Genomic DNA, 115,079 nt, shown 5'->3' with positions numbered 1-115,079 from the left:
GCTTGAACAGGACGAGGTGGCGGATCATGTGCGCTCCTAGCTGCGGCCTAGTGGGCGCCGTTGGCGAGCCAGGTGAAGAAGTCGCCTATGGCCTTGGCGGCGTCCGATATGCCCTCGAACCCTATCTGGACGTAGCTGGCCGCCTTGGCCGGGTCCGTGATGATGACGTACAGCGCGAAGACCACGAGCACATAGACGGCGATCTTCTTGGCATTCACCGCCATTGCGGCCTCCCCTGTCACTGTTGCCCCACGACCGCACATGATCGCACGAAGGGCCCCGTCTCTCGACGGGGCCCTTCCAAAGCGGTAGCGGAGGGATTTGAACCCTCGGTGACTTGCGCCACACTCGCTTTCGAGGCGAGCTCCTTCGGCCGCTCGGACACGCTACCGAGGGAGACCTTACAGCACGCCGGGCAGTGCTCTGAAATCGGTATTCGGGGGTCGGTGCGCAGGGGCCGCTCTTCAGCGGGAGCGGAAGAATTCGGTGAGGATCCGGGCGCAGTCCTCGGCGAGTACGCCCTCGATCACCTCGGGGCGGTGGTTGAGCCTGCGGTCGCGTACGACGTCCCAGAGGGAGCCGGCCGCGCCGCCCTTCTCGTCGCGGGCGCCGTAGACGACCCGGTCCACCCGGGACTGCACGAGCGCGCCCGCGCACATCGTGCAGGGCTCCAGCGTGACGACGAGGGTGCAGCCGGACAGCCGCCACTCCCCGAGGTCGGCCGCGGCCCTGCGGATCGCGAGGATCTCGGCGTGCGCCGTCGGATCACCGGTCGCCTCGCGTTCGTTGTGTCCGGCGCCGAGCACGGTCGTACCGTCCGAGGCCAGTACGACGGCACCCACGGGCACGTCGGCGCCGGCCCGTCGGGCCTCGTCCAGGGCGAGCCGCATCGCGGCCCGCCAGCGGTCGCGTACCGGGTCGGGGGTGCCTCCTCGGGTCGCTGCAGCGGTCAGCGGACGGTCTCCAGGACCTCCGAGGCGCCGAGGGCCTCGGCGATCGTGTTCAGGGCGTCCTCGTCGAGGGAGCGCAGCTCCTTGGCGCTGACACCGAGGTCGTCGAGGATCTCGGCGTCGCCGACGGGGCTGTGCGGCACGGACTCGGCGGACGGCGTGTCCTCGTCGCCGTCCTCCTCGTCCTCACCGTCCTCGGTGCCGTCGAGGTCGAGGGAGTCCAGGTCGGGGTCGTCCTCGCCGGGCTCCCTTCCGAGCAGTTCGTCGGTGAGCAGGATCTCGCCGTAGCTGCTGCGGGCAGCGGCGGCGGCGTCCGAGACGTAGATCCGAGGGTCGTCCTCGCCGTCGACGCGGACGACACCGAACCAGGTTTCTTCCTGCTCGATCAGGATGAGCACCGTGTCGTCCTCGGTCGAGGCTTCCCGGGCGAGATCGGCCAGATCCGACAGGGTTTCCACATCGTCGAGCTCTGTGTCGCTCGCTTCCCACCCGTCTTCGGTGCGCGCGAGCAGTGCGGCGAAGTACACCGTGACTCTCCCACTGGTCTTAGGCGTGCCGGTTGGAGGTCCCCCCGGCGGGGCTCAGGGCGGGGAGAGCTGTGCTCCGAGCCCCACCCACTCGGAATCGTGGCAGAAACAAGGCGTTCAGGGGACGTCTTCGGCACCCTGTGTCCGCCGTCTTTGATCGGCCACGAGCGGGATCGTACGCGGCGATCGGCGTGTGTACGCAACGGGTTGCCCTCAGGCGCGTCCCGAGTCGGACCCCGAACTACCAGCGGAAGGTGCGCATGCGCATGGCGTGGCGCAGCCGTGCGGTCTTCGCACGCCTGGGCTGCACACGGTCCCGCAGCTCACGGGCTTCGGCGAGGTCACGCAGGAACTGGGCCCTGCGGCGCCGGCGCTCGGCGTCGGTCTCGGCCGACGGCGAGTCCTCTCGGGTTTTACGCTCAGGCAGGTCAGGCACAGTCACACCACCCCCTGGTACGTCCTCCCACTTTCCCCCTGATGGGCGGTTTGATGCCAGCGCAGGCCGCACGGGGGCGCGGTTACTGTTAGGGCATGCGTCTCCACGTCGTCGACCACCCCCTGGTCGCCCACAAGCTCACCACGCTGCGCGACCAGCGCACCGACTCCGCGACCTTCCGCCGTCTCGCCGACGAGCTGGTCACCCTGCTCGCCTACGAGGCCACGCGCGACGTGCGCACCGAACAGGTCGACATCACGACGCCGGTCTCCCCGACCACCGGCGTCAAGCTCGCCCGCCCGCGCCCCCTGGTGGTGCCGATCCTGCGGGCCGGGCTCGGCATGCTCGACGGCATGGTCCGGCTGCTGCCGACGGCCGAGGTGGGCTTCCTCGGCATGATCCGCAACGAGGAGACGCTGCAGGCGTCGACCTACGCCTCGCGCATGCCCGAGGACCTCTCAGGGCGTCAGGTGTACGTCCTGGACCCGATGCTGGCCACCGGCGGCACGCTGGTCGCGGCGATCCAGGAGCTGATCAAGCGCGGGGCGGACGATGTGACCGCGGTGGTGCTTCTTGCGGCCCCCGAGGGGGTCGAGCTCATGGAACGTGAGTTGGCGGGGACGCCGGTGACCGTGGTGACGGCGGCCGTCGACGAGCGGCTCAATGAGCACGGGTACATCGTGCCGGGGCTGGGGGACGCGGGGGATCGCCTTTACGGCGCTGCCGAGTAGGGCTTCGCCTCTTTGCCGTAGGGGTGCGGGTGTTTGGCGGCTGCGGGTTGTCTGTGGCTTGTCGCGCCCACGCGGCGGAGCCGCGAATCGACACAGCCCCGCGCCCCTAATGGGCGCGTCTCAGCAGCGCTTCGTTGAAGAAGTCGGCGCCGGGCTGGGGTTGGCCAGTGCCGCCAGGGCCTGGTCCGCGGCTGCCTTCGGGGTGAGGTCCTTGAAGGCCGTGCCGAGGATCAGGTCGACGGCGGTGCCCTTGCGGGTGTCGGCCCGCTTCTCGGCGCCGGCGAGCTGTGTGGCGAGCACGGGCAGCGAGCTGTTCAGGGCGGACGGGGCGCCGAGCAGTATGCCGGTGCCCTTGACCTTCTTGTCGAACTCCTTGGACGCGTTGCCCACGTCGCCGATCTTGAAGCCGCGTTTCTTCAGCTCGTCCGCCGTGTTCTTGGCCAGGCCGCTGCGGTCCGTAGCGTTGTAGACGTTGACGGTGATCGTGCCGGGCTTGGGCAGGGCGGCCTTCCTGGTGTCGGCCGACGGGCTCGCCTTGGCCCTGCAGTCCGCCTTGGGTCCGGCCGCCGAGGCCTTCTCGCCGCCGCCGGTGAAGAGGTCGATGAGCTGCAGCGTGCCCCAGCCGACCAGGCCGATCGCGGCGACGGAGGCCACCAGGGCGACTCCGAGCCTGCCGCGCCTGCGCCTGCGCATTCGTGGGTATTTGTCCCCCGTGATCCGGTACTTACCACCCATGCCCGGGGGAGTCAGCATGCTCATGAGCGCAGCGTAGTGCGCCCGGGCGGCGATGCCTACTAGATGATCATTCGAGGCCGCACAGGTGAACCCGAAAGGGCCAAGCCGTCACCGGCAGGCCTTCGGGCCGTGCGTCAGTCGAGTTCGAGAACGCGCGCGTGCAGCACCTGGCGCTGCTGCAGCGCGGCCCGCACCGCGCGGTGGAGGCCGTCCTCGAGATACAGGTCGCCCTGCCACTTGACGACATGTGCGAACAGGTCGCCGTAGAAGGTCGAGTCCTCGGCCAGGAGGGTCTCCAGGTCGAGCTGTCCCTTGGTGGTGACGAGCTGATCGAGGCGGACCGGGCGCGGCGCGACGTCCGCCCACTGCCGGGTGCTTTCCCGGCCGTGGTCGGGGTACGGCCGGCCGTTTCCGATGCGCTTGAAGATCACACGGAAAGCCTACCGGTCAAGACCTTCCGGGCGCAGCCATGGCGACGCAGTGCGGGGACCGAAAAGAAGTTGCAAATCGGGACAAAGCATCCGTACGGGTGTGTCGCACAGGCTGTGGACGGCGGGCGTCGGCCCGGCGGAGGCGGTGGTTCACGGGGAACATCCGCCTCCGCCGGCACAGTCAGCGATCCCGCTCCTTCGGGGGCTGCTTCGGCTCCGGCTGCTTCAGATTCTGTTTCGGCGCGTTGCGTGCGGCTTCGGCGCGCAGCAGGGCGCGCAGGACCGCGTACGGGTCGGTGGGCATGGCTGTGTTCCCTGGTTCCTTGCGTGGTGACTGACTTTTCCGGGGGCCGGGGTCTGTCAGCAGCGCAGGACCACGGAGCGCAGGGCGTGCAGGGCGTGCGGCAGCCGGGGCGGGGCGGGGAGGGCGCGGTCCGCCGGGGTGTCGCGGGGCGGGGGCTGGAGCGGGGCGGGGCGCAGGGCCACGACGGTGCGGTGCAGGGCGTCGGCCGCCGGCCGCACGGCCGCGTCCAGGGCGTCGTACTCGACGATCTCCGTGGCGGAGGGCGGTGCCGTATGCGCCTCCACGTGGGCGCCCGGGACCAGCAGGGCGAGCAGCAGGACGAGCGTCCGCAGCCAGGCGCGGCCGCGGGGGAGGCTTCGTACGGTGCTCACGAGAGGTCATTTGCCCATGGTTTGTCCCGCCTTCAGCATGTCGGGGCCGAGAACCGCCCGTTCGGGGGACGCGGTACGGCTCAAAGGGTGCGTGGCAGTTGCCGGGCCCGGCCCCGGATACGGAGCGCGGTGACGATCTCGACCACGCCGACCGCGACCAGCCAGATGCCGCCGAGCAGGGTGAGCACGGCGACCGAGTGCAAGGGCGAGTCGATCAGCACGACCCCGCCGAGGAAGGTGACGATCCCCAGGAAGATCTGCCAGCCGCGGGCCGGCATGGCGCTGTCGGAGGCGGCGGCGAGGGTCTGGGTGATTCCGCGGACGAGCCAGCCGATGCCGATCCACAGGGCCAGCAGCAGGATCGACCGCATCGGGCCGCGCAGACAGAACAGGCCCAGCAGGATCGACAGGGAACCGCTGATGAAGGCCAGGACGCGCAGGGCCGTGGTCCGGTGGGTGCCGAACGCGGCGACCAGCTGGAAGATGCCGCTGATCAGGAGGTGGACGCCGAAGAGGACACCGGCCGCGAGCAGGGAGGCGCCCGGCCGGACCAGCACCAGCAGGCCGAGGATCAGGGAGGCGGCGCCGGTCAGCAGGACGACCTGCCAGGCGGCGCGGGACAGGGCGTGCAGGGGGCCTTCGAAGGGGGGCTCCGGCTCGTGCGGGCCCGTCGCGCGTCCGGTGGCGTGGACCTTGCGGTCGTCGTACTGCGGGCCCGCGGAGGAGGCGCTCGATGGCTCGGTCATGTTCCGTGCTCGGACCGGCCGCGGGCGGCGCGCCACCTCTGGGAGCCGGTCGGCTGACGGCCGTCTCCTGGCGGGCCTCGGCTACTTCCCGGCGGCCTTCGCCGCCTTCGCGGCCGCCTTCATCTCCTGTTTGTGCGCCCGGACCTTGGCCAGCGACTCGGGTCCCTCGATGTCCGCGACGGAACGGTGGCAGTTCGCCTCGCCGTAGCCGCCCGCCGCCTCCCGCCAGCCCTTGGGCCGTACGCCGAGCTGTTTGCCCAGGAGGGCCAGGAAGATCTGCGCCTTCTGCTTGCCGAAGCCGGGCAGCTCCTGGAGGCGCTTCAGCAGCTCACGCCCGTCGGGCACGCCCTTCCAGACGAGCTCGGCGTCGCCGTCGTAGTGCTCGACCAGGTACTGGCACAGCTGCTGGACGCGCTTGGCCATGGAGCCCGGGTAGCGGTGCACGGCCGGCTTCTCGGACAGCAGCGCGGCGAAGGCGTCCGGGTCCATGACGGCGATCTCGTGCGCGTCCAGGTCGTCGGCGCCGAGCCGGTCCGCGATCGTGCGGGGCCCCTTGAACGCCCACTCCATCGGGACCTGCTGGTCCAGCAGCATCCCGACGAGCGCGGCGAGCGGGGAACGTCCGAGGAGCTCGTCGGCCTTGGGGTCCTGGGCGAGGTGCAGGGTGACGTCCATGCCTCCGATCATGCCGCTTTCACGTCTTGCGGACGATTCCAGCGCCGGGAGGTGCGGGTGCGGCGGGCGGTAGCCTCCCCGAATGACTCCTGAGGACCTGGTGGCGCACTACGGTCTTGAACCGATCCCGCGCGAGGGCGGCCTGTTCCGCCGGACCTGGGCGGGCCCCGAGCGTGCCGACGGACGGCCGGAGGGGACCGCGATCGTCGCCCTGCTGACGGCTGACGACCACTCGGCCGTGCACCGCCTGCCCACCGACGAGATCTGGCACTTCTACCTGGGTGATCCGCTGGAGCTGCTGCTCCTCGCCCCGGACGGGACGTCCAGGACGGTGGTGCTCGGACCGGACGTACTGGGCGGCCAGCAGCCCCAGACGACCGTGCCGGCCGGCACCTGGATGGGCGGACGGGTCGTCGCGGGCGGGGCGTGGACGTTCTTCGGGTGCACGATGGCGCCCGGGTTCACCTACGAGGGCTACGAGCACGGGGAGGCGGCCGAGCTCACGGCGCGGTATCCGGCCGAGGCCGACCGGATTGCGCAACTGTGCCGTCCATGAAGCTGCTGGAGGGACAGGTCGCCCTGGTCACGGGCGCGAGCGGCGGTATCGGCCGGGGCATCGCGCTGCGCTTCGCCGAGGAGGGCGCGGCGGTCGCCGTGCACTGCCGTACGGCCGTGGAGGCGGCGCGGGCGGTGGCCGCACGGATCGAGGAGCTCGGCCGGCGGGCCGTCGTACTGCAGGGCGACCTCACCGACGAGGACGCGTGCCGGCGGGTGGTCGGCGAGGCGGCCGAGTGGGGCGGCGGGCTGACCGCGCTGGTCAACAACGCGGGCGTGCAGCCGGTCAGGGAGCTGCCCGGGATGACGGCGGCCGAGTGGCGGGCCGTGGTGGACGTCAACGTGTCCAGCGTCTTCGCGTGCACCCAGGCCGCCGCGCAGGCCATGCGGGAGCGCGGCGCGGGAGGTTCCGTGACCCACATCGCCTCGATCGAGGCCCGCCAGCCGGCGCCGCTGCACGCCCACTACGGCGCCGCCAAGGCCGCCGTCGTGATGCACGCGCGCTCGGCGGCCCTGGAGTACGGCGCGTACGGCATCCGAGTCAACAGCGTCTCCCCCGGCCTCATCGACCGCGAGGGCCTGGCGGACGCCTGGCCGGAGGGCGTCCGGCGCTGGCGCGCAGCGGCCCCGCTCGGCCGCCTCGGCCAGCCGGAGGACGTGGGCGACGCCTGCGTGTTCCTGGCCTCCCGACTGGCCTCTTGGGTGTCGGGACACGACCTGGTGGTCGACGGAGGGGTGTCGGCCCGGCCGACTTGGTGAATGCTCGGCGGTTCGTGTCCGTACCTATGCGGGAGGCGGTCCGGGCCGGGACGGAGGGTGGCGTGGGGTGTGACGGTGAGCGCAGGGGGCGGCAGCGGCGTCCGGGGGTGCGAGGGCTGGTGCTGCTCGGTGCCGTGCTGGTCCTGCTCGTCCTCGGGGGTGCGGGGCCCGCGTCGGCGCACGCGGCCCTGAAGTCCACCGACCCCGAGGACGGAACCGTCCTCAGGTCGGCCCCCCGCTCCATCACCCTGACGTTCACCGAGTCCGTCGGTCTGCTGGACGACTCCTTCCGCGTCCTGGACCCCGACAACCAGCGTGTGGCCATCGGTGAGGCGCAGCACGCGAGGGGCCGCTCCGACACGGCGAGCGTGACCCTGCCGAAGAAGCTCGCCGAAGGCACCTATGTCGTGGCCTGGCGGGTCGTCTCGGCGGACAGCCACCCGGTGGGCGGCGCGTTCACCTTCTCCGTCGGCAAAGCCTCCGCCACGGTCGCCACGGTGAACACCGGGCCGGTCGAGAACCCGGCGACCGCCAGTCTCTACAACATCGCCCGCTATCTGGCGTACCTGTCGGCGGCGCTGCTGATCGGCACGGCCGCCTTCGTCGCCCTGTGCCGCCCGACGGACCGCGGCCCGCTGCGCAAACCCCTGGTCGTGGGGTGGTGGACGTTGCTGGGGAGCACCCTGGCGCTGCTGGCGCTGCGCGCCCCGTACGAGACCGGCTCGGGCCCCGCGACCGCCCTGGACGCCACCGCCTTCACGCGTACCCTCACGGGCCGCCCGGGGCTCGCCCTGCTGGCCCGGCTCGCCCTGCTGCTGGTCGCTGCCTTGCTCGCCGTACGACTCCGCAAACGCGACGCACGGCCGCGGCCGCTGCTCGCCGCCGGTGGTGCCCTCTCCGTGGCCCTCGCGCTCACCTGGGCCGCCTCAGAGCACGCCTCGGCGGGCCTCCAGGTGCCGCTCGCGATGGCCTCCGCGGTGCTGCACCTGCTGGCGATGGCGGTCTGGCTGGGCGGCCTCACGGCGCTGCTGATCCTGCTCCACCGCACCGAACTCGCCCCGGCCGTCGTGGCCCGCTTCTCCCGGATCGCCTTCGCCTCCGTGGCCGTCCTGGTCGTCACCGGCGTCTACCAGTCCTGGCGGGGCCTCGGCTCCTGGAGCGCGCTCACCGGGACGACGTACGGGCGCCTGCTGGTGGCCAAACTGGCCGCTGTGGTGCTCCTCCTGGCGGCCGCGGGGCTCTCGCGGCGCTGGACCGCGCGGCTGGTGACGGCGGACGCCGAGACGGCCGTACGGGAGCGGGTCCCGGAGCCCGTGGGCGGGCCTCCCGCGGCCGCCGGGGAGGAACCGGCCGCCCCGGCCGCCGAAGGCGCGAGCCGCCGCAATCTGCGCCGCAGCGTGCTCGCCGAGGTCGCCGTCGGGGTGGTGGTGCTGGTGCTCACGACCGTGCTCAGCAGCACGCTGCCGGGCCGCGCGGCCGCGGAGGCGGCGCAGGCACCCGCGACGGCCGGCGGGCTGCCCGCCGCGTCGGTGACGACGATCCCGTTCGAGGTCGGTCGCGCGCGCGGCAAGGTGCAGATCACGCTCGACCCGGGCCGCGTCGGCGACAACACCGTGCAGGCGGTCGTCTTCGGCCCCGACGGCGGCATCGTCACCGTCCCCGAGCTGCGGCTCTCCCTCAGCCTGCCCGCGCAGAAGATCGGCCCGCTGGACGCCCGGCTGACCGATCTGGGCGGCTACTGGGGGACCAGCTCGCTCACCGTGCCCCTCGCCGGGACCTGGACCATGAAGGCCACCGTCCGCACGTCCGAGATCGACCAGGTCAGTGTGACGAAGTCGGTCCGGATCGTCGCATAGCAGGCCCTGGCCGCGACGCGAATCCGGCATTTACTCTCATCTCCGGGCGGGATCGTTCGATCACTCGGACCGAAACGATCACGAACATGTCGGTCACATTTCCACAAAGGTCCCCGGCGGCTCTTGACGCATGACCGGACATAGGGCTGATATAAGCGCCACGATGTTCGGTCGAGTTGATTTCTGGTCGGTTTCGACTTTTTTCGACAATGGCGTTGTGACCGAACCCCTGCCTTCAGGAGCCGTACATGGACCTCTCCACCTCGGGCCTCTCAGTGCCCGCCCCCAGCCGTCGCGGTCTGCTGCGTGGTGTGGGGGGTGCCGCCCTGCTCGCGGGTGCGGGCATACCCCTGCTGTCCGCTTGTGGCGGCAGTGGGTCCTCGTCGGACCCGAAGACCGTCAGTCTCGGCTCCAACTCCTCCGACGCGGTGCCCAAGAAGGCCTTCGCGGAGATCTACGCCGCCTTCACCAAGAAGTCCGGCATCAAGGTCGACGTGAACACCAAGGACCACAACACCTTCCAGGAGCAGATCAACTCCTACCTCCAGGCGACGCCGGACGACGTGTTCACCTGGTTCGCGGGCTACCGCATGCAGTTCTTCGCGGCGAAGAAGCTCGCCACCCCGATCGACGACGTGTGGCAGAAGATCGGCGGCAACTTCCCCGACGCCATGAAGCAGCTGTCCAAGGGCGAGGACGGCAAGTACTACTTCGTGCCGCTGTACACGTACCCGTGGGCGCTCTTCTACCGCAAGAGCGTCTTCAAGCAGCACGGCTACCAGGTGCCCACCACCTGGGACCAGCTGGTGGCCCTGTGCAAGCAGATGAAGAAGGACGGCCTGGTCCCGATCGCGTTCGGTGACAAGGACGCCTGGCCGGCGATGGGCACCTTCGACCAGATCAACTTCCGCCTCAACGGCTACGACTTCCACAAGTCCCTGATGGCCGGCAAGGAGGCGTGGACGGACCCGAAGGTCAAGGCGGTCTTCGACCACTGGTCCGAGCTGCTGCCCTACCACCAGGACGGCTTCATGGGCCGCACCTGGCAGGACGCCGCCCAGACCCTGGTGTCGAAGAAGGCGGGCATGTACGTCCTCGGTTCCTTCGTGGCCCAGCAGTTCACCAACAAGGCCGACCTCGACGACCTCGACTTCTTCGCCTTCCCCGAGATCAACCCGCAGTTCGGGCAGGACACCGTCGAGGCACCCACCGACGGCTTCATGGTCTCCAAGGCGCCCAAGAACCACGCCGGTGTCACCAAGCTGATGGAGTTCCTGGGCACGCCGGAGGCCGAGCAGATCTACCTCAAGGCCGACTCCAGCGTGGTGGCCGCCTCCAGCAAGGCCGACACCTCGTCGTACACGCCGCTGCAGAAGAAGGCGTACGACATGATCAGCAACGCCAAGAGCCTCACCCAGTTCATGGACCGCGACTCGCGTCCGGACTTCACCTCGACGGTGATGCAGCCGGGTCTGCAGAAGTTCCTCCAGAACCCCAAGGGCGTCGACAGCCTGCTGTCCTCGATCGAGCGCCAGAAGAAGACGATCTTCGCGTCCTGATGAGCTCCGAGACGACCACGAAGAGCCCGGAGGCGGCCGCCGTGCCGGCTCCGGGCCATGCGCCTGCAACCAAGCGGGTCCCGCAGGGCCACAAGCGCCTGCTGACCCGCCGTGACCGCATCACGCTCGCCTTCATGGCCGGCGTGCCCACCGCCCTGCACGTGGCCCTGGTGTGGGTCACCGCGATCTCCTCGATCTTCCTGGCCTTCACCAGCTGGGACGGGATCGGCTTCGACTCGATCAAGTGGGTGGGGCTGGACAACTTCAAGCAGTTGTTCACCGACAACCCGCAGTTCTGGCCGGCCGTCGAGCACAACATCATCTGGTTCGTGGTGCTCATCCTGATCCCGACGCCGATGGGCCTGTTCCTGGCCGTCCAGCTGGACAAGAAGATCCGCTTCAGCCGGGTGTACCAGACCGCGTTCTTCCTGCCGGTCGTGGTCTCGCTCGCGGTGACCGGCTTTGTGTGGCAGTTGGTCTACAACCCGGACACCGGGCTGATCAACAGCCTGATCGGGGCGAACAAGCCGGGCCACTACATCGACTGGATCGGCAACCCGCACCTGAACCTGTGGGCGGTGCTGATCGCCGCCTCCTGGCGGCACACCGGCTACATGATGATCCTCTACCTGGCCGGCCTGAAGGGCGTGGACCCGTCGCTGCGGGAGGCGTCCTCGCTGGACGGGGCGAACGAGTGGCAGACGTTCAAGAACGTCATCTTCCCCACCCTGCGCCCCACCAACACGGTCGTCCTGGTCGTCACGATCATCGAGGCGCTGCGCGCCTTCGACCTGGTGTTCGTGTTCAACAAGGGCGCCCAGGGCACCGAGCTGCTGTCGATTCTGATCACCAACAACATCATCGGTGAGTCCAGCCGGATCGGTTACGGCTCCGCGATCGCGGTGGTGCTGCTGGTGATCTCCCTCGCGGTCATCATCCCGTACCTGATCGCGACGTTCAGGAAGGAGCGGCGCGCATGAGCACGGCTGTCGTCGCAACCAAGCGCACCCCGGTCCGCCCGGCCCGGATCCTGCTGCACACGTTCCTGGTGGTCACCGCGCTGGCCTGGCTGGCACCGCTGCTGTGGGCGGTCTTCGCGGCCCTGCGGCCGTACTCGGAGACCAGCAACCGCGGCTACGTGTCCTGGCCGCACAAGCTGAGCTTCGAGAACTTCACCAACGCCTTCCAGCAGTCGGACATGCTGCACTACTTCGGCAACACGCTGATCATCGCGGTCCCGGCCGTGCTGATCACGCTGCTGCTGTCGTCGATGGTGGCGTTCTACGTCTCCCGCTTCGACTTCCGGCTGAACATCTTCCTGCTGCTGGTGTTCACGGCGGGCAACCTGCTGCCGCAGCAGGTCATCATCACCCCGCTGTACCGGATGTACCTGCTGATCGACCTGCCCGGCATCACCGTCAGCGGCAAGCTGTACGACTCCGCCCTCGGCCTGGTGCTGATCCACGTGGCGTTCCAGTCCGGGTTCTGCGCCTTCGTGCTCAGCAACTACATGCGGATGCTGCCGCACGAGCTGACCGAGGCGGCCCTGGTGGACGGGGCGTCGGTGTGGCGGATGTACTGGCAGATCGTGCTGCCGCTGTGCAAGCCCGCCATGGCGGCCCTCGCGACCCTGCTCTCGATCTGGATCTACAACGATTTCTTCTGGGCGATCGTGCTGATCTCCACCGGCGAGAACATGCCGATCACCTCGGCGCTGAACAACCTCTCCGGGCAGTACTTCACCGACCCCAACCTGGTCGCCGCGGGCGCCCTGCTCACCGCGATCCCCACCCTGATCGTGTACTTCGTGCTGCAGCGCCAGTTCGTCAGCGGACTGACCCTGGGCGCCAACAAGGGCTGACGCCCTCCCTCTTGAAAGAGACCTCCGTGCACCACCCCTTCACCGCCGTCGCCTCCGTCCCCGTGGACCCGGTCAACGCCCGGGTCCACGAGGAGGGCTGGCAGTCCTGGAGCCCCAGCGGCGCCTACGCCCTCGGCGACAAGCCGTACCGTCCGACCAACGACAACTGGGCGACGGTCTGCTACCGCCCCGGCGTGACCGTCCCGGAGGGCACCTTCCAGGGCGAGGGCCTGCTGGCGCTCGACCCCGGCGACGGCTCCCCGGTCCGGCTGTGGGCGGCCGTGGACCCCACCGGCGAGGTGCCGTCCATCCGCCTGACGGTGACGGACGGCATCGCGGAGGTCACCGCCGACGGCGCGGTGAAGGAGTGGACGGGCACGGACGTCCAGACGGCACTGGGCAGTTGGGCCGACAGCCTCGGCGTCGAAGCCCCGCGCCCGGCGCCGACCGTCTGGTGCTCCTGGTACGAGTACTTCACGAACGTCACCGAGGACGACATCCACGAGAACCTCCGTGCGATGGACACCCTCGACCTGCCGATCGACGTGGTCCAGATCGACGACGGCTACCAGAAGGCCCTCGGCGACTGGCTCACGCTCTCGGGCCGCTTCCGCTCCCGCGAGGGCATCGCCGACGCCATCCGGGCCCGCGGCCGCCGGGCCGGCATCTGGACGGCCCCCTTCCTGGTCGACCCGGCGAGCGACCTGGCCACCGAGCACCCCGACTGGCTGGTCCGCGACACCACCGGCGGCTTCACCCACGCCGGCCGCAACTGGGGCCACGACCTGCGTGTCCTGGACACCACCCACCCCGAGGCCGCCGCGTATCTGACCGAGGTGTTCCGCACCCTCCGCACCGAGGGCTACGACTACTTCAAGGTCGACTTCCTGTACGCGGGCGCCCTGGACGGCGTACGGCACCAGGACGTCGACGCCCTCACCGCGTACCGCGAGGGCATCGAGCTGATTCGCGGGGCGATCGGCCCGGACGCGTACCTGCTGGGCTGCGGCGCCCCGGTCCTGCCCTCGATCGGCCTGTTCGACGCGATGCGGGTGAGCCCCGACACGGCCCCGCACCGCCGCCCCGAGGCCGACGACTTCAGCCAACCGGGCCAGGACCCGGCCGAGTTCACCGGCGCCGGACGCCAGTGGCAGCACGGCCGCCTCTGGGTCAACGACCCCGACTGCCTGATGGCCCGCCCGGCCGTGGAGACACGGGAGCGCTGGGCGGCGCATGTGGAGGCGACCGGCGGCCTGATGGCCTCCAGCGACCGTCTGCTGTCCCTGGACGAGTGGGGCGTGGCCACCACCCGCCGGCTGCTCTCGGGGGCCCGGCGATGACCCGCGCCCTGAACGTGCCGGGCATCGCGTACGGCGGCGACTACAACCCCGAGCAGTGGCCCGAGGAGGTCTGGGCCGAGGACATGCGGCTGATGGCCGAGGCCGGGGTCACCATGGTCAGCGTCAACATCTTCTCCTGGGCGCTGCTGGAACCCTCCGAGGGCACCTACGACTTCTCGCGCCTCGACCGCATCCTCGACCTGCTGCACGCCCACGGGATCGCCGCCGACCTGGCGACCCCGACGGCGGCCCCGCCGGCCTGGTTCTTCGTCAAGCACCCCGAAGCGCTGCCGGTGGACAAGGACGGCCGCAGGCTGTCCTACGGCAGCCGTCAGACGTTCTGCCCGTCGAGCCCCGCCTACCGCGAGGCGGCCCTGCGGATCGTCGGCGAACTGGCCCGGCGGTACGCGGACCACCCGGCGGTCGTGATGTGGCACGTCCACAACGAGTACGGCTGCCACAACGCGGAGTGCTACTGCGACACCAGCGCGGAGGCCTTCCGCGCCTGGCTGCAGGACCGCTACGCGAGCCTGGACGCCCTCAACCACGCCTGGGGCACCACCTTCTGGAGCCAGTGGTACTACGACTGGGACCAGATCCTGCCGCCGCGCGCCACCGGCGCGGTCCCCAACCCCACCCACCAGCTGGACTGGCGCCGCTTCTGCAGCGACGCCCTGCTCTCGCTGTACGAGGCCGAGCGGGACGTCCTGCGGGAGGCCGCGCCGCAGACCCCCGCCACCACCAACTTCATGGTGATGTTCAACTTCGACGCCCTGGACTACTGGCGCTGGGCGCCCGAGCTGGACATCGTCTCCAACGACCACTACCTCCAGTCCGCCGACCCGGAGTCGCAGATCGACATCGCCCTCAGCGGCGATCTGGTCCGCTCGCTCGCGGGCGGCCCGTGGCTGCTCATGGAGCACTCCACGGGCGCGGTGAACTGGCAGCCGGTCAACCGGGCCAAGACGGCAGGGGAGTTGCGCCGCAACGCGCTCGCCCATGTGGCGCGCGGCGCCGACGGCATCGCCTACTTCCAGTGGCGGGCGGCGAAGGCGGGCGCCGAGCAGTGGCACTCGGCGATGCTGCCGCACGCCGGCACCGACAGCCAGATCTGGCGGGACGTGGTGCAACTGGGCGCGGACCTGCGGGCGTTGGCGGAGGTGCGGGGCGCCACCGGCACCGCCGAGGTCGCCGTCGTCTGGGACTGGAACGCCCGTTGGGCCATGGAACTGCCCTCGCAGCCCAGCGGCGAGCTGCGCTTCCAGGACCTGGTCCGGGCCTGGTACGAGCCCCTGTGGCGGTCCGGCGTCGGGGTGGACTTCGTCCGCCCGGACGCGGATCTGTCGGCGTACCGCCTGGTCCTGGCTCCTTCGCTGTACCTGATCGACGACACGGGCGCGGCCAACCTCACCGGCTTCGCGGAGCGCGGCGGCACTCTGGTGGTCGGCTTCCACAGCGGAATGGTCGACGCCAACTGCCATGTGCGCCTCGGCGGTTACCCGGGCGCGTTCCGGGAGACCCTCGGCATCCGCACGGACGAGCTGTTCCCGCTGCTGCCCGGGCAGACGGTGGCCCTGAGCGACGGCACGACGGGCACGCTCTGGTCGGAGCGGGTACGGCTGGAGGGCGCCGAGGCGGTGACGTCGTACGCGGACGGACCGCTCGCCGGGGTTCCGGCGGTGACCCGCAACGCGTACGGCACGGGCACGGCCTGGTACGTGGCCACCCACCCGGACCCGGAGGCCCTGGCCGGCCTCCTGGAGCGCATCCGCGTGGAGGCCGGGGTCGAGCCGGTGCGCTCCGCGCCGGAGGGCGTGGAGGCGGCCTTGCGGCGCGGCACCGAGGCCGACTACCTCTTCCTGATCAACCACACGGACCAGGACGCGGAGGTCGCCGTCTCCGCCGGGGCGACCGAGCTGCTGTCCGGGAAGCCGGTGGCCGGCGGGAGGGTGTCGGTGGCGGCCGGGGAGGCCGTGGTGGTGCGGGAGCCACGGGTGGGTACCCGGTAGCGAAGTCGCCGGAGCCTCCCGAGGCGAGGTGAGCGGTCATGCCCGAACTGCCGGACGTCGAGGGATTCCGGGAGGTCTTCCTGTCCTGCGCGAAGGGGAGGGTGATCCGGCACGTCGAGGTCCGTGACGCGGGCGTGCTGCACGGGGTGAGCGCGCGGCGGCTGCGGGAGGCGCTGGAGGGCCGGCGCTTCACCGGTGCGCAGCGCCACGGGAAGTGGCTGCTCGCCCGCACCGGCGGCCCCACCGTCGGGCTCCACTTCGGCATGACGGGCCTGCTGGTCTGCGCCCGCCCCGACGAGGAGGCCGCGCCCCACGACCGCGTCCTGTTCACGATGGGCGCCGACCGCCAGCTCCGCTACCGCGACCAGCGCAAGCTCCAGGGGCTGTGGCTGGCCGAGGACGAATCCGCCGTCGAGCGGCTGCTGGCCCGCCAGGGCCCGGACGCGCTGGCCGTGGACCGCGAGCGGTTCGAGGCCGCGCTCAGCACCCGCCGCGGCACGGTCAAGACCGTCCTCACCGACCAGTCCGTCGTCGCCGGCCTGGGCAACCTGCTGGCCGACGAGATCCTCTGGCGGGCGAGAGTGCGTCCCGGCGCCCACGCCAACGACCTCACCGAGGAGGACCGCCACCGCCTCTACACCCAGATGCGCCGCACCCTGCGCTCAGCGGTCCCGACGGGCCGCGTCCCACCCCGCGACTCCTGGCTCACCGGCCACCGCGACACCCCGTCCCCACACTGCCCCCGCTGCGGCGAACCGCTGCGCCGCTCCCGTCTGGGGGGCCGTACGACGGTGTGGTGCGCGAAGTGTCAGTAACTCATGCAGAGGCCGTCGTTCGGGCAGAAGATGACGTAGACCGGGTTGTAGCCGGAGGCCACCTTCAGGCGGGCCGGGTCGGGGCCGATGTTGAGGTAGGAGTCCGGATCGGGCGTGGCGGTGAAGGTGACCGTCGTGCCGACCGGGAAGACCGCGTCGCACGGGCCGGTCTCGGTCGGTCCCTGCGGATTGTCGGCGTAGGGGTCCCACGACGTGATGTGGCAGTTGATCCCGGCCGGACTGCTGGTGAGGCGTCCGCCGCCCCATCCGTCGCCTATCCACGCGTAGACATGACCCGTCTGGGTCTGGGCGGGCGCTGCGTGAACCGGGGCGGCCGTGGCGAGGGCGGCCGCGGAGGCCAGCGCGGAGGCGACCATGAGCGCACGCCAGGAGGATCTGGCTCTGTGCCGGCGCCGGGAGGTCGCGACGGGGTCGGCCGTCGCACGGGGGTCTGGGTTGCTGGTCATCGAGGGCTCCTGTTCCGATCCCTCCATCGTGGACGGCGTCCGGGCGCCCAGCCCATCCCAGAAATGTGGGGAATTGCGTCGTACGCTCGAAACATGGCGGTTCCTGTCGCCTACGCGCGGTCGCACGAGCGTGTCGTCCGCCTCTGCGAGGCCGGTGGCGACTCCCGGGAGCTGCGTGTGCGGCTCCTGGACGAACTGCGTACCGCCACCGGCTTCGACGCATACGCCTTCCTGCTCACCGACCCCGAGACCGCCGTGGGCAGCTCACCGGTGGCCGACGTGCCGTGTCTGCCGGAACTGCCGAGGATGACCCGCCTCAAGTACCTGAGCGCGATCGGCCGCTGGACGGCACTCGACGGCATCGCCCTGCTCAGCGAGCTCCCCGACCGCTCCGGCAGCCTGCTGTGGCGGGAGCTGCTGCACGGCTACGGCGTGCGGGACATCGCCTCGATGGTGTTCCGGGACCGCTTCGGCTGCTGGGGCTTCCTCGACCTGTACCGCTACGACGGCGGTTTCAGCGCCGCGGAGGCCGAGTACCTGGCCCGCCTCACCGCCCCCGTGACCGCGGCCCTGCGCCGCAGCCAGGCGGAGACCTTCGTGGTGAGACCGTCCGGGGCGCCGCGCCCGGGCCCGCTGGTGCTGCTGCTCTCCCCCGACCTGCGGGTGCTCGCCCGGACCCCGGAGACGTACGCCTATCTGAGCCTGCTGGTGCCGCCCGAGCACGCTCGCCCGGAGGTGCCCGCGAGCGCCTACGACGTCGCCGCCCAGCTGCTGGCCGTGGAGGCCGGGGTCGACGCGCACCCGCCGCGCTCACGGGTCCACCTGGCGGACGGCCTGTGGCTGACCCTGAGCGCCGCCCGGATCGGCGACGCGGCACCACCCGCCCGGCGGCGGGCCATCGCCGTCACCATCGAGGAGACCTCACCGGCCGAGCGGCTCACCGTGTTCGCCAGGGCCCACGCGCTGAGCCCCAGGGAGAGCGTCCTGCTCGGCCACCTGGCGAAGGGCGGCGACAGCCACGAGCTGGCCGACCGGATGTCCCTCTCGGAGCACACCGTCCAGGACCACCTCAAGTCGATCTTCGCCAAGACGTCCACCAACAACCGCGGCATGCTGCTCGCCCGCGCTCTGGGGGCCTGAGCGTCAGCCGATCGGGTGTGGCACCTCCGGCGCACGAGTGTTTCGTGGCCGAGGGGTACTCGCCGCTTGCGCTCCGGGCAACAGATGCCGGGAGCAGGCGGCGTCGAAGGGAGAGCGGCCGTGAGGTGGGTGCCGTACGAGGAAGCCGTCGGCCGCGCCGTGGGCCCGTCGTGACGGCGTCCGGGCCGGCTCGCCCGTCCCACCCCGGGGAGCGGCTGGCGGACGCGGTGGACGCCCGGCTGCCCGTGTACGACGGGGGCGGCAAGCTGTTGCGCAAGGCGTTCCCGGACCACTGGTCGTTCCTGCTGGGCGAGCTGGCGCTCTACAGCCTCCTCGTCCTGGTGCTGAGCGGGGTGTGGCTGACCCTGTTCTTCAAGCCGGAGATGCGGGAGGTCGTCTACGACGGGTCGTACACCCCGCTGCGGGGCGTGCGCATGTCGCAGGCCTTCGACTCCACCCTGCACATCAGTTTCGACGTGCGGGGCGGCCTGCTGATCCGTCAGCTGCACCACTGGGCCGCCCTGGTGTTCGTCTCCGCGATCGGTCTCCATCTGCTGCGGATCTTCTTCACCGGGGCCTTCCGCAGGCCGCGGGAGCTGAACTGGGTCATCGGCGTCACCCTGTTCATGCTCGCCCTGGCGGAGGGCTTCGCCGGCTACTCGCTGCCGGACGACCTGCTCTCGGGCACCGGACTGCGCATCGCCCAGGGGATCATGATGTCGATCCCCGTGGTGGGGACGTACATCGCCTTCTTCGTCTTCGGAGCCCAGTACCCGGGCCACGACGTCATCCCGCGGTTGTACGGCCTGCATGTGCTGTTGCTGCCGGGAGCGCTGATCGCCCTGGTCACCCTGCATCTGATCCTCGTCTTCCACCTCAAGCACACCCAGTGGCGCGGCCCGGGCCGCACCAACGCGAACGCCGTCGGAAAGCCCCTCTACCCGCAGTTCACGGCCTCGTCCGCCGGGCTGTCCCTGACCGTGTTCGGGGTGCTGGCCGTCCTCTCCGGCGTCGCGCAGATCAACCCCGTCTGGGTGTACGGCCCCTACCGGCCGGACCAGGTGTCGACCGGGTCCCAGCCCGACTCGTACGTCGGCTTCCTGGAGGGCTCGCTACGGCTCGTACCGCCGTGGGAGACGACCGTCGCCGGCCACACGCTGATGTGGAACGTCCTGCTGCCCGCGGTCGTCCTGCCCGCACTGCTCTTCGCCGTCCTGTACGCCTACCCCTTCGTGGAGCAGCGGCTGACCGGCGAGTGGCTCACCGAACAGCACCTGTGCGACCGGCCCCGCGAACGGCCCGTCCGCACCGGCCTCGGCGTCGCGGGCATCACCTTCTACGGCGTCCTGCTGCTGGCCGGCGGCAACGACGTGCTGGCGGCGACCTTCCGCATCTCCGTCAACGCCCTCACCTGGACCCTGCGCATCGCCCTGATCGTGGGCCCGGTGCTCGCCTTCGTGGTCACCCGCGCGCTGTGCCACGCCCTCCTGGAGACGGAACGCGGACGTCTCGCCGAGGGCGAGGAGACCGGCGAGGTGCGGCAGAGCGTGGCCGGGGGCTACGAGAGCGGCCACCGCCCCGTCACCGACTTCCGGCCGGGTGCCCCGCGCGTCCCGCTCAGTCCTGTGGACCGGCACCCCGGTCCACGTACTGGAACACGAGACCGAGAACACCCCGGCTCAGCACGCCGAAGCCGATGAGGAACAGCCACAGGCCGTAGACCACGCCGGTCGCCGTGACCGCGAAACCGAGCGCGGTGACGATCGGCCAGGGGCTGTGCGGCGGGAAGAACTCCAGCGGCCCGGCGGCGTCGGCGACCTCGGCGTCCCCGCGGTCCTGGGGGCGGCGGCCGTGCCGGGCGTACTGCACGGCGCAGAAGAACGACACCAGAGCGGCCATCGCGAACGCCACGACGAGCGCCGCGGTGCCGGCCGGGTCCCCGTGGGACCACACGCCGTAGAGCGCCGCGGAGCCGCCGAAGAAGGCGGCCACGCCACCGAAGAGCACGGCCTCCACCTTCACCGCGGTCCCTCCTGCCTCGTCTGCTGGACGACATCGGGGTGGTGCAGGTCGAAGGCGGGGGACTCCGAGCGCACCCGGGGCAGCGCCGTGAAGTTGTGCCGGGGCGGCGGACAGGAGGTGGCCCATTCCAGGCCCCGCCCGTAGCCCCAGGGGTCGTCCTCCTCGACGGTCCGCCCGTGCCGGGAGGTGTGCCACACGTTGTAGAGGAACGGCAGCGTGGACACGCCGAGCAGGAACGCGCCCGCCGACGACAGGGTGTTGAGCAGGGTGAACCCGTCCGAGGGCAGATAGTCGGCGTACCGGCGCGGCATGCCCGACTCGCCCAGCCAGTGCTGCACCAGGAACGTCAGCTGGAACGCCGGGAACAGCAGCCAGAAGTGCAGCTTGCCCAGGCGTTCGTCGAGCATCTTCCCGGTGATCTTCGGCCACCAGAAGTAGAAGCCCGCGAACATCGCGAAGACCACGGTGCCGAAGAGCACATAGTGCAGATGGGCCACCACGAAGTACGAGTCGGTGACGTGGAAGTCGAGCGGCGGCGAGGCCAGCAGCACCCCGCTGAGCCCGCCCAGCAGGAACGACACCAGGAATCCGAGCGACCACAGCATCGGCGTCTCGAAGGACACCGAGCCGTGCACCATCGTCCCGATCCATGCGAAGAACTTGATGCCCGTGGGCACCGCGATCAGGAACGACATCACGGAGAAGAACGGCAGCAGCACGGCGCCGGTGGCGAACATGTGGTGCGCCCACACCACCGCCGACAGCATGGTGATGGTGGTCGTCGCCCCGATCATCGGCAGATAGCCGAAGAGCGGCTTGCGCGAGAACACCGGGATGATCTCCGAGATGATCCCGAAGAACGGCAGCGCGACGATGTAGACCTCGGGATGCCCGAAGAACCAGAACAGGTGCTGCCACAGCAGGGCGCCGCCGTTGGTGGCGTCGAAGACGTGCGAGCCGAACTTCCGGTCGCACTCCAGGGCCAGCAGCGCGGCCGTGAGCACCGGGAACGCGGGCAGCACCAGGATCGACGTGAACAGCACGTTCCAGGTGAACATCGGCATCCGGAACATCGTCATGCCGGGGGCGCGCAGACACAGGATCGTGGTGATGAAGTTGACCGCGCCCAGCGTGGTCGACACCCCGGTGACCACCAGCCCCATCACCCACAGGTCACCGCCCGCGCCGGGCGAGAAGTACGAGCTGTTCAGCGGCGCGTAGGCGAACCAGCCGAAGGCCGCCGCGCCGCCCGGCACCACGAACCCCGCCACCACCATCAGACCGCCGAACAGATACATCCAGTACGACAGCGCGTTGAGCCGGGGGAACGCCACGTCGGGGGCGCCGATCTGCAAGGGCATCACGGCGTTCGCGAACCCGGCGAACATCGGGGTGGCGAACAGCAGCATCATGATCGTGCCGTGGATGGTGAACAGCTGGTTGTACGTGTGCTCGTTCATGAACTGCAGCCCCGGACGGGCCAGTTCGGCCCGCATGCCGAGAGCGAGCAGGCCGGCCAGGAGGAAGAAGCAGAACGAGGTCACCATGTAGAGGCGACCGATCACCTTGTGATCGGTCGTCGAGGCCCAGGCGAGCAGCGTGCGCCCCAGCGGGACGGCGGCGCCGCGAGACGCTCGCCCCGCGCCTTCCTCGAGGCGTTGCGACGCTTCGGTCATGGTTCTCCTCAGCCGTGCCGAGAGCGAGAAGCGCCTCGCGAGTGCCCGCCCCGACCGGCGGGAAACCAGCGACTCCTCTGCGTGACGACGCTACCCACGCCTCGGGCGGCTCGGGGGCTGCCACGCCCGCCGTGCTTCGCACGGGCCTCACGACGGCGGTCTGCGGATGCTCCCAGCGGGTGCGGGCGGAGGCGTCGCGCAGCTGATGGCGCGCCCGGCGGCGCAGGGCGGCCGTCCCGGACGTCCTCGGGGGAGCCGCCGCCGATGTCGAAGAGGGCCAGCGGGCCCGAGCGCCAGCCCATCCAGCGCCGGGCACCCAGGAACGTCAGCCGGGCCTCCACCGCACCCGGCAGCACCCACAGGCCCAGCCCGGTGCGCTCGTGCACCGCCCGCAGCACGTCCGCCCGGTCGGGCGCGTCCCGCACCACGGAGGTGGCGCACACCAGGGGCTCCTGCGCTTCCCACCGCGGCGGCCATCTCCGCCGCCGCGGTCAGGGCCGTGAGCAGCCGCTCGGTGCCCCCCGCTCCGAGGCGTCCGTCATCCCCCACCTGCTCGGACAGGCGCAGCTTCCACTTCGCGGTGTGCACCGGGAGCGGGACTCCCGCCTCCGCGTCGCTGACCTCAAGCCGGACCGTGTTCGAACCGACGTCCAGCACGCTCGGTCTCATGGACCCGGGGTACCCCGCCCCGCCGACGCCAGTCCGCCAGGAGCCTGGCCGCCAGGGCGTCCTCCAGGAAACCGGTCGTACGGATCCCGAAGACCACATCGCCCTCCAGGCCCGGATCGCTCTCCAGCAGCCCGCCGACGACGTCCTGCCGTACGACCTGTTCGTGCACGGCGTCCGCTTCGACGTGCTCGGTGTAGAACCGCACGGCCGCCGGTCCTGCCCCGGCCCGGCGCATCGCCTCGGCGAGGCGGCGCGAGGCCGGGGAGGAGGTCACCTCGACGGCGGCGAAGTGCCCGACGAGAGCGCCGCGCAGCGCCCGGTGCAGACCGAACAGCGACATCAGATTGACGGTGGCGAGCGCCTCGGCGGGGGCGGCGTCGACATAGTGCCCGTACGCCGTCTCCAGCCCGAGGTCCGCCATCAGGTCGGCGTACAGCTGCGCATGGATCTCGTCCGCGCGGCCCGCACCGAACTCGTCGAACTCGACCGCGACCATCGCCGCCTTGGCCCGGCCGTGCAGCCGGGGGATGACCCAGGCGTGCGGATCCGCCTCCTTGAGGTGGTAGAGCGAGCGCAGGGCCGCATAGTCCCGCAGATGGCCGAGATCGCCTTCGTCGCGCAGGAAGTGCGAGACGCTGCCCGTGGAGTCCACCGGCTCGACCTGCAGTTCGTCCAGCGCCTGCCGGGCCGTGTCGGTGCCGTCCACCGGAACGTCCGCGCGCAGTGCGCCGAGGAAGCGGTCCTCGATCGCGGCCCGGCAGGCCAGCATCCCGCTGTCCCACTCGAGCCCGTCGGGCACGCCCTGGAAGCCCTCGTAGTGCAGCTCGTAGAGGACGTACAGGGCGAGCTGCAGGTCCTCGCCGTACGGCGCACAGTCCGCCGGAGCGGGAATGCTCTCGGGGGCCGAGCCCCGCAGCAGTGCCAGCACGGCGGCGGAGAGCGGACCACGGGGTTCGGGCAGGGGCGGTGGCCGGTGCCGCGACTGCTCCCGGGGGCGGGCCGCGCTCATTCGGGACCGCCTTCGCAGGGGCGCCCGCCGCGGCGGCGGTGGCTGGTGTCGCACCAGGGGAAGGTACGGCTGCGGCGGCAGGTGCAGACGGCCACGGTGAAGCGCCGGGAGACCGTCACCTCGCCGTTCTCGTCCACCACTTCGACCGGTCCCTCGATGAGCAGGGGCCCGTCGCGCTGCACGCGAATCCGGCGGGGCCGGTCAGCTGTGTTCGGCACGGATCACCACCAGCTCCTCCGTCGTACCGTCGTCCGTCAGCCCCCGCTCGCGCAGCCAGCCGAGCCGTGAACGCAGCACGCGGCCGAACGGCAGCAGGGTCCGGTCGACGACCTCGGCCCGCAGACCGGCGCCCTCGAGGCGGGCCAGCGTGGCGTCGATGCCGCACAGATGCGAGTGCACGAGCAGCAGCGCGCCCGTCGGCCGCAGGAAGGTCGTCGCGCTGTCACAGATGCGGTCGATCAGCAGCCGGCCGTCCGGACCGGCGTCCCAGGACCGGGCGGCACCCACGGGTGGCGTCTCGTCCTGGGCGGGCACATACGGCGGGTTGGCGACCACGAGGTCGAAGCGGCGGCCCGGCACGGCCGAGGCGAGGTCGCCGTGGCGCACCCGCAGGTTCTGGCCGTTCAGCAGGGCGTTGAACCAGGTGGTCGCGACCGCCCGCCAGGAGATGTCGACCGCGGTGACCCGGCCGCCGAGCCGCGCCGCCTCCACCGCGAGCACTCCGGTTCCCGTGCCCAGGTCCAGCACGTCCGTACGTTCCGTGATCGCCTCGCGGTACAACGCCCGCCGCAGCAGCCGGGTGTCGGTCTGCGGGGCGTAGACACCCCGCGGGACCCAGCAGCGGATCGGGGCGGTGACGATCGAACGGCTTGTGGTCAAAGATGTCTCCACGGGCCGGTGCCTTCCGCCTAGAGCGAGCGCCACCGAGGGGAACCGGCAGCGTCCCACGGGTACCCCCTGGCGACAGACGTAACGACCTGCCGAGGGGCCTCCGTGCGCTGGACGGATTGATCACCCGCCGGATCGGACTCCCTGATCAACCGCCCGCCCCCGAGATTCGGTTGTGCCTGGGCCCCACCGGACAGAAAGGGCTCGTGCGCGAGCCGCTGGACGGGTCCCGCCGCCGGGTCCACCGGTCTCTCGGGCCGCCCCATGAGGCGTACCTCCGTAGGTGCGGTACAGGACATCCTGACATTGGAATGACGACCCTACGGATAGCCGGATGACATCCAGGTCGCCCCCGAGAGGCGAGCAGGTGACCGCGGCCGGACGGCCGGGGCCTGGAGGCCCGGGCCGACTCAGCCGAGGACGAGTAAGAGACAGGGATTCACCTGGCGTGCGAACCCCTGCCGCGGCGCATGCGAAGTACCAGCACCGAACCGGCGGCGAGGGCCAGCAGGCCGCCGAGGGCGCTGTACGTGACGGCGTTGCCCATGCCGGTGGAAGCCAGGTCACCGGCCGTGTCGCTCCGGTCCGGCCGGCTGAAGGCTACGCCCGCTGCCGAGGCCTGGGCCCGGGTGCCGATCGTGCCCGAGGCGGGGGTGACCTTCGCAGCGGCGGCCGGCGTGGGTGCGGGAGACGGGGCCTGGGCGCGGGAGGCCGCCGACGCGGGCCTCAGCTGGAGAGTCGTGATCGAGTACGGGGGCAGCGTCTGTGCGGCCGCCGTTCCCCGCCTCGCCGTGACGAGGCCGGTGCCGCCCTTGGTGTACGAAACGGTCCTGACCGTGCCCCGGGCGGGGGTGTATCCGGTGTACGAGAGCGACACCTGTGCCGCGTTCTGCTGGTTCTTGTTGATCAGCATGACGTTCAGGCCGCCGTTGCCGGTGCGTACCGCGTGCACGGCGACCGACGGGCCCGCCGAGGACGCCTTGACCATGGTGTCGCCGGGCCGCGCGAGTGTGGTCAGCGAGCGAATGCCCCAGTAGGTGGAGAAGGGCGTCTCGCGGGCCGGTTCGCAGGTCCCGCCGGAGCAGGATCCGACGGAGAGCACACCGCCGTCCTGGTAGTCGGTCTCGCCGTGGACGGTGGTGGGCTTGCCCGGCCCGTTGTGCAGGTCCCACCAGTCGACGCTGACGGCCCCCTGCTCGAGCCAGTTCATGTACGTGTCCGGCGCGAACAGCGCCGCGGCCTGGCTGGTCTGGGACGGCGACTGGGCGCTGGAGGTCTCAGTGACCGCGATCTTCACCGACGCGGCATGCGAGCCTGCGTATTTGTTGATCAGCGAGCGCGCCGCGGAGGTGATTCCGGCGATCTTCGCGGGGGAGTTCAGCAGGTCCGCCGTGCTGGAACCGCCCGGGTACCAGTGGATGATCACGAAGTCGACCGACTTGCCGGCGATGGAGAGCACCGTGTTGTTCCAGTCGGTGGCGTCGCCGGAAGCCTTCACCCCGTCGGGCCAGGAGCCCGGCGTGTTGAGCACCGCCCCGATCCTCACCTTCGGGTCCACGGCCTTCATCGCCTTCGCGTAGGCGAGGAGGTTGTTCGCGTACTCCCTCGGGCTTTTGTCGGCGTGGTTGTCGACCTCCCATTTGCTGCCGTAGTACCCGTTGCCGGAGACCTCGTTGCCGATCTCCCAGTACTTGATGCCGTAGCCCTTGTCGACGTTGGCGTACTTGACCCAGTCCGCGGCCTCCTGAGGGCTGCCGGAACCGTAGTTGGCGGTGATGATCGGCTGGGCGCCGACCTTCTTCGCGGTGGCCATGAAGTGGTCGAAGTCGGTGCCCGGCGCGGCCCAGCTGCCGCCGGTCACGGTGTGGGTCTTCCAGTGGTAGGCGTCCGCGACCGAGCCGCCGGGGAAGCGCAGCTGCCGGATCCCGGCCGCCTTCATCAGCGACGCCGCCTTGGCGTCGTTCATGTAGGTGTCGTAGACCGCCGTGTTGAGGCCGACTCCGGTGCTGGGCACCGTGCCCAGCGAGGTGCCGGCGTCGACGGTGACGGCGACGGTCGGCGCCGCGTTCGCGCTGAGCGCCAGGACTCCCGCCCCGCCCCCGGCCAGCAGGGCCGCCACCGTCCCCGCCATGATGCGGCGGCGCGTTCGGCTACGGCGGTGCGTGCGGCCCCGGGGCATCGGCTGCTCGGTGGTCGTCGGGTCGTCAGGTGACACGTTGGGGCTCCCGATCGGAGTGTATGGACACCGGCGGCGTAGCGCCGGTCTGCGCTCGCCGTGGTGGGTGCACCCCTAGGTGGCCGCTCGGGAAGGAAAGGTTGCCGCCGGGTCGGGTGTTCTTCAGGCGCCTTTCGTGCGGTGCACCGGTCGCCGGGAAATGACGTCGGGGCGGCAACCTTCTCGTCTCCTGCGGCAACTGGGAGTCGGAAGGCCGAGCCGAACTACCGAATGGACGGGCATGAGGGCAAAGAAGCACGCCGCGCCGCAACCGTGGCGCAGGCGCCGACTGGGCACGGGTGTTCCCTCGGGGCTGCCGGTCGTCGGTGTGCCGTGCCTGGCCCCGACCGTCCTCACCGGGACGGTGCAGCCGACCGGCCTCCAGGTCGCCGGACATTGACCAGCTCGCCGGTCGGCCTTCACCGGCCCGCAGCCGAGCACGACCGCCGTTCGAATCCCGGGCCGGGCACTGTTAGGCTGCGCCCCCCGTTGTTGTTAAACGCGCAACTAACGCGCACATCATTGCCAGGAGAGGGCGACCGGGGGATGGTCCTCGATGACGCGTCCGCGGAGTTCCACGAATTCTTCGAACGTCACTATGCCGAACTCGCCCGTCTGGCCCACCTCCTGACCGGTGAGGCCGACGCGGCGGACGATCTGGCGGCGGATGCACTGGTCGCCCTGTGGCAGCGCTGGGATCGGCTGCGACAGGCCGACCACCCGCTCGCCTACGCCCGCGGTGTGGTGGCCAACCTGGCGCGGGGACGCATCCGCAGCGCGATGCGCGAACGACTGAGGATCACGCTGTTCTGGTCCCGCAGCCCCGAGAAGGTGGAGGGGCCGGACACGGCGGCCGTACTGGACGTCCGCGCGGCGCTCGCCCGGCTGCCGTTCCGCAAGCGGGCCTGTGTGGTGCTGCGGCACGCCTTCGACCTGTCGGAGAAGGACACCGCGGAGGCGCTGGGCATCTCGGTCGGAACGGTGAAGAGCCAGACCTCGAAGGGCATGGCCGAGCTGGAAAGGATACTGGGCGCGCGAGCGGCCGGGGACCTGGTGGCAGGGAGGAGGAAGCGGTGAACGAGGAGATCGCCCGTCGGCTGCGCGAGGCCGCCGAGGCCCACCGGCCCGACCGCGCGAGGATGCTGGCCCGGGTGGAGCGCGGCATGGCCGGCCCCGCCGTCCGTCACCGCGCGCGGCCGTTCGCGAGGTCCGGGACCAGGGTCGCGCTCGCCGGGCTCGCCGCCGCCGGCATCCTCGCGACCGGCGGCCTCGCGGTCGCCGCCATCGTCACGCACTCGTCGCCGTCGGCCACCGTGACCACACCGGCCACCCCGTCCCCGGACGCCACCTCCCGGCCACCGGCGTCGACCCGCCCCACCCCTGTCGCGCCGGCCCCGGTCACCAGCCCGGGCAGCTCGCGCCCGACTCCGTCGGCCGCCGGTCCGTCACCGTCCGCCGGTGAGAGCCAGAACGGTCCGCTGTGGTCGGCCGGCTCGGTGGACCCGAAAAGCACCGTCTACTGGACGCAGAGCAACCTCGTCCTCAAGACGACCCGGCCGCTCACCGCGCTCACGATCGAGATGCGGATCGTGCAGACCGGCGGGGTGAAGAAGACCGGTACCTGGCAGACCCTGCCGAGCGATGACTTCACCATCACCACCCGGGAGGCCGACGGCATGCTGGTCTACCGCTGGGTCCTGAAACCGGGCCTGACCGTGCCGGCCGGGAGCTATGAGGTGGCCGCCCAGTTCAACAACGGCGGCGCGCGAACTGCCGCGGGCGACGCCTACCGCGTCGACGCGCAGGGTCCGGGCGGCTTCGCGTCGGTCCGCGGAGGGTTCCTGCCCACCCGGTGAACGCCGCTGTGCGGCAAGCGGGCGACGCCTCTTGCCGCACCGCTCGACGGTCCAGCAGAGCCCGCTGAGGCGCGCGCACCCACGCGGACCGGGACGGGCCCGTTGTCCACCTGGAAGCCGATCACGGCCGGGTGGGTCGCGTGACGGGCGGAGAGGGCTTCGGTCGGTGATCTGAAAAATCTGCCCTCGATCGCGGCAACCTTTACGTGCGTGGCGGCAACTGCCCGGTAACCGAGGCCGGATCAAGGCCCGTCGTGCCAGAAGGACATGCCGTTGTCAGATCAGAACCGCTCTCATCGCCGCAGACCGGCCACCCGCCGTGTGCTCGCCGCCGCCGTGGTCCTCGCCGCCGCGGGTGCCGCTGTACCGCTGGTCGCTCTGGCCGCACACACGCCGAATGACCGCACGCTGGCCGCGGCGGCCGGCAGCGGCCGCTACTTCGGTACGGCAGTGTCCTCGGGCAGGCTCGGCGACTCGACGTACTCCACGCTTCTCGACCGGGAATTCAACATGATCACCCCGGAGAACGAGATGAAGTGGGACACCATCGAACCGTCCCGCGGCAACTTCAACTTCCGGCCGGCCGACTCGATCGTCGCCCACGCCTCCGCGCACGGGCAGCGGATGCGCGGCCACACCCTGGTGTGGCACTCACAGCTGCCCGCCTGGGTGAAGTCCATCACCGACGCCAACACCCTGCGCAGTGTGATGGACCACCACATCACCACCGAGATGAGCCACTACAAGGGCAAGATCTACGCCTGGGACGTGGTCAACGAGGCCTTCGCCGACGGCGGCAGCGGCCGGCACCGCAGCTCGGTCTTCCAGGACGTGCTCGGCGACGGCTTCATCGAGCAGGCCTTCCGTACCGCCCGCAACGCCGACCCGGCCGCCAAGCTCTGCTACAACGACTACAACATCGAGAACTGGACCGACGCCAAGACACAGGGCGTCTACGCGATGGTCAAGGACTTCAAGTCCCGCGGTGTGCCCATCGACTGCGTCGGCTTCCAGAGCCACTTCGGCGCAGGCGGCCCACCGGCGAGCTTCCAGACCACCCTGTCCAAGTTCGCCGCGCTCGGCGTGGACGTCCAGATCACCGAACTCGACATCGCCCAGGCGTCCGCCACCGCGTACACCGACGCCGTCCAGGCGTGCATGAACGTCGCCCGCTGCACGGGCATCACCGTCTGGGGCATCCGCGACAGCGACTCCTGGCGCACCGGTGAGAACCCGCTGCTGTTCGACGCGGGCGGCAACAAGAAGCCCGCCTACGACGCGGTGCTCACCGCCCTGGGCAGCGGCGGCGGCAGCGGCGGTGGGGGCACGGCGGACGGCGGCCTCACCTCCGGCACCGTCTACACGCTCTCCAACGCGGCCGCCGGACGCGTTCTCGACGAGCCCGCGGGATACAACGGCAACGGCACCCCGCTCCAGGTGTGGGACGCCAGTGGCGCCTCCAACCAGCAGTGGCGGGCCGGCCGCAACAGCGACGGCTCCTACACGCTGACCAATGTCGCCAGCGGCCGGGTGCTGGACGAGCCGGGCAACCGGACGGCCAACGGGACGAGGTTGACGGTCTGGGACGCCAACGGTGGCGCCAACCAGCACTGGCGGGCCCGCCACAACAGCGACGGCTCGTACACCCTGACCAACGTCGCCAGCGGCCGGGCCCTGGAGATACCCGGCGGCCGGACCGCCAACGGCACTCCCGTCCAGATCTGGGACTCGGGCGGCGGCGCCAACCAGCACTGGAACCTCAGGACTTCGACCCTGACAACGCCCGCGCCGACGGGCACCACGTGTGCTCTGCCGTCGACCTACCGGTGGACGTCGACGGATCCGCTGGCGCAGCCGGCGAACGGGTGGGACGCGGTGAAGGACTTCACCACCGTGACGTACAACGGCAAGCACCTGGTCTACGCGTCGAGCGTGTCGGGATCGGGGTACGGCTCGATGATGTTCAAGCCCTTCACGAACTGGTCGGACATGGCGTCGGCCGCCCAGACAGGGATGAGCCAGAAAGCGGTGGCGCCCACGCTGTTCTACTTCGCGCCCAAGAACATCTGGGTGCTGGCCTCCCAGTGGGGCGCGTCGCCCTTCGTCTACCGAACTTCCAGCGACCCCACCGACCCGGGCAGTTGGTCCGCGCCGAAGCCGCTGTTCACCGGCAGCATCCCCGGCTCCAGCACGGGCCCGATCGACCAGACCCTGATCGCCGACGGCCAGAACATGTACCTGTTCTTCGCCGGTGACAACGGCAAGATCTACCGGGCGAGCATGCCGATCGGGAACTTCCCGGGCAGCTTCGGCTCGTCGTACACGACGGTCATGAGCGACTCGGTGAAGAACCTCTTCGAGGCGCCGCAGGTCTACAAGGTGCAGGGCCAGAACCAGTACCTGATGATCGTCGAGGCGCGGGGCGCGAACGAGCAGCGTTTCTTCCGCTCGTTCACGGCCTCCAGCCTGAACGGTTCGTGGACTCCGCAGGCCGCCACCGAGTCCAACCCCTTCGCGGGCAAGGCCAACAGCGGTGCCACCTGGACCGACGACATCAGCCACGGCGACCTGGTCCGCAACAACCCCGACCAGACCATGACCATCGACCCCTGCCACCTCCAGCTCCTCTACCAGGGCAAGTCCCCCACCGCGACCGGCCCCTACGACCGGCTGCCGTGGCGGCCGGGTGTCCTCACCCTGCAGCGCTGACCTGCCCGATCGTGGGCACCTAGGCGGAGGCCCGGCGGGGTTTGTCCGGCAGCCCGGCGAAGATGACGAAGCGCCCCCATCGGGAGGATGGGGGCGCATTTCGTGCCTTCGCCTACTTGAGCGCTGTGCCACCTGAGTTGTGGTAGACGATGGTCTTGTTGATCAGGTTTCCGCCGTCGGACTCGACCGTGGTCTGTTCCTGCTGCCCGGGACCGAAGAACAGCCCCGCGACATGGGCGTTCGCGACCTGGTCCATGTGCGCGAAGAACCAGTCGACCTTGTCGTCCTTGTAATGGTTGAGGGTGTTGTTCTGCGCCATGTTGCCCACGGGGATCTGCCACAGGACCACCGGCTTGCCCACGGACTCGGCCATCGTCTTGTAGAACTGCAGCGCGGCGGCGGCCTTCTGGTCGTTCCAGAAGTGGTCACTCCCGCCGTGGGCCGGCTGTGCGTACCAGCCCGCATCACGGTCCGACACGTCGGTGACCAGGAAGTCGGCGTTCTTCGCCCCGAGGTTCGTGTAGTCCTTGACGCATGCCGGTGTGTTGGTCTGCCAGTCGAAGCAGGAAAGGTGCAGCCCCACGGCGGCGTTCGGCGCGTACTTGTGCCCCATCGAGATCATGCACTGGGCCAGACCGGTGGCGCTGTTCTCCTGCGATCCGCAGTCCGTCGGATTCGAGGCCTTGACCTGGGCGGCAACACGGTGCGGATCGCCGAGCGACCGGACGTAGCCCCAGAAGTCGGGTTCGAGGTCGATCGCGTCGTGCGAGGTGCCGATCTTCTGGAGGAAGAAGCGGTAGTCGTTCAGGTACCGGGTGAGCAGGTCGGTCCGGTTGATGGCCTTGACCTCGCCCGGACCGTCACCCTCGCCTGCCGCGTCCCCGAGGTCGCGCAACGAGTACCAGGTCCAGAGCATCTTCTGCGGACGCGCGCTGCCCTTGTACGTCGCCTGGGCCGCCACGCTGTCCCGCCAGGTCACGTAAGTGCCCGGCGCCGTGGTGCTGCCGTTCCAGCAGCCCCACCAGCCCGACCAGTCGTCGTGGCAGCGCGCCGCCGTGTAGTAGTCCGACGAGGGCGCGGGCTGGCTGTGCACATAGGCGTACCGCGCGTCGAACGGCGCGGCGGCCGCCGAGGCGTCGGACATCGAGCCGCCGATGAGCACTGTGCTGCTGCCCATGAAACGCTTCGTCGAGCTGCCGCCACCGGCCACGGGAGACGGCGTGGACGACGGGTGCGAACTGCTCGGAGCCTGGCTGCTGGGAGCGCTGCTGCTCGGCGCGGTGGGCGTACCGGTGCTGCCGACGCTTCCGGCCGGGACGAGTTTCCACTGCTGATCGGCGCCGCCCCGGTCTCGGTTCTGGACGACACCGCTCCCGTTGGCCTTGGCGGCGTTGCGGACATCGACAGCCATGCCGCTGAAGCGATTGACCAAACGCACGTAGCCGTCCGGCGATCCGGCCAGTTCGAACTGCTGGTTGGTGCCGTTCAGGTCTTTCCACTGCACGAGGGCGGAGCCGGCGGTCTTCGACCAGCCGAGGTCGTCCAGCACCTTGCCGGAGTTCCGGTTCTGCAGCCGGTAGTACCCGTCACCCGCGTCGATGAACCGCCACTGCTGGTTGGGGCCGCCATGACGGCTCCACTGCACCACCGCCGCGCCGTCGTTCTTGGCGGAGCCGCGGTCGTCCAGCACCTTGCCGCTGTTGCGGTTGACCAGCACGTACCACTTCTTCAGATCCAGGGTCTTCTGCTGCGCCGAAGCCTGGCTGACCACGACAGCCGAGCCGGCCACGACCACCGTGGCGAGACCCGCCCACAGACCCCGACGCGCGAGCAACCGACGGCCACGATGCTTCGGGCGACCACCGCGGGCGCCGCCGTCGGTACCGGACGCGACCGATGACGAGGGTGGACTGGGGACATGTCTGCGCTGTCTTTCAAGGGACACGCCTGTGCTCTCTTTCAACCGTGGCATCTGACCGGACCACTTGGCCGGACGACACTGAGTGGCCACGGAGGCCGCAAAGGTTGCCGCGAAGAGCCACAGATTTTTCCGCCCCTCCTGGGAACCAGGGGTTCAGGGAGGCCGGAACAAACAGACGCCGCTACGGGAGACGGCCACGAGCGGTACCGGCTCGTCGGTGATCGCTGCCCGGTGCTTCACCGGCTGTCGGTCGGCGCCCACCAAGTCGACTTCGACGCCCTTGCTGCGGGTCCAGTACCCCCCCGATCGCCGGGGGTGCGGGCAGGAGCCCGTCCCGCAGGAGGCGGGCGACGGAAGGCCATCCACCCCAGCCGCGCTGAAAAACGGCACGCCAGTGCAACCGGCCCACGGCGAAGAAGGTTCGTGCCCCAGCTCGAACGGGCTACAGCATTGAACGCCAACAGTCGTCCACCGCCCCGCCGGGGTGTCGTCGGGTTGTCTGATCGTGACCCGACAGGGCGTATGGGGACTTCGTTGATCGGCTAACGTCTACCGAACAAGTGTCCGGCAAGATCCACCGCGGCCACCAGGGGGACGCGGCAGCGCGTCCGGCCAGGGCGGGGGCGCCGCGCGGCGGCAGCTCATCACATCAATGAGGGGGAGGCGTGGGGGCATTGACCCGGACGTCGACTGAACCACTGCACAGAGGCCGTCGCCGCAGAGGTGGCGCGGGCCTCGGGGTCGGTGCGGCCGCCACGATTCTGGCGGTCGCGGGAACGGCCATTCCGCTCGCCGTGGCCGCGCCGCCCGCGTGGGCCGCTCAGGCGGCGACCGCGGCGGACTCGTCCCAGGAGGTCGTGATCCCGCCCGCCGATCGGGCCACTCCCCGCGTGGACACCCCGCTGGCGGCGGGCAGCACCGGTTTCCTGCACCAGCAGGAGGGCCGTGACGGCTACACCTGGACCGACTTCGCGAGCGGCACCTCGACGCAGGTGCCCGGCCTGCAGACCCTGCCGGCGAACGCGCTCGTACGCCCCGTCGGGTCCGGCGGAGACCTGCTCGCCGTCTCACCGAGCCCGGCCCGGGGCACCACCTGGTACACCCTGCTCGATCCGCACACCGGTGAGCGCCGGGAGGCGCAGCTCCCGGCCGGCTACACGTTCCGGGGGACCGTCGCGGGCAAGGTGCTGGCGCTGGAGTCCGCGACCAGCACCACCAGCTCCGCCGGTGTGCTCCTCGACACCGGCACCGATCCCGCGCAACCGCTGCACATCACCGGCCTGCCCGCCGGGGCTCAGCTGAGCAGCCTCTCCCTGCAGGAGGGCGCCTCGGACGACCGCGGTGCGGTGATCTCGTTCCGGCAGGACGGCGCGTACCGCTACGGCCTGCTGGACCCCGGGACCGCCGTGATCACCCCTCTCCCGGAGGCGATGAGCGGCCAGGGCCTGCGCATCCTGCTGAGCGCCGACCGCATCGCCTGGTGGGGACACGGCTTCACCGGACTGCGCTGGCTGCCCCGCGGTGATGTGTCCTCCGGGACGCAGGAGTTCCCGCTGCCCGCCGACGCGGCCCCCGTGGCCCTCCTCGGCGGCACCCTCCTGACCTCGGGCCCTGACACCACCTCGGGCACCACGCTCGGCCGGCGGCTGACGTCCCGGCCGCTCGACGGCGGGGAGCCGAGCACCGCACTCGACCACATCGCGCTCGTGTCGGACTACCCACCGCAGACGGCGGACGGGAGCGCCCTGCTCGTCGGCGGCTCCGGCACCGGCGACTGGGCGGTGCACCGCTTCGCCGCCGGCTCCGAAGGGCCGCCGGCGCACGAGGTGGTCCAACCGCTGCCCCCGGTGATCGCCAAGGTCCTGGGGCTGAATCTGTACCGGGGCACCCTCAACCGGGTGGACAGCATGGACGGCAAGCTCTCCCTCTACCAGCAGGACGTCGGTACCGGGCCGGTCCCCGTCGCGGGAGCGGCCAAGCCCCTGCCCGCGGGCATGCCCTCTTCCGCCGTGCGCTGTGCGACGGGTGAGGACTGCGTGCGGACCGTCGAGGGCAACTGGTACGGACTGTCCTTCCTGTCCGAGACAGCAGGGCGGACCTACCTGGAGACCCGCGTGGACGCCTACACGTCGCACATGCAGATCCCGTTGCCCGGCAGCGGCGGCGAGGTAAGGGATGCGTCCTCCTCGTACGTGGTGGTGGACGGCGGGTCTCCGAGAACCCAGTATCTGATCGACCCGGGCCACGAAAAGGTCGTACGCAGCCGCCCGGTGCAGGCCGCGGCGCTCTGGTACTCCACCCTGTGGAGCGCGACCTCCAGCAGCCCGGGCACGCTGACCGCGGAGCGGCTGACCGAGGGCGCGGCCACTCCCGGCAAACCTGTCCGTACCGTGCGGACCGGTGCCGCCTGCGTGCCCACCGAACTGCAGGCGACAGCGCGTTGGCTCTACTGGTCCTGCGGTGCCGACAAGCAGGCCGGTGTGTACGACCTGACGAACAACCGCGGCTTCGCCGTGCCGTCGGGCCCCGCCATGCTCGGTGACGGCTACGTGGTCCGGCACGACCGGGACGCGGGCGAGCTCAAGCTGACGGACTTCCACACCGGCAGCCCGCTCGCGGAGCGCTCCATAGCCGCCCTCCCGGCCGGAACGCTCGCGGACGACCGCAGGATCACGTGGACCGTGGACAAGTACGGCGGCCACATCGCGTACGTGGACGCCGATCGCCGCGTGCATGTGAGCGCGGACGGGGTACCGGACTCCGCTCCGGTGATAGGGGAGGCGTACACCAACGGGAGCGTCGCGCCGAGGACCACTTCGTCCATCTACTCCACCTGGACGGCCTCGTTGCTACTGAGCCGCCCCGTGGACTCCTGGGAACTGGACATCGCCCAGAAGACGACCGGGCGCCGGGTGGCTGTGGTGCGCGGTGGGGCCGAACGCGGTCTCGACGGCATCTCGGCCTCGTGGAACGGCCGGGAGCCGAACGGTGCTCCCGCCCCGAGCGGTCTCTACACCTGGCAGCTGACCGCGAGGTTCAACGGTGGAACCACGCCGGTGCGGGTGGGAAGCGGCGGCCTGGACGTGATGTGCGGCGCCCTGCCGACCCATGTCTACGACTGCGACGGGTTTCCGGACATGGTGTCGGTCCGGAAGGACGGTCGGACCGACACATGGGAGGGGCACCCCAAGGGGTACTTCTACAACCGCAGCTACACCGCGGACTGGCCGACCTCCTCCACTCTGGTGCCGGTCGGCGACCTCAACGGCGACGGGTTCGCGGACATGCTGGTCCGCAACTCCGCCGGGGAACTGCGTGCGTACTGGGGCTTCGGGCAGGTGTACTTCGCCCGGGGAACCAACAAGTCCACTGTCATCGGCAACGGTTGGAACACGTACAACGTGCTGACGTCGTCCGGGGACCTCAACCGTGACGGCCGGTCCGACCTGCTGGCCCGTGACCGGTCCGGAGCCCTGTGGTTCTACGCCGGCACCGGCAAGGGCACGTTCAAGGCCCGGGTGCGCATCGCCACCGGGCTGTCCGGTTACACGGCGCTGGTGGGCGCGGGCGACCTCAATGGCGACGGAACCGGAGACCTTCTCGGCCGTGACAGGGCCGGGAACCTCTATCGCTGGTACGGCAACGGTAAGGGCGGCTTCGGGGGGCGTGTGAAGATCGCCTCGGGCTTCAACGCCTACAACGCCCTGGTCGGCGTCGGCGACCTGACTCAGGACGGACGCAACGACCTCCTCACCCGCGACACCGCGGGCAACCTGTACCGCTGGGCGGGCAACGGCAAGGGCGGCTTCGGCGCACGCGTGAAGATCGGCAGCGGCTGGGGCGTCTACAAGGCGCTGTACTGACGGTCCGGAACACCAACCTCCAGGCCTGCACCTCCACACGGGAGCCGCAGGCCTGAGGAGAACGACCGCGATGCTGCGCCCCGCGGGGTGCGGCGAATGCCAGAGGGGTGCCCCCTCGTGTCCAGGGCACCCCCTGGCGAGCGCCTTCGCCTGCAGAACGTGGGGTCCTAGGACTTGCCGTGCGGCCAGGACTGGCGCCACAACCTCGGCCGGCACACGGGACGGCAACCGCAACCAACCAGAACTCAACCAGAGATCAGTTCCTGCTCACACCCTGCGCCAAGCGGTGAGCAGTTCCTCGGGGCCGTAGGCCGCCTGAAGGCCGGAACAACCGACCCCGCTGCGGGAGACCGCCACGAGCGGTACCGGCTCGTCGGTGACTGCTGCCCGGTGCTTCTGCAGCGCGGCAAGGTCGTGGCTGTCGAACGGGGAGTTCTCCAGCCACTTGACCGAGCCCAGAAAGAGCAACTGCTTGGCCACCGGCTGTCGGTCGGCGCCCACCAAGTCGATCTCGACGTCGTTGCTGCGGGTCCAGTACCCGCCGATCGCCGGGGCCGCGGGCAGGAGCCCGTCCGGCAGGAGGCGGGCTAGGGATTCCCGGACCAGGGGCTCGATCGCGCGGCCGCGCCAGCTCGTCCACCGCTCCTTGATCCGGCTCAGTGTGAGATCTCCCCGCATCCGCTCGATCTCTGCCATGTGCGGATCCAGAAACGCGAGCCAGAACCGCAGGTAGGGGTCGGCCACGCGGTAACGGCGTTCCTTCGACGGCCGCAGCGAGAGTGGCAGTTCGGCGGCCACGACCCGCTTCTCGGTCAGGACGTCGGTGGCTCGGGTGAGAGTGGTGTGGGCGATGCCGCCGGCCGCGCGCGCGATGTTGGTGAAGGTTCGCTCCCCGGATCCGATGGCCCGCAGAACCTCCCTGCTCATCGCCTGCGGTGGGAACTCCGCGGCCAGAGAGCGCTCGGCTGAGACCAGCAGCGCCGAGATCGGGTTGTCCAGCGAGTCGCGGAGAAACTCCCAGACATCCGCTCCGGCCCGCCACTCGGCGCAGATCAGGGGGAGACCCCCCGTGATCAGAGCGGCGTCGAACGTGGCGGCCGGTGACAGGCCGAGCATCTCGCCGATGTCAGCAGGATTCAGCGGTCCCACGATCATTTCCCGGCCCCGCTGGTGGAAGGGGCGGTCGTAGCTGTTCAGTGCCTCCATCATCGACAGATCGGATCCGACCAGGAGGAGGAGCACGGGCTTGCGGCTGAGCAGCCGGTCCCATGCCCGCTGAAGCATGCCCTCAAAGGCGTCGATGCAGTCCATGAGATACGGAACCTCGTCGATGACGACGACGCTGGGGGTGTCGTCGGGCAGGATCTCCGCAAGGAGCCTGAATGCGGCGTTCCACTGATCGGGGGTCTCCTCCGCGAACAGTCTCCGCTCCGGCAGAGTTGACCTGGCAACGGTGTCGAGCAGCTCCGACAACTCGTCCTCTGCCGTGCCGCCCGCCGCAGTGAAAAAGAGGTAAGGCGTCTCGGTCCGTCGGAGGAACTCCTCGACGAGGCTGGACTTGCCTACCCGCCGTCTTCCCCGCATGAGGACGCACTGCCCCGGCTTCGCCGAGCCGACGGCTTCCTGAACCGTCTCCAAAGCGTTGCCGAGCATGCGCAGCTCAGGGTCCCTCCCGATGAAGCGACGCATCTTCACCCTCCCACTGGAGACAGTATCGATGGAGATACTATCTCTGTCGATAGTATCTACCCTCGCATGGGTGTGACGCTCGTGACGCTGTGGATGCGGGAGAGAGTGAAAACGCGCTCGGCGTTCCGCAGGTGGCACCAGGCTTCGAGATACGGCGGGTCGAGCATGAGGCGGCTGAGGGTGCGCACGGGCCGGCTTCCCGAGGCGGCGATGTATTCGTTCGCCGCCTTGATCCGGTCGCAGCGCCTTGGTGCCCGGCGGCTTGATGCCCAGTGCCGCCAGCATGCCGCGCAGCTCGTCGGAGGTGGCGCCGGCGAGCAGTTGCTCCAGCGGAGCATCCAGTCTCAAAGGCGCGTCCCATGCCTGCCGCAGCGGTCCAGCCATGCGCAGCTTCCCCGCGCCGTCCGGCCAGACCAGAGCGTGATCGGCCCACGCGGGCGCCCTGTGGCGGCGAGACGATCCGTGCGGCCGGAAGGCCGGCTACTGCCCTCGGAAGCAGCAGACCCGCCGCGAGCACAAGTCCCGCGCCGGGCGTCGCACGATCGGCCTGCCCGACCCGCTGATCAAGCTTCTCCGCCATCACCAGGAGGTGCAGGAGAAGGAGCGGATCGCGCCGGTGCCGACTGGGAGGACAAGGGATATGTCTTCGCCTCCCCAACCGGTGGGCCCCTCAGCCCGAACACCGACTTCCACATCTGGAAGCGGCTCCTCAAAAACGCGGGCGTACGAGACGGCCGTCTCCATGACGCTCGCCACACCGCCGCGACCGTCCTCCTCATCCTCGGTGTCCCGGACGTCGTGGTCGACGCGATCACGGGTTGGGAGCCTGGGGGAGCGGCCCGGATGCGCGCCCGCTACATGCACGTCACTGGAACGCTGCTGCGGAAAGTCGCCCAGCAAGTCGGCGATGCCCTCTGGGAGCCGCCGAAGACCAACTGAGACGGAAACTGAGACGGACAACGTCGAAGGGCCCCACCGCGAACGGTGGGGCCCTTCGACATCGTGCCCGGTGAGGCACTGGCGGAGGATACGAGATTCGAACTCGTGAGGGGTTGCCCCCAACACGCTTTCCAAGCGTGCGCCCTAGGCCTCTAGGCGAATCCTCCGCCGGAAACATTACATGACGTCGGAGGGTGCTAGCGAACTCGTTCGGGCGTCCGGCGATCGGGTAAGGTGGGGCTCAGCCCCTCACGCGGCGCTATCTGACTGAACTCCCCCAGGGCCGGAAGGCAGCAAGGGTAGGTCGGCTCTGGCGGGTGCGTGGGGGGTCTTGCCGTTCCCGGGGGACAGATCGCGGCGGTGGGCGCGGAGGAAGGTCCGCTCGTCGACGTAGACCGCGAGGAAGAAGACGAGCGCGACGCCCAGGCCGATGACCGAGGGATGGCGGCCGGTCGTGGGGGCGAGGACCGCGGTCATGGCGAGCCACAGGAAGACGTTGGGCGTGTTCTGCGTGATGAACATGTCGCGGCCGAGGCCGGGGCCGTGCGGGCGCAGCCGGAGGAAGAGCGCCGTGAGCATCCGGAGGGCCGTCAGGGCCGCGGCGGTGACGGCGGTCGTCAGCAGCAGGCGGGTGACGAGCGCTGGCGTGAGGCCCGTCGGCGGAGTCAGCGCGAACGTGGCCAGGCCCGCCAGGGGGATCAGGGCGAGGCCGCCCAGCCAGTTCCAGTTGGTGCTCAGGGCGCCCGCGCGGATCGGGTCGCGCCGGCGCAGCGCCTGGGCGCACGCGCCGGGCAGGACGAGGGCGGCGAGCAGTATGGCCGCATAGGTGAGCAGCGCCGGTTCGAGAGTGGTGAGCGTATGGGCCTGCGCCACGTCCCCCGGCAGCACGGCCGGGAGCGCCAGCCCCGCCAGCAGCAGCACCGGGAGGGCCAGAGAGGCGGCCACCGTGTGGCGTACGGCGAAGAAGTAGTCGCCTCCCCAGAGCAGGGAGAGAGTGGGTACGACCAGGGCCGGGGGGAGCAGGAGGAAGAGTCCGGCGAGTTGCAGGGGCAGGGAGTGGCCCGCCCAGAGCAGGACCAGGCCCAGGGCCAGGCGGGGCAGGAGCAGGGGCCAGGCCGCTTGGAGGCTTGCGAGCGGGCGGCGGAGGGTGCGTGGGTTGACGCGCAGCATGGCGAAGAAGGAACCGACCGAGAGCAGCGCCGTCAGCGTCACCGTGAACACCCAGGCGGGCACCTGTACACCCAGGGCGAGCTGGGCGACCGTTCCCGCCAGGGCCGCCGCGGCGACCAGCAGCGGGAGGCGGATCTCGACGATCTCGCCGAGGTCGTTCAGCAGGCCGGCCGCCGCCGGAGCCGCGACCGCGCGGCGCAGGTCCTCCTCGGCGAGCGGGCGGGCGTTGGGGATCTTGAAGTCGCGGTAGGACTCGGGGCGGGCGCCCGCGACGATCAGCGCGAACATCTCCACGATGTACTTGTGGGCGACGACCAGGACGGTACGGCCCGCGCGGGAGGCGGGCAGGAGCACCTCGTCGTAGTACGCGGCCACGCGCGCGTACATCTCGCTCCATCCCTCGCCAGCGGGTGGCCGTCCGGTCGGGGAGTGGAACGCCTCGGTGTAGCCGGCGAAGCCGATGGTCTTCTTCACCAGGCTCTTGTTGCGGCCGCTGTAGACACCGAAGTCGCGCTCTATGAGGGCCTCGTCGACCGTGACCCGGTCAGGGGGCTCGGGCAGCCGGTCGGTGATCGTCCGGGCGGTCTCCTGGGCGCGGCGGAGGGTGGATGTGTGCACTTCGTCGATGTGTAAGCCGCCGGCCGCGAGGGCGGCGACCCGGTCGGCCGCCTGTTCGGCCTGGCGGAGGCCTAACGCGGTGAGCGGGGCGTCCAGCCGTCCGGCGAACCGGTTCTGCTCGTTCGCCTGGGACTCGCCATGGCGAATGAAGTAGAGGGGCATGAGTGTCCTTGCGAGGTGTGGGGGGTGTGGGGGGAGGGGTGGCAGGGGCACTGTGCGTTTTCTGTTGTACTTGAGCATTCAACATAATCATGAGAGGTGTTCGGTTTCTGTGAAACGGCGGTCAAAAGACGGTTGTGTTTCGTTCGGCGCCCGTCTCGGCATCCGGGCGGCCCGCGTTGTCAGTGGGCGCCTATAACCTCGTATGCGTGTCGTCTCTCGCGCTGTACCGCCGCTATCGCCCGGAGTCGTTCGCCGAGGTCATCGGGCAGGAGCATGTAACCGACCCGCTGCAGCAGGCGCTGCGCAACAACCGGGTCAATCACGCGTACCTGTTCAGCGGGCCGCGCGGCTGTGGCAAGACGACGAGCGCACGCATCCTGGCCCGCTGCCTGAACTGCGAACAGGGACCCACGCCCACGCCCTGCGGGGAGTGCCAGTCCTGTCGCGACCTGGCGCGCAACGGGCCGGGCTCCATCGACGTCATCGAGATCGACGCCGCTTCGCACGGCGGTGTGGACGACGCGCGTGAACTACGTGAGAAGGCCTTCTTCGGGCCCGCCGCCAGCCGGTACAAGATCTACATCATCGACGAGGCCCACATGGTCACGTCGGCTGGTTTCAACGCGCTGCTGAAGGTCGTCGAGGAGCCCCCGGAGCACCTCAAGTTCATCTTCGCCACCACCGAGCCCGAGAAGGTCATCGGGACGATCCGCTCGCGGACGCACCACTACCCGTTCCGTCTCGTGCCGCCGGGGACGCTGCGCGAGTACCTCGGCGAGGTGTGCGGCAAGGAGAACATCCCGGTCGAGGACGGCGTGCTGCCCCTGGTCGTCCGGGCCGGTCAGGGCTCCGTGCGTGACTCCATGTCCGTCATGGACCAGCTGCTCGCGGGCGCCGGGGCGGACGGTGTGACGTATGCCATGGCCACCTCGCTGCTCGGCTACACCGAAGGCTCGCTCCTCGACTCCGTCGTCGAGGCCTTCGCGACCGGTGACGGGGCCGCCGCCTTCGAGGTCGTCGACCGCATCATCGAGGGCGGCAACGACCCGCGCCGCTTCGTTGCCGACCTGCTGGAGCGCCTGCGCGACCTGGTGATCCTCGCCGCCGTGCCGGACGCCGCGGAGAAGGGGCTCATCGACGCCCCGGCCGATGTCGTCGAGCGCATGCAGGCCCAGGCGGGCACCTTCGGCGCCGCCGAGCTCAGCCGCGCCGCCGACCTGGTCAACGAGGGCCTGACCGAGATGCGCGGCGCCAACTCGCCCCGCCTCCAGCTCGAGCTGATCTGCGCGCGCGTGCTGCTGCCGGCCGCGTACGGGGACGAGCGTTCGGTGATGGCCCGCCTCGACCGGATCGAGCGGGGCGTGAACTTCTCCGCGGGCGGCGGTGCACCGGCCATGGGGTACGCGCCGGGACCCGAAGCACACGGGGGACCGGTGCCCGGGGCCGTCGGCGGTCCGGCCGGCGGCCCGGTTCCGCCGGGCGGCGGCCCCGCTGCGGCTCGCGCCGCGGTACGGAACTCGGGAGCGCCAACGACAGGCATGCCGGCCGCCGGTGCGGGCACAGCCGCGCCGGTCGGCCCGGCGGCACCCGCAGCCCCCGCACCCCCGCCCACCGCCGCAGAACCTGCCGCCCCGGCAGCCTCACCGCCGCCCCCTGCCCCCACCCCGGCCCCGACCCCCGCCTCCGCCCCCGGAGCCTGGCCCACCGCGGCCCCGGCGGGCGGCGGCCGACGCCCCGGCGGCTGGCCCACGGCAACCCCGGCGGGCGCCGGCCGGCCCCCGGCCACCCCCAGCGCGCCGGCCGCTTCCGCACCCCCGCCCACGCCCGCCCCACAGACGGCGGCACCCGCCCCCGCCTCCTCCTACGCGCCCCCGAGCGGCGGCCCCGACCCCCGCATGCTCTGGCCGAACATCCTGGAGGCCGTCAAGAACCGCCGACGCTTCACCTGGATCCTGCTCAGCCAGAACGCCCAGGTGGCCGGCTTCGACGGCACGACCCTCCAGCTCGGCTTCGTCAACGCGGGCGCCCGCGACAACTTCGCGAGCAGCGGCAGCGAGGACGTACTGCGCCAGGCGCTGTCCGAGCAGTTCAACGTGCAGTGGAAGATCGAGGCGATCGTCGACCCGTCCGGCGGCTCGGCCCCGCCGCCCGCGCCTTCCAACGGTTCCTACGGCGGAGGCGGCTACGGCGGCACCGGCACCGGCGCGCCCCCACAGAGCCCGGCGACCCCGCCGCCCCCCGCTTCCCCCGCCCCCGCATCACCGTCGCCGGCGGCCCAGACGACCCCCGCACCCGCCCCCCAGCCCCGGGCCCCGGAACCCCCGCCCCCGGTCTCCCCCGAGGACGACATCCCCGAGGACGACGACCCCGACCTCAACGAATCGGCCCTCTCCGGCCACGAACTGATCGTGCGCGAGCTGGGGGCCACGGTCGTGGAGGAGTTCACGAACGAGTAAGCCGTTCTTCCGGGCGCAGCCTGCTCTTTCGGGCGGAGTTCTTCCGGGAGGGCCCGTTCTTCCGGCACGGCCTGTTCCTCCGGGCGCGGCTTGTTTCTTCCGGGTGGGGGTTCCTCCAGGAAGCCGGTTCGTCCGGGCGGCAGTCCTTCCGGGAGGGCGTGTTCCTCCGGGCGGGAGTCCTTCCGGGACGGCCTGTTCTTCCGGGCGCGGCTTGTTTCTTCCGGGTGGGGGTTCCTCCAGGAAGCCGGTTCGTCCGGGCGGGAGTCCTTCCGGGATGGCCCGTTCTTCCGGGAGGGCGTGTTCGTCCGGGCGGCAGTCGTTCCAGGAAGCCGGTTCGTCCGGGCGGCAGTCCTTCCGGGAGGGCGTGTTCCTCCGGGCGGGAGTCCTTCCGGGACGGCCTGTTCTTCCGGGCGCGGCTTGTTTCTTCCGGGTGGGGGTTCCTCCAGGAAGCCGGTTCGTCCGGTCGGGAGCCCTTCCGGGGCGGCCTGTTCTTCCGGGCGGGAGTTCTTCCACTAAGCCGGTTCGTCCGGTCGGGAGTCCTTCCGGTACGGCCCGTTCTTCCGGGCGCGCGGTTCTGGCCGCCGGTCACGGCACTTCAGCCCGTCCGGCGTGTGAGGACGAGGGCGGTCAGGCCGAAAAGCGGGGGTCTGGGGGCAGCAGCCCCCAGCTCCGGCACCCCCACCACCCGGCGCGGCTTGGAGGAACGTACAGCTCGCCGTCCCCCTCCCGCTCAGCACCCCGCACAAAACCCCCGTTAGGCTGACCCCCGTGAAGGTCCTCGTCATCGGTACCGGCGCCCGCGAACACGCCCTGTGCCGCTCCCTGTCCCTCGACCCCGACGTCACCGCGCTGCACTGCGCCCCCGGCAACGCCGGCATCGCCGAGGTCGCCGAGCTGCACCAGGTCGACGCCCTGGACGGCAAGGCCGTCGCCGCGCTGGCCACCGAACTCGGCGCCGACCTCGTGGTCGTGGGCCCGGAGGCACCCCTCGTCGCCGGGGTCGCCGACGCCGTGCGCGAGGCGGGCATCCCGGTCTTCGGCCCCTCCCGGGAGGCGGCGCAGCTCGAGGGCTCCAAGGCCTTCGCGAAGGACGTCATGGCGGGAGCAGGCGTGCCCACCGCACGCTCGTACGTCTGTACGACCCCGCAGGAGGTCGACGAGGCACTCGACGCCTTCGGTGCGCCGTACGTCGTCAAGGACGACGGCCTCGCCGCCGGCAAGGGCGTCGTCGTCACCGGCGACATCGAGGCGGCGAGGGCCCACGCCAACTCCTGCGAGCGTGTGGTCATCGAGGAGTTCCTGGACGGCCCCGAGGTCTCCCTCTTCGCCATCACCGACGGCGAGACGGTCGTCCCGCTGCAGCCCGCCCAGGACTTCAAGCGCGCGCTCGACGGCGACGAGGGCCCGAACACCGGCGGCATGGGCGCGTACTCGCCGCTGCCGTGGGCCGACCCGAAGCTGGTCGAGGAGGTCCTGCAGACCGTCCTGCAGCCGACCGTCGACGAGATGCGCCGCCGCGGCATCCCCTTCTCCGGTCTCCTCTACGCCGGTCTCGCGATCACCTCGCGGGGCGTCCGGGTCATCGAGTTCAACGCCCGCTTCGGCGACCCCGAGACCCAGGTGGTGCTGGCCCGTCTGAAGACCCCGCTGGCCGGCGTCCTGCTCGCCGCCGCGAACGGCACCCTCCAGGACCTGCCGCCGCTGCGCTGGAGCGAGGACGCCGCCGTCACCGTGGTCGTCGCCTCGCACAACTACCCCGGCACCCCCCGCACCGGCGACCCGATCACCGGCCTCGACGAGGTGGCCGCCCAGGACGCCCCGCACGCGTACGTCCTGCATGCGGGCACCAAGCAGGACGGCGACGCGACCGTCAGTGCCGGCGGCCGCGTCCTGTCCGTCACGGCGACCGGCAAGGACCTCACCGAGGCCCGCGACCGCGCGTACCGGGCCGTCTCCCGCATCCACCTCGACGGCTCCCAGCACCGCACGGACATCGCGGCGAAGGCGGCGCAGAACGCCTGATCCACCGCGGAGTCCACACCCGCGGACCAACCCATCGGGCCCCGAATCCGTCTAAGGATTCGGGGCCCGACGCGTACGCGGCGCGGCTCCGGATCGGGTGCGGGACCAGAGGCCTGATCCTCGCTTTCCGTCATCCACCTCTCCCCAAAGCCATTCCATCGAGTGACCGAGACCCCATCCGGCTGACGTGGACCGGGGCCCCAACTAGGGTGCGGCGCAAGCGGTCCGGCACTTGGCCCACCGGCATTGCGATGTCAGTGGCGGGTGCCACAGTGGGGGAGTGAGCAACGCCAGGACAGCCGCGCAGCCAGGACAGCTGGGGAGGGGGTGAGGACCGGCCGTGACCGGTACCGGTATGGGTGTGGAAGCGGGCGCGCAGGCAGCGCGCGCGAGGGCCCTCGCCGTGCTGCGCATCCGCAGCAGGGCGCTGGCCGTGGCGGTGCTGCCCGCGGCGGTCGCCGTGATCCTGCTGGCCGGCGGTTCCACGGACCACCTGGTGGGCCCCTTCTGGCATGCCGCCCGCTGGGTCGTGACCCCCCTCGCCGTCCTCGTCCTGCTCGCCGCGGGCGCCATCGCCCTGGTCGTCGCCCGCGCCCGCCCGGCCGTCAGCCCGACGGTTCCGATCGCCGAGGAGTCCGCCCCGGACCTGTACCGGATGGTGCGCGACCTCGCCGACCGGCTGGATGTCCCCGCACCCTCGGCGATAGCGCTCACCCCGGACTGCGACAGCTGGCTGGAGGACCGCACCCACCCGGCGCACGGCCCGCCCCCCGCGGCGGACCGGGACGAGATAGCGGGCATGCGGGGCGCCCACCGGCGCACGGCCGCCGCACCGGTCCTGGTCATCGGCTCCCCCTTCCTGTGGTGGATGCGCGTGGGCGAACTGCGCGCGGTCCTCGCTCCGGTCGTCGCCGGTACGGGGCCCTCCGCCCACCCGGACATAGCAGCGGCCCGCCGCTTCGTACGGGGCCTGGACGCGGCGGTGGCCGTCGGCTCCACGCCCGGCCGCTGCCCGCTGACCCGCGGGGTGTGCGCGAGCATCGGCTGGGTGGCCCGCCTGCTGCTGCGCAGCTGCCGGGAGCATGCGGCGCAGATGGAGCGAGGCGTGGCGGCAGCGGCCTCCGAGCGTGCACAGGCTGTGGACTACGGCCTCAGGATCGTGGCCCAGGAACAGGTGGGCCTGGCCTACGCGGGCTGGGACCGCCTGCTGACCCGGGTCGCGCTGCCCGCCTGGCGGATGGGCCGCTGGCCGTCCCGACTGGACGCGGGAGTGGTGGCGGCCCTCACGGAACTCTCGCGTCGCGACCGTCTGGCCGAGGGCTTCGCCTCCCGTCTCGGTGAGCGACCCGCCTGCGACCTGCTGGAAGAGCCGGGCGCGGTGGACGGGGCGGCCTCACTCCTCGCCGCCCGCCTCTTCCACGGCGGCCCCGCCGAGTCCGGCCCGGACTGGGCGCCGGTCGACTGGGACGAGTACCCGGAGGAGGTCGTGGACCGCAAATGGCGCACCGACGCGGCCCGCCTCCACCGGGTCCTCGACACCCTGGGCGTCAGCCACACCCCCGACCCCGGTGCCCCGCCTGCCGACGGCCCCACCCTCTCCAGAATCCTCGACCACTTGTCGAGCCCACATCTCCCCCGGAAAGACCCGGCAGTCGCCAACGGCGAGAACCACCCACAGGGGCCACCCGCACCCGACGACGAAAGCAGCACAGGTGGTGCGGGTGGGAACACCCAGGCCGAAGGCGAAGCCGAGGCCGAAGAACTCGAGCCGGAAAACGAACGCACGGCCAGCCTCGCCGCCGGCCTCACGGCCGAACTGGCCCGCGAGGAAGCCACGGCCGCCACCCCCGCGGAGCGAACCGTCCCCGACGCCGCCTTCTGGGACGAAGCCACGCTCCCGCTCTTCCCGCTCCAACCACCGAGGACGGCACGCGAGTTGCTCGCGGACCACGTCACCGCGATGGTCTGCTGCGCCGCCATGGACACCGCGGGCGCCACCCCCGGCCTCGACTGGCTCGACGGCCCGTCCCTCCTCATCAAGGGCGAACGGGCCACGGATCTGACCCCCCGCGTCCTCAGCCTCGTCGAGGACGGCGACCCGGCCCCCTTGCGGGCCTGGCTTCTCGAATCCGGCATACGCGCCGAGAAGCCCGTCCGGCTTGTGTAACGGTCAACGTTCCGGAACCTCGCATTCCACTTTCGGCCAATTCGCAACGAATAGTGACCACATGGGTGCGCAATGTGATGTGCTGGGACCGATCGAGCACATGGCAAGGGCTTGTGGCACAAGCCAGGCACGCCAGGGCCACAAGCCAGGCACGCCAGACCATGCGACAGGCACACCACGCGACCGCGGGGGATCGAGGGAGGGGAGCGACCATGGGGCAGGAGCAGATCCGCCGCTGGGAATCCGGGGCGCTGGCGCATGCCGTGACCGATCCCTTCGGCCAGGGCCCGCTGCCCTGGCTCCGCGGCAGCGAGACCTACTTCGACGACACGGGCCAGGTGGTCCCCTGGTATGTGGACGCCCCCCAGCAGTCGTCGTCGGGCGACTCCCCGGGCGCCCCCCGCGTCCCGGCCCCGCGAGCCGCCGGCGGCCCCCGCTCCGCGGACGACGTCCACCGCCAGATCAAGGGCTTCATCTCCACCGGAGCGGTCGCCCCGGGCGAGGCCGTCGACTTCCACATCACGGTCGACCCGCCCCAGGAGTTCAGCGTCGACATCTACCGCATCGGCCACTACGGCGGTGACGGCGCCGCCAAGATCACCACGAGCCCCCGCCTCTCCGGCATCGTCCAGCCCCCGCCGCTGGCCGCGGACCGCACGGTCTCCTGCCACCACTGGTGGCTCTCCTGGCGTCTGCAGATCCCGAGCTACTGGAGCATCGGCGCCTATGTCGCCGTACTCACCACCGTCGACGGCTACCGCTCCCACATCCCCTTCACGGTCCGCGACAAGCACCCCGCGGACCTGCTCCTGCTGCTGCCGGACGTCACCTGGCAGGCGTACAACCTCTACCCGGAGGACGGCCGCACGGGCGCGAGCCTCTACCACGCCTGGGACGAACAGGGCCGGCTACTGGGCGAGTCCGACGCGGCGACCACGGTCTCCTTCGACCGCCCGTACGCCGGAGCGGGCCTCCCCCTGCACGTCGGCCACGCCTACGACTTCATCCGCTGGGCCGAGCGCTACGGCTACGACCTCGCCTACGCCGACGCCCGCGACCTGCACGCAGGGCACGTGGACCCCACCCGCTACCGCGGCCTGGTCTTCCCGGGCCACGACGAGTACTGGTCGGCCGGCATGCGCCGCACCGTCGAACTCGCCCGCGAGCACGGCACGTCCCTGGTCTTCCTCTCCGCCAACACCATGTACTGGCAGGTGGAGTTGGGGCCGTCCCCGTCCGGCGTCCCCGACCGCCTGCTGACCTGCCGCAAGCGCAAAGGCCCCGGCCGACCCGTCCTGTGGCGCGAGATCGACCGCCCCGAGCAGCAACTGGTCGGCATCCAGTACGCGGGCCGGGTCCCCGAGCCCCACCCCCTGATCGTCCGCAACGCCGACCACTGGCTGTGGGAGGCGACCGGCGCCCACGAGGGCGAGGAGATCGAAGGCCTGGTCGCGGGCGAGGCGGACCGCTACTTCCCGCGCACCCCGCTGCCCGAGCACGAGGAGCGGATCCTGCTCGCCCACTCCCCCTACACCGACTCCGAGGGCGCCCTCCGCCACCAGGAGACCTCCCTCTACCGAGCCCCCTCCGGCGCCCTCGTCTTCGCGTCCGGGACCTTCGCCTGGTCACCGGCCCTGGACCGTCCGGGCCACGTCGACACACGCGTCCAGCGCGCCACGGCCAACCTCCTGGACCGCATCTGTAAACGTGACTGAACTCACGTAAGCCCACGTCACCGCCCCTTTCGAGCCCACCCCACTCCAAAGGCGACCCCCGGCATACGGGAGAATCGACCCCATTGGACAGAACCACGGGGAGGAACCGTGTCCGGATTCGTAGAAAAGCCCGAGCCGATCCAGGTTCCGGGCCTGGTTCATCTCCACACCGGCAAGGTGCGCGAGCTGTACCAGAACGAGGCCGGCGACCTCGTGATGGTCGCCAGCGACCGCATCTCCGCCTTCGACTGGGTGCTGCCGACCGAGATCCCCGACAAGGGCCGCGTCCTCACCCAGCTGTCCCTGTGGTGGTTCGACCAGATCGCCGATCTGATCCCCAACCACGTGATCGGCACCGACCTGCCCGCCGGCGCCCCCGCCGACTGGGCCGGCCGCACGCTCGTCTGCACGTCGCTGCAGATGGTCCCGGTGGAGGCCGTCGCCCGCGGCTACCTCACCGGCTCGGGCCTGCTCGAGTACAACGAGTCCCGCACGGTCTGCGGTCTCGCCCTCCCCGAGGGCCTGGTCGACGGCAGCGAGCTCCCCGCGCCGATCTTCACCCCGGCCACCAAGGCCGAGGTCGGCGAGCACGACGAGAACGTCTCCTACGAGGAGGTCGCCCGCCAGGTCGGCGCGGACACCGCCGCCCGACTGCGCCAGGCCACCCTCGCCGTCTACGGCCGGGGCCGGGACATCGCCCGGGACCGCGGCATCATCCTCGCGGACACCAAGTTCGAGTTCGGCTTCGACGGCGAGACGCTGGTCCTGGCGGACGAGATCCTCACCCCGGACTCCTCCCGCTTCTGGCCGGCCGACCAGTGGCAGCCGGGCCGCGCCCAGCCGTCGTACGACAAGCAGTTCGTGCGCGACTGGCTGACCTCGCCGGAGTCCGGCTGGGACCGCAGGAGCGAGCAGCCCCCGCCGCCGCTGCCGCAGCAGGTCGTGGACGCCACCCGGGCGAAGTACATCGAGGCGTACGAGCGCCTGACGGGCACGAGCTGGAGCTGACCGTACGAGATGGCCCCCGGCGCGGAACCGGGGGCCGGACAGGGCGTACGACAAAGGCCCCGGTCGATGACCGGGGCCTTGATCTGGAGCGGACGACGAGGCTCGAACTCGCGACCTCAACCTTGGCAAGGTTGCGCTCTACCAACTGAGCTACGTCCGCAGTGCGCCGTGGCGCGGAGCCAACTATACCCAACCCCGCTCCCGCGCGAGCCGCACCGCCGTATGACGGTTCTCCGCTCCGAGCTTGGAGACGGCCGACGACAGGTAGTTCCGAACGGTTCCCTGGGACAGCGCGGCCCGCTCGGCGATCTCCGCGACGGGCGCCCCGTCGGCGGCGAGTTCCAGCACCTCGGCCTCCCGCGCGGTCAGCGGCGAGTCCCCGGAGGCGATCGCATCGGCGGCCAACTCGGGGTCGACGTAACGGTTCCCGGCGTGCACGGTCCGGATGATCTCCGCGAGCCGCTGCGCACTGACCGTCTTCGGAACGAAGCCCCGCACACCCGCCGCGAGCGCCCGCTTCAGATGCCCGGGCCGTCCGTGGCTGGTGACGATCAGCACCTGGCAGCCGGGCAGTTCCGAGCGCAGGGATGTGGCGACCTTCACACCGTCGGTGCCCGGCATCTGGAGATCGAGCACGGCCACGTCGGGCTCGTGCGCCCGCGCCATCGCCAGCGCCTCGGGACCGGACGCGGCCTCGGCCACCACCACGAGGTCGTCCTCCAGGGCGAGCAGCGCGGCGAGCGCCCCCCGGATCAGATGCTCGTCGTCGGCGAGCAGCAGCCGTACGACGGCGGTCATGCCACGACCCCTTCCACACTCAGCGGCACCTCGGCCGTCACCCTGAACACATCCGCCCCGACCAGGCCCGCCTGGAGCGTCCCGCCCACCGCCGACAGCCGCTCCCGCAGCCCTGCCAGTCCGGACCCGCCGCCACCGGCCGGCTCCGAGGCCCCGTCGTTCTCCACGGTCAGCACCACACAGCCCTCGTCGGCCTTCAGCGCTATGTCACAGCGCGCCGCGTCCCCGTGGCGCAGCACGTTGGTGGTCGCCTCCCGCACCACCCACCCGAGCACCGACTGGACCCCGGCCTTCAGTCCACCGGCCTCCCCGCTCACCTCGCAGCGGATCCCGGCCGCGGTCAACACGCCCTGCGCGCCCGCGAGTTCGACCCCGAGGTCGGCCCCCCGATACCCCCGTACGACATCCCGCACCTCCCGCTGCGACTCCTGTGCGATCCGCTGCACCTCGATCATCTGCTCCACCGCCTCGGCCCGCCCGCGCCGCGCCAGCTGCACGGCCAGCTCGCTCTTCAGGGCGATCACGGCGAGATTCCGTCCCATCACGTCGTGCAGATCCCGCCCGAACCGGAGCCGTTCCTCGGCGACGGCGAGGCGGGCCTCGACCTCCCGGGCCCGCTCCGCCTCCCACAGCACGGACAGGGTCCAGGCGCCGCAGCGGCTGGCGAGCAGGGAGACGGCCACCCCGAAACCGGTCAGTACGCCGATCGTGACGATCCCGGCGGGATCCGGATAGGCCCAGGCGAAGGCGGCCATGAGCACCACGGCGAGCACGGCGGACCGGCGCAGGAACACCCGCATGGACACGACCAGCCCGTACAGCAGCCCGAAGGGCATCAGCGCGGCACCGATGACCAGCCTGATCGTCACCGCGTCGGCTCCGCCCAACGCGGCAAGGGCCAAGGTCAGGGCGAGTGCGAGGCTCAGCAGGACGGCGGCGGGGCGCAGGGCGCGGGCCGGGAGTTCGGCGCGGCCCAGGTAGTGGTCGAGCACGGGCCGGGTGAGCCGGTTGGCCTCCACGCACTGCAGGGCGCTCACCAGGAGGAGCAGTCCCGCGACGGCCGTCGGCGCGGGCCGCCGCTCGAGCCCGCCCACCAGCGGCAGTGCCAGCCAGGACAGGGCGAAGACCCAGGTCGTGACGTACCAGGTCGCCAGGGTCTGCAGCTCGACCCGCTCGGCCTTGCTCCGCTCCCGCCAGTGACGCCGCTGCCACCCCCGTATCAGCCCGAACACCGTTCCCCCGCCCCTCAGCGCCTCGGCTCCCACCGGAACCACCGCCGTACAGCAAACACCGCGAGCACGGTCCAGGCCAGGGCGGTCGCCACGGCGCCCAGCGCCTCGTACCCGCTCAGCTGTCCGGTCCAGCCGCCGCGGATCAGCCGGATCGCGGGGGAGAGCGGCAGCAGTTCGCACACGGAGCGCAGCCCGTCCGGCAGGACCTCCATGGGGATCGCGATGCCCGAGCCCATCATCGACACCAGCACCAGCGGCATCGCGGTGACCTGGGCGCTCTCCACGGTCCTGGTGAAGGAGGCGGTCAGCGCACCCAGTGCGGCACACAGCACCAGGCCCGACAGCACGCCCAGGACGGTGAGATACGGAGCTCGGGGCGCCCCCGCGTGCAGCAGCACCGCACAGCCGGCGGAGAGCACCACGGCCTGCGCCAGGCCGATGCAGACGGCGGGCAGGGCGGTGCCGGCCAGGATCTCCATGTCGTCGAGTTCACCGGTGCGCAGCCGCTTGAGGACCAGTTCCTCGCGGCGGGCGACATAGGTGCTCACCAGGGACGTGTACACGGCGAACAGCAAGGAGAAGCCGACCGCGGCCGTGAGCGTCACCGTGCCGATGCTCAGCCCCTGCGCCTTCAGGTCGATCCGGTCGACCGCGGGCCGCACGCTGAACGGCAGCGCCAGCGGCATGAGCAGTGCCGTGACCACCGCCCCGCGATTGCGTCCGAGCAGGGTCAGCTCGGCCCGCGCCAACGCCCGCAGCCGCCGTCCGACCGGAGCAAGAGCTACCGCGTTCACGCCGCCATCGCCCGCTCCCGCGCGATCCCCAGGAACGCCTCCTCCAGCGAGGCCGACCGCACATCCAGCCCCCGCAGCTCCACCCGCGCCTTCTGGGCCCACACCAGCAGCCCGGTGGCCGCCCGCTGCAACTCCCGCGTCCGCAGCCGTATGAGGTTCCCGTCCACCTCGTGCCCGCACACCCCCAGCTCAGCGAGCGGCGGCAGGTCCCCGAGGAAGTAGCCGTCGGGCAGCCGGAAGGAGATCCGCGAGGGCTGCGCGGCGGTCACCTCGGCCGGCGTCCCGGTCGCCGCGACGCGCCCCTCGTGCAGGATCGCGATCCGGTCGGCCAGCCCCTCCGCCTCCTCCAGGTAGTGCGTGGTGAGCAGCACGGTGGTGCCGCCGTCGCGCAGCGCCCGTACCAACTCCCAGGTGTCCCGGCGTCCTTCGGCGTCGAGCCCGGTCGTGGGCTCGTCCAGGAACAGCACCTCGGGCTCGCCGAGCAGCGCGAGCGCCAGGTCCAGCCGCCGCCGTTCACCCCCGGACAACTGCTTCACCCGTACGTCGGCCCGGTTCCGGAGCCCGACGAGCGCCAGCGCCTCGTCCTTGGGCCGCGCCCCGCTCACACATCCCGCCCACATCCGAGCGGTCTCCGCGACGGTCAGCTCGGACGGAAACCCGCTCTCCTGCAGCATCACCCCGACCCTCGGCCGTACGACGGCCCGCTCGTCGTAGGGATCGTGGCCGAGCACCCGTACCCGGCCCCCGGCCGGCCGGGCGAGTCCCTCCAGCAGTTCGACCGTCGACGTCTTGCCCGCGCCGTTGGTGCCGAGCAGGGCGAAGATCTCGCCGCGGCCGACGGAGAAAGAGATTCCGCGCACCGCCTCGAACTCGCCCCCGTACACACGCCGCAGGTCAGTGACCTCAATCACGTGTTCGTGTTCGTTCGTGTCCATGACTTCAGCGTCCCGGCGACCGGGACCCGGCAGCAGTGCGCGCTGTCATCACTCGGCATGACAAATGTCAGAGGGACGGAGGGAGAGATGCTGAACACGACGAAGGCCCCAGTCATAAGACTGAGGCCTTCCATCAGAGCGGACGACGAGGCTCGAACTCGCGACCTCAACCTTGGCAAGGTTGCGCTCTACCAACTGAGCTACGTCCGCATTGCCTCCGACCGGCTCCCACCGATCGGCGCGAGCACCAGCCTACCTGATCCACAAGAGTGGTTCTGGCCGACGGTGCAGAGCGGGTGACAGGAATTGCACACTGCGCCTTCCCCCTGGAAGGGGGATGTTCTGCTACTGAACTACACCCGCATGTACTCCGTGAGCCGGGCCTTTCGGCCTTGCCCCTCGGCGTGCTCCAGACTCTAGCTGACCAGGAGGGGTGCAGCGCAAGTCGGTTCTCCCGAGGGGCCGGTGACCGGTCGTCGGGCGGCGGCTACTGCGCCGCGCTGAAGGCCTCGTAGACCTTCTTGGGGATCCGGCCGCGGGCGGGGACGTCCATCTTGTTGGCCTGGGCCCAGGCGCGGACGGCCGCCGGGTCGGGGGCGACCTCCGTCTGCCGGTAGGTCCGGCCCGACTTCGACCGCTTGCGGCCGGCCTCCACGTACGGCGCGAGCGCCTTACGCAGTTTCTTGGCATTGGCTTGATTCAGGTCGATCTCGTACGACTTGCCGTCGAGTCCGAAGGCGATCGTTTCCGCCGCTTCCGAGCCGTCGATGTCGTCAAAGAGAGTGACCACGACCTTCTGCGCCACGAATAATCGGTCCCTTCGTGCGGCACGCTGACAATTCATTTGTACAGTGCCCGACAATGCAATGTGAAGCCCGACTAAATCCTCCCGCGTGTCCGAGCGCAATAGGTTTCGTATGTCGATCCCAGATCTTTCCCGGAAATTTTCTGGAGGGGCCCGCCGCCGCGCCGGATCGTGACAGGCGTCACGTAGATTCCTACAAGTCGACGCGCGTAGAAATTTTGTGCAGGTAGTCTGAAACCACTGCAGGAACCTGCTCCGCACCACACCACCGGGAGTGCACGTGGCACGCGTCGTAGTCGACGTCATGCTCAAGCCGGAGATCCTCGACCCCCAGGGCCAGGCGGTGCAGCGCGCACTGCCGCGTCTGGGTTTCGACGGCATCTCCGACGTACGTCAGGGAAAGCGATTCGAACTGGAAGTTGACGGGCCGGTCGACGAGGCCGCCCTCGCCCGCATCCACGATCTTGCGGAATCCTTCCTCGCCAACACCGTGATCGAGGACTTCACCGTCAAGGTGGAGGAAGTCGCGGAGGCCGCGAAGTGACCGCTCGTATTGGCGTCGTCACTTTCCCGGGCAGCCTGGACGACCGGGACACCCAGCGCGCGATCCGCCTTGCGGGCGCGGAACCGGTCGCCCTCTGGCACAAGGACAAGGACCTCCACCAGGTGGACGCGGTCGTCCTCCCCGGCGGTTTTTCCTACGGCGACTATCTGCGGGCCGGCGCCATCTCCCGCTTCTCGCCGGTGATGGAGACGGTCATCGAGCAGGCCAAGGGCGGCCTTCCGGTCCTCGGTATCTGCAACGGCTTCCAGATCCTCACCGAGGCCCACCTCCTCCCGGGCGGCATGCTCGGCAACGACCACCTGCACTTCATCTGCCGCGACCAGAAGCTGCGGGTGGAGAACGCGGACACCGCCTGGACCGTCGACTACGCGCAGGGCCAGGAGATCCACATCCCGCTGAAGAACATGGACGGCCGCTATGTGGCCGACCAGTACACGCTGGACAAGCTGGAGGCCGAGGGCCGGGTCGCGTTCCGGTACCTGGACTTCAATCCCAACGGCTCGCTCAACGACATCGCCGGCATCACCAACGAGGCCGGGAACGTCGTAGGCCTCATGCCGCACCCGGAGCACGCCGTCGAGCCCCTCATCGGCTCTGGCCGCACCGACGGCCTCCCCTTCTTCACCTCGATCCTCAAGAAGCTGGTCAAAGCATGAGCCGGACGCCTCTGGACACGGTCGAGCACGCGGCCGCGACCCCCGACGTCGAGCTGCCCTGGGCCGAACTCGGCCTGAAGAAGGACGAGTACGAGCGCGTGGTCGAGATCCTCGGCCGCCGGCCCACCGGTGCCGAGCTCGCCATGTACTCCGTCATGTGGTCCGAGCACTGCTCGTACAAGAGCAGCAAGGTGCACCTGCGCCAGTTCGGCGAGAAGGCCCCCCAGTCGGACGCCCTGCTCGTCGGCATCGGTGAGAACGCGGGCGTGGTCGACGTCGGCCAGGGCTACGCGGTCACCTTCAAGGTCGAGTCGCACAACCACCCGTCGTACGTCGAGCCCTACCAGGGCGCGGCCACCGGCGTCGGCGGCATCGTGCGCGACATCATCGCGATGGGCGCCCGCCCGGTCGCGGTCGTCGACCCGCTGCGTTTCGGTGCGGCCGACCACCCCGACACCAAGCGCGTCCTGCCCGGTGTCGTCGCCGGTATCGGCGGCTACGGCAACTGCCTGGGCCTGCCCAACATCGGCGGCGAGGTCGTCTTCGACGCCTGCTACCAGGGAAACCCGCTGGTCAACGCCGGTGCCATCGGTGTGATGCGGCACGAGGACATCCACCTGGCGAAGGCGTCCGGCGCGGGCAACAAGGTCATCCTGTACGGGGCCCGGACCGGTGGCGACGGCATCGGCGGCGCGTCGATCCTGGCCTCCGAGACCTTCGACGACGCGAAGCCGTCGAAGCGCCCGGCCGTGCAGGTCGGTGACCCCTTCCAGGAGAAGCTGCTCATCGAGTGCACCCTGGAGGCCTTCAAGGAGAAGCTGGTCGTCGGCATCCAGGACCTGGGTGCGGCGGGCCTGTCCTGTGCCACGTCCGAGCTGGCCTCCAACGGCTCCGGCGGCATGCGCGTGACCCTGGACGACGTACCCCTGCGCGACTCCACGCTCTCGCCCGAGGAAATCCTCATGAGCGAGTCGCAGGAACGCATGTGCGCGGTCGTCGAGCCGGAGAAGGTCGACCGGTTCCTGGAGATCTGCGACAAGTGGGACGTCATCGCCACCGTCATCGGTGAGGTCACGGACGGCGACCGCCTGGAGATCTACTGGCACGGCGGCAAGATCGTCGATGTCGACCCGCGGACGGTCGCGCACGACGGTCCGGTCTACGAGCGGCCGTACGCCCGCCCGTCCTGGCAGGACGAGCTGCAGGCCGACGACGCGAACAAGCTGCCGCGGCCCGCTTCGAGCGAGGAGCTCAAGCAGCAGGTCCTCCAGCTGGTGAGCTCCCCCAACCAGGCCTCCAAGAAGTGGATCACCTCGCAGTACGACCACTTCGTGCAGGGCAACACGGTGCTGGCCCAGCCCGAGGACTCGGGCATGATCCGCATCGACGAGGAGTCCGGCCTCGGCGTCGCGATCGCGACGGACGGCAACGGCCGGTACGCCAAGCTCGACCCGTACGCGGGCGCACAGATGGCCCTCGCGGAGGCGTACCGCAATGTCGCCACGACCGGCGCCAAGCCGCTGGCCGTCTCCGACTGCCTGAACTTCGGCTCGCCCGAGGACCCGGCCGTGATGTGGCAGTTCGCGGAGGCCATCCGCGGCCTCGCCGACGCCTGCCAGCAGCTGGGCACCCCGGTGACCGGCGGCAACGTGTCGCTCTACAACCAGACGGGCGAGGTGGCCATCCACCCGACGCCCGTGGTCGCGGTCCTCGGTGTCATCGACGACGTGGCCCGCCGCACGCCGGTCGCCTTCCAGGAGGAGGGGCAGCTGCTGTACCTCCTCGGCGACACGCGTGAGGAGTTCGGCGGTTCGGCCTGGTCGCAGGTGGTGCACGACCACCTCGGCGGTCTGCCCCCGAAGGTCGACCTGGAGCGTGAGCGCCTGCTGGCCGAGATCCTGATCTCCGCCTCCCGCGACGGCATGATCGACTCCGCGCACGACCTGTCGGACGGCGGTCTGATCCAGGCGGTCGTGGAGTCGGCGCTGCTCGGCGGCAGGGGCGCGCGCCTGGTCGTACCGGACGGGCTCGACGCGTTCACCTTCCTCTTCTCCGAGTCGGCGGGGCGCGCGGTCGTCGCCGTGCCGCGCTCCGAGGAGGTCCGCTTCAACGACATGTGCGGCGCGCGCGGCCTGCCCGTCACGCGCATCGGTGTCGTGGACGGCGACAGCGTCGAGCTGCAAGGCGAGTTCGAACTGTCCCTGGAAGAGCTGCGTGAGGCCCACGAGGGGACGATCCCGGCGCTGCTCGCGTAGGCGGTCGTACGACGGTGAAGGCCCCGCCCGGATCACGTCTCCGGCGGGGCCTTCTCGGCTGGTCGGGCGTTCAGCGGACGTAGTTCTTGAGGATCTCCGTGTCCAACTCGATGTCCATCGGACCCGGTACGGACACCTTCTCGCCGAACTTCGAGGTCTGGACGGTGCGGTAGCCGCCGACCTGCCGGTCCGGGTTGCTGTGCACCGTGACCGTGCAGGAGTCCCGGTCGATCAGGAGATACAGAGGGATCCCGGCCTGCCCGTACGCGGTCGGCTTCTCGTGCCGGTCCCGTCGGTCGGTGTCCGAGTCATACGAGGTGACCTCGACGACCATGAGCGCGCCGTCCGGGTCGGCCCACTCGCCCTGTCCCGCGAAGTGGGCTTCCGGTACGAGCACCGCATCCGGTTTCACCCTGCCTTCCCGATACGCCTCCACCCTGAGCCCTCGGCCCTGGTACAGGTCCAGGTCAGGCCTGGTCTGCATACAGCGCCGGGCCAGCCACGTGACGATGGTGTCGTGGTCTCCGTCCGCCACCTTCTTGACTCCGATCCGTCCGTTGATGAACTCCAACGTGACGGTCTCGGGAGCGGCGGAGGCGATCGTTTCGAACTCCTCCACCGACATCTGAGACGTGCGCTCGGCCATGTCCGTCATGTTGCACCCCCTTCCAGGCGAAGACCAGTGTTGTCAGGGGCCGGCGGTGTGGGGCGGCTTTCGCCGTCCATCACACCCACGGGTGATCGACCCGGGCCTACTGATCCGTGGGCGTCCGACCGATGCAGGCCTTGCAGCACAAGGCATAGGCTCACCGCCATGCCCCCGGCCAAGAAGCGCGCCCGTACGTACGACCCCGTCAAGATCCGCAATGCCGTCCTGGCCCAGTTCGGGAATGTCCGGGCGGCCGTGCGCACCATGACCCCCGAGCAGCTGGCCGGGCCCACGCGGCTCGGTGAGTGGAGCGTGCGGGAGCTGGTCGCGCACATCGGGATGGCGGTGACGGCCGTACACCGGGCGCTCGACAAGCCGGAGCCCGCCGAGCAGGACGCCGTGCTGCTCGACTGGCCCTTCGCCACCGCCGCCAACTCCTCGGCCATCGACGACTTCACCCGGCACCTCGCCGAGCAGCACACCGATCTCGACGCCTACCTCGCCGACGTCGAGCAGAGCCTCGGTCGGCTGCTCGACGAGCACCCCGGCACGCGGCTGCTCGAGACCAACGTCGGTGCCCTGCCCCTCACCGACTACGTCGTCACCCGCACCGTAGAACTCGTCGTCCACACCGACGACCTGAACGCCGCCGTGCCGGGCCTCGAAGTGCCGTACGACCGCCAGGCTCTCGCCGCCTGCACCCGGCTGCTCGCCGACGCCCTGGCCGCCAAGGCGCCCGGCGGCGCCACCGAGGTGCGGATCCCGCCGTACGCCGTCGTGCAGTGCATCGAGGGCCCCCGGCACACCCGTGGCACCCCGCCGAACGTCGTCGAGGCCGATCCGCTGACCTGGATCCGCCTCGCGACCGGGCGGGTGACCTGGGCGGATGCCGTCCAGGACGCGCAGGTCAGCGCGAGTGGGGAACGGGCGGACCTGAGCGGGCTGCTGCCGCTGATGAGGTGAACGGGGGAACCGGACTTCCGTCCCTTTCGTCCCATCGGCATGGACAAACTGGGCAGGGGCAAACAGCGACTCACCCTCGCCGTCCTGACCGTCCTTCCGCTCGTCATGGCGTGCGGAAGCGACACGGGCACCGCCTCCGTCGCCTCGGAGGTGTCCGGCGTCCACTGGAAGGTCGACAGCGTCACCGTGGACGGCACCACCCGGCGCGCTCCCGCCGACGCCGACCTCCGGATCCGCGCGGACGGAACCGCCGTGGGCAACTACGGCTGCAACGAGTTCGGCGCGAAGGCCGCTTTCAAGGACCACCGCCTCGAACTGACGAACGCCCGCCAGACCCTGATGGCCTGCGAGCCCCGGCGCATGGCCTTCGAGCGGGCACTCGCCGCCACCCTCATCGGCCACACGCTCACGGTCGAGACCAAGGGCGACGGCCTGACGCTCACCGCCCACGACGGCGACCGCATCCGGCTGACCAAGGAGAAGGACGCCAGGGACGCCTCTCTGTACGGCACGAAGTGGACGATCACGGCACTCGGCGACACCAACGGCACGGCGACCGACCTGCCACCGCAGCAGACGAGGTCCGCGTACCTCACCTTCGACAAGAAGTCCGGGAAGGTCACCGGCCGCCTCGGCTGCAACCACGTCACCGCGGGCGCCACGGTCCGCGACGGACATATCACCCTCGGGGCCCCGTCCACCACCCGAATGATGTGCGACACCTCACTCATGCATACGGAGAAGAGCCTCCTGCGGCTCTTCGACGGCACCGTCAGCTACGGGTTGGATCAGCAAACCCTCACGCTGACCAGCGCAAACGGAGAAACCGCCAAGGCGGTCGCCGAACAGTGATCCATGAAGGGCGGTTGTCCCCAATTCGGACCAGTGGTCGATCTCGCCTACACTCGGAACCGTGCCACGTGGTGACGGTCGACTCAATCATGATCTGCTCCCCGGTGAGAAGGGCCCCCAGGACGCCTGCGGCGTCTTCGGAGTCTGGGCTCCCGGTGAAGAGGTCGCCAAGCTCACTTACTTCGGGCTCTACGCCCTCCAGCATCGGGGCCAGGAATCCGCGGGAATCGCGGTCAGCAACGGCTCCCAGATCCTCGTCTTCAAGGACATGGGCCTCGTCTCCCAGGTCTTCGACGAGACCTCGCTCGGTTCCCTCCAGGGTCATATCGCGGTCGGTCACGCCCGCTACTCGACCACCGGCGCCTCCGTGTGGGAGAACGCCCAGCCGACGTTCCGTGCCACCGCGCACGGCTCCATCGCGCTCGGCCACAACGGCAACCTGGTCAACACGGCCCAGCTCGCCGAGATGGTCGCCGACCTCCCGAAGAAGGAGGGCGGCCGTACACCTCGCGTGGCGGCCACCAACGACACCGACCTCCTGACGGCCCTGCTCGCCGCCCAGGAGGACGCGGACGGCAAGCCGCTGACCATCGAGGAGGCCGCACACACGGTCCTTCCGCAGGTCAAGGGCGCCTTCTCGCTCGTCTTCATGGACGAGCACACCCTGTACGCCGCCCGTGACCCGCAGGGCATCCGCCCGCTGGTCCTCGGCCGTCTGGAGCGCGGCTGGGTCGTCGCCTCCGAGTCCGCCGCCCTCGACATCTGCGGCGCGAGCTACGTCCGCGAGATCGAGCCGGGCGAGTTCGTCGCCATTGACGAGAACGGTCTGCGCACCTCCCGATTCGCGGAAGCGAAGCCCAAGGGCTGTGTCTTCGAGTATGTGTACCTGGCCCGCCCGGACACCGACATCGCCGGCCGGAACGTCTACCTCTCCCGTGTGGAGATGGGCCGCAAGCTCGCCAAGGAAGCCCCGGTCGAGGCCGACCTGGTCATAGCGACCCCGGAGTCCGGCACCCCGGCCGCCATCGGCTACGCGGAGGCCTCCGGCATCCCCTTCGGCGCGGGTCTCGTGAAGAACGCGTACGTCGGCCGGACCTTCATCCAGCCCTCGCAGACCATCCGCCAGCTCGGCATCCGTCTGAAGCTGAACCCGCTTAAGGAAGTCATCAAGGGCAAGCGCCTGGTGGTCGTGGACGACTCGATCGTGCGCGGCAACACCCAGCGGGCCCTGGTGCGCATGCTCCGCGAGGCGGGCGCGGCGGAGGTCCACATCCGGATCTCCTCCCCGCCCGTGAAGTGGCCCTGCTTCTTCGGCATCGACTTCGCCACCCGCGCCGAGCTCATCGCCAACGGCATGACCATCGACGAGATCGGCACCTCGCTGGGCGCCGACTCCCTGGCGTACATCTCCATCGACGGCATGATCGAGGCGACCACCATCGCCAAGCCGAACCTGTGCCGCGCCTGCTTCGACGGCGAGTACCCGATGGAGCTCCCGGACCCCGAGCTGCTCGGCAAGCAGCTCCTGGAGACCGAGCTGGCCGCGGGTCCCGCAGCCACGGCCGCGGCCGACGCGATCCGTCGCCCGTAGAGCCCGCCCTACCTGCCGTACGACACGAAAGCTCTCATAGCCATGTCTGAGACAACTGGTGCCAGCTACGCAGCCGCGGGCGTCGACATCGAAGCGGGCGACCGCGCGGTCGAGCTGATGAAGGAGTGGGTGAAGAAGACGCAGCGCCCCGAGGTCCTCGGCGGCCTCGGCGGCTTCGCCGGCCTCTTCGACGCCTCCGCCCTCAAGCGCTTCGAGCGTCCCCTCCTGGCCTCCGCCACGGACGGCGTGGGCACCAAGGTCGACATCGCCCGCCGGCTCGGTGTGTACGACACCATCGGTCACGACCTGGTCGCGATGGTCATGGACGACATCGTGGTGTGCGGCGCCGAGCCGCTGTTCATGACCGACTACATCTGCGTCGGCAAGGTCCACCCCGAGCGGGTGGCCGCGATCGTCAAGGGCATCGCGGAGGGCTGTGTGCTGGCCGGCTGCGCCCTCGTGGGCGGCGAGACGGCCGAACACCCGGGGCTGCTCGGCCCGGACGACTTCGATGTCGCCGGCGCCGGTACGGGCGCGGTGGAGGCCGACCGGCTGCTGGGTCCGGATCGCATCCGTACGGGTGACACGGTGATCGCCATGGCGGCCTCCGGGCTTCACTCGAACGGGTACTCGCTCGTCCGGCATGTCCTGCTGGACCAGGCGGGTCTGTCGCTGGAGGCGCGGATCGAGGAGTTCGGCCGCACCCTCGGCGAGGAACTGCTGGAGCCGACCAAGATCTACTCGTTGGACTGCCTGGCCCTGACCCGCACCACCGAGGTGCACGCGTTCAGCCATGTCACCGGTGGCGGCCTCGCCGCGAACCTCGCCCGTGTCATCCCCGACGACCTGCACGCGATCGTCGACCGCTCCACCTGGACCCCGGCCCCCGTCTTCGACCTCGTGGGCAGGACGGGTCAGGTCGAGCGCCTGGAGCTGGAGAAGACCCTCAACATGGGCGTGGGCATGATCGCCATCGTCCCCGAGGAGTCCACGGACGTGGCCCTGGCGACGCTGGCCGACCGCGGCGTCGAGGCATGGGTCGCCGGAGAGATCACCGAGCGCGGCGATCACGCGACGGGCGCGGAGCTGGTCGGCGACTACAGCGCCTGAGGTCCGCTGGGACAGCGCAAAACCCGGTCCGGTGGTGTGGACCACCCCGGACCGGGTCAAGCACAGCTAGTGCGTCAAGCGCCGCGGCGATGTTGTGACGACGTGGGACCGGACTCGTCGTCCTCGTCCTCATCGTCGTCGTTGTAGAGATCCGCGTACTGGGCGTACGGGTCGTCTTCGTCCTCGTCGTCCTCGAACGGCTCGCCGTTCGGCGGCTGGCTCGAAGTCGAAGCGCCCAGCTCACTGGCCAGACGCGACAGGTCAGTCCCGCCGCTGTTGTACTTCAGCTGGCGGGCGACCTTCGTCTGCTTGGCCTTGGCCCGGCCGCGCCCCATGGCTCGACCCCCTCGGTGACGGGGCTCGACGGCCCCAGAGTCTTGACACGCGTTCATGATCTGGAACGGGCTCTCCGCGGAGAGACCGGTCCGTAGGGCTTCCACGGTACCTGAGCCCGCGCCCATACGGTACGTCGCCCGCAGGACGGGCCCGGGTCCAGGACCCTCGGGGCGCCCCGTCCCCGCTGGTCAACCGCGATTTTAACCACTTCTCGGCAGGCGACCCGCCGACGAACGTGAGAGTTCTCTCTAAGTGTGCGCCGACGGGTACCGGCCAAACCTCCCGAAGGTCAGAGACTGCGTCCTGTGGCCGCCTCGTGCATCCGCTGCTCGGCGATCCGGTCGGCCGCCGCGGCGGGCGGAATACCGTCCGTCTTCGCACGTGCGAATATGGCCAGCGTGGTGTCGAAGATCTTCGCCGCCTTCGCCTTGCACCGCTCGAAGTCGAAGCCGTGCAGTTCGTCGGCGACCTGGATGACACCGCCGGCGTTCACCACGTAGTCCGGCGCGTAGAGGATCCCGCGGTCGGCGAGGTCCTTCTCGACGCCCGGATGGGCGAGCTGGTTGTTGGCGGCACCGCAGACGATCCTCGCGGTCAGCGCGGGCACGGTGTCGTCGTTCAGGGCACCGCCGAGCGCGCAGGGGGCGTAGATGTCCAGGCCCTCGACGCGGATCAGGGTCGCGGTGTCGGCGACGGCGCTGACGCCCTCCGGGTGCGCCGCGAGGATCCGCCCCACGGCCTCCTCGCGCACATCGGTGACGACGACCTCGGCGCCCTCGTCGCGCAGGTGCCGCACCAGGTGATGGCCGACCTTGCCGACGCCCGCGATGCCCACCTTGCGGCCGCGCAGCGAGGGGTCGCCCCACAGGTGCTGGGCGCTGGCCCGCATGCCCTGGTAGACGCCGAAGGCGGTGAGGACGGAGGAGTCGCCGGCGCCGCCGTTCTCCGGGGAGCGTCCGGTCGTCCAGCGGCACTCCCGGGCCACGACGTCCATGTCGGCGACATACGTACCGACGTCGCACGCGGTGACGTAGCGCCCGCCGAGGGAGGCGACCATGCGCCCGTAGGCGAGCAGCAGTTCCTCGGTCTTGTCCCTCTCCGGGTCGCCGATGATCACGGCCTTGCCGCCGCCGTGGTCGAGACCGGCCATGGCGTTCTTGTACGACATCCCGCGCGCGAGGTTCAGCGCGTCGGCGACGGCCTCCGCCTCGTTCGCGTAAGGGTAGAAGCGGGTACCGCCGAGGGCGGGGCCCAGGGCGGTGCTGTGGATGGCGATGACGGCCTTGAGGCCGCTGGTGCGGTCCTGGCAGAGCACGACTTGCTCATGTCCGCCCTGGTCCGAGTGGAACAGGGTGTGCAGTACATCAGCAGGTGCGCCGGTTACGTCGGTCACTGTGGTGACTCCTGAGTAGCTAGCGGCGGTCAAAGACCAGCTCCCGTGGGGGTGGCGGGTGCTGTGAGCATGAGATTAGAGCCTGGGCGCCCCCGTCACCGCGCAGTGCTCAGGATCACCCACTCCCGGAGTACGCCCGTGCGACGATTTGCATAGATTTCCCGCTGGTTTGTGAGCGGGTTCCGCAGGTTTTCCCGATGGTGGGCGGGGGAGGGAGCAGGCGTGCCCAAGGTGTCCTCGGTGATCGTCCCGTACGCGACGTATCTGCGCGTGTACGAGCCGCTGGCCGCCTTCCCCGAGCCGGAGCGCAGCCACTGGGCGCGCTATGCCCGGCGCGCCGACCGGCCCTCGTACCAGGACGAACTGCGCCGCTCCCTGGCCGACTTGGTGCCCACCCCGCCGATCCCGGTGCCGGTGCACGAGAGCAGCGACGCCTTCGTGCTGCAGGCCGACGGGGTGCTGTGCGTGTGTCCCTGGCGGACCCGGCTGCGCGGCTGGCAGGCCCTTCAGGAGCTCCCCGAGGAGCTACCGAGGCCGGTCCTGGACGCGGTGCTCCCGGAGGTCGTACGACGCCAGGCGACCCAGGACTACGAGCGCTGGCTGGTGCGCAATCCGGACGCCCGCCCGTGGATCCGCACGGCGACCTGGCAGGTGCCGCTGCACTGGTTCGTGCTGGTGGCGGACGAGGAGCGGCGCTTCGACAAGGGCTCCGGCGAGGTCCCCCCGATGCTGCGCTACCAGACGCCGATGGTGCAGGCGCGGCGGCGGGTGGCGCGGGCGCTGCGGGCCCTGAAGGACGGCATCGACGAGGGGCCGCTGATCGACGGCCTGGTGGACGTGGGGCGCTGGCTGGAGGAGTTCCACCCGCGCTCGACGGTGGAGCTGGACTACGGCGGCCTGGTGCACACGCTGCCGGCCGGCGAGCTCGAGGACGATCACTCCGCGGCGGACGTCGCCGAGGGCATCGAGGCGCTGCGGCAGGGCGACGGGGCGGCCGCGGGGGCGGCGTACGCGCGGCTGGTGGAGCGCTGGCGGGCGGTCCGGGACCGGCGCTCGGCCAACTGAGAGCCACCTCAGGTAACGAACTGACGTTTGACGAATCGCCCGTTTTGGGGTTTCGTCCTCGCACCGAAGTGTGCTCTGAGTTTCCTGAGGTTTCGTCAACATGGGACGTAGGTCCCGATCCGGGCGTTCATCTCAAGCGGTGCCAAGCGTGACGGACCGCACTTACGCGGCCCTTGCGTCCCTTGCCCCTCCTCGTGCCAAAATAGGACAAGGAGTCCGGGGAGGGCTCCGTCCGTCCCGGTGCGTACCACTGTGGGCGGAATCTCAGCATTGCACGCTTTGGGGGGTCTCGTGGCTCCTGATTGTCCTGTGACTGATCGTCACAGTGGCGTGACTGTCCGTTATGGCATGGTCCATCGGCTTCCGTCGCTGATGAACACCTGGAGGGGCAATTCCATCGGTTTGGCCGACGCGGCTGGACAGATGGTGTAGTTGTAGTGCCGAGGACAAGCCGTTCGTCCTATAACCGACTCGACCCGCGTCCACCATTTCGGGCAACGCGGGTCAAGGTGCAGAATTTAGAGGAAAGAACCGAGAAGGTTCGGTTCTCCCGAGGAGGCCGCTCATGACCGCTCGCACCCCTGATGCCGAGCCGCTGCTGACCCCGGCTGAGGTCGCCACGATGTTCCGCGTCGACCCCAAGACGGTCACGCGGTGGGCGAAGGCCGGAAAGCTCACTTCGATTCGAACGCTCGGCGGGCACCGCCGCTACCGCGAGGCGGAGGTCCGTGCACTGCTCGCGGGCATCCCGCAGCAGCGCAGCGAGGCCTGAACAACTGCATAACCGGGCAAACCGGCAGGTCCCCCACTTGCCGTGGCGCCCGAACCCTGGTTCCAAGCGACGCGGGGTCTGCCCCAACAGGCTCCACGCCCACGCTCTTCAGAGCTTTCCAAGCAAGTAACAGGGTGCGTCGTCGATCGCGCTGGACTCCGCCGGGTCCAGCGCGATCTTTTTTGTGCGCGTGGTGCGGCTGGTCCGGGGGGCTGTGAGCGGCCTTGTCGGAGTCTGGGCGCGGGTGTCGGATCGCCTGTGGGCCACGGCTGGGGGGTGTCCTGCGGCGGCCTCCCGGAGGGCTCCCCGAGTGGTGCAATTGCACATATAAAATTGACCACTTGTAGGCGGGGTGTAAGTACCGCGGTTTCAGAAACTCATGCGGTGACACCCGTCACATGTCGCGGTTCTTGTTGCCGTCGGCGTCCGTGCGCTAGAGGAGCCGTGCGGTCCAGATTCCCTTGGCGGGGCGGGCGTTGGGCCGCCGGCCGTCATGCGCCGGCGGCACTTTCCTCCTCGACGACCTCGTCCGGGACCTCGCCGACCCTCGGTGAGTCCATCGCCAGCCGCAGCAGGTGGTGGCATATCGGGCAGTGGCGGGTCAGGTGGCCGTACGAGGAAGCGGCCGACAGATGCGCACGGAGCAGGGCCCGTGTCTCGTGCCTGACCGACGCCGCCATACGCCACCTCCACGGGGCCGAACGGGGAACGGCCCTGTCTTCTGGGTACCGACGGAATGTGACGCCGTCAAGACGGCGTGGGGCTCCGCCGAACGCCTGTGCCCGCTGTGACGCCCGCTGTGGCGACCGCCCTGGGGCTGCCGCCCCCCAGCCCCCCGCTTCGGCCTGGACGGCCTCGTCCTCAAACGCCGGACGGGCTGACATACCGCGCCGGGCATGGAGGAGGCCCGCACCTTGTGTGGTGCGGGCCTCTTTCGATGCGGTCCTGACGGGATTTGCTGTACCTGATTGCGGCTGCGCCGCGGGCGCGGCCTCCATCTGTGTGCGGGCATGGAGAAGGCCCGCACCTTGTGTGGTGCGGGCCTCTTTCGATGCGGTCCTGACGGGATTTGCTGTACCTGATTGCGGCTGCGCCGCGGGCGCGGCCTCCATCTGTGTGCGGGCATGGAGAAGGCCCGCACCTTGTGTGGTGCGGGCCTCTCTCGATGCGGTCCTGACGGGATTTGGCTGTACCTGATTGCGGCTGCGCCGCGGGCGCGGCCTCCATCTGTGTGCGGGCATGAAGAAGGCCCGCACCTTGTGTGGTGCGGGCCTCTCTCAATGCGGTCCTGACGGGATTTGAACCCGCGGCCTCCACCTTGACAGGGTGGCGAGCACTCCAAACTGCTCCACAGGACCAGGTTTCGCGGCGCTATTCGTGCGTTGCGCTGCGAGAAGAGACTGTACAGGAGGGTGAGCCCGCTGGTCGAACTCACCCAGTGTGTGCGGGCGGTTACGGGACGGCCGCGTCGATCGCCTTCACGATCCGCTTGTCGGAGACCGGGTACGCCGTACCCAGCGCGTGGGCGAAATAGCTGACCCGGAGCTCCTCGATCATCCAGCGGATGTCCGTGACGGAGGACGGGACCGGGCGGCCCTGGGGCAGCTGCTCCAGCAGCCACGCGTACTCGTCCTGCATCTCGTGGACCTTCTCCATGCGCGTCGTGTCCCGCTGGACACCCGTCGGCATCTGCTGGAGCCGGCGGTCCGCGGCCACCAGGTAGCGCATCAGGTCCGGCAGGCGCCGAAGGCCCGTATCCGTCACGAAGCCGGGCTTCACGAGGGCGTCCAGCTGGCTCCGGACGTCCTGGAGGTTCGGGAGCAGCGCAGGGCTGCGTACGGCCTTCAGACGGCGCTCACAGGCCTGCCAGGCGGCCAGCACCTGCTGCACCTGCCCCACCGTACGGACCGTGGTGTCCACGATCTCCGCGCGCACCTTGTCGTACAGCTTCCGGTAGGACTCCTCGTCCCACGCCGGGCCCCCGAAGTCCCCGATCAGCTTGTCCGCGGCCGCCATCGCGCAGTCGTCGAACAGGCCCTGGATCGAGCCGTGCGGGTTCGCGGACAGCGCGAGCTTCTGGGCGTTCGTCAGCTTCTCGGACGCGAACTTCGCCGGACTGACCGGGATGTTGCGCAGGATCAGCCGGCGCGTGCCCTTCCACATCGCCTCCGCCTGTTCCGCCTCCGTGTCGAAGAGGCGGACCGAGACCGTGTCACCGTCGTCGACCAGCGCCGGGTACGCCTTCACCGGCTGGCCCGCCCGGCGGGTCTCGAAGACGCGGGTCAGGGAGCCGATCGTCCAGTCCGTCAGGCCCTTGCGCTCCAGGGACTGGCCGCCCTCGCGTGAGGCGGTGGCCGCAGCGGCCTGGGAGAGGGCCTTGCGGGCCTTCGGCTTCAGCTGGAGCCGTAGCGCCTCCAGATCCTTGTCCTCGGCGAGTTTGCGCCGCCGCTCGTCGACGATGCGGAACGTGATGCGCAGATGGTCCGGGACCTTCGACCAGTCGAAGTCGGACGCCTCGAAAGGGACTCCGACCATGCGCTTCAGTTCGCGCGCCATCGTCACCGTCAAAGGCTCCTGCAACGGGACGGCCGTATCCAGGAAGCGCTTGGCGAAGTTCGGTGCCGGCACGTAGTTGCGCCGGATCGGCTTCGGCAGGGAGCGGATCAGCTCGGTGACGAGTTCCTCCCGCAGGCCCGGGATCTGCCAGTCGAAGCCCTGGTCCGTGACCTGGTTGAGGACCTGGAGCGGGATGTGGACCGTCACACCGTCGGCGTCCGCGCCCGGCTCGAACTGGTACGTCACACGGAACTTCAGCGGGCCCTGCCGCCAGGAGTCCGGATAGTCGGCCTTGGTGACCGCCTCCGCCGACTCCCGGATGAGCATCTCCCGCTCGAAGTCCAGGAACTCCGGCTGCTCGTGCCGCTTCCGCTTCCACCAGGAGTCGAAGTGGGCGCCGGAGACGACGTGTTCGGGCACCTTCTGGTCGTAGAAGTCGAACAGCGTGTCGTCGTCGACGACGATGTCCCGGCGGCGGGCGCGGTGCTCCAGCTCCTCGACCTCGCTGAGGAGCCGGCGGTTGTCGGCGAAGAACTTGTGGTGCGTGCGCCAGTCCCCCTCGACGAGCGCGTTGCGGATGAACAGCTCACGGGAGACCTCGGGGTCGATCCGGCCGTAGTTCACCTTGCGCTGGGCGACGATCGGGACGCCGTACAGCGTGACCTTCTCGTACGCCATCACGGCCGCCTGGTCCTTCTCCCAGTGCGGTTCGCTGTACGTCCGCTTCAGCAAATGCTCCGCGAGCGGCTCGACCCACTCCGGCTCGATCTTCGCGTTGACCCGGGCCCACAGCCGGGACGTCTCCACCAGCTCCGCGGACATCACGAACCGCGGCTGCTTCCTGAAGAGGGCCGAGCCCGGGAAGATCGCGAACTTGGCGTTGCGGGCGCCCAGATACTCGTTCTTCGCGCCGTCCTTCACGTCCTTCATGCCGATGTGGGACAGGAGTCCGGCGAGGAGGGAGACGTGGATGCGGTCGGCGGGGGCGTCCTCCTCGTTGAGGTGGATGCCCATCTGCTTGGCGACCGTCCTCAACTGCGTGTAGATGTCCTGCCATTCGCGAATGCGCAGGAAGTTGAGGTACTCCTGCTTGCACATACGGCGGAAGGAGCTCGAACCCCGCTCCTTCTGCTGCTCGCGGATGTACCGCCACAGGTTCAGGTAGGCGAGGAAGTCGCTCGTCTCGTCCTTGAAGCGGGCGTGCTGCTGGTCCGCCTGCGCCTGTTTGTCTGCGGGGCGCTCGCGCGGGTCCTGGATGGACAGCGCGGCGGCTATGACCATGACCTCGCGGACGCAGCCGTTCTTGTCGGCCTCCAGGACCATGCGGGCCAGACGCGGGTCGACGGGCAGCTGGGCGAGTCTGCGGCCGGTCGGGGTGAGCCGCTTGCGTACGTCCTTCTCCGCGGGGTCCAGCGCGTGCAGTTCCTGGAGCAGTTGCACGCCGTCGCGGATGTTGCGGTGGTCCGGCGGGTCGATGAAGGGGAACTTCTCGATGTCGCCGAGGCCGGCCGCGGTCATCTGCAGGATGACGGACGCCAGGTTCGTACGGAGGATCTCCGCGTCCGTGAACTCCGGGCGGGCGAGGAAGTCGTCCTCGGAGTAGAGGCGGATGCAGATGCCGTCGGACGTACGGCCGCAGCGGCCCTTGCGCTGGTTGGCGCTGGCCTGCGAGATCGGCTCGATCGGCAGGCGCTGGACCTTGGTGCGGTGGCTGTAGCGGCTGATGCGGGCGAAGCCGGGGTCGATGACGTACTTGATGCCCGGGACGGTCAGCGAGGTCTCGGCGACGTTCGTGGCCAGAACGATCCTGCGGCCCGTGTGCGGCTGGAAGACGCGGTGCTGCTCGGCGTGCGAGAGGCGGGCATAGAGGGGCAGCACCTCGGTGAACCGGTAGTTCTTCTTGACCAGCGCGTCCGCCGTGTCGCGGATCTCGCGCTCCCCGGAGAGGAAGACGAGGATGTCGCCCTTGCCCTCCCCCTGGAGCTCCTCGACCGCGTCACAGATCGCGGTGATCTGGTCGCGGTCGGAGTCCTCGCCGTCCTCTTCGAGGAGCGGGCGATAGCGCACCTCCACCGGATACGTCCGCCCGCTGACCTCGATGATCGGGGCGTCGCCGAAGTGCCGCGAGAAGCGCTCCGGGTCGATGGTCGCGGAGGTGATCACGACCTTGAGATCGGGCCGTTTCGGCAGCAGCTGCGCGAGATAACCGAGCAGGAAGTCGATGTTGAGGGACCGCTCGTGGGCCTCGTCGATGATGATCGTGTCGTAGGCGCGCAGCTCGCGGTCGGTCTGGATCTCGGCGAGCAGGATGCCGTCCGTCATCAGCTTGATGAACGTCGAGTCCTGGTTCACCTGGTCGGTGAACCGCACCTTCCAGCCGACGGCCTCGCCGAGCGGGGTGTCCAGCTCCTCGGCCACGCGCTCGGCGACCGTACGGGCGGCGATACGCCGGGGCTGGGTGTGCCCGATCATCCCCCTGACCCCGCGCCCCAGCTCAAGACAGATCTTGGGGATCTGGGTGGTCTTTCCGGACCCGGTCTCACCGGCGACGATGACGACCTGGTGATCGCGGATGGCCTCCGCGATGACGTCCTTCTTCTGGCTGACCGGCAGCTGCTCGGGATACGAGACGGCGGGGGCCCGGCCGCGCCGCTCGCCCATCCGCTCCTCGGCCTTCGCGATCTCCGCCTCGATCTCGGCGAGGACCGCGGCCTGGGCCTCGGGCTTACGGATCTTGCGCGCGCCTTCGAGCCTGCGCCCGAGCCGGTGCGCATCGCGCAAAGACAGCTCGGTCAGGCGGGGGGCGAGGGCGCCGAGGGCCGGGGTGGCGGGGGCAGGGTGCGTAGACATACGCGATCCAGGATCTCATCCCGGGGAAATCCGTGGCGAACGAATTGTCGCCCGGCGCCCCGGCGGGGGCGGCTCAGCCGGTCCGCTGCGCCGGAGGCGGCGCGGGCGCCGGCGGCTGCTGCCGCGGGCCGCCGTCGCCCAGCGCGATGGACCTGGCGGTGTTCGAGACGGCCTTGATCCCCAGATAGGCGGTGGTCATGCTGCTCACCGCGGTGAAGGCGGCCGTGAGCACGCCCACGATCACCGACTTGTCCCCGTCGAGCCGCCACACCCCGAAGACCGCCACACCCGCGATCGCCAGATTGCTGATCACCACGGCCAGCAGCCCGTACCGGGCCCGGTCCTTCTCCAGCTCGACATCCCGGATGGCCCTGGCCTCGTCCCGGCTCATCGTCCCCCGCCCCCCTTGGCCCCACGCCGACCAGCCAGAACGTAGCGCTGCAGCGGATCGCTGCCAAGCCGCCCGACCGCCATCCTCAGCCGGCCCGCAGTTCGGCGATCCGGGCGTCGACCTGCGCCCGGTCGTAACCGCGGCGAGCGAGGTCGAAGGCGGGCGGTGTGTCGGAGGCCGCGCCTGCGGCCAGCTGGGCGAGGTAGGCGTCGACCTGGGCGCGGTCGTAGCCGCGCCGGACGATCGCGAAACCGTGGAACTCGTCAGTCATCGACATCCCCCATCAACACCCCAAGGCCGACCACTGCACCAACCGCATGAGGCGAGCCAATCGGTCACAGCAAATGATCAGCGCGAGAAGGCATGTTCGACTGTTCATCTGATTCGGTGAACAGTATGGATACACCTCATCGAACGCGAGACGCGATCTAGATTCTCTGTTCGTGAAACTGGCGATCCGGGTCAAGCTGCTGCCCACGCCCCAACAGGCGTCGGCCCTCGAAGCATCCCTGCGCGCCTGCAACGAAGCCGCCAACCACGCATCCACCGTCGCCCACACGACCGGCACCACGAACTCGTACGCCGGGCGTGATCCACAAGACATACAACAAGGCCCCGATCCGGAGATCGGGGCCTTTGCTGTGGCTGGGGCCGGGGTCGAACCGGCGACCTATCGCTTTTCAGGCGATCGCTCGTACCAACTGAGCTACCCAGCCGTCAAGGCTTTTTGTTAAAGCCTTTGCGGTCCTGACGGGATTTGAACCCGCGGCCTCCACCTTGACAGGGTGGCGAGCACTCCAAACTGCTCCACAGGACCAAGCTCGTGGGCGACCACCAGTGTCGCACACGGTTTTGCGTGCCCCCAACGGGATTCGAACCCGTGCTACCGCCTTGAAAGGGCGGCGTCCTAGGCCGCTAGACGATGAGGGCTATCGGCCCGCCTGGGCGCTTCTCAGCGCGTCGGGGACGTGAGAAGCATATGGGATGGCGGGAGGTATCGCCAAAACGGTTTACGGGGTGGAGCTGGAAGGTGCTGAAGGGGCCGGAGTGGAGGGGGCGGCTCCCGGTTGCCCGCGGCGGGGCCGCTGATCGATTCAGCCCTTGGGGAGGTGGCGGGTGACCTCCGCCGTCGTCTCGCCCAGGCCGCCCAGTTTGATCGCGTCCCAGGCCTGGAGGCGGCGGGTGTCGCGGTCGAAGTAGAGGATCGAGGCCTCGACGGGGGCCGGGTACTTGTGCTCCAGGGCGCGCAGGCCGCTGCCGCCCGTCGAGCCCTCCATACGGAGCCGGGTGCCGCGCGGGAGGATCTCGTCGCCCTCGTGGTGGAGGTGCCCGCACAGGACCAGCGGCACCTCTCCGTCGACCTCGCGGGCGGCCGACGGCTCGTGGACCATGGCCACGTCGACGGGGGTGCCCGCGCTCTTCTGGTCGCTCAGGGCCGCCGCCAGGCGGACGCCGGCCAGTTCCTCCGACTGGGCGGCTCCGAGGACCTTCGAGCGGTCGGGGGTGAACTGCGGATCGCCCATGCCCGCGAAGCGCAGGCCGCCGACCGTCTCCGCCCGGCCGCCGTCCAGGACGTGGACGTTCTTCATGCGCTGCAGATAGCGCTGGGTGATGTCCGAGTCGTGGTTGCCGCGGACCCAGACGTACGGCGCTCCCAGGTCCGCGATCGGGTCGAGGAAGCCGTTCTCCGCCGCCGAGCCGTGGTCCATCGTGTCGCCGGTGTCGACGATCACGTTCACCTTGTACTGGTCCACCAGCGAGGCGATGATCTTCCAGCTCGCGGGGTTGAGGTGGATGTCCGAGACGTGCAGGACACGGATGGTGGACGGGTCCGGCTGGTAGGCGGGGAGGGTGGACGTGACGTCGTAGAGCTTCGTCACGTTGGTCACCAGGCGGGCCAACTCCTTCTGGTACACATCGAATTCGGTGACGATGTTGCGGGCGTTGCCGACCAGTGAGGGTGCGGAGGAGAGCAGGCCGGAGTACTTCGGTTCGAGGACGGACTCGGGGTTCCAGGTCGCGTACACGGAGGCTCCGCAGGCCATGAGGAGGGCCAGGGCCGTGCCACCGGCGGCGAGGGCGCGGCGGGGGCGGCGGTAGACCGCGAGGCCCAGGGCCGTGGCCCCGGACACGACGGCGACACAGGAGCGCAGGGCCACGTCGAGGGTGCCGTGCTCGACGTCGTGGACGACCTCGTCCTGAAGACCGGCGAGGCGTTCGGGGTGGTCCACCAGGGCCTGGGCGCGGACCGGGTCGAGCTGGTCGACGTTGACGTCCAGGCGGAGCGGCGCGTGGTGGCTGTTCAGCTCCAGGGCGCCGAGCGGTGAGACGTTGATCTTCGTGCCGCCGCTGAGGGACGGACGCAGGGTCATCGTCGTGTCCATGGGGCCGACCGGGACCCGCACGTTGCCGACGATCAGCAGCCCCAGCCAGGCGCCGAGCAGGACGACGGCGGCCAGTCCCAGGGCGCGGGGCCAGGGGTGCGGCTGCCGGACCAGCTCGAGGGTCGGGTGGGGGCGGCGGGCGCGGTAGTGGCGGGCGAGGGTGCGCGGGGACTTGCGTACCCGGTTCAGGACGGTGGCGGCGATGGCGGGGACGCGGGCCATTGGTCCCGTATGCCCAAGTGCGGGCGTGGATATGCGAGGGGGTCCATGACTCTCGTACGGACGGGCCGTGGCCGACAATGGGCCTGTGCTGGAGATGACGCGCGAGGAGTTCGAGGAACTGGTCGCCGAGGCGCTCGACCGGATCCCGCCGGAGCTGACGCGACTGATGGACAACGTCGCGGTGTTCGTCGAGGACGAGCCGCCGGCGGACGATCCCGAGCTGCTCGGGCTCTACGAGGGCACTCCGTTGACGGACCGGGGTGAGTGGTACGCCGGGGTGCTGCCGGACCGCATCACCATCTACCGGGGGCCGACGCTCAGGATGTGCGCGTCGCGGGAGGACGTCGTCGCGGAGACCGAGGTGACCGTGGTGCACGAGATCGCGCACCACTTCGGGATCGACGACGCGCGGCTGCACGCCCTGGGATACGGATGACCGGGGCGCGTGTCCTCTTGTGGGCGGCGGGAGTTGGGCAGGTTGACTCCTTCCCTCGCCTCGGAGGTGGCTTCCCGTGCGCCGCTTGTACGTACCCGTCCGTCTGGCCGCCACGGTCATGGCCGTCGCCGCTGCCGCCGGCTGCATGAGCGTGGGGGAGGACGGGGCCGGCGGCGCGAAGCCCTCGCACTCCGCGGGGCAGCGCGGCGGTGAGGCACCCGACGGCGGGTCGGGCGTGTCCGGCAGAGGGTTCGGGGCCGGGGTGGCCGACGGCAAGCACAAGGGCGGCAAGCGGGACAAGGAGAAGGACGGGAAGTCGGCGTCCCCCTCGGCCTCGCCGTCCGCGGGGGACGGCCGGTCTGCCCCTCCCGCGGGCAAGCCCGGGAACGGGAAGAGCGAGAAGCCCGGGGTTCCCGCGCCGACCGTCGCGTCGCCCACCCCGACGCACACGGCCGAGCCGCAGCCGACCCCGACCGAGCAGCCGACCCCCGCCTCGCCGGAGCCGACGGTCGCCGAGCCGTCGTCGTCGGCGCACGAGGAGACGGCGCCGCAGTGGGCGGAGCGGGAGCCGGCGCCGACGGCGGGATCGCCCGCGTAGGGACGTGACGAGCGTCTCGGGGGTTCGGTTTGCCTTGGGGTGTGCAGGGTGCGTATGGTGGTAGATCGTTTGATCCCATTGCCCGGCGCCATTGCAGAGAGCGCCGCGTGGCGCGTTCTCTCCCTTGCCGTGGCTGACCGCATAGAGGCGGTCGTAATGCGAATTCACGGAGTTGACGGGCGCGTGCCGACGAGACTCCGGAAGGTTTCGCTTACGCATGTCCATTTCCAGTACTGATCACGTCGTCGTGCCCGAGAACGAGGGCTCCGAGGACGCTGTCGAGGTCACGTTCGCGGACCTCGGCCTCCCCGAGGGCGTCGTGCGCAAGCTCGCCCAGAACGGCGTGACCACCCCCTTCCCGATCCAGGCCGCGACCATCCCGGACGCCCTGGCCGGCAAGGACATCCTCGGCCGTGGCCGCACCGGCTCCGGCAAGACCCTCTCCTTCGGTCTGCCGACCCTGGCGACGCTCGCCGGCGGCCGCACCGAGAAGCACAAGCCCCGCGCGGTCATCCTCACCCCCACCCGCGAGCTCGCCATGCAGGTGGCGGACGCCCTGCAGCCGTACGGCGACGTCCTCGGCCTGAAGATGAAGGTCGTCTGCGGCGGCACGTCGATGGGCAACCAGATCTACGCCCTGGAGCGCGGCGTCGACATCCTCGTCGCCACCCCGGGCCGGCTGCGCGACATCATCAACCGCGGCGCCTGCTCCCTGGAGGACGTGCAGATCGCCGTCCTCGACGAGGCCGACCAGATGTCCGACCTGGGCTTCCTGCCCGAGGTCACCGAGCTGCTCGACCAGGTACCGGCCGGCGGTCAGCGGATGCTCTTCTCCGCCACCATGGAGAACGAGATCAAGACCCTCGTCGACCGGTACCTGAACAACCCGGTCTCGCACGAGGTGGACGCCGCCCAGGGCGCGGTGACGACCATGTCGCACCACATCCTGATCGTTAAGCCCAAGGACAAGGCGCCGGTCACGGCCGCGATCGCCTCCCGCAAGGGCCGCACCATCATCTTCGTCCGCACCCAGCTCGGTGCCGACCGGGTCGCCGAGCAGCTGCGCGAGGCGGGCGTGAAGGCCGACGCGCTGCACGGCGGCATGACGCAGGGCGCGCGCACCCGCACGCTGGCCGACTTCAAGGACGGGTACGTCAACTGCCTGGTGGCGACCGACGTCGCCGCCCGCGGCATCCACGTCGACGGCATCGACCTCGTGTTGAACGTCGACCCCGCCGGTGACCACAAGGACTACCTGCACCGCGCCGGCCGTACCGCTCGCGCGGGCCGCACCGGCACGGTCGTCTCGCTGTCCCTGCCGCATCAGCGCCGCCAGATCTTCCGGCTGATGGAGGACGCGGGCGTCGACGCCGGGCGTCACCTCATCAACTCCGGTACGGCGTTCGAGCCCGAGGTCGCCGAGATCACCGGCGCCCGTTCGATGACCGAGGTCCAGGCCGAGTCCGCGGGCAACGCGGCGCAGCAGGCCGAGCGTGAGGTCGCGCACCTCACCAAGCAGCTGGAGCGGGCGCAGCGCCGCGCGACCGAGCTGCGCGAGGAGGCCGACCGCCTGGTGGCCCGGGTCGCCCGCGAGCGCGGCGAGGACCCGGAGGCCGCGGTGGCCGAGGCGCAGGCGGCGGTGGCCGAGGCTGCCGTCGAGGCGGCCGAGGTGTCGGTGCCCGAGCAGCCCGCCGCGCAGGACGTGGACCGGGCACAGGCGCCGTCGTCGTACGAGCGTCGTGAGCGTCGGGACAACGACCGTGGCGGCTTCCGCCGGGACGACCGCGGTGGCCGTTCCTTCGAGCGTCGGGACAACGACCGGGGCGGGTTCAACCGCGACCGCGACCGCGGTTTCGAGCGTCGGGACAACGACCGTGGCGGGTTCCGCCGCGACGACCGTCGGGACGACCGTGGTGGCCGTTCCTTCGAGCGCCGTGACGACCGTGGTGGCCGTGGCTTCGAGCGCAGGGACAACGACCGTGGCGGGTTCCGCCGTGACGACCGTCGGGACGACCGTGGTGGCCGTTCCTTCGAGCGCCGTGACGACCGTGGTGGCCGTGGCTTCGAGCGCCGGGACAACGACCGCGGTGGCTTCCGCCGTGACGACCGTCCGGCCGGGCGCTCCTTCGAGCGCCGGGACGAGCGTGGCGGTCACCGTGGCAGCGACCGCCCGTTCAACCGCGACCGCCAGGGCGACCGCCCGGGCTTCCGCTCCGGCGGCCACGAGCGCCCCTACGGCCGCCGTGACGAGCACCGCGGCACCGGCGGTGGCTCCTCCTTCGGCCGCCGCGACGACAAGCCGCGCTGGAAGCGCAACGGCTGACACCGCGTGAACTGAGCGAGGGCCCGTACGACTTCGGTCGTACGGGCCCTTCGCGTTGCCCGGACGCCGGAGGTCCGCGCAAAGGTCTCCGGCGGCCGGGGAACGGCGCACGGGACGGTCGTCGGCTTCGGCGAGAGCGCCGGTGACGGGGAAGAACGAGCTGGTCGTACGGGGCAGTGCGGGGTGCCTTCAGCGCAACGGCGGCAGGGGCAATGGTTCCTGCGGCGTGTTGGGGCGGAACGCCGGCGGTGGGCAGGCCCGAAGGGGCATTTTTTGGCCATGCTGTGATGCATGTCACGACTCTGGCGAGGGAATCGCTGGGGGCATGACAGATGACGCCATAGCGAGCGGGAAGTCGGGACCCTCCGACTCGGGGTTGTCCGACGAGGAACGGCTTGCCCAGCTCGGCTACACGCAGGTCCTTGCCCGCCGCATGTCGGCGTTCTCCAACTACGCGGTCTCCTTCACGATCATCTCGGTCCTCTCCGGCTGCCTCACCCTCTATCTGTTCGGCATGAACACGGGCGGCCCGTCGGTGATCACCTGGGGCTGGGTCGCCGTGGGCCTGATGACACTGTTCGTCGGCCTGTCGATGGCCGAGATCTGTTCGGCCTATCCGACCTCCGCCGGCCTGTACTTCTGGGCCCACCGGCTGGCGCCCCCGCGCACGGCCGCCGCCTGGGCCTGGTTCACGGGCTGGTTCAACGTGCTGGGCCAGGTGGCGGTGACGGCGGGCATCGACTTCGGCGCCGCGTCCTTCCTGGGCGCTTACCTGAACCTGCAGTTCGACTTCAAGGTCACACCGGGCCGAACGGTCCTGCTCTTCGCGGCGATCCTGCTGCTGCACGGCCTCCTGAACACCTTCGGCGTGAAGATCGTCGCGCTCCTCAACGACATCAGTGTGTGGTGGCACGTCCTGGGGGTCGGGGTGATCGTCGGCGCGCTGGCCTTCGTACCGGACCACCACCAGTCCGCTTCCTTCGTGTTCACCAAGTTCGTGAACAACACGGGCTGGGGCAGCGGTGTGTACGTGGTGCTCCTCGGCCTGCTGATGGCGCAGTACACCTTCACCGGCTACGACGCCTCCGCCCATATGACGGAGGAGACGCACGACGCGTCGACGGCCGGCCCCAAGGGCATCGTCCAGTCCATCTGGACGTCCTGGATAGCGGGCTTCGTGCTGCTGCTCGGCTTCACGTTCGCCATCCAGTCCTACGACAAGGAGCTCGCCTCGCCCACCGGGGCGCCGCCGGCCCAGATCCTGCTGGACGCCCTGGGCGCCACAGCGGGCAAACTGCTGCTCCTGGTCGTCATCGGCGCCCAGCTGTTCTGCGGGATGGCCTCGGTCACCGCCAACAGCCGCATGATCTACGCCTTTTCACGCGACGGCGCGCTGCCCTTCTCGCATGTGTGGCACACGGTGAGCCCGCGGACCCGGACACCCGTGGCCGCCGTATGGCTGGCGGCGGTCGGAGCGCTGCTCCTCGGCCTGCCTTATCTGATCAATGTGACGGCGTACGCGGCGGTGACCTCGATCGCCGTCATCGGCCTGTACATCGCGTACGTCATCCCGACGCTGCTGCGGGTGCGCAAGGGCGACGACTTCGCACGGGGCCCGTGGCACCTGGGCCGCTGGTCCCGCCCCATCGGCATCGTCTCGGTGGTGTGGGTGGGCGTGATCACGGTCCTCTTCATGCTGCCCCAGGTCTCGCCGGTCACCTGGGAGAGCTTCAACTACGCCCCGGTCGCCGTCCTGGTCGTCCTCGGCTTCGCGGCGGCGTGGTGGGGCGCGTCGGCCCGGCACTGGTTCCTCAACCCGGCCCACGAACGCACGCTCGCCCGGGAGGCGTCCCGCGCGGCGGCCTCCGGCCAGGCTTCCGCGGGCGCCCCCGAAAAGGTAGATCCCTGACACTCCGGCTGGATCTTCACCTCCGGCACGGCCGTGTCCCCGATACCCGATCGGAGACGCGGCCGTGTCCGGCTATGCTCGTGGAGGCAACATCACCAGGGGCCCTTAGCTCAATTGGCAGAGCAGTGGACTTTTAATCCATTGGTTGTGGGTTCGAGTCCCACAGGGCCTACGGCTGGTAGGCGAGGGACATGCCCTCTGACCTGCTACGCAGCGCCTGAGTCGGCTTCGGTCGGCTCGGGCGCTGCTGCGTTTTCTGGGCTGTGTGCGGGCAGCCGCGCGGACCGTCAGCCCGGGCCAGGTTCGGCCGCCGATTCCGGCGCGCAGTGTTTCAGCAGCGCGGAGACCGGGCCCTCGACGAGTCGGTAGCGCACGATCCGGCCGTCCTTCTCGCCCTCGACGATGCCCGCGGTCCGCAGCAGACGCAGAGCCTGGGAGACGGCCGTGTCCCGCATCCCGCTGGCGACGGCGAGGTCGGACACGGCGATCGGGCCGGCCTCCTGGAGGGCGAACAGCAAGGACAGGCGTCCGGGATCGGAGAGCAGCGAGAAGCGATCGGCCCAGGCGCGCACGCGCTCGGGGTCGCCGACGGCGGCGATGGCATCGCAGACCCGATGGCCGTCAATGGTGCGCCGCCCGGCGTGTTCCGCGGGGACGAGATGCATGCGTCCATCATCGCAGCGAACAGGTGCTGACCTCCATACCTGTTCAGCTGTGCAGCCTTGCAGCCACTGCCCGCGGCCTTCTAGGGTGAGCGGGCCGTGGTGTTCGGGAAGCCGGTGCCGGCCCTCAGGGGCTCAGTCCGGAGCGGCCCTCGCCACTGTGATCGGGGAGTTCGTCGCCCACGTCCCGCAGGGGACAGCCACTGGCCGCCGCAAGGCGGTTGGGAAGGCGGGCGGCGGACGTACGACCCGTCAGCCAGGAGACCGGCCACGGCATCACGAAGCTGATCCACGAGGTGCTGGAGCGTGTCCGTATGACCGTGTCCCAAGGCGTGCCCGAAACCGCCGCCGTCCCGTCCTTTCGCTGGCGCCGCGAGGACACCCTCCGCACCGCCGGCCTGCTGACCGTGATCGTCGCTCTGCACGTGGCCGCCTTCGGGGTCCTCTTCCTCCTCGTGATCCCGCATCACTACACGGTCGGCACCCAGGCGTTCGGGGTCGGACTCGGCATCACCGCCTACACCCTCGGCATGCGGCACGCCTTCGACGCCGACCACATCGCCGCCATCGACAACACCACCCGCAAGCTGATGGCCGACGGAAAGCGGCCGGTGTCGGTGGGGTTCTGGTTCGCGCTCGGACACTCCAGCGTGGTGGTCGTCATGGCCGCGCTGGTCGCCGGGGGCACGCACCTCGCCGGCACCCTGATGAACGACGGCTCCCGGACCCACCAGGTGCTCGGCACGGTGGGCACCACGGTCTCCGGCGGCTTCCTGTACCTCATCGCCGCCCTCAACCTCGTTGCGCTGTTCGGCATCGCGCGCGTCTTCCGCGCGATGCGCGCCGGACGCTACGACGAGGCGGAGCTGGAGGCGCACCTGGACTCGCGCGGCTTCATGAACCGCATTCTCGGCCGCCTCACCAAGTCCGTCCGCCGCCCCGGCCAGATGTTCCCTCTCGGCTTCCTGTTCGGGATCGGCTTCGACACCTCGACCGAGGTCCTGTTGCTCGCCCTGGCCGGCAACGGCGCCGCCGCCGGGCTGCCGTGGTACGCGGTGCTGTGCCTGCCCCTCCTCTTCGCCGCGGGCATGAGCCTGTTCGACACCCTCGACGGCACCTTCATGAACTTCGCCTACCAGTGGGCGTTCTCCAACCCCGTTCGCAAGGTGTTCTACAACCTCACGATCACCGGCCTGTCCATCGCGGTGGCCTTCTTCGTCGGCACGATCGAACTCGTCGGCGTTCTGCACGACAAGCTCGGTCTGCGGGACGCCGTCACCGGCTGGATATCCGGGCTGGACCTGGACAACGTCGGTTACGTCATCGTCGGCCTGTTCGTGGTCGTCTGGGCCGTGGCGCTGGCTTACTGGCGTCTGGCCAGGGTTGAGGAGCGCTGGAGCGCCCGCACCGCCGACACCGGCTGACGGCACCCGCCCTCGTCTCCTGACTTCAGTGAGAGCAAGCAGCGCCAAAGTCGCCGTGGTTCAGCATTTCGGCCGCTGACCGGCTCGGTCCGGCGCTGCGAGGCTGCCGTCATGGACAAAGCGAGGATCTCCCGTCGGACTTTCACCGGCCTGGCGGTGGCCGCATGTACGGGTCTCGTGACGCCGATGCTGAAGGCCCCCCTGGGACGGCGAGTCGACGCGCTGCTGGCCAGGATGACCGTCGCCGACAAGGTCGCGCAGCTGAACATCCCGGTCTGTCTGCCCCAGGAACTCCTCGGTGACTCCACGGATCCGACCGGCACACGGGAGCACCGGGAGGCGTACGTACGCGGTGAGACGGTGGTCGGAAAGAAGGCGGACCGGATGAGGCTGGGCCCGGGCGGAGGGTTCTTCGGCCTGGTCAACCAGTCCCTCTCCGGGTCCGTGCCGGTTCCTCATCCACTGAGCCCGCGTCAACAGGCGTCACAGCACAACCACTTGCAGCGCCTCGCCCGCGCCAACCCGCTCGGCATCCCCCTGCTGGAGATCAGCGAGGGCACCCACGGTTCGGTCGGACCCGGCTCGACCGTCTTTCCCGAGGGGCTCGCGCCGGGCGCCACCTTCGATCCGGGGCTGATGCCTGGCTGCCCGGTGAGGCCGGGGGCCGGGCGGTGGCCGAGGTGCTGTTCGGCGACGTCGAGCCGACCGGCAGACTGCCCGTCACCTTCCCCCGTGCCGTGGGCCGGCTCCCCGTGTCGTACGACCAGAAGCGCGCCCGAGCCGATGCCGACGACCACATCGACCTGCCGTCCACGCCGCTCTTCCCGTTCGGCGCGGGCCTCGGCCACACCACGTTCCGCCACGGCCGGATCCGGCTGACCGACGACACCATCAAGGCCGACGCCACGACCCGGGTGCGCGTGGACCTCACCAACACGGGACAGCGGGCCGGCACGGAGGTGGTGCAGCTGTACGTGACGGACGAGCAGACGTCGGTGTCGCTGCCGTACATCAGGCTGCGCGGTGTGCGGAAGGTGCGTGTGGAGCCCGGGAAGCGGGCCACCGTCACCTTCGACCTGGTGCCGAGTCGCGACCTCACCCTGGTGGACGGCGACATGCGCACGGTCGTCGAGCCGGGCACGTTCGAGATCAGGGTGGAGCGCTCCTCGACGGACGTCCGCCGACGGGCGGTTCTCCGTGTCATCTGACGCCGGCCGCCGCGGCGCTTCCGGGTGAGATCACGTTTAGAGATCACGAAACCTGGCGCGCTGCCATCCTTTTTGGGGTATTTCGCACTAATCTCCCGTGGCAGCAAGGAGTTGATCTGTCACAGGTCGCATCCACTTCGCTCCACCGGAGATGACATGCACAAGCTTCGCAAGGCCGCCGTCCTGGTCGCCGCCCTCGGGAGTGTCGGGTTTCTGAGCGCCGGCGGCGCCCACGCCGACGGTGGCGTCGGCGTCCAGCAGAGCACCACCTGCAGGTCGCACGACCTGAACATCAGCGTCCTCGGTGAGGTCGGGCTCATCAACGGCCTGTTGGGCAACGCGCTCAACGGCGAGGGCAACACGGGGGCGCAGAGCACCTCCGAGGGCTCGGACATGGGCTGCAGCAACGCCTTCGGCAAGTAATCGCAGTCGGCTGCTGCCGGATGAACGGCCTGCCGGGCGGAGCGCCCGGCAGGCCGTGGCCGTTCCTCGCGGCCTGCCGGGCGGCGCTTCGTTACTTGGCTGCCGGCGGAGTGACGTTCCCGAGGCTGAAGTCGCTGCCGGTCGTGAAGGCGGGGGCCGCGTCCGGGCTGCCGTGGCGCCCGCTGCGGCTGTCGTCGTCGTAGGCCACGGCGTTGGACTGCGAGTTGGCCACCGCGGTGACGCCCTCGTCGTCGTGGTCATGGCCGTGGTCGTGGGCGAAGCTGACACCGGCACCGAAGGCGGAGAGGCTCGCGATCGCCGCGGCTACGACGGCAACACGCTGAAACTTGCGCATGGTTAGACCCTTTCTTGCCCGGGCGCGACGCCCTGGCTTGGCTACGTATTGTGACAATATATGCACTGATAGTAGTCATTTGGGATCTTTGGGTTGTTTGTGTGCCGTGTCGTTTTTTTCGTACGACCATCAGTCGCGGCGCGGCCGCCCCACCACCGGTGCGGACATGGACAGGCCCACGAGATCGGTCCAGACGGCCTCGCCGACACCGTCGAGGGTCTGTTTCGCGGCGCGTTCCGCGGCGGTGAGGATGCCGAGGCCGGCCCGGGTCTCGTAGGGCAGGTGGTCGAGGGCGAGGCGGCGGCCGACGTAGTCCATGACGGAGCCGGCCTGCTTGATGTCCGGGTCGTTGGTGAGGCCGGAGGGTTCGAAGCGTGTCCCGACGTGGTCCGCGACGAGGATGTCGAGCGGGACGCCGTGCTGGAGGCGCGGGTGACGGTCGAGGAGAAGGCGTCCATCATGCCCGCGAGGGTGGAGCCCTGCTTGGCCATGTGGACCGTCACCCCGGCGACGCGGCCGTCGGGGGCGTGCGCGACGGTCAGGTATCACTTGCCCTCGCCAGGACCGGGTCGTCGACCGCATCCGCCTCGCGGGGCGGGGCACGGCGGGCCGGGCCGTCGCCCGCGTCTCGCCGGCCGTCCGTGTCGTACCGTCCCCGAATCGTTCGGTCATGAACGCCCTCACTCGTCGTCGATCTGCGGCTGCCTGGGACATTCGTGGTCCAATCCCGGCACAGTGCACCCTTGTGCACAATCTGTGGGTGCCAACTCGCCTTCGGCCACAACATGTTGGGGTTGAAGAGAGGGGTGTGAGGGCGAAGGAGCGGCTGTGGCACGCCGGAAGGGGGCGTGGTCCGCAGTAAGTTCGACGATCCGGAGGTGCGCCGCCAACTCACGGAGGTGTTGGGGCTGTTGGCGGCCGGGGGCCTGCGGCGCCTGTGTGCGGTGCGCGTCGCCAGTGGCTCTCCGTGGGCAGCGCGCCGACGGTCGGCAGGACACGCAACCCGGCGGTACGGGTGCCGCCCGCGCCCACCCGTGCCGGTCCCAGCGGCGCGACGGCCCGCAGGCCGGCCGGGCTTGCCCGTGGTGGAGGTGTCCAGCCCGGCCGCCGGGCGGCTGCCCGGCACCCCGCGGTCATCGGCCCGAGCCGGCCCGGGTCAGCCCGCGCTCAGCTCCGCCAGCGGCAGCGTGTGCTGGGTCTGGAGGACCTTCGCACGCAGGTAGCGGACGTTGTGGGCGGTGGTGAAGACGCCCGTGGGGACGCGGTCGCGTACGTCGATGCCCAGGTCGCGGAGCTGGCCCGCCTTGTCGGGGTTGTTGGACAGCAGGTCCAGGCTGTCGATGCCCAGGGCCCCCAGCATCTGCGCGGCCGCCGTGTAGTCACGGTCGTCCTCGGGCAGCCCCAGAGCCGCGTTCGCCTCGTAGGTGTCGAGGCCCTGGTCCTGGAGGGCGTAGGCGTCCAGCTTGTTGTAGAGGCCGATGCCGCGGCCCTCCTGGCGAAGGTAGAGCAGCACGCCGCCGCGGTCCGCGATCCGCTCGACCGCCTCGCGCAGCTGCGGACCGCAGTCGCAGCGGGCCGAGCCGAACACGTCACCGGTCAGGCACTCGGAATGCAGGCGGACCAGGGGCGTTGTGCCGGGAGCGGGGTCGCCCAGGACGACGGCGACGTGCTCCTGGCCGTCGGTCAGGCCGTGGAAGGTGACCAGTTCGGCGTCGACGCTGTAGCCGTCCTGGAAGCGCAGCGGCACCCGGACGCGGGAGCGCGGGGAGGCGGCGGGGAAGTCGGGCATGCGGGTCTCCGGGGTCGTCCATATCTGCTTCAGTTTTGAAGCAGGTGCATGGTCGGGAACCCTACCTCATGTTTTAAATTTGAAGCAACAGCTTTTCGGGATGCTTCGGATTTCCGGGCCGCCTCAGGAGCACGGACCGGAGGAGCGGCGGCGCCAGGGGACCTCGTCCGGGGTGGGGCGCTCCTCCTCCCGCTCCAGTGCCTGCACCACTCCCGAGAAGATCTCCTCCAGCTGCTCCACCTGCTGCGGGGTCAGCTGGTCGAAGAGCAGCGACCGCACGGTCTCCACATGTCCCGGCGCCGTCCGCTCCAGTACGGCCATCCCCTCGTCGGTCAGCATGGCGAAGCTGCTGCGCTTGTCCCACTGGCAGTCCTCGCGCCGGATCAGACCGTCCTTCTCCAGCCGCGTCACGGCGTACGTCAGCCGACTGCGTGTGATCTTCGCCCGCTCGGCGAGATCGGTCATGCGCAGCCTGCCGTCCGGCACCTCGGAGAGGTTGGCCAGGATGGAGTAGTACAGATGCGGCATGCCGGCGTCCTGCTGGAGCTGCCGGTCGATGGCGTCCTCCAAGAGGTGCGTCGCCGCGATGTACGCGCGCCAGGCGCGCTGCTCCTTCTCCGTGAGCCAGCGAGTCGTCATGCCGCCAGTGTAGGTTTGTTTCAAAATTTAACCAAGCCTGTCCGCCGTCGAGAGTGAGCGCGTCCGATGCCGTTCCCGTACGTCCTGCTGTCCGCCGCCGTCTCCCTCGACGGCTACCTCGACGACACCGGCCCCGAGCGCCTGCTGCTCTCCAGCCCGGCGGACTTCGACCGTGTGGACGAGGTCCGGGCCTCCGTCGACGCGATCCTCGTCGGCGCCGGCACGATCCGCGCCGACAACCCGCGCCTGCTGGTCAACTCCCCCGAGCGCCGCGCCGCCCGAGTTGCTGCCGGACAGCCGGAGTACCCCCTCAAGGTCACCGTCAGCGGCTCCGGAGGCCTGGACCCGGACGCCCGTTTCTGGCACACGGGCGGCGAGAAGCTCGTCTTCACGACCGACAAGGGCGCCGAGCGCGCCCGCACCCTCGGCCTCGCCGCCGACGTCGTCCCGCTCGGCCCCGACCTCGACTGGCGCCGCCTCCTGGAGCACCTGCACGAGGTACGCGGCGTGCGGCGCCTGATGGTCGAGGGCGGCGGCACGATCCACACCCAGCTCCTCCAGCAGGGCCTCGCCGACGAACTCCAGCTGGTCCTGGCCCCCCTCTTCGTGGGCGACCCGGACGCCCCCCGCCTCTTCGGCCCCGGCGCCTACCAGCCCGGCCGGCTGCGCCTGACGGAAACCCGCCGGATCGAGGACGTGGTCCTCATGCGCTACGAGCCCACGGCCCCCGGCACCGGCCCGCTCCCCACCGCCGCCGACCGCCACTGGCTGGCCCTCGCCTGCGACCTCGCGGCGCTGTGCCCGCCCTCGCGCACCGCCTTCAGCGTCGGCGCGGTGATCGTCGCCGCCGACGGCACGGAACTCGCCCGCGGCCACTCCCGCGAGGGCGACGACCCGGCCGTCCACGCCGAGGAGGCGGCCCTCGCCAAACTGGACTCGGCCGACCCCCGGCTGGCGACGGCCACGGTCTACAGCAGCCTGGAACCCTGCGCCCACCGCGCCTCCCGCCCCAAGCCCTGCGCCCGGCTGATCCTCGACGCGGGGGTCCGCCGGGTGGTCACGGCCTGGCGCGAACCGGACACCTTCGTGACGGGGGCGGACGGGAGCGGGCTGCTGGCGGGGCGGGGCGTCGAGGTCGTCGTACTGGGGGAGTACGAGGAGCGGGCAAAGGCGCCGAACGATCATTTGTTGGGCTGACATCTCAGCCCGTCCGGCGTTCGAGGACAAGGCCGCCCCTCAAGGGCCGAGCAAGCGGGGCTCTGGGGGCGGCAGCCCCCAGCACCGCCCACCACCACCCCGCACCGGCCGATCGGCCCAACAGATCCTGCGCCCGACCTCCGGAAGGGCGACCCTGACCGTACCGGCCGGAGGCGATCGCGGAGGTAGTGCCAGTGAGGTCAGTTCCCAGACGTGCGGCGGCAGTTCTCCTCGTCCTCCTGCTGACGGCGCTCGTCGCCTCCTGCGGCACCGACCCGGGCACCCGCACCATGGCGAGGGCGCTGCCCCCCGGCGCACCGTTCACCCACCCCGGTGTCCTCGTCAGCCAGGCCCAGCTGGACGTCGTGCGCAAGAACGTCATCGCGGGCAAGCAGCCCTGGCTGCAGGCGTTCCTCGACATGCGGGACAGCAAGTACGGCTCGTACAAGTACACGGCCCAGCCGACCGCGGTCGTCAACTGTCCCTGGGGCGGCAAGGGCGCGAAGGGCTGTCTGGAGGAGCGGCAGGACGCCATCGCCGCCTACACGCAGGCGCTCCTCTACAGCGTCACCCGGCAGCACGAGCACGCGGTGAAGGCCAGGGAGATCATGGACGCCTGGTCGGCGCAGCTGAAGCGGCACACGGCGCAGGACGCCCGCCTGCAGTCCTCCTGGGCCGGGTCGACCTGGGCGCGGGCCGCGGAGATCATCCGGTACACACCGGGTGCCGGCTGGCCCGCCGACCGCGTCCGGCGGTTCGCGGCCATGCTGCGCACCGCCTACCTCCCCGAGGTCACCAGGAACCTTCCCGACTACAACGGCAACTGGGACCTCGCGATGACCGACGCCGCCATCGGGATCGCCGTCTTCACCGACGACCACAAGACCTTCGACGCCGCCCTCAAACGCTTCCGCGGCCTGGTGCCCGACTACTTCTATCTGCGCAAGGACGGCAAGATCCCGCTCACCCCGGCCGGCTCCGACGCCAACACCGTGCAGAAGCTGGAGACGTACTGGTTCAAGGAGACGAAGTTCGAGGACGGCATCGCGCAGGAGACCTGCCGCAACTTCAAGCACGTCGGCTACTCCCTCGCCGCCACCGCGCACATCGCCGAGACCGCCTGGCACCAGGGCGTCGACCTGTACGGCGACGTCAAGGACCGGCTGAAGGCGGCCCTCGACTTCCACGCCCGCTACGAGATGGGGGCCAAGCCCCCGCGGTGGCTGTGCGGCGGCCGGGTCGTCGGGAACATGGGCCCCGACCTGGAGGTCGCCCTCAACCACCTGGAGAACCGGCTCGGCACCCCCGTCCCGGCCGCCCACAAGCTGGTCGAGCAGACCCGCCCGGCCGGCACCGACGACCTCTTCGTCTCCTGGGAGACCCTCACCCACGCCGACAACCCGGCCGCCTGACCGAGGCCCCGCGGACCCCGGAAAACGCAGGTGAACGGGGGCGGACGTAAACCCTGGCGCAGACAGCCCCGCGGATGGCGTATGCTGGTGACACAACGACGCGGGGTGGAGCAGCTCGGTAGCTCGCTGGGCTCATAACCCAGAGGTCGCAGGTTCAAATCCTGTCCCCGCTACTCAAGGCTCAGGGCCGGAGTCCAGTCACTGGACTCCGGCCCTGAGTGTTTCCCCCGGCCGGGTCACCCGGCTCGCCCCGTGCCGCCGTACCGGGAAACCTGGAGGGGTGGAGCAGGAGGGGCCGATCTCATACGCACGCACCTTCGTGCGGCTGCTCCCGGCACTGCTGATCGTCGGCGGGGCCTTCTACGACTACCTCACCCCTTCGCGGTTCACGGCGGGCCCCCTCTTCACCGCCGCACCCCTGGTCGCCGCCCCGCTCTACTCGCGCCGCGGCACGGTCCTCACCGGCCTCGCGACCGTCCTCGTCGTCAGCGCGATCCACGCCCAGGTGGGCATCCTCCTCCAGGTGGAGGCGATCACCGAGCTGGCCACCATCGCCACGGTCTCCGTCCTGGCCGTCCTCATCAACCTCCTCGTCCGCCGCGGACGCGAGGAGCTCGCCTCGCAGCGCGAGATCGCCGAGGCCGCCCAGCGCGCCGTGCTGCCCGAACCCGCCGAGCGGATCGGAGGGTTCGCGATCGCGGCACGGTACGAGGCCGCGCAGGCGGACGCATCCATCGGCGGCGACCTGTACGCCGTGCAGGACAGCCCGTACGGCGTACGGCTGGTCGTGGGCGACGTGCGCGGGAAGGGGATGGGGGCGGTGGCCGCCGTGGCCGTCGTCATCGGGGCGTTCCGGGAGGCCGCCGAGCAGGAGGCCACGCTGGAGGCGGTCGCGCAGCGGCTGGACCGGGCGCTGGCGCGCGAGGCGGCGCGGCGCGAGGGCATCGAGTTGTTCGAGGGGTTCACCACCGCCGTGCTCGCCGAACTCCCGCACAGCGAGGGCGTCGTCCGCATCGTCACCCGCGGCCACCCGCCCCCGCTGCTGCTGTGCCCCGACGGCGCCGTGCACACCCTGCACGCCCGCGAGCCCGCCCTGCCGCTCGGCATGGGCGACTTCGGGAGCTGGCCCGACCGCGCGGAGGAGATCGCGTTCCGCAGCGGGGCCACGCTGCTGCTGTACACCGACGGGCTGTCCGAGGCGCGGGACGAGCAGGGGCGGTTCTTCGAACCCGCGGACCGGCTCGCCGGCCGGGCCTTCCACGAGCCCGCCGCGCTGCTCGCCACCCTCGCACGGGAGGTGCGCAGATACGCCGGTGAGGCCATGGCGGACGACATGGCGCTGCTCGCCGTACGGCGGTCCTGAGGTTCCTGAGGCGCGGTCAACTCGCCCGTTTTCGGCCGTTCATGCGCCGTCTGTCCAGGTCGGAAAGGTTAATGATCAAGCGGAACACCTTGGAAACGACACCCCGGGTCTATTAACGTTCGATAACGCAGCGCGGTCGTCCCAGCCGTCACAAGAGGCGGCTCCGTGCGCACGCGCCGAATCCCGCAAGGGAACCGGGGAACCACCACCCTGGGGTGAATCGCGCCGACACCGCCGTGGCAGCACGGCAGGTATACGCGCGTAGGAGACCTTCCTGCTCCGAACCCGTCAGCTAACCCGGTAGGCGAGAAGGAAGGAAAGGAGCACGCCCACGTGGCGTCCAACCCGCCTGCCCCGGCAGCCCCGTTCGTGCCGAGCACCGAGCCCTTCGGCTTCGCCGGCCGACGCTCCGACGAGGGCCCCTGGGAGGAGTGGAATCCCACCGAGGACTCCATCGCCCCCGTCCGCGGCCGGCACCGCGTCGCCAAGCAGCGCGGCGGGGGACTCGCCCGCAGCTCCACGGTCCTGGGCGTCGGTGTCATAGCCGCCGTCGGCGCGGGCGGCATGGCCAGCGCCAACACCGGCAAGCCGCCGGTGTCGATCTCCATGCCCGATCTCGCCTCCGTGAGCCATGTGTTCGGCGGCGGCTCCGAGGCCCCCAAGGGCTCCGCGACCGCGCTCAGCGATGTGGCCACCACCTCCGCGGGTACCGCGCAGGGCGCCAAGGGCGCCGGTGAGGCGCTGCGCGACCGGATCATGGCGCAGGCCGCGTCGCAGCAGGTCCAGATCGACAGCAAGAGCCAGGCAGCCGTCGAGGCGGCCCTCGCGAAGCAGATCGACGACGCCGCCGCCAAGGCCGAGAAGGATGCCGCGGCCAAGGCCGCCGCCGCGAAGGAGAAGGCGGAGGCGGCGGCCAAGAAGGCCGCCGCGGACGCGAAGCTCGCCGAGTTGGCCAAGCAGTACACGCTGCCGGTCGTCTCCTACACGATCACCGGCACCTTCGGTCAGGCCGGCTCCATGTGGTCCTCCGGCTACCACACGGGCCTCGACTTCGCCGCCCCCACGGGCACCCTCATCAAGGCCATCCACTCCGGCACCATCACGCAGGCCGGCTGGGCGGGTGCGTACGGCTACCGCACGATCCTCACCCTCGACGACGGTACGGAGCTGTGGTTCTGCCACCAGTCGTCGATCAGCGTGAGCGTCGGCCAGAAGGTCAGCACCGGTGACGTCATCGGCCGCGTCGGCGCCACCGGCAACGTGACCGGCCCGCACTGCCACCTCGAGGTCCACCCCGACGGCCAGGCCACCGGCATCGACCCGATGGCATGGCTGCGCAGCAAGGGCCTCAACCCCTGACACCCGTACGTTCTCCGTCCGTACCCGGAGTGCCGTAATCCGCTTGTTTACGGGATCTTTGCGCCCGCCGCGGAAGACCGGCCTCCGGGGCGTGCGTTGACGTAGAGCATGACTTCCCCTTCTCTGCGCAAGCTCGGCTCCTCCGGCCTCGAGGTCTTCCCGCTGTCCCTGGGCGGCAACGTCTTCGGCTGGACCGCCGACGAGGCCACCTCCTTCGCCGTGCTCGACGCCTACACGGCCGCCGGCGGCAACTTCGTCGACACCGCCGACTCCTACTCGGCGTGGGTCGACGGCAACCAGGGCGGCGAGTCCGAGACGATCATCGGCAAGTGGGTCAGGGCGCGCGGCAACCGTGACGACGTGGTCATCGCGACCAAGGTCAGCCAGCACCCCGACTTCCAGGGCCTGTCCGCCGCCAACATCAAGGCCGCGGCCGAGGCCTCCCTGCGCCGCCTCGACACCGACTACATCGACCTCTACTACACGCACTTCGACAAGCCCGAGGTGCCGGTCGAGGAGATCATCGGCGCGCTCGACGAGCTGGTGAAGGCGGGCAAGGTCCGGCACATCGCCGCGTCCAACATCTCGCCCGACCGGCTGCGCGCGTCCCTGGAGTTCTCCGACCGCGAGGGCCTGGCCAAGTACGTGGCCCTGCAGCCGCACTACAACCTGGTCTCGCGCGACACGTACGAGGGCGAGCTGCAGGACCTGGCAGGGCGCTACGGCCTCGCGGCCGTCCCCTACTTCTCCCTGGCCTCCGGCTTCCTCACCGGCAAGTACCGGCCCGGCGCCACGGTCGACAGCCCGCGGGCGGGCGGCGCGGCCAAGCACCTGGAGACCGAGCGGGGGCAGCGGGTCCTGACCGCCCTCGACGAGATCGCCCAGGCCCACGACGCCCCGGTCGCCACGGTGGCTCTGGCCTGGCTCGCGGCCCAGCCGACGGTCGCCGCCCCGATCGCGTCCGCGCGGACGGTGGAGCAGCTCCCGGCGCTGCTCGCGGTGGGCGAGCTGACGCTCACCGAGACCGAGGTCGCCCGCCTGACGGAAGCGTCGGCCTGACCCCCTCGGGCGCTACGACCGGTACGGGTTGTACGCGGGATTCGGCACCGCCGGGTACCCGTACGCCCCGTACACCGGCCAGGGTGGCGCCGCCACCGGCACCGGGGGCGCCGTCATCCGTGCCGCGTGGTCCAGCGCCGGGCGGGCCACCTCGCGGCGGCGCCACAGCTCGTGCAGCAACTCGCGTTCCCTGACGACGAAGTCGGCGCCGGCGCGGCCACGGCGCCCCCGGTGCCGCAGGAAGGCCAGGGAGGTCGCGTAGGCCTCGTACTGGGCGACCTCGCGTGCGGCGGGCTTGCCGAGGTGCTGGGCGGCGTGTTCGCGGGCCAGCCTGCGTGCCCGCATCGAACCGAGGGCGTAGGGCTCCGCGGGGGTGAGCCAGCCCGCGACGGCGTAGGCGGGCAGTTCCTCGCGCACGGTGCGCAGTTCGCGCTGGCGGGTCCAGATCACCAGCCAGGTCAGCAGGCCGAACGCGGGCACCATGAAGGCCGCGTACACCGCGAAGAACCCGTACTCGCCGAAGTTCGAGGAGCCGTTCCAGATCGCGTGCATGCTCATCGCGAGCAGCAGGCCGCAGAGCGGGACGAGGACGCGCCGTATGTGCTGGCGTTCCGAGGAGAGCGCGGCGATGCCGAAGCCGATGCCGGTGAGCACGGTGAACAGCGGGTGCGCGAACGGGGACATGATGATGCGCACGAAGAACGTCGCCGCGGTGACCGAGGCGATGCCGCGGTCGCCGGTGAGCTGGTCGGTGCCGAAGGCGGTGCCCAGGTAGAGGATGTTCTCGGTGAACGCGAAGCCGGTGGCGGTGACCCCGGCTATCACCACCCCGTCGACGATCCCGGTGAAGTCCCGTCTGCGGAACAGGAACACGAGCAGTACGGCGGCCGCCTTCGACGACTCCTCCACTATCGGCGCTATGACGGTCGCGCCGAGGGTGTCCGCGCTGGACGGGTCGGCGGTCGCCGTCGCTATCCACTTCGTGGCGAAGCTGTTGGCGACGATCGCTATCAGCGCCGCCGCACAGGCCCCCCAGGCGAAGGCGAACAGCAGATTGCGCCAGGGGCCGGGGGCGACCCGGTCCAGCCAGCGGAACGCCGCCATGAGCAGCGGCACCGGCAGCACGGCCAGCCCGAGCCCGACCAGGAACCCTTCGGTGCCGGTCTGTTCGCGCACCAGGGCGAGGATGACGAGCCCGGAGAGCGCGAGCAGGGTGATGAGCGCGCCGTAGCGCACCGCCCTGCGCTGCCACCAGTGAGCGTGCCCGAGCGCACCGCCGGCCGGGACGCCGGGGTGTGGCGGATGCGTCGGGTACGGGGGAAAGGTGGCCACGGCATTGACCCTAACGAGGGAGGGCGCCGCCCGCGACGGTACTTCGGATTGCCCGCAGGGCCGTGGGGCTTCAGGCGCCGGTGGGGGGCTGGTTGTGGTGCTGTACGCGACGGAAGAGCAGGTCGTTCACGACATGTCCCTTGTCCAGTCCCTGGCCCTCGAAACGGGTCAGCGGCCGGAAGTCGGGACGGGGCGCAAAACCGCCCTCTGGCTGCGTGTTCTCGAACTCCGGATGCGCCGTCAGCACTTCGAGCATCTGTTCGGCGTACGGTTCCCAGTCGGTCGCGCAGTGCACGATGCCGCCGGGCCTGATCCGGGCCGCGGCGAGGTCGAGGAACTCCGGCTGGATCAGCCGCCGCTTGTGATGCCGCTTCTTCGGCCACGGGTCGGGGAAGTAGACCCGCAGCCCGTCCAGCGAATCCGGGGTGAGCATCTCGCGTAGCAGGATGATCGCGTCGCCGTTGGCCACACGGACGTTGTTCAGCCCGTCGTGGTCGGCGAGGTTGAGCAGGTTCCCCTGCCCTGGGGTGTGCACGTCCACGGCGAGGATGTTGGTGTCCGGGTCCGCGGCGGCCATCTGCGCGGTGGCCTCACCCATCCCGAACCCGATCTCCAGGACGACGGGATTGCCGTTCCCGAACAGCTCCCCGAGATCGAGGGTCCGCTGCCCGTCGACGTCCAGTCCCCACTTGGGCCACAGCCGCTGCAGCGCATCCGCCTGCCCGGCGGTCACCCGGCTCCGCCGCGGCTGGAAACTCCGGATCCGCCGCTCGAAGTGCGACCCGGCAGGATCAGCCTTCGGCCCGTCCGGGAACCGTGGCTCCCCCTTGGCCCGGGTATGCCGAATCGACACTCCGGGGATGTGCGGCATGTGATCGCCGGGGCGGGGGGCTTCGGGGGTGTTGAGGGAGTCAGACACAATGGGGTCGATTTTACGGCCTACGTAGCTGCGGGCAGTCGTGCCGCTGGGGCGGCACGCGTCCCACCGAGAGCGGCACCCGCAGCGCGGCCGAGCGCCCCCACCCGCCCAGCACCTCAGGCCCCGGGCAGCCTCACACCGCCCCCACCCGCCCAGCACCTCAGGCCCCGGGCAGCCTCACACCGCCCCCACCCGCCCAGCACCTCAGGCCCCGGGCAGCCTCACACCGCCGCCAGCATGGCCAGCGCCCGCCCCGCCACCTCCCGCCCGATCGGCAGCGAAGCGGTCGCCGCAGGCGAGGGTGCGTTCAGCACATGCACGGCCCGAGCCCCCTCCTTGATCAGGAAGTCGTCCACCAGCCCCCCGTCCCGCAGCACCGCCTGCGCCCGCACCCCCGCCGCAGCCGGCACCAGATCATCCGCGCTCACCGCCGGCAGCAGCCGCCGCACGGCCGTGGTGAACGCCCCCTTGGACACCGACCGCGCCAGCTCACCGGCCCCGTACCGCCAGTGCCGCCCGGCCATCCGCCACGCCCCCGGCCAGGCCAGCGTCCGCGCCACCTCCCGCGGCCGTACCACGCCCCAGTCGTACCCCTCCCGCGCCAGCGCCGGCACCGCGTTCGGCCCGATGTGCACACCGCCGTCGATCCCGCGCGTGAGGTGCACGCCGAGGAACGGGAACGCCGGGTCCGGCACCGGATACACCAGCCCGCGCACCAGGTCGGGGCGGGCCAGCTCGTAGTACTCACCCCGGAACGGCACGATCCGCATCTCGGGGTCGTCCCCGGTCAGCCAGGCCACCTCGTCGCAGTACAGCCCGGCGCAGTTCACCAGCACGCGCCCCCGGACCACGTCGCCGCTGGTCGTCCGCACGGCCGCCCCGAGCTCCGGCCGCCGGTCGATCCGCTCGACCCGCGCCCCGTACCGGATCTCCGCCCCGGATGCCTCGGCCAGCTGCCGGGCGACCCCCACGAAGTCGCATATCCCGGTCGTCCCGACGTGTATGGCGGCGAGGCCGCGCACCTCCGGCTCGTACTCGGCGATCTGGGGGCCGCTCAGCTCCCGTACCGGAATCCCGTTCTCCCGTCCGCGCTGCACCAGGGCGTGCAGCCGCGGCAGCTCGTCCTTCTCGGTCGCCACGATCAGCTTGCCGGTGACGGCATGCGCGATCCCGTACTCCGCGCAGAACTTCACCATCTCGGCGGCGCCCCGCACCGCGTACCGCGCCTTCAGGGAGCCCGGGCGGTAGTAGATCCCGCTGTGGATCACCCCGCTGTTGCGCCCCGTCTGGTGCCGGGCCGGCCCCGGCTCCTTCTCCAGCACGGTCACCCGCGTCCCCGGCGCGATGCGCGTGATCGCGTACGCCGTGGACAGCCCGACAATGCCACCCCCCACCACCAGCACATCACAGTCGTAAGCGATCCCCGGCCGCACCTGCACCACCTCCCGCTACCGATAGTGCACTGCGCCACTGACAATCACTTCAAACGTGGGAGGGGAAAGGTCTTCCCGCACCCGGCCCGGCTCAGGCGGGGGCCATCAGCAGGGGCCGCGCCCGCTCCCGCAACTCCACCACCCGAGGCTCGTCACCGTAGGGCTCCAGCCGGTGCAGAAGATCCTTCACATACTCCGTGGTCCGCGCGGACGAGATCCGCCCGGCCACCTCCACCGCCCGAACCCCCTGCTCGCACGCCGCATCGAGATTGCCCGACTCCAGCTCGGCCACCGCCGAGACGACCAGCCGCAGCCCGTGCGACCGTACGAACTCCTCCGTCGGCTGCGACAGCGCCTGCTCGGTGAACCGCCGCACCTGACGCGGCGCCTTCAGATCCCGGTAGCACTCCGCAGCATCAGCGGCAAAACGGTCGTACGAGTAGAAACCAAGCCAGGACGGGTCATTGTCACCGTCACGGGCCCGCTCCAGCCACCCTTCGGCGGCCCGCAGCGCCCCGCCCGCCGCCTGCGCGTCACCCGCGCGCGCGTGCGCCCGTGCCTCGACGAGCCGGAAGAAGCTCATGGTGCGGGCGGTCGCCAGCCCCCGGTTGCGCTCGAGGGCGGCCTGCGCGAGATCGACGCCCTCGTCGCCGAAGCCGCGATAGGTCGCCTGCAGCGACATGGACGCCAGTACATACCCTCCGAGGGGCACGTCGGCGGCGGCCCGGGCCAGCCGCAGCGCCTGGATGTAGTACCGCTGCGCGGCCTCCTGCTGCCCGGTGTCGAAGGCCATCCAGCCCGCGAGCCGGGTCAGTTCGGCGCTCGCCCCGAACAGCGCCCGCCCGACTTCGTCCGAGTACGCCCCGAGCAGCAGCGGAGCCGCCTCCACTCTCAAGCACTCGGGCACCATGGACGAACGCCAGTCGCCTCCGCCGTACTTGGAGTCCCAGCGCCGGGCGTCCTCGGCGGCCTCCCGCAGCTTCTGCACATCGCTGTGGCCGACTTTGAGCGGTGCGCCCGAGCCGTCGGCGGAGTTCGCCTCGCGCGCCACCGAGCTGTCGGCCGGTGTTATCAGCCACCGTGAGGCGGGCGTTGCGTATGCGCTTACTGCGAACGATCCGGCCAGCGACTGCCAGATTCCGCCGGAGCCGGCCCGGCGTCCGGCGAGGTCGAGACGGTAGAGCTCCGTCGCCGACCGCACCGCCTGTCCTACGTCCCTGGGGAAGGCGAGGCCCACTTCGGGTGCGGGATCCGCGTCCGCCAGACCGATCTCGTGGAGCGGCACCGGGCGGCCGAGCTTCTGCCCTATCGCGGCGGCGATGAGGTGCGGCGCGGCACCCTGGGGCACCATGCCCTTCGACACCCAGCGCGCCACCGAGGTCTTGTCGTAGCGAAGAGTCAACCCGCGTTGAGCGCCAAGATCGTTGACGCGACGCGCGAGTCCTGCGTTGCTGATTCCCGCGAGGGCGAGAACGGCGCCGAGCTTTTCGTTCGGCCCGCGTTGCTCCCTGGACATGCGCCACCCCTCGACACAGACGGCTGCCGCGCTGGCATAACCACGCGGCATTCGTAAACCCAGCGTAGTTCGCCGCATCCCAAGCGTTAAGGGGCATTGTTCCGGATGGCGGGATTGTGGTCCGTACTGAAGTACGGGACCGATACGCGCAGTTGCGCCATGCTCCCGCTGTGTGGCCGTGCGCCCGTGCGTGCGCTCTTCTCCGGCCATGCCGGGAGCGCTTCCATGGGCGGTGCGTGGGTCGGCCCGCTGTACTGGATCCAGCGGGCTGGGGGACACCGCCGCCTTCATCCCCGCGGGCGGCGGACGGGCCCGGGGGGCGAACTCCGTCTCCCGGGCTGCGCGCGGGTGAGGCGATGCTCAGAGCATGTACGGAGCGTGTCCAAGCCTGGCCCGCCATCACCGATTTGGCTGAAAATCGCCCCCGTAATTCCCGGGTAATTGCCGCCCCCACCATGGAACTTGAGGGCGTGAAGGGCGTTTTCGGGGAGCATTCCGGGGGCGCATTCGCGTCGCAGACACCGTACCGGGTACGGGTGTTCGGTCCTGCGGGCGGTTGAGCGCCGAAGCGCCGTCCGGGGATCGTAAGCGGCTCCACCACGCCTCCGGCGTGCGCCCTTCATGGCAGCATGGTGAACCAGTTCGTACGGTGCACTGGTTGTCCACGGCCTGTGGAGGCGTCCATGCGGTGGTTGGTGGGATGGAGCAGCACCGCCGCGGGGGCTTCGGAGATCGGTTCCGCGGGGGCCACCGGACAGGACGGCGAGACCGTGCACCCGGTGGGCTCCCAACTCCTGTGGGGCGACCCGGATCCGCTCTGGGCGGTCGGCGACTGGCGGCCGGACGAGGTGCGGGTGGTCAAGGCCGACGCCCAGACCCGGATCGCGGTCCTGGGCACGTGCGGGGCCTCCGACGAGCAGCTGCGGGTCGGTCTCTTCGCCGCGCGCGGGGGCGCGCTGCGCCATCTGACGGCCTGGCCGGGCAGCTACACGGCGATCGTCCAGGTCGGCCGCCGGGTCACCGTCTGCGGCGACCTGGCGGGCGCCCGCCCCGTCTTCTACACCCCGTGGGCAGGCGGTACGGCCTACGCCACCGCCGCGCTCCCCCTCGCCGACCTCATCGAGGCCAACCTCGACTTCGGCCACCTCGCCGCGCTCCTCGCCGCCCCGGACGTACCGGCCGCGCTGCACGACTCCACGCCCTACGACGGCGTACGGCGCATCCCGCCGGGGCATGCGCTGATCCTGCGCGCGGGCGCGCGGGAGATCGCCGGCTACGAGCCGGTCGCCTCGCTCGCGGTGGCGGCCCCCTCGGCGGACCCGGACAGCGCGGTCGACGCGGTGCGCGACGCGCTGGTGGAGGCGGTACGCGCGCGCCTGGCGGCGCCGAGACACGTCCCGGGAGCCGACATAGACCCCGGTCCCGTCCCCGGCATGGGCCCGGCGGAGCGCCGCGCCGCGCGGGGGATGCCGGTGGCGGGCATCGGCGCGGACCTCTCCGGCGGCCCGGCGTCGGGGACGCTCGCCCTGCTGGCGGCCGGCCTGCCGGGCATGCCGGGCACGGTCCTGGGCCACGGCACGGGCGCGGGCGAACGCCTGCTGGCGGTCACCTTCAACGACCTGGCGGTCGGCGGCCGCGAGGCGGAACTGGAGCGGGCGGGATCGCTGGCCGCCAACCCCCGCCTGCACCACGTGGTGGTGACCGGGGGCGAGGAGGCGCTCCCGTACGCCGAACTGGACGGCCCCCTGACGGACGAACCGGGCCAGTCCCTGGTCACGGCGGCCCGCCACCGCACCCGCCTCGCCTCCGGCAGCGCGGACCACTTCACGGGCTACGGCGCCCGCCAGGTCCTGGACGCGCACCCGGCCCGGCTGGCCGACCTCCTGATGGACCGCAAAAGGCGCCACCTGGTCCGTCCCGTCGCGGCGCTCGCGAAGGCGGACGGCTCGGTGATGGTCCCCGCGCGCGTGTACGGCGCCGCCCGGAAGCTGGCGAGGACCCCGTACCGGGCGGGCCTCGAACTCCTCGCGGAACGCCTCCTGCAACGCCGCTTCGACGAGCCGGGCGGCGCCGTCGGCGCGTCCCTCGCCGCCCTCACCTGGGCCAGACCGGGCCCGGCGGCGCGCTGGCTGACCGGCGAGGCCCTCGCTGAAGTATCGGTTCGCCTGCAGGCGTCGACGGGCCGCGCGGGCGTAGGGCCGGCCCAGCGCCCGGGCGACTACCGCGCCCGCGCAGCCCTGGCCCGCCACGCCGCCGACCTGCGCATCCTGGAACAGGCGGCCGAGATCCGCTCCCAGCGCCTGCACGCGCCGTTCCTCGACAACCAGGTGGTCCGCGCCTGCCGCGCCCTTCCCGAGGCGCTGCGCGTACAGCCCGGCGCGCGTGCCGAGATCCTCCGTACGGTCCTGGAAGGCGCCGGCGTGAGCGACCTCCCGCCCGGCTGGGGCGCCCCTTCCCACGCCTCGGCAGCGGTGGCGGCCCGCACCGGGCTGAGGGTGGCCGCCGACTCCCTGATGGCCCTCTTCGGCACCCCGTTGCTGGCGGAGGCGGGCCTGGTGGAGGCCCGAGTGGTCCGCAAGGCCCTCCGCGCAGCCGCAGCAGGCGAGCCCCTCCCCCTGGACGGCCTCGCAGACCTGGTCTCCCTGGAACTCTGGCTGCGCCGCCTCCTCGCCCGCCGAGGAACCTGCTGGACGGGCACCCCGGCCCGCCAGCGAGCGGTACCGGCGGGCATCACACCCCGGAGGGGGGCACTGGCTTCCGGCGGGGGAGCGGGGGTGGCATGAGCGTCCACGCCTCTCAGCCCCGGACGCATCTCTCAGCCCGTCCGGCGTTTGAGGACGAGGCCGTTCAGGCCGAACGGGGTCCAGTGGCGGAGCCCCTGGCGGGGTCGAAGTGGCGGAGCCCCTGGGGACGGGACGGGTAGGGGCGGCGGGGGCGAAAAAACCTCCGGTGACCGTCACCCGCAGCGCCCCCTGGGGCCCGGCCTCCACAAACCACGTGCCCCGCTCCCACCCCCCGGCGACAATGACCTGGTGCGGTACAGAATCCTGGGCGTCACCCAGGCAGAGGACGACCACGGCACCGCCCTACCCATCCCCGGCCCACGCCTCCGCACCCTCCTCACCGCCCTGGCCCTGCGCCCGGGCCGAGTCACCACCCCCGACACCCTCATCGACGAGGTCTGGTCGGACACCCCGCCCCAGGACGCCCCCGCCGCACTCCAGGCCCTTGTCGCCCGCCTGCGCCGCATCCTGGGCAGACAGAGCATCACCTCCGCCCCCGGCGGCTACCGCCTCGAGGCGACCCGGGACGACGTAGACCTGTTCGTCTTCGAGCGACTGGTACGCCAGGGCACCACCGCCCTCGACCACGGCGACCCGCACAGCGCCGCGCACACACTCGACCAGGCCCTCGCCCTGTACCGCGGCCCCGCCCTCGCCGACCTCCCGGACCGCCTCGCCGCCACCCGCCCCGAAGCGCTGCACCGCGAGGCGACAAGGGCCCGCATCGACGCGGACCTGCACCTCGGCCGCGCCCACGCCGCCGTACCGCACCTGAAGGAACTGACCGCGGCGCACCCGTACGACGAACCGCTGCACGCCCTCCTCATCCGCGCCCTGCGCGACACGGGCCGCACGGCCGACGCCCTCGCCGCCTACGAGACCGCCCGCCGAGCCCTCGCCGACGGCCTGGGCACAGACCCGGGCCCCCAACTACGTGCCCTGCACGCGGAACTGCTCACCCCCACGCCGACACCGCAGCCCACCCCCGCCGCCCCCCGACCCGAACCCCCCACCCGCACCGGCAACATCCGTCCCCGCCTTACCTCTTTCGTGGGCCGGGAACCAGAACTCGACGCCATCCGTTCCGAATTGCACAGGGCAAGGCTCGTCACCCTCACGGGTCCGGGCGGCTCCGGAAAGACCCGCCTCGCCGAGGAGGCCGCCGCCGGGCTCCCCCAGGCCTGGCTGGTCGAACTGGCACCGCTGGACCGCCCGGAGGCGGTACCGGGTGCGGTGGTCAGCGCCCTCGGTCTGCGCGAGACCGTGCTGATGACCACCGAGCTGACGGCCCCGCAGGACGACCCGCTCGCCCTGCTCGTCGAGTACTGCGCCCCGCGCAGCCAACTCCTGATCCTTGACAACTGCGAGCATGTCATAGAAGCAGCGGCAGCCCTCGCCGAGACGCTGCTCACCCGCTGCCCAGGGCTCACGATCCTCGCCACCAGCCGTGAACCCCTGGGCGTCCCCGGCGAGTCCGTGCGCCCGGTCGAACCCCTCGCCCTCGACCAGGCGCACCGCCTCTTCGAGGAGCGGGCGTCCGCCGTCCGTCCCGACGCGGCCGCCGTGCTCCGCGACCGCGAGGCGGTGGCGGAGATCTGCCGCCGCCTGGACGGCCTGCCGCTCGCCATCGAACTGGCCGCGGCCCGGCTCCGGCTGCTCACCCCCCGCCAGATCGCCGACCGCCTCGACGACCGCTTCCGCCTCCTCACCTCCGGAAGCCGTACGGTCCTGCCCCGCCAGCAGACCCTGCGCGCGGTCGTCGACTGGTCCTGGGAACTGCTCGACGAGCGGGAGCGCACGGTGCTGCGCGAGGTCTCCGTGTTCGCCGGCGGCTGGGACCTCGCGGCGGCGGAGACCGTGTGCACCGGCCCCGCGACCGATCTCATCGGGGCGCTCGTCGACAAGTCCCTGATCGTGGCCACCCCGGCCGGGACGTCGTACGACGGGAGCGGCTCCGGCGGCATGCGCTACCGCATGCTGGAGACCATCCACGAGTACGCCGCGGAGCGCGCCGCCGAGGCCCCCGGACTGCGCGCCGCGGCCGAGTGCCGGCACAGCGCCTGGGTGCGCGCGCTCGTGGAGGAGGCCGACCCCCTCCTGCGTTCCGCCGGCCAACTCCCGTGGATCTCCCGTCTGGAGACCGAGCTGGACAACATCCGCGCAGCCCTCCACCGTGCCCTCACCGCGGGCGCCGAGCCGGAGGCCGGCGCCCTCGCCCTGTCCATGGGCTGGTTCTGGTGGCTGCGCAACTACCGCCACGAGGCCGAGTCCTGGCTGGACCGGATCCTCCGCCTGGGCGTCGCCCTGGACAACACAGCCGCCGCCCCGCAGGCCCCCGCCATGGACCCCATCGACGCCTACCTCTCCGCCCCCGACGCCGAAGCACACCACCCCCGCCACACCCTCCGTATGAACCTCCGGATGCTGCACCTCTTCATGAGGTCGGACACCCAGCCGATGGACGTGCTGCTGGACGACCGGATGCGTCAGTACGTCGGCCGGCTGCGGGACTTCTTCGCGCGGGGCGGTCCGGAGGCGGCCCGTATGCCGGGGCTCGTCTGGCCGTTCACCACCTTCGTCCTGGACAGCCAGCAGGACGTCCGCGACGCCCTGGACGTCGCCGTCGCCAACTGCCGTGTCCACGGCGACGACTGGGCGGTCGGCGTCGCCCTGATGTTCCGTACGCACATGGCGGTTGACTCCCCGGGCGGCCTGGAGGGCGTCGACGAGGACCTCGCGGAGCTGAGGGCGTTGAGCCGACGCGTCGGCGACCGCTGGATGCGGGCCCAGGTGTGCAGCGCGGCCGGCGAGGCGGCGATGGCCCGGAGCCGTCTGGAGGAGGCCAAGGGCGAGTACGGGGAGGCGCTGCGGCTCGCCTACGAGGTGGGCGCGTACACCGAGACACCGTTCCTGCTGGCCCGCCTCGCCGAGATCGCCTACCGGGCGGGGGACCGCGCGACCGCGCTCAGTGGCCTGGACGAGGCGACCACCGCCGCCGACCGCTACGGCGTTCCGGACTCCAGGGCGTTCGTGCTGCTGCTGCGCGCCCAGCTCGCGCTGGACGAGAAGGACACCGCCCGTGCCCGCGCACTGCACGAGGCGGCTCGCGCGGAGATCGGGCGGGGCACGCCTCCGCACCAGTTCATGGTGATGCTGAACGCGATCGACGCCCTGGTGACGGTCGCCGACTCGGGCCCGGCGCACGGACTGCCGAAGCTGGCCGACACCGTCCGCGAGGCGGTGGAGCGGCGCTGCGCCGACGTGATCACGGCGACCCTCGTGGACAGCACGGCCGTCGTGCTGTCCGACCTCGGAGACCATCCGCGCGCGGTCCGCCTGCTCGCCGCCGCGCAGCACCTGCGCGGCGACCAACCGCGCACCATGCCGGAGCGCGCCGAGGCCGAGCGTGCCGAGGCCGCCGCCCGCGCCGCGCTGTGCGCCGAGGAGTACGAGGCCGAGTGCGCCCGGGGCGCTGCCCTGACCGCCGATGACCTCCTCGCCGAACTGGGCGAGGCCCTGCACAAGCACGCTGCCGAGCAGCTCCCGTAGCCGAACCGCAGCCCGAACCGGGGCCGTACGCCCTACGAGCAGGTGAACTTCGAATCGGCCCAGTCCGCGAGCGTCAGGGTGTCGAAGCTGCTCTGCGGCTGCACGACCAGCCGTACGGTCCGGTGCCCGGCGAGGTTCACATGGACCGGGACGGCCTGGTGGCCGGCCTGGACCAGCCCGGACTGCCACAGCCGGACGCCGTCGGCGTAGAGGGAGAAGTAGACCTTGCCGAGACCCAGGGTCATGTCGTCGACGCCGACCGAGGCGTCGTAGGCGGAGCAGGCGCGGTTGAGGTCGACGGTGACGGACGACGCGCCGTGCACGGTCACGCCGTTCGCGTACTGCTTGCCGGCGATCGCCATGCCGTACCGCTGCCACACCCAGCTGCTCTCGCCGATCCGCATCTCGGGCTTGGTGCCGTCGCCGCCGAGGTCGTACGACAGCCCGCTCCACTGGTAGACGGCCGGAACCGGCGGCGGAGTGGGGGTGGGGGTGGGCGTGGGCTTCGGGGCCGGCTTCGGCTTCGGCTTCGGTTCCGGCTTGGGGGCGGGAGTGGGGGTCGGGGTGGCCTTCGGCCGGGGAGCGGGGGCCGCGGTCGGCGCGGGAGCCGCCGCGGGCACGATCACCGGCGGCTTCGGCTCGGGCTTCTTCTTCGGTGGCGTCGGCTCGGGCGACTCACGCCGGACGGCCGGCGCGGAGGCCGGTGGCTTCGCGTCCGGCTTCCTGACCGGGGTGTGGCTCCCGGACAGCGCGAGGGCCACCGCCACACCCGCGGCGGCGAGGACACCGGCGGCGAGGCCGATCTTCGCGGGCGCACCCAGCCCCTCGGAGGCCGCCGCGCCACCGGCACCCGCCCCGCCGGAGGAGCCGCCGCTCGCCGCGGCGGCCGCGCCCGCGACCCCCGCAGCGCCGGCTCCGGTGCCGCCCGCGACGAGCGCGGCCACCTTGGCGTACCCGGCGGCACCGAACCAGCCGATGACCGCGACCGGCACGACGCCCGGGATACCGCCGGCGACTTCCTTGATCTGGCCCGCGGCCAGCCGGCACTTGGCGCACTCCTCCAGGTGCTTGCGCAGCCCCCGCTCGGCACGCGTGCGCAGTCCGCCGCGGGCGTAGGCGCCGAGCCGGTCGGCGTAGCGGGCGCACTCCTCGTCGCCGGCGAGCGTGGCGCTGACGTGGGCCTGGAGGTAGGCCTGCTTGAGGCCCTCACGGGCGCGGCTGGCGAGCACCCGCGTGCCGTTGGCGTCAAGACCGAAGAGCGTGGCGACCTCGCTCGGCGACTCGTCCTCGACCTCGGTGTGCCACAGCACGGCCTGCCAGCGCTCGGGCAGCGACCGGAAGGCCTGCATGGCCATGGACTGCTCGGCCTCGTGCATCGCGCGCACGTCGGCGCCGAGCTCCAGGGTGTCGTCCTCGGACACCTCGGAGGAGCGCGCGGCCTGCGCCGCGAACACCGCGAAGTCGTCGACCAGTTGCTCCCGCCTCGCGGACTTCGTCCAGTTCGCGGCCACCCGCCGGACGGTGGTGAGCAGATACGCGCGTACGGCATGCTCGGGGCCGTGGCCGCCGCGCACCGCCTGGAGCATGCGGGCGAAGACCTCGGCGGTGAGGTCGTCGGCGGTGTGCGCGTCGCGGCAGCAGGTGCGGGCGTAGCGGCGCACCGCGTCCGCGTGCCGCCGGTACAGCTCCTCGTACGCGGTGTCGTCGCCCGAGCGCATCCGCCCGATCAGATCGGCGTCGGAGGGCGGCTGGTCCCTGGGCGGCGGCAGGACACCGTCCTCCCGCCGGTCGCGCTGCGCCGGGACACTGCCCTCGACGGGCTCGACCGGCTCGCCGCCCTGCGGCGGGATGACGGTCTCCGGGCGACCGCCGCCGCGCGGGACACCCGCCCGTCCGCCCGGCCCGCCCTGACTCGGCACCTGCGGCGAACCACCGGCCTCCGGGTCACCGTCACCCAGTGGCTCGTCCCGCCCGTCAACGCTCATCGCGGAAAGCCCCCGACGCCAGCCCAACCAGTCCCGAACACCGGGTCAGAGTGCCATATTGGCTTTTGTTCAGGACCCATCAGAGCGGACCATCCACCCGTCCGTGGGGACTTGTCGTGCCGTAGTACTAGCCGTCACTCATTCGGGGAAGGCTCAATCGACGCCCGACAGGCGGAAGTTGAACGGCAGTTGAGTGGCATGCCGGAAATGTCCCGCTCATTCCGGGCTCACGCCGGGCGCGCGGGCCGTGCGGTGCCCACGCCCCACCGTCACCTCTTCGAGTTACGGACCGTTCGAGTTACGGGCCGCCGCAGACGCTGACACGACCCGCCCCGCGGACGGGCCGCCGCCTCAGGCCGGCCGTGACCGCAGCCCCTCCAGCAGGATGTCGAGCAGCCGAGCCGAAGCGGCCGCCTGCTGCGCCGCGTCCGGCAGCGAGGGCGCCGCCGTCGCGATGACCAGCAGTACGTCCGAGACCGAGACGTCGGGCCGCAGCTCACCCGCCGCGCGCGCCCGCTCCACGAGCTGGCCCACGACGTCGAGCAGCGCCCCCGCACCCGTGTCGTCCTCCGCCGACACCCCGGAGGCCCCTTCGGGAACGAGCCTCAGCTCCCCGGAACCCGGCTGGGTCCGCTGCTGCGGTACCCGGGCCTCGTCGAAGACCGTCCCCTCGGACCCGTCGTCGGCGACCGAGACCCGCAGCACCTGCGGCGGCAGCAGCCGCCCGGCACCCGAGGCCACCGAGGTCCGCAGGAAGCGCGAGAGCGCCGACCACGGCTCGTCCTCCTGGCCGAGCGCCGCCCGGGCCTGGTCGGTCAGCCGGGAGGTCTCCTCCTCGGCTATCCGCCGCACCAGGACGTCCTTGCTCGGGAACCGCCGGTACACGGTCCCCACACCCACCCGCGCCCGCCGCGCCACGTCCTCCATCGGCGCGCCGTACCCCAGCTCGCCGAAGACCTCGCGCGCCGCGCGCAGTACGTGCTCCAGATTGCGCTGTGCATCCACGCGCAGCGGCGTCGTGCGCGAGGCGTCCCCGCGTCCGTTGCCCGTCGCCGCGCTCACGATGCCGCCCGATGTCAGTGCAGACGCGGACGACCAATGAGAGTCCTGAACATGCATAAGCGTTCCCCCGGTAATGACGTCTCCCCCCGGAGACTCTCCCCGCCATTCATTGGTTGCCGGAGCGTGGGAACAAGCCCGGTTCACCGGCCCGTCCTTCGCGGACTCGACGACCGATGAGTGCATCCCCCTACACCCCGTCGAGACACGAACATAGTTGAGAGGGAGTCAATTCAGAAGGGGCAGGTTCCGCACAGAGCGCCCCCCGATCGGAGTACGGGTCGCATACGTCCCGATTGCGCCCCCCAAGGTCATCCGGCGCACACCCGCTGACCTGCACTGCTTCCGGGCAGTCGGGCAATTCGGCCAACCCTGGGCGTCCCCGGCCCCGCGTCACACAAATTGCCGGGGCTGTGGACAAACTCAAGCGCTGGGTGCGTCATGGGATGGTGAAGGAACGTGCGCGCATTCTCGTTGTCGGCGGTGGCTACGTCGGGATGTACACGGCCCTGCGCCTCCAGCAGAAGCTGAAACGGGAACTCAGGCGGGGCGAGGCCGAGATCACAGTCGTCACTCCCGACCCCTACATGACCTATCAGCCATTCCTTCCCGAAGCGGCCGCCGGTGCCATTTCACCCCGGCATGTCGTCGTACCGCTGCGCCGCGTCCTGGACCAGTGCCATGTCGTCGTCGGCGAGGTCGTCTCCATCGACCACGCCAAACGCACCGCCACCCTCACCACCCTCGCCACGGAGGAGGAGGGAGCGGGCCCCGAGCACATGACGTACGACGAACTCGTCCTCGCCCCCGGTTCGATCTCGCGCACGCTGCCCATCCCGGGCCTCGCCGACCACGGCATCGGCTTCAAGTCGGTCGAGGAGGCCATCGGCCTGCGCAACCACGTCATCGAGCAGATGGACATCGCCTCCTCCACCCGCGACCCCGCGATCCGCGACGCGGCCCTCACCTTCGTCTTCGTCGGCGGCGGCTTCGCCGGGGTCGAGGCGCTCGGCGAGCTCGAGGACATGGCCCGCTACGCCGCCCGCTACTACCACAACCTCCGGCCCGAGGACATGAAGTGGATCCTCGTGGAGGCCTCGGACCGCATCCTGCCCGAGGTCGGCGAGGAGATGGGCCGCTACACGGTCACCGAGCTACGCCGCCGCAACATCGACGTACGCCTGCACACCCGCCTGGAGTCCTGCGCGGACCGTGTCGCCGTCCTCAGCGACGGCGCCCGCTTCCCGACCCGCACGGTCGTCTGGACCGCCGGGGTGAAGCCCAGCCCGCTGCTCGCCGCCACCGACCTGCCCCGCACCGAACGCGGTCGGCTGAAATGCACCCCCCAGCTGACGATCGAGGGCGTCACGCACGCGTGGGCGGCAGGAGACGCGGCCGCGGTCCCCGACGTCACCGCCGCCGAACCCGGCACCGAGACCGCACCCAACGCCCAGCACGCGGTCCGCCAGGCCAAGCTCCTCGGCGACAACATCGCGCACTCCCTGCGCGGTGAACCCCTGGAGACGTACTCCCACAGGTACGTCGGCTCGGTCGCCTCCCTGGGCCTGCACAAGGGCGTCGCCCACGTCTACGGGCGCAAGCTGAAGGGCTACCCTGCCTGGTTCATGCACCGCGTCTACCACCTCAGCAGGGTGCCCACCTTCAATCGCAAGGCCCGTGTTCTGGCGGAATGGACCCTTTCGGGCCTCTTCAAGCGGGAGATCGTCTCCCTGGGTTCGCTCGAACATCCCCGAGCGGAGTTCGAACTCGCGGCCGGTGGAAAGCCTCCTACCGACCCGATGAACGACCCGAAGGGGTCGTCCTGACCGGACCCAGGAACTCCACCGACCGACCGGGCGTCTCACGGATGTCGCCCCGGTAGGCCACACTGCCAGACTGATCCCCGCTCCCGGGGCGAGCAGATGCTCGCCCTTCGAACCCAAGAGGCTCTCTCCACCGTGCTGCATCCCGGGGGTGTCACCCCCCAGCCCTCCGGCCGGGTCCGGAGCCGGCCGAAGACGCCGAAGACGACGACACGAGGCAAGGATTCGTGAACTTCACGCGCTGGAGCGCCCGGCTCCCCGGAACGCAGCGCCGCGCCGCAGCGCGGACCGATCACACGGCCGCCCCCGACCGGCAGGCCGAGACCCCGAACCCCGTGCCCGCGGCCCGCGCCGAACAACTCACCGACGAGCACGCACCCGTACCGGCCGTCGACGAGCTCCCCGTCCGCGAGGTCCTCGACCGCGTCCCGGCCCTCGTCGCTCTCGTCCACGGCCCCGACCACCGTGTCGCCTACATCAACGACGCCTATGTGACGGCCTTCGGTGTACGGCCGCTGGGCGAGCCCACCCGCGAATCCCTCCCCGAACTCGACGAACTGGGCCTGCTCCCGCTCCTCGACCAGGTCCTGCGCAGCCGCAAGCCCCGTACCCTCAAGTCCCGCAAGGCCCCCGACGGCCGCTCCTACACCTTCACCTGCACCCCCGTGACGGAGGGCGAGAACGCGGGCGTACTGGTCTTCGCCACCGACGTCACCGACCACGCCGAGGCCGCAGAACGCCTCCGCGCCAGCGAACGCCGGCAGCGCGAGACAGCCGTCACCCTCCAGCGCTCCCTGCTGCCCCAGGAACTCGAAGAACCCGACGACCTGCGCATCGCCGCCACCTACCAGCCAGGCGGCACCGAGGCGGCGGTCGGCGGCGACTGGTACGACGTGATCACCCTCGGCGGCGGCCGCACGGCCCTGGTCATCGGTGACGTGATGGGCCGGGGCGTACGAGCCGCGGCCGTCATGGGCCAACTCCGCACAGCGGTCCGCGCGTACGCCCGCCTCGACCTCCCCCCGCACGAGGTCCTGCAGCTCCTCGACGGCCTGGCCACGGAGATCGACGCCAACCAGATCGCGACCTGCGTCTACGCCATCCACGACCCGAACGAGGGCCGCCTGGTGTACGCCTCCGCCGGCCACCTGCCGATCCTCGTCCGCGACGAGAGCGGAGTCGTCCTGCGCGCCGACGAACCGACCGGGCCGCCCCTCGGCACGGGCGGCTGGATGCACGCCTCGGGCTCGGTCCCCCTGGGCCCCGGCTCCACAGCCGTCCTCTACACGGACGGCCTGGTGGAACGCCGGAACGAGGACCTCGACGAGGGCATCGCGGCCCTGCAGCGAGCCCTGGCCGGCGCCACGGGCACCCCCCAGGTCGTCTGCGACCGCCTGGTCCGCTCGGCGGGCGTGACGGCGGACCACGACGACGACGTCGCCGTCCTGGTCCTTCAGCACCCGGCCCGCACCGGCCCGGACAGCGACCTCTTCCGCAACGCGGCCCTCGAACTCCTCGGCGGCATCGAAGCGGCCCCACGCGCGCGTGCCTTCGCCTCCGGCGTCCTGACCAGCTGGCGCTTCCCCACCGACCTGCACGACCTCGGCGTCCTCGCGGCCAGCGAACTGGTCGCCAACTCCCTCCAGCACGGCACCCCACCCATGCGCCTGCGCCTGCGCCGCACCGACCGCCGCCTGATCATCGAGGTCACCGACGGCGACGACCACCTGCCGCGCCGCCGCCGGGCGGAACCCGGCGACGAGTCGGGTCGGGGCATCGCCATCGTCGCGACGATCGCCTCGAACTGGGGCTCAAGGCGCACACCGGGCGGCGGCAAGGCGGTCTGGTGCGAGTTCGTCCTCCCCAAGGGCGCGACCTGACCCGGCTCAGGCCTCCGCGACCACCGGCTCCGCAGCGGCCCCACCCCGGGCGACCACCCGGCTCCTCCCGCGCCACGGCTGGTCCTGTACGGCGGTGAGCTGCCGCCCAAGGCGCAGCGCGAGGAAGGTGATCCCCAGCGAGAACAGCAGGAACGTCACGATGTACGGCGCGGGCAGCGAGGCTCCCAGCGGCCCGCCCACGGCCGGCCCGACGGCCAGCGCGAGCTGCTTCACCAGGGCGAAGGCGGAGTTGTACTGCCCCGCCATCCCCGTCGGCGCGAGATCGGCGACCAGCGGAGCGACGGTCGGCGACAGCATCGCCTCACCCAGCCCGAACAGGGCGTACGTCGACACGAACGCGGCAGTCGCCATCTCCCGGCTGCCGTGCCCGAGCCCGGCGTACCCGGCCATGACCCACGCCACGGCCCAGATCAGCCCGACAGCGGCGATCACCCGGGACCGGCGCCGGCGCTCGACGAACCTCAGCACGGCGAACTGCGCGACGACGATCATCAGGGTGTTGGCGGCGAGCGCCGTCCCCAGCGCCGACGTCGAGATGCCCGCGGCCTCGACGCCGTACGCGCTCAGCCCGGACTCGAACTGTCCGTAGCAGGCGAAGAACAGCACGAAGCCGAGTACGGACAGCTGCACCATGGCCCGGTTGCCGAGCAGCTGCTTCCAGCTGCCCTTCGCGGACTGCGCGGGCGCGCCCTCCATGCGCGGGGAGTGCGGCATCCGCACGGTGGCCATCACGACCGCGAGCAGCAGGAACACCGCAGCCTCGATCGAGAACAGCAGTGTGAAGGAGTCGACGCGCGTAGAGTCGACGAGATGGCCGCCGATGAGCCCGCCGACACCCAGCCCCAGGTTCTGCAGGAAGAACTGCATCGCAAACGCACGCGAGCGCGTGTCCGCCGTCGAGCAGTCCACGATCATCGTCGCGAGCGCCGGCTGCATCACGGCCTGACCGGCCCCGAGCGCGGCCGCCGACAACAGCACGGCGGTACTGCTGCTCGCCAGCCCCAGGCTCAGCGCCCCTACGGCGGCAGTGACCAGGGCGGCGAGCAGGACCGGCCGGGGACCGCGCCGGACGATGGCCCGCCCGGCGAACGGCAGCACGATCAGCGCGGCCACGGCAAAGACAGCGAGCACGAGACCCGCCGTCATGGCCCCCAGCCCCCGCACCTGCGCCACATAGACGTACAGGTAGGGGACGGTGAAGCCGAGTCCGAACGCGCTGAGTGCGTTGCCCACGTGGATCCGGCGCATCGCTGCGCCCATCGCCCTGGTCACGTTCACCTCTCTCAGTAGTTAGGAGTGAAGACTTCGAAGCTAAACTTCGAAGCTAAACAGTACACCCAGAAGAACTTCAACGCCAAGCACGCCCATGCCATACTTCGCGCATGGGCGACACCCCCGGCACCCTCGGTGAACCGACACTCGAAGAGCAGATCGCCGCCTACCAGCGCGAGTTCCGGGACCTCGACCCCCAGGTCGAAAAGATCGTCTCGGCCCTGTCCCGCCTGAACCGCCGTATGAACGTCGCCTACGGCCGCCAGACCTCCGCCCTCGGCATCAGCAACGCCGAGTGGGAGGTCCTCAAGGCCCTCGTGCTCTCCGGCGCCCCCTACCGCCTGGGCCCGAGCGATCTCGCCAAGCGCCTCGGTCTGACGCCCGCCGCGATGACCCACCGGATCGACCGCATGGTCGCCGAAGGTCTGGTCACTCGTGAGCGCGACGAGTCCAACCGGGTCCGGGTGATCGTGGAGCTGACCGCAGAGGGCCGCGAGAAGTGGCTCGAGGCGATGCGCCTCGCCACGGTCTTCGAGGAGGACCTCCTCCAGGACCTGTCTCCCGACGAGCGGAGTACCCTGGGAGAGGTCCTCACCCGTCTGCTGCGCAGGGTGGAACACGCCCAGCCGGATGCGGGCGGACGCCTCACCGACCTCGACTGAGGTCGACATAAAAGATCTTGACAGCAGGTGCTTGACAAGCCCCTGCTGGATCCGTAAAGTTCTTCGGGTTGCCACGGAGCCGTAACGGTTCTGCGACAACACCTCCGCCGCACGAGCGGCACCCTCAAACCATCAGAACGATCTCCCAATGGGATTGCTTTCGGCGCGCCCGAATTCAATTCGATTGGACTCGGCAGCCCGATTAGGAACTGCCGAAGGGATCCGCTAAGGTTTGAGACGTCGGAACGGCCCAACGGCCGGGACGACAGCCCCCTCTGACTGGGAGTCAGGCCCGAAAGGATCTGATAGAGTCGGAATCGCCGGAAAGGGAAACGCGAGAGCGGGAACCTGGAAAGCGCCGAGGAAATCGGATCGGGAGACGGTCTGATAGAGTCGGAAACGCAAGACCGAAGGGAAGCGCCCGGAGGAAAGCCCGAGAGGGTGAGTACAAAGGAAGCGTCCGTTCCTTGAGAA

93 protein-coding genes, 11 tRNA genes, 1 other RNA gene, 4 pseudogenes and 2 riboswitches (1 of these 111 running past the window's edge) are annotated in these 115,079 nt (G+C 70.7%); of the genes and pseudogenes, 52 read left to right on the top strand and 57 right to left on the bottom strand.

The genetic code is table 11. The features are described from left to right. The 6 genes from ACIBW9_RS12795 to ACIBW9_RS12770 form a co-directional block, all read right to left on the bottom strand. A protein-coding gene (locus tag ACIBW9_RS12795; RefSeq protein ID WP_398954173.1) for a Dabb family protein crosses the window boundary here: on the bottom strand, positions 1-28 show its 5' end (the start). Its footprint begins 266 nt before the window's first position; only the first 28 of its 294 coding nucleotides appear in the window; its start codon is at positions 26-28; its stop codon lies off the left edge, out of view. Between the two features lie 19 nt (positions 29-47). After that, complete coding sequence (locus ACIBW9_RS12790) at positions 48-224, bottom strand: hypothetical protein (RefSeq protein WP_181922395.1); 177 nt, start codon at positions 222-224, stop codon at positions 48-50. Positions 225-306: 82 nt separating this feature from the next. Continuing rightward, positions 307-391 (bottom strand) — tRNA-Ser (locus ACIBW9_RS12785). Between the two features lie 73 nt (positions 392-464). Continuing rightward, positions 465-890 carry a tRNA adenosine(34) deaminase TadA gene (tadA, locus tag ACIBW9_RS12780; RefSeq protein ID WP_398954171.1) on the bottom strand — a complete coding sequence of 142 codons (426 nt, stop codon included), beginning with the start codon at positions 888-890 and terminating at the stop codon, positions 465-467. A 59-nt stretch (positions 891-949) separates the two neighbouring features. Beyond that, complete coding sequence (locus ACIBW9_RS12775) at positions 950-1,477, bottom strand: hypothetical protein (RefSeq protein WP_398954169.1); 528 nt, start codon at positions 1,475-1,477, stop codon at positions 950-952. A gap of 241 nt (positions 1,478-1,718) precedes the next feature. Continuing rightward, positions 1,719-1,913, bottom strand: a complete 195-nt coding sequence (locus ACIBW9_RS12770; protein ID WP_398954167.1) for a hypothetical protein — start codon at positions 1,911-1,913, stop codon at positions 1,719-1,721. A 95-nt stretch (positions 1,914-2,008) separates the two neighbouring features. On the opposite strand from ACIBW9_RS12770, the gene upp reads away from it, so the two are divergent. Continuing rightward, positions 2,009-2,644, top strand: a complete 636-nt coding sequence (gene upp / locus ACIBW9_RS12765) for a uracil phosphoribosyltransferase (RefSeq protein WP_351477528.1) — start codon at positions 2,009-2,011, stop codon at positions 2,642-2,644. A 120-nt stretch (positions 2,645-2,764) separates the two neighbouring features. Here upp and ACIBW9_RS12760 read toward each other — a convergent pair whose 3' ends face one another. The 6 genes from ACIBW9_RS12760 to ACIBW9_RS12735 all read right to left on the bottom strand — a co-directional run bounded on the left by ACIBW9_RS12760 (position 2,765) and on the right by ACIBW9_RS12735 (position 5,906). Next, a complete protein-coding gene (locus ACIBW9_RS12760) occupies positions 2,765-3,403 on the bottom strand; it encodes a LytR C-terminal domain-containing protein (protein WP_398954165.1) in 639 nt (212 codons plus the stop codon). Positions 3,404-3,513: 110 nt separating this feature from the next. Then, positions 3,514-3,810: a type II toxin-antitoxin system VapB family antitoxin gene (locus ACIBW9_RS12755; protein WP_003999914.1), complete on the bottom strand. Its 297-nt coding sequence runs from the start codon at positions 3,808-3,810 to the stop codon at positions 3,514-3,516. Between the two features lie 181 nt (positions 3,811-3,991). After that, entirely contained in the window at positions 3,992-4,114 is a 123-nt protein-coding gene (locus ACIBW9_RS12750; RefSeq protein WP_351477522.1) for a hypothetical protein, read from the bottom strand. A gap of 56 nt (positions 4,115-4,170) precedes the next feature. Next, positions 4,171-4,485: a hypothetical protein gene (locus tag ACIBW9_RS12745; protein ID WP_398954163.1), complete on the bottom strand. Its 315-nt coding sequence runs from the start codon at positions 4,483-4,485 to the stop codon at positions 4,171-4,173. An 80-nt stretch (positions 4,486-4,565) separates the two neighbouring features. Next, entirely contained in the window at positions 4,566-5,231 is a 666-nt protein-coding gene (locus ACIBW9_RS12740; protein ID WP_398954161.1) for an HdeD family acid-resistance protein, read from the bottom strand. A gap of 81 nt (positions 5,232-5,312) precedes the next feature. Further along, a complete protein-coding gene (locus ACIBW9_RS12735) occupies positions 5,313-5,906 on the bottom strand; it encodes an HhH-GPD-type base excision DNA repair protein (protein WP_398954159.1) in 594 nt (197 codons plus the stop codon). Positions 5,907-5,988: 82 nt separating this feature from the next. Here ACIBW9_RS12735 and ACIBW9_RS12730 point away from each other — a divergent pair, with 82 nt between their 5' ends. The 9 genes from ACIBW9_RS12730 (at position 5,989) to ACIBW9_RS12690 (ending at position 16,660) form a co-directional block, all read left to right on the top strand. Further along, positions 5,989-6,462, top strand: a complete 474-nt coding sequence (locus tag ACIBW9_RS12730) for a cupin domain-containing protein (protein ID WP_398954157.1) — start codon at positions 5,989-5,991, stop codon at positions 6,460-6,462. Beyond that, positions 6,459-7,220, top strand: coding sequence for an SDR family NAD(P)-dependent oxidoreductase (locus ACIBW9_RS12725; RefSeq protein ID WP_398954155.1), 762 nt, complete (start codon positions 6,459-6,461; stop codon positions 7,218-7,220). The genes ACIBW9_RS12730 and ACIBW9_RS12725 overlap by 4 nt, the downstream gene beginning before the upstream one ends. Before the next feature lie 119 nt (positions 7,221-7,339). After that, positions 7,340-9,076, top strand: a complete 1,737-nt coding sequence (locus tag ACIBW9_RS12720; RefSeq protein ID WP_398955205.1) for a copper resistance CopC/CopD family protein — start codon at positions 7,340-7,342, stop codon at positions 9,074-9,076. 248 nt (positions 9,077-9,324) lie between these two features. Continuing rightward, a complete protein-coding gene (locus ACIBW9_RS12715; protein WP_398954153.1) occupies positions 9,325-10,635 on the top strand; it encodes an ABC transporter substrate-binding protein in 1,311 nt (436 codons plus the stop codon). Beyond that, on the top strand, positions 10,635-11,615 hold the full coding sequence (locus ACIBW9_RS12710; protein ID WP_398954151.1) for a carbohydrate ABC transporter permease: 981 nt from the start codon (positions 10,635-10,637) through the stop codon (positions 11,613-11,615). The genes ACIBW9_RS12715 and ACIBW9_RS12710 overlap by 1 nt, the downstream gene beginning before the upstream one ends. Continuing rightward, positions 11,612-12,496 (top strand): carbohydrate ABC transporter permease, encoded by an 885-nt coding sequence (locus ACIBW9_RS12705; protein WP_398954149.1) that lies wholly within the window; start codon positions 11,612-11,614, stop codon positions 12,494-12,496. Before ACIBW9_RS12710 ends, ACIBW9_RS12705 begins: the two co-directional genes overlap by 4 nt. A gap of 26 nt (positions 12,497-12,522) precedes the next feature. After that, positions 12,523-13,836, top strand: a complete 1,314-nt coding sequence (locus tag ACIBW9_RS12700) for a glycoside hydrolase family 36 protein (RefSeq protein WP_398955202.1) — start codon at positions 12,523-12,525, stop codon at positions 13,834-13,836. After that, positions 13,833-15,845, top strand: a complete 2,013-nt coding sequence (locus ACIBW9_RS12695) for a beta-galactosidase (protein ID WP_398954147.1) — start codon at positions 13,833-13,835, stop codon at positions 15,843-15,845. The genes ACIBW9_RS12700 and ACIBW9_RS12695 overlap by 4 nt, the downstream gene beginning before the upstream one ends. Positions 15,846-15,883: 38 nt before the next feature. Then, entirely contained in the window at positions 15,884-16,660 is a 777-nt protein-coding gene (locus ACIBW9_RS12690) for an Fpg/Nei family DNA glycosylase (protein WP_398954145.1), read from the top strand. On the opposite strand, the gene ACIBW9_RS12685 is transcribed toward ACIBW9_RS12690, so the two are convergent. After that, a complete protein-coding gene (locus tag ACIBW9_RS12685) occupies positions 16,654-17,127 on the bottom strand; it encodes a hypothetical protein (protein WP_398954143.1) in 474 nt (157 codons plus the stop codon). The genes ACIBW9_RS12690 and ACIBW9_RS12685 overlap by 7 nt on opposite strands. A gap of 93 nt (positions 17,128-17,220) precedes the next feature. Between ACIBW9_RS12685 and ACIBW9_RS12680 the strand changes: the two genes are divergently transcribed. Continuing rightward, complete coding sequence (locus ACIBW9_RS12680) at positions 17,221-18,267, top strand: helix-turn-helix transcriptional regulator (RefSeq protein WP_398954141.1); 1,047 nt, start codon at positions 17,221-17,223, stop codon at positions 18,265-18,267. A gap of 170 nt (positions 18,268-18,437) precedes the next feature. Then, complete coding sequence (locus ACIBW9_RS12675) at positions 18,438-19,967, top strand: cytochrome bc complex cytochrome b subunit (RefSeq protein ID WP_398954139.1); 1,530 nt, start codon at positions 18,438-18,440, stop codon at positions 19,965-19,967. Here ACIBW9_RS12675 and ACIBW9_RS12670 read toward each other — a convergent pair. From ACIBW9_RS12670 to ACIBW9_RS12640, 7 genes and pseudogenes are all read right to left on the bottom strand, one after another. Next, complete coding sequence (locus ACIBW9_RS12670) at positions 19,885-20,289, bottom strand: cytochrome c oxidase subunit 4 (RefSeq protein WP_398954137.1); 405 nt, start codon at positions 20,287-20,289, stop codon at positions 19,885-19,887. The two genes, ACIBW9_RS12675 and ACIBW9_RS12670, sit on opposite strands and share 83 nt — an antisense overlap. Further along, positions 20,286-21,965 carry a cytochrome c oxidase subunit I gene (gene ctaD / locus ACIBW9_RS12665; RefSeq protein WP_398954135.1) on the bottom strand — a complete coding sequence of 560 codons (1,680 nt, stop codon included), beginning with the start codon at positions 21,963-21,965 and terminating at the stop codon, positions 20,286-20,288. Before ctaD ends, ACIBW9_RS12670 begins: the two co-directional genes overlap by 4 nt. Positions 21,966-22,116: 151 nt before the next feature. Further along, positions 22,117-22,634, bottom strand: a pseudogene (locus tag ACIBW9_RS12660) (Ppx/GppA family phosphatase); the annotation flags it as partial. Further along, entirely contained in the window at positions 22,588-23,643 is a 1,056-nt protein-coding gene (locus tag ACIBW9_RS12655; protein ID WP_398954133.1) for an iron-containing redox enzyme family protein, read from the bottom strand. The pseudogene ACIBW9_RS12660 and the gene ACIBW9_RS12655, both read right to left, overlap by 47 nt. Then, the gene (locus tag ACIBW9_RS12650) at positions 23,640-23,861 is read right to left on the bottom strand and encodes a CDGSH iron-sulfur domain-containing protein (RefSeq protein ID WP_398954131.1); all 222 of its coding nucleotides are present in this window, start codon (positions 23,859-23,861) and stop codon (positions 23,640-23,642) included. The genes ACIBW9_RS12655 and ACIBW9_RS12650 overlap by 4 nt, the downstream gene beginning before the upstream one ends. After that, positions 23,845-24,522 carry a HemK2/MTQ2 family protein methyltransferase gene (locus tag ACIBW9_RS12645; protein ID WP_398954128.1) on the bottom strand — a complete coding sequence of 226 codons (678 nt, stop codon included), beginning with the start codon at positions 24,520-24,522 and terminating at the stop codon, positions 23,845-23,847. The genes ACIBW9_RS12650 and ACIBW9_RS12645 overlap by 17 nt, the downstream gene beginning before the upstream one ends. Before the next feature lie 448 nt (positions 24,523-24,970). Then, positions 24,971-26,746 carry a cellulose-binding protein gene (locus ACIBW9_RS12640; RefSeq protein ID WP_398954126.1) on the bottom strand — a complete coding sequence of 592 codons (1,776 nt, stop codon included), beginning with the start codon at positions 26,744-26,746 and terminating at the stop codon, positions 24,971-24,973. Positions 26,747-26,987: 241 nt separating this feature from the next. On the opposite strand from ACIBW9_RS12640, the gene ACIBW9_RS12635 reads away from it, so the two are divergent. The 4 genes from ACIBW9_RS12635 to ACIBW9_RS12620 all read left to right on the top strand — a co-directional run bounded on the left by ACIBW9_RS12635 (position 26,988) and on the right by ACIBW9_RS12620 (position 31,311). Then, positions 26,988-27,146, top strand: coding sequence for a hypothetical protein (locus ACIBW9_RS12635; protein ID WP_398954124.1), 159 nt, complete (start codon positions 26,988-26,990; stop codon positions 27,144-27,146). Between the two features lie 146 nt (positions 27,147-27,292). Beyond that, positions 27,293-27,823: a SigE family RNA polymerase sigma factor gene (locus tag ACIBW9_RS12630; RefSeq protein WP_398954123.1), complete on the top strand. Its 531-nt coding sequence runs from the start codon at positions 27,293-27,295 to the stop codon at positions 27,821-27,823. Continuing rightward, on the top strand, positions 27,820-28,602 hold the full coding sequence (locus tag ACIBW9_RS12625; protein ID WP_398954121.1) for a hypothetical protein: 783 nt from the start codon (positions 27,820-27,822) through the stop codon (positions 28,600-28,602). The genes ACIBW9_RS12630 and ACIBW9_RS12625 overlap by 4 nt, the downstream gene beginning before the upstream one ends. Positions 28,603-28,869: 267 nt before the next feature. Further along, the gene (locus ACIBW9_RS12620; protein ID WP_398954119.1) at positions 28,870-31,311 is read left to right on the top strand and encodes a non-reducing end alpha-L-arabinofuranosidase family hydrolase; all 2,442 of its coding nucleotides are present in this window, start codon (positions 28,870-28,872) and stop codon (positions 31,309-31,311) included. A gap of 112 nt (positions 31,312-31,423) precedes the next feature. Here the strand turns inward: ACIBW9_RS12620 and ACIBW9_RS12615 are convergent, their stop codons facing one another. Both ACIBW9_RS12615 and ACIBW9_RS12610 read right to left on the bottom strand, forming a co-directional pair. Further along, complete coding sequence (locus ACIBW9_RS12615) at positions 31,424-33,145, bottom strand: RICIN domain-containing protein (protein ID WP_398954117.1); 1,722 nt, start codon at positions 33,143-33,145, stop codon at positions 31,424-31,426. Positions 33,146-33,385: 240 nt separating this feature from the next. Next, a pseudogene (locus ACIBW9_RS12610) lies at positions 33,386-33,587 on the bottom strand (ATP-binding protein); the annotation flags it as partial. 310 nt (positions 33,588-33,897) lie between these two features. Here ACIBW9_RS12610 and ACIBW9_RS12605 point away from each other — a divergent pair. After that, complete coding sequence (locus tag ACIBW9_RS12605; RefSeq protein ID WP_398954115.1) at positions 33,898-37,095, top strand: FG-GAP repeat domain-containing protein; 3,198 nt, start codon at positions 33,898-33,900, stop codon at positions 37,093-37,095. A gap of 267 nt (positions 37,096-37,362) precedes the next feature. On the opposite strand, the gene ACIBW9_RS12600 is transcribed toward ACIBW9_RS12605, so the two are convergent. Further along, complete coding sequence (locus ACIBW9_RS12600) at positions 37,363-38,784, bottom strand: ATP-binding protein (RefSeq protein WP_398955200.1); 1,422 nt, start codon at positions 38,782-38,784, stop codon at positions 37,363-37,365. 460 nt (positions 38,785-39,244) lie between these two features. On the opposite strand from ACIBW9_RS12600, the pseudogene ACIBW9_RS12595 reads away from it, so the two are divergent. Further along, positions 39,245-39,723, top strand: a pseudogene (locus ACIBW9_RS12595) (tyrosine-type recombinase/integrase); the annotation flags it as partial. 79 nt (positions 39,724-39,802) lie between these two features. On the opposite strand, the gene ACIBW9_RS12590 reads toward ACIBW9_RS12595, so the two are convergent. Further along, positions 39,803-39,890, bottom strand: a tRNA-Ser gene (locus tag ACIBW9_RS12590). Between the two features lie 76 nt (positions 39,891-39,966). Between ACIBW9_RS12590 and ffs the strand changes: the two genes are divergently transcribed. Beyond that, positions 39,967-40,057, top strand: an RNA gene (ffs, locus tag ACIBW9_RS12585) — signal recognition particle sRNA small type. Positions 40,058-41,175: 1,118 nt separating this feature from the next. Here the strand turns inward: ffs and ACIBW9_RS12580 are convergent. Continuing rightward, positions 41,176-41,673: pseudogene (locus ACIBW9_RS12580) on the bottom strand (histidine phosphatase family protein); the annotation flags it as partial. Positions 41,674-41,879: 206 nt separating this feature from the next. Here ACIBW9_RS12580 and ACIBW9_RS12575 point away from each other — a divergent pair. From ACIBW9_RS12575 to ACIBW9_RS12555, 5 genes are all read left to right on the top strand, one after another. Next, positions 41,880-44,129 carry a DNA polymerase III subunit gamma and tau gene (locus ACIBW9_RS12575; protein WP_398954112.1) on the top strand — a complete coding sequence of 750 codons (2,250 nt, stop codon included), beginning with the start codon at positions 41,880-41,882 and terminating at the stop codon, positions 44,127-44,129. A 768-nt stretch (positions 44,130-44,897) separates the two neighbouring features. Then, positions 44,898-46,151 carry a phosphoribosylamine--glycine ligase gene (purD, locus tag ACIBW9_RS12570; RefSeq protein WP_398954110.1) on the top strand — a complete coding sequence of 418 codons (1,254 nt, stop codon included), beginning with the start codon at positions 44,898-44,900 and terminating at the stop codon, positions 46,149-46,151. A 355-nt stretch (positions 46,152-46,506) separates the two neighbouring features. Then, complete coding sequence (locus ACIBW9_RS12565; protein ID WP_398955198.1) at positions 46,507-48,318, top strand: hypothetical protein; 1,812 nt, start codon at positions 46,507-46,509, stop codon at positions 48,316-48,318. Positions 48,319-48,530: 212 nt separating this feature from the next. Beyond that, positions 48,531-50,033: a N,N-dimethylformamidase beta subunit family domain-containing protein gene (locus ACIBW9_RS12560; protein ID WP_398954108.1), complete on the top strand. Its 1,503-nt coding sequence runs from the start codon at positions 48,531-48,533 to the stop codon at positions 50,031-50,033. Between the two features lie 108 nt (positions 50,034-50,141). Continuing rightward, positions 50,142-51,041: a phosphoribosylaminoimidazolesuccinocarboxamide synthase gene (locus ACIBW9_RS12555; RefSeq protein ID WP_398954106.1), complete on the top strand. Its 900-nt coding sequence runs from the start codon at positions 50,142-50,144 to the stop codon at positions 51,039-51,041. Between the two features lie 84 nt (positions 51,042-51,125). On the opposite strand, the gene ACIBW9_RS12550 is transcribed toward ACIBW9_RS12555, so the two are convergent. The 8 genes from ACIBW9_RS12550 to ACIBW9_RS12515 form a co-directional block, all read right to left on the bottom strand. Continuing rightward, positions 51,126-51,201 (bottom strand) — tRNA-Gly (locus ACIBW9_RS12550). A gap of 23 nt (positions 51,202-51,224) precedes the next feature. Continuing rightward, the gene (locus ACIBW9_RS12545) at positions 51,225-51,839 is read right to left on the bottom strand and encodes a response regulator (RefSeq protein WP_398954104.1); all 615 of its coding nucleotides are present in this window, start codon (positions 51,837-51,839) and stop codon (positions 51,225-51,227) included. After that, entirely contained in the window at positions 51,836-53,071 is a 1,236-nt protein-coding gene (locus tag ACIBW9_RS12540; protein WP_398954102.1) for a sensor histidine kinase, read from the bottom strand. Before ACIBW9_RS12540 ends, ACIBW9_RS12545 begins: the two co-directional genes overlap by 4 nt. Positions 53,072-53,085: 14 nt before the next feature. Next, entirely contained in the window at positions 53,086-53,865 is a 780-nt protein-coding gene (locus ACIBW9_RS12535; protein WP_398954100.1) for an ABC transporter permease, read from the bottom strand. Next, positions 53,862-54,800, bottom strand: a complete 939-nt coding sequence (locus ACIBW9_RS12530) for an ABC transporter ATP-binding protein (protein ID WP_398954098.1) — start codon at positions 54,798-54,800, stop codon at positions 53,862-53,864. The genes ACIBW9_RS12535 and ACIBW9_RS12530 overlap by 4 nt, the downstream gene beginning before the upstream one ends. 137 nt (positions 54,801-54,937) lie before the next feature. Continuing rightward, positions 54,938-55,010 (bottom strand) — tRNA-Gly (locus ACIBW9_RS12525). A gap of 81 nt (positions 55,011-55,091) precedes the next feature. Continuing rightward, positions 55,092-55,163: transfer RNA gene (locus ACIBW9_RS12520), tRNA-Gly, on the bottom strand. 124 nt (positions 55,164-55,287) lie between these two features. After that, positions 55,288-55,605, bottom strand: coding sequence for an Lsr2 family protein (locus ACIBW9_RS12515; protein ID WP_099929933.1), 318 nt, complete (start codon positions 55,603-55,605; stop codon positions 55,288-55,290). 280 nt (positions 55,606-55,885) lie between these two features. Between ACIBW9_RS12515 and purS the strand changes: the two genes are divergently transcribed. From purS to purL, 3 genes are read left to right on the top strand one after another with little or no spacing between them, the layout of a single operon-like run. Next, a complete protein-coding gene (gene purS, locus ACIBW9_RS12510; protein ID WP_007383088.1) occupies positions 55,886-56,149 on the top strand; it encodes a phosphoribosylformylglycinamidine synthase subunit PurS in 264 nt (87 codons plus the stop codon). Next, the gene (gene purQ / locus ACIBW9_RS12505) at positions 56,146-56,826 is read left to right on the top strand and encodes a phosphoribosylformylglycinamidine synthase subunit PurQ (protein WP_398954096.1); all 681 of its coding nucleotides are present in this window, start codon (positions 56,146-56,148) and stop codon (positions 56,824-56,826) included. Before purS ends, purQ begins: the two co-directional genes overlap by 4 nt. Beyond that, complete coding sequence (gene purL / locus ACIBW9_RS12500; protein WP_398954094.1) at positions 56,823-59,081, top strand: phosphoribosylformylglycinamidine synthase subunit PurL; 2,259 nt, start codon at positions 56,823-56,825, stop codon at positions 59,079-59,081. The genes purQ and purL overlap by 4 nt, the downstream gene beginning before the upstream one ends. Positions 59,082-59,151: 70 nt before the next feature. On the opposite strand, the gene ACIBW9_RS12495 is transcribed toward purL, so the two are convergent. After that, positions 59,152-59,736, bottom strand: coding sequence for a Uma2 family endonuclease (locus tag ACIBW9_RS12495; RefSeq protein WP_398954091.1), 585 nt, complete (start codon positions 59,734-59,736; stop codon positions 59,152-59,154). 159 nt (positions 59,737-59,895) lie between these two features. Here ACIBW9_RS12495 and ACIBW9_RS12490 point away from each other — a divergent pair, with 159 nt between their 5' ends. From ACIBW9_RS12490 to purM, 4 genes are all read left to right on the top strand, one after another. Next, the gene (locus ACIBW9_RS12490) at positions 59,896-60,693 is read left to right on the top strand and encodes a sterol carrier family protein (RefSeq protein WP_398954089.1); all 798 of its coding nucleotides are present in this window, start codon (positions 59,896-59,898) and stop codon (positions 60,691-60,693) included. A 39-nt stretch (positions 60,694-60,732) separates the two neighbouring features. Beyond that, positions 60,733-61,545, top strand: a complete 813-nt coding sequence (locus ACIBW9_RS12485) for an META domain-containing protein (protein WP_398954087.1) — start codon at positions 60,733-60,735, stop codon at positions 61,543-61,545. 61 nt (positions 61,546-61,606) lie between these two features. Then, positions 61,607-63,136 (top strand): amidophosphoribosyltransferase, encoded by a 1,530-nt coding sequence (gene purF, locus ACIBW9_RS12480; RefSeq protein ID WP_266957334.1) that lies wholly within the window; start codon positions 61,607-61,609, stop codon positions 63,134-63,136. Positions 63,137-63,178: 42 nt separating this feature from the next. Then, positions 63,179-64,246 (top strand): phosphoribosylformylglycinamidine cyclo-ligase, encoded by a 1,068-nt coding sequence (purM, locus tag ACIBW9_RS12475; protein WP_398954085.1) that lies wholly within the window; start codon positions 63,179-63,181, stop codon positions 64,244-64,246. A 74-nt stretch (positions 64,247-64,320) separates the two neighbouring features. Here purM and ACIBW9_RS12470 read toward each other — a convergent pair whose 3' ends face one another. Next, positions 64,321-64,581: a DUF3073 domain-containing protein gene (locus tag ACIBW9_RS12470; RefSeq protein WP_398954083.1), complete on the bottom strand. Its 261-nt coding sequence runs from the start codon at positions 64,579-64,581 to the stop codon at positions 64,321-64,323. A gap of 290 nt (positions 64,582-64,871) precedes the next feature. Then, a complete protein-coding gene (locus ACIBW9_RS12465) occupies positions 64,872-65,975 on the bottom strand; it encodes a Leu/Phe/Val dehydrogenase (protein WP_398954081.1) in 1,104 nt (367 codons plus the stop codon). A 222-nt stretch (positions 65,976-66,197) separates the two neighbouring features. Between ACIBW9_RS12465 and ACIBW9_RS12460 the strand changes: the two genes are divergently transcribed. Together ACIBW9_RS12460 and bldC are read left to right on the top strand one after the other, a co-directional pair. Continuing rightward, entirely contained in the window at positions 66,198-67,040 is an 843-nt protein-coding gene (locus tag ACIBW9_RS12460) for a hypothetical protein (protein WP_398954078.1), read from the top strand. 565 nt (positions 67,041-67,605) lie between these two features. Next, a complete protein-coding gene (gene bldC / locus ACIBW9_RS12455; protein WP_003949541.1) occupies positions 67,606-67,812 on the top strand; it encodes a developmental transcriptional regulator BldC in 207 nt (68 codons plus the stop codon). Between the two features lie 491 nt (positions 67,813-68,303). Here the strand turns inward: bldC and ACIBW9_RS12450 are convergent, their stop codons facing one another. The 9 genes from ACIBW9_RS12450 to ACIBW9_RS12410 all read right to left on the bottom strand — a co-directional run bounded on the left by ACIBW9_RS12450 (position 68,304) and on the right by ACIBW9_RS12410 (position 76,215). After that, a complete protein-coding gene (locus ACIBW9_RS12450) occupies positions 68,304-68,492 on the bottom strand; it encodes a DUF6274 family protein (protein ID WP_398954076.1) in 189 nt (62 codons plus the stop codon). Positions 68,493-69,095: 603 nt separating this feature from the next. Then, positions 69,096-69,170: transfer RNA gene (locus ACIBW9_RS12445), tRNA-Asp, on the bottom strand. A gap of 94 nt (positions 69,171-69,264) precedes the next feature. Further along, the gene (gene hrpA, locus ACIBW9_RS12440) at positions 69,265-73,218 is read right to left on the bottom strand and encodes an ATP-dependent RNA helicase HrpA (protein ID WP_398954074.1); all 3,954 of its coding nucleotides are present in this window, start codon (positions 73,216-73,218) and stop codon (positions 69,265-69,267) included. Between the two features lie 73 nt (positions 73,219-73,291). Further along, the gene (locus ACIBW9_RS12435; protein WP_398954072.1) at positions 73,292-73,609 is read right to left on the bottom strand and encodes a hypothetical protein; all 318 of its coding nucleotides are present in this window, start codon (positions 73,607-73,609) and stop codon (positions 73,292-73,294) included. 85 nt (positions 73,610-73,694) lie between these two features. After that, positions 73,695-73,880 (bottom strand): DivIVA domain-containing protein, encoded by a 186-nt coding sequence (locus ACIBW9_RS12430; RefSeq protein ID WP_398954070.1) that lies wholly within the window; start codon positions 73,878-73,880, stop codon positions 73,695-73,697. A gap of 371 nt (positions 73,881-74,251) precedes the next feature. Then, positions 74,252-74,325 (bottom strand) — tRNA-Phe (locus ACIBW9_RS12425). Positions 74,326-74,351: 26 nt separating this feature from the next. Beyond that, positions 74,352-74,426 (bottom strand) — tRNA-Asp (locus ACIBW9_RS12420). A gap of 40 nt (positions 74,427-74,466) precedes the next feature. After that, positions 74,467-74,539: transfer RNA gene (locus ACIBW9_RS12415), tRNA-Glu, on the bottom strand. A gap of 164 nt (positions 74,540-74,703) precedes the next feature. Then, the gene (locus ACIBW9_RS12410; RefSeq protein ID WP_398954068.1) at positions 74,704-76,215 is read right to left on the bottom strand and encodes a metallophosphoesterase; all 1,512 of its coding nucleotides are present in this window, start codon (positions 76,213-76,215) and stop codon (positions 74,704-74,706) included. An 85-nt stretch (positions 76,216-76,300) separates the two neighbouring features. Between ACIBW9_RS12410 and ACIBW9_RS12405 the strand changes: the two genes are divergently transcribed. The 5 genes from ACIBW9_RS12405 (at position 76,301) to ACIBW9_RS12385 (ending at position 81,653) form a co-directional block, all read left to right on the top strand. Further along, the gene (locus ACIBW9_RS12405) at positions 76,301-76,651 is read left to right on the top strand and encodes a metallopeptidase family protein (RefSeq protein WP_013002436.1); all 351 of its coding nucleotides are present in this window, start codon (positions 76,301-76,303) and stop codon (positions 76,649-76,651) included. Between the two features lie 76 nt (positions 76,652-76,727). Beyond that, positions 76,728-77,249 (top strand): hypothetical protein, encoded by a 522-nt coding sequence (locus ACIBW9_RS12400; protein WP_398954066.1) that lies wholly within the window; start codon positions 76,728-76,730, stop codon positions 77,247-77,249. A 217-nt stretch (positions 77,250-77,466) separates the two neighbouring features. Then, complete coding sequence (locus ACIBW9_RS12395; protein ID WP_398954064.1) at positions 77,467-79,572, top strand: DEAD/DEAH box helicase; 2,106 nt, start codon at positions 77,467-77,469, stop codon at positions 79,570-79,572. A gap of 325 nt (positions 79,573-79,897) precedes the next feature. Beyond that, positions 79,898-81,481: an amino acid permease gene (locus tag ACIBW9_RS12390; protein WP_398954062.1), complete on the top strand. Its 1,584-nt coding sequence runs from the start codon at positions 79,898-79,900 to the stop codon at positions 81,479-81,481. Positions 81,482-81,580: 99 nt separating this feature from the next. After that, positions 81,581-81,653, top strand: a tRNA-Lys gene (locus ACIBW9_RS12385). A gap of 115 nt (positions 81,654-81,768) precedes the next feature. Here the strand turns inward: ACIBW9_RS12385 and ACIBW9_RS12380 are convergent. After that, a complete protein-coding gene (locus ACIBW9_RS12380) occupies positions 81,769-82,146 on the bottom strand; it encodes an ArsR/SmtB family transcription factor (protein WP_398954060.1) in 378 nt (125 codons plus the stop codon). 80 nt (positions 82,147-82,226) lie between these two features. Next, positions 82,227-82,431: riboswitch (cobalamin riboswitch) on the top strand. A 26-nt stretch (positions 82,432-82,457) separates the two neighbouring features. On the opposite strand from ACIBW9_RS12380, the gene ACIBW9_RS12375 reads away from it, so the two are divergent. The 3 genes from ACIBW9_RS12375 (at position 82,458) to ACIBW9_RS12365 (ending at position 85,198) form a co-directional block, all read left to right on the top strand. Beyond that, positions 82,458-83,567: a HoxN/HupN/NixA family nickel/cobalt transporter gene (locus ACIBW9_RS12375; protein WP_398954058.1), complete on the top strand. Its 1,110-nt coding sequence runs from the start codon at positions 82,458-82,460 to the stop codon at positions 83,565-83,567. A 644-nt stretch (positions 83,568-84,211) separates the two neighbouring features. After that, the gene (locus tag ACIBW9_RS12370; protein WP_398955196.1) at positions 84,212-84,775 is read left to right on the top strand and encodes a fibronectin type III-like domain-contianing protein; all 564 of its coding nucleotides are present in this window, start codon (positions 84,212-84,214) and stop codon (positions 84,773-84,775) included. A gap of 156 nt (positions 84,776-84,931) precedes the next feature. Then, positions 84,932-85,198, top strand: a complete 267-nt coding sequence (locus ACIBW9_RS12365) for a hypothetical protein (RefSeq protein ID WP_389073274.1) — start codon at positions 84,932-84,934, stop codon at positions 85,196-85,198. Positions 85,199-85,289: 91 nt separating this feature from the next. Here the strand turns inward: ACIBW9_RS12365 and ACIBW9_RS12360 are convergent, their stop codons facing one another. The 4 genes from ACIBW9_RS12360 to ACIBW9_RS12345 form a co-directional block, all read right to left on the bottom strand. After that, positions 85,290-85,553 carry a hypothetical protein gene (locus tag ACIBW9_RS12360; protein WP_398954055.1) on the bottom strand — a complete coding sequence of 88 codons (264 nt, stop codon included), beginning with the start codon at positions 85,551-85,553 and terminating at the stop codon, positions 85,290-85,292. 129 nt (positions 85,554-85,682) lie between these two features. Further along, positions 85,683-85,871 carry a hypothetical protein gene (locus ACIBW9_RS12355; RefSeq protein WP_398954053.1) on the bottom strand — a complete coding sequence of 63 codons (189 nt, stop codon included), beginning with the start codon at positions 85,869-85,871 and terminating at the stop codon, positions 85,683-85,685. Between the two features lie 838 nt (positions 85,872-86,709). Further along, positions 86,710-87,342: a GTP cyclohydrolase II gene (ribA, locus tag ACIBW9_RS12350; protein ID WP_398954051.1), complete on the bottom strand. Its 633-nt coding sequence runs from the start codon at positions 87,340-87,342 to the stop codon at positions 86,710-86,712. 123 nt (positions 87,343-87,465) lie between these two features. Beyond that, entirely contained in the window at positions 87,466-87,981 is a 516-nt protein-coding gene (locus ACIBW9_RS12345) for a MarR family winged helix-turn-helix transcriptional regulator (protein WP_398954049.1), read from the bottom strand. A gap of 66 nt (positions 87,982-88,047) precedes the next feature. Here ACIBW9_RS12345 and ACIBW9_RS12340 point away from each other — a divergent pair, with 66 nt between their 5' ends. From ACIBW9_RS12340 to ACIBW9_RS12315, 6 genes are all read left to right on the top strand, one after another. Continuing rightward, positions 88,048-89,178 carry a dihydrofolate reductase family protein gene (locus tag ACIBW9_RS12340; protein ID WP_398954047.1) on the top strand — a complete coding sequence of 377 codons (1,131 nt, stop codon included), beginning with the start codon at positions 88,048-88,050 and terminating at the stop codon, positions 89,176-89,178. A 188-nt stretch (positions 89,179-89,366) separates the two neighbouring features. After that, positions 89,367-90,590, top strand: a complete 1,224-nt coding sequence (locus tag ACIBW9_RS12335) for an alginate lyase family protein (protein ID WP_398954045.1) — start codon at positions 89,367-89,369, stop codon at positions 90,588-90,590. Positions 90,591-90,689: 99 nt separating this feature from the next. After that, positions 90,690-90,763, top strand: a tRNA-Met gene (locus ACIBW9_RS12330). Between the two features lie 107 nt (positions 90,764-90,870). Then, positions 90,871-91,953: a PP2C family protein-serine/threonine phosphatase gene (locus tag ACIBW9_RS12325; protein WP_398954043.1), complete on the top strand. Its 1,083-nt coding sequence runs from the start codon at positions 90,871-90,873 to the stop codon at positions 91,951-91,953. A gap of 164 nt (positions 91,954-92,117) precedes the next feature. Beyond that, a riboswitch (cyclic di-AMP (ydaO/yuaA leader) is annotated at positions 92,118-92,275 on the top strand. An 11-nt stretch (positions 92,276-92,286) separates the two neighbouring features. After that, complete coding sequence (locus tag ACIBW9_RS12320; protein ID WP_398954041.1) at positions 92,287-93,312, top strand: M23 family metallopeptidase; 1,026 nt, start codon at positions 92,287-92,289, stop codon at positions 93,310-93,312. A 108-nt stretch (positions 93,313-93,420) separates the two neighbouring features. Next, a complete protein-coding gene (locus ACIBW9_RS12315; RefSeq protein WP_398954039.1) occupies positions 93,421-94,371 on the top strand; it encodes an aldo/keto reductase in 951 nt (316 codons plus the stop codon). Between the two features lie 12 nt (positions 94,372-94,383). Here ACIBW9_RS12315 and ACIBW9_RS12310 read toward each other — a convergent pair whose 3' ends face one another. From ACIBW9_RS12310 to ACIBW9_RS12295, 4 genes are all read right to left on the bottom strand, one after another. Beyond that, positions 94,384-95,703 (bottom strand): PrsW family intramembrane metalloprotease, encoded by a 1,320-nt coding sequence (locus ACIBW9_RS12310; protein ID WP_398954037.1) that lies wholly within the window; start codon positions 95,701-95,703, stop codon positions 94,384-94,386. Positions 95,704-95,773: 70 nt separating this feature from the next. Further along, positions 95,774-96,622 carry a tRNA (guanosine(46)-N7)-methyltransferase TrmB gene (gene trmB / locus ACIBW9_RS12305; protein ID WP_398954035.1) on the bottom strand — a complete coding sequence of 283 codons (849 nt, stop codon included), beginning with the start codon at positions 96,620-96,622 and terminating at the stop codon, positions 95,774-95,776. A gap of 221 nt (positions 96,623-96,843) precedes the next feature. Next, a complete protein-coding gene (gene lhgO / locus ACIBW9_RS12300; protein WP_398954033.1) occupies positions 96,844-98,064 on the bottom strand; it encodes an L-2-hydroxyglutarate oxidase in 1,221 nt (406 codons plus the stop codon). An 82-nt stretch (positions 98,065-98,146) separates the two neighbouring features. Then, on the bottom strand, positions 98,147-99,571 hold the full coding sequence (locus ACIBW9_RS12295) for an MFS transporter (protein ID WP_344403446.1): 1,425 nt from the start codon (positions 99,569-99,571) through the stop codon (positions 98,147-98,149). Between the two features lie 683 nt (positions 99,572-100,254). Here ACIBW9_RS12295 and ACIBW9_RS12290 point away from each other — a divergent pair. Together ACIBW9_RS12290 and ACIBW9_RS12285 are read left to right on the top strand one after the other, a co-directional pair. Continuing rightward, positions 100,255-102,354: an asparagine synthase-related protein gene (locus ACIBW9_RS12290; protein ID WP_398954031.1), complete on the top strand. Its 2,100-nt coding sequence runs from the start codon at positions 100,255-100,257 to the stop codon at positions 102,352-102,354. A gap of 249 nt (positions 102,355-102,603) precedes the next feature. Continuing rightward, complete coding sequence (locus tag ACIBW9_RS12285) at positions 102,604-105,903, top strand: BTAD domain-containing putative transcriptional regulator (protein WP_398954029.1); 3,300 nt, start codon at positions 102,604-102,606, stop codon at positions 105,901-105,903. 32 nt (positions 105,904-105,935) lie between these two features. On the opposite strand, the gene ACIBW9_RS12280 is transcribed toward ACIBW9_RS12285, so the two are convergent. Together ACIBW9_RS12280 and ACIBW9_RS12275 are read right to left on the bottom strand one after the other, a co-directional pair. Next, positions 105,936-107,888, bottom strand: coding sequence for a sigma-70 family RNA polymerase sigma factor (locus tag ACIBW9_RS12280; protein ID WP_398954027.1), 1,953 nt, complete (start codon positions 107,886-107,888; stop codon positions 105,936-105,938). A gap of 351 nt (positions 107,889-108,239) precedes the next feature. Beyond that, positions 108,240-109,007, bottom strand: coding sequence for a TetR/AcrR family transcriptional regulator (locus ACIBW9_RS12275; protein WP_398954025.1), 768 nt, complete (start codon positions 109,005-109,007; stop codon positions 108,240-108,242). Between the two features lie 386 nt (positions 109,008-109,393). Here ACIBW9_RS12275 and ACIBW9_RS12270 point away from each other — a divergent pair, with 386 nt between their 5' ends. Both ACIBW9_RS12270 and ACIBW9_RS12265 read left to right on the top strand, forming a co-directional pair. After that, the gene (locus ACIBW9_RS12270; protein WP_398954023.1) at positions 109,394-110,773 is read left to right on the top strand and encodes an NAD(P)/FAD-dependent oxidoreductase; all 1,380 of its coding nucleotides are present in this window, start codon (positions 109,394-109,396) and stop codon (positions 110,771-110,773) included. A 224-nt stretch (positions 110,774-110,997) separates the two neighbouring features. Further along, on the top strand, positions 110,998-112,650 hold the full coding sequence (locus tag ACIBW9_RS12265) for a SpoIIE family protein phosphatase (protein ID WP_398954020.1): 1,653 nt from the start codon (positions 110,998-111,000) through the stop codon (positions 112,648-112,650). Between the two features lie 6 nt (positions 112,651-112,656). Here ACIBW9_RS12265 and ACIBW9_RS12260 read toward each other — a convergent pair whose 3' ends face one another. Next, positions 112,657-113,943 (bottom strand): MFS transporter, encoded by a 1,287-nt coding sequence (locus tag ACIBW9_RS12260; RefSeq protein WP_398954018.1) that lies wholly within the window; start codon positions 113,941-113,943, stop codon positions 112,657-112,659. Positions 113,944-114,053: 110 nt separating this feature from the next. On the opposite strand from ACIBW9_RS12260, the gene ACIBW9_RS12255 reads away from it, so the two are divergent. Then, positions 114,054-114,605: a MarR family transcriptional regulator gene (locus tag ACIBW9_RS12255; RefSeq protein ID WP_365844555.1), complete on the top strand. Its 552-nt coding sequence runs from the start codon at positions 114,054-114,056 to the stop codon at positions 114,603-114,605. Positions 114,606-115,079: the final 474 nt, after the last annotated feature.

The sequence above is a fragment of the Streptomyces sp. NPDC049541 genome (assembly GCF_044465725.1).
Classification (GTDB): Bacteria; Actinomycetota; Actinomycetes; order Streptomycetales; family Streptomycetaceae; genus Streptomyces.
The sequence above is the reverse complement of the archived record's forward strand: the minus strand, read 5'-3'. Positions and strand labels throughout refer to the sequence as shown.

What these genes read in the sequence shown, in the direction of transcription:
- purM (WP_398954085.1), top strand. Translation starts at nt 63,179, where the DNA reads ATGTCTGAGACAACTGGTGCCAGCTACGCAGCCGCGGGCGTCGACATC.
- ACIBW9_RS12450 (WP_398954076.1), bottom strand. Translation starts at nt 68,492, where the DNA reads ATGGCGGCGTCGGTCAGGCACGAGACACGGGCCCTGCTCCGTGCGCAT.
- upp (WP_351477528.1), top strand. Translation starts at nt 2,009, where the DNA reads ATGCGTCTCCACGTCGTCGACCACCCCCTGGTCGCCCACAAGCTCACC.
- ACIBW9_RS12315 (WP_398954039.1), top strand. Translation starts at nt 93,421, where the DNA reads ATGACTTCCCCTTCTCTGCGCAAGCTCGGCTCCTCCGGCCTCGAGGTC.
- ACIBW9_RS12730 (WP_398954157.1), top strand. Translation starts at nt 5,989, where the DNA reads ATGACTCCTGAGGACCTGGTGGCGCACTACGGTCTTGAACCGATCCCG.
- ACIBW9_RS12295 (WP_344403446.1), bottom strand. Translation starts at nt 99,571, where the DNA reads ATGTCCAGGGAGCAACGCGGGCCGAACGAAAAGCTCGGCGCCGTTCTC.
- ACIBW9_RS12740 (WP_398954161.1), bottom strand. Translation starts at nt 5,231, where the DNA reads ATGACCGAGCCATCGAGCGCCTCCTCCGCGGGCCCGCAGTACGACGAC.
- ACIBW9_RS12270 (WP_398954023.1), top strand. Translation starts at nt 109,394, where the DNA reads ATGGTGAAGGAACGTGCGCGCATTCTCGTTGTCGGCGGTGGCTACGTC.
- ACIBW9_RS12360 (WP_398954055.1), bottom strand. Translation starts at nt 85,553, where the DNA reads ATGCGCAAGTTTCAGCGTGTTGCCGTCGTAGCCGCGGCGATCGCGAGC.
- ACIBW9_RS12255 (WP_365844555.1), top strand. Translation starts at nt 114,054, where the DNA reads ATGGGCGACACCCCCGGCACCCTCGGTGAACCGACACTCGAAGAGCAG.
- ACIBW9_RS12470 (WP_398954083.1), bottom strand. Translation starts at nt 64,581, where the DNA reads ATGGGGCGCGGCCGGGCCAAGGCCAAGCAGACGAAGGTCGCCCGCCAG.
- ACIBW9_RS12565 (WP_398955198.1), top strand. Translation starts at nt 46,507, where the DNA reads ATGGGTGTGGAAGCGGGCGCGCAGGCAGCGCGCGCGAGGGCCCTCGCC.
- ACIBW9_RS12685 (WP_398954143.1), bottom strand. Translation starts at nt 17,127, where the DNA reads ATGACCAGCAACCCAGACCCCCGTGCGACGGCCGACCCCGTCGCGACC.
- ACIBW9_RS12395 (WP_398954064.1), top strand. Translation starts at nt 77,467, where the DNA reads ATGTCCATTTCCAGTACTGATCACGTCGTCGTGCCCGAGAACGAGGGC.
- ACIBW9_RS12630 (WP_398954123.1), top strand. Translation starts at nt 27,293, where the DNA reads ATGGTCCTCGATGACGCGTCCGCGGAGTTCCACGAATTCTTCGAACGT.
- ACIBW9_RS12275 (WP_398954025.1), bottom strand. Translation starts at nt 109,007, where the DNA reads ATGCATGTTCAGGACTCTCATTGGTCGTCCGCGTCTGCACTGACATCG.
- tadA (WP_398954171.1), bottom strand. Translation starts at nt 890, where the DNA reads ATGCGGCTCGCCCTGGACGAGGCCCGACGGGCCGGCGCCGACGTGCCC.
- ACIBW9_RS12790 (WP_181922395.1), bottom strand. Translation starts at nt 224, where the DNA reads ATGGCGGTGAATGCCAAGAAGATCGCCGTCTATGTGCTCGTGGTCTTC.
- ribA (WP_398954051.1), bottom strand. Translation starts at nt 87,342, where the DNA reads ATGCCCGACTTCCCCGCCGCCTCCCCGCGCTCCCGCGTCCGGGTGCCG.
- ACIBW9_RS12680 (WP_398954141.1), top strand. Translation starts at nt 17,221, where the DNA reads ATGGCGGTTCCTGTCGCCTACGCGCGGTCGCACGAGCGTGTCGTCCGC.
- ACIBW9_RS12710 (WP_398954151.1), top strand. Translation starts at nt 10,635, where the DNA reads ATGAGCTCCGAGACGACCACGAAGAGCCCGGAGGCGGCCGCCGTGCCG.
- hrpA (WP_398954074.1), bottom strand. Translation starts at nt 73,218, where the DNA reads ATGTCTACGCACCCTGCCCCCGCCACCCCGGCCCTCGGCGCCCTCGCC.
- ACIBW9_RS12380 (WP_398954060.1), bottom strand. Translation starts at nt 82,146, where the DNA reads ATGCATCTCGTCCCCGCGGAACACGCCGGGCGGCGCACCATTGACGGC.
- bldC (WP_003949541.1), top strand. Translation starts at nt 67,606, where the DNA reads ATGACCGCTCGCACCCCTGATGCCGAGCCGCTGCTGACCCCGGCTGAG.
- ACIBW9_RS12355 (WP_398954053.1), bottom strand. Translation starts at nt 85,871, where the DNA reads ATGGACTACGTCGGCCGCCGCCTCGCCCTCGACCACCTGCCCTACGAG.
- ACIBW9_RS12635 (WP_398954124.1), top strand. Translation starts at nt 26,988, where the DNA reads ATGAGGGCAAAGAAGCACGCCGCGCCGCAACCGTGGCGCAGGCGCCGA.
- ACIBW9_RS12290 (WP_398954031.1), top strand. Translation starts at nt 100,255, where the DNA reads ATGCGGTGGTTGGTGGGATGGAGCAGCACCGCCGCGGGGGCTTCGGAG.
- ACIBW9_RS12430 (WP_398954070.1), bottom strand. Translation starts at nt 73,880, where the DNA reads ATGACTGACGAGTTCCACGGTTTCGCGATCGTCCGGCGCGGCTACGAC.
- ACIBW9_RS12600 (WP_398955200.1), bottom strand. Translation starts at nt 38,784, where the DNA reads ATGCGTCGCTTCATCGGGAGGGACCCTGAGCTGCGCATGCTCGGCAAC.
- ACIBW9_RS12410 (WP_398954068.1), bottom strand. Translation starts at nt 76,215, where the DNA reads ATGGCCCGCGTCCCCGCCATCGCCGCCACCGTCCTGAACCGGGTACGC.
- ACIBW9_RS12280 (WP_398954027.1), bottom strand. Translation starts at nt 107,888, where the DNA reads ATGAGCGTTGACGGGCGGGACGAGCCACTGGGTGACGGTGACCCGGAG.
- ACIBW9_RS12735 (WP_398954159.1), bottom strand. Translation starts at nt 5,906, where the DNA reads ATGGACGTCACCCTGCACCTCGCCCAGGACCCCAAGGCCGACGAGCTC.
- ACIBW9_RS12690 (WP_398954145.1), top strand. Translation starts at nt 15,884, where the DNA reads ATGCCCGAACTGCCGGACGTCGAGGGATTCCGGGAGGTCTTCCTGTCC.
- ACIBW9_RS12695 (WP_398954147.1), top strand. Translation starts at nt 13,833, where the DNA reads ATGACCCGCGCCCTGAACGTGCCGGGCATCGCGTACGGCGGCGACTAC.
- ACIBW9_RS12545 (WP_398954104.1), bottom strand. Translation starts at nt 51,839, where the DNA reads ATGACCGCCGTCGTACGGCTGCTGCTCGCCGACGACGAGCATCTGATC.
- ACIBW9_RS12340 (WP_398954047.1), top strand. Translation starts at nt 88,048, where the DNA reads ATGCCGTTCCCGTACGTCCTGCTGTCCGCCGCCGTCTCCCTCGACGGC.
- ACIBW9_RS12655 (WP_398954133.1), bottom strand. Translation starts at nt 23,643, where the DNA reads ATGAGCGCGGCCCGCCCCCGGGAGCAGTCGCGGCACCGGCCACCGCCC.
- ACIBW9_RS12375 (WP_398954058.1), top strand. Translation starts at nt 82,458, where the DNA reads ATGACCGTGTCCCAAGGCGTGCCCGAAACCGCCGCCGTCCCGTCCTTT.
- ACIBW9_RS12365 (WP_389073274.1), top strand. Translation starts at nt 84,932, where the DNA reads ATGCACAAGCTTCGCAAGGCCGCCGTCCTGGTCGCCGCCCTCGGGAGT.
- purL (WP_398954094.1), top strand. Translation starts at nt 56,823, where the DNA reads ATGAGCCGGACGCCTCTGGACACGGTCGAGCACGCGGCCGCGACCCCC.
- ACIBW9_RS12725 (WP_398954155.1), top strand. Translation starts at nt 6,459, where the DNA reads ATGAAGCTGCTGGAGGGACAGGTCGCCCTGGTCACGGGCGCGAGCGGC.
- ACIBW9_RS12485 (WP_398954087.1), top strand. Translation starts at nt 60,733, where the DNA reads ATGGACAAACTGGGCAGGGGCAAACAGCGACTCACCCTCGCCGTCCTG.
- ACIBW9_RS12530 (WP_398954098.1), bottom strand. Translation starts at nt 54,800, where the DNA reads ATGGACACGAACGAACACGAACACGTGATTGAGGTCACTGACCTGCGG.
- ACIBW9_RS12390 (WP_398954062.1), top strand. Translation starts at nt 79,898, where the DNA reads ATGACAGATGACGCCATAGCGAGCGGGAAGTCGGGACCCTCCGACTCG.
- ACIBW9_RS12345 (WP_398954049.1), bottom strand. Translation starts at nt 87,981, where the DNA reads ATGACGACTCGCTGGCTCACGGAGAAGGAGCAGCGCGCCTGGCGCGCG.
- ACIBW9_RS12490 (WP_398954089.1), top strand. Translation starts at nt 59,896, where the DNA reads ATGCCCCCGGCCAAGAAGCGCGCCCGTACGTACGACCCCGTCAAGATC.
- ACIBW9_RS12495 (WP_398954091.1), bottom strand. Translation starts at nt 59,736, where the DNA reads ATGACGGACATGGCCGAGCGCACGTCTCAGATGTCGGTGGAGGAGTTC.
- ACIBW9_RS12620 (WP_398954119.1), top strand. Translation starts at nt 28,870, where the DNA reads ATGCCGTTGTCAGATCAGAACCGCTCTCATCGCCGCAGACCGGCCACC.
- ACIBW9_RS12435 (WP_398954072.1), bottom strand. Translation starts at nt 73,609, where the DNA reads ATGAGCCGGGACGAGGCCAGGGCCATCCGGGATGTCGAGCTGGAGAAG.
- ACIBW9_RS12715 (WP_398954153.1), top strand. Translation starts at nt 9,325, where the DNA reads ATGGACCTCTCCACCTCGGGCCTCTCAGTGCCCGCCCCCAGCCGTCGC.
- ACIBW9_RS12750 (WP_351477522.1), bottom strand. Translation starts at nt 4,114, where the DNA reads ATGCCCACCGACCCGTACGCGGTCCTGCGCGCCCTGCTGCGCGCCGAA.
- ACIBW9_RS12760 (WP_398954165.1), bottom strand. Translation starts at nt 3,403, where the DNA reads ATGAGCATGCTGACTCCCCCGGGCATGGGTGGTAAGTACCGGATCACG.
- ctaD (WP_398954135.1), bottom strand. Translation starts at nt 21,965, where the DNA reads ATGACCGAAGCGTCGCAACGCCTCGAGGAAGGCGCGGGGCGAGCGTCT.
- ACIBW9_RS12560 (WP_398954108.1), top strand. Translation starts at nt 48,531, where the DNA reads ATGGGGCAGGAGCAGATCCGCCGCTGGGAATCCGGGGCGCTGGCGCAT.
- ACIBW9_RS12705 (WP_398954149.1), top strand. Translation starts at nt 11,612, where the DNA reads ATGAGCACGGCTGTCGTCGCAACCAAGCGCACCCCGGTCCGCCCGGCC.